Genomic DNA, 115343 nt, shown 5'->3' with positions numbered 1-115343 from the left:
CCATCAGGAAAGTGACGATGGTCGTGCCGGTGTTGATGATCAGCTGCCAGGTGTCCGAATAGCCGAACAACGGGCCGGTCACGCCCCATATCAGAATGAGCCCCAGTGCGAACACAAAGCTGAGCGGCTGGCCAGCGGCCGAGGCGATCCGGGTGGCCATGGCGGTGAAGATGCGGTCCATATCATGTCCCTAATGCTGCTGCCGCTGGCCATTCGGAACCAGCAACATTTAGAAACATTCAACCAAGCGAAATGATCAACGCCGCTGCGATAAAAGCCGCGGGATACGCAATATCTACCCTGAGCGTGATCCTGCTGGGCTTCGTGTCATGGCAAAGCGCGCATAGCGACCCGCTACTGTCGCTCTGCCTCGCCGCCGGGGTGGTGACGTCGATCGTCGGGATGGGGCTGCGATGGCTGTCCTATCGCGTGGACGAGACGTAAAATGAGGCCGTCAACAATGCCAGCCGAAACTGTGGGGGCGGGACATGATGTGGTGCATCAACTAATCTATGCGGGGGAGACGGCGCAGCTTGCCGCATACATCTGACGCTGATCATGGGGGTCAGGGAGCAGCCTGTGCCGCAATCGGCGGCTGCGAGCAGGCTCCCCTTGCTACTTGTGGTTTAGAGTTCGACCACCGACAGAATGTGGCTGTCAAAGCCCGGCCACACATAGTCGAATTCCAGGATCAGCGTGTCGCCGATCTGGCCGCTGGTCAGCAAATCCGTCTCGACGAACAGCTGAAGGCCGTTGCGGCCATAGGCATAGCGCGTGACGTTGCCGAAGGCGGGTGACGCGTCCAATTGCGCATCGATTTCCGCATTGCCCTGACGGGGGCGATTGACCTTTACCTTCAGGCGGCCCTTCAGGTCCGGATCATTTTCGTTCGCGTCGATGAGGGCGAGCGTCATCTTTTCGATCACTTCGAAAGAATCGACCAGCGTTCCGATGTGGAACGTATATTCGGGGTCGGATTCCACCGCCTCGCGCAGCGCGGCAACCGCCGCATGTTCCTTGTCCGTGCCATAGCCCAGCGCTTCGCGCGCGGCCTTGTTCAGCGCGGCCTGCGCCGCGGGCAGCGCCGCCAGGTAAAAGATGCCATCGCCGCGGTTGCGGTTGTCGTTATGCACCACGAAACGATAGAAGTTTCCCTGGGGAAAGGGCAGCATCTGCGTTTCCACGAAGCCCAGAAGCTTGAGCAGCTTGGCCGCGACAGGGCCGTCCTCCGCATTCGGATAATATAGGGCAACATGCCCCATCGAGCGCATGCAATCCTGTGCCTCTACCGCCAACGTCGCCATTTCATGCCTCCTGATCCGGCCGCTCACACGGTCCGTATTGCGTGGAAAATCCGCCCGATCGGGCCATCCATCCTAAACGCGGTTAGTTGCGCCAAGCGACCGCTGGCGCAACCTGCTCCGCCATTATGCCGCCTGCGTGGAACTACGCTTGTCGAGTGTGACATGCAGGCCATTGGTGCGTTTGTGCATGTCGGGCGTCTTGTCGCGGGGGTTGTAGAACTGCTTGTACCAGCTGCGCACCTTGCCATAGGGGCCGTCATTGGGGATGACGAGCGGGTTGAGGCAGGCCCTCTTGTTCTGCCAGATCTCGACATCCTGCGCGAAGGCCAGGCGGCTGCCTTCCTGATATTCGAGCGCTGCGGCGCGCAGCTCGTCGGTGACGGGCGCGGTGCCGTCATTCACCTGCACCATCAGGCCATGCCAGACGCGGATCTTGCCATCCTCGATCGGGGTGTGGGTGATCATGATGAAGCTGTCGAACGTCCCGGCCATCTCCGACTGGAGGATCGAGGGGCCAGTATACCAGGTGTCGAGCGTCAGCACGTCCTCCGGATTGAGCGTCAGCGTGCGGTGCCCGGCGGCATAATATTGGTGAACGATATGATCCTTGAACTCATTGGCGAAGTAGACGAAATCCTTCGCGCCATGGATCGGGATGAAGTGGCCAAAGTCGGCCATATTGTCGACCACCTCGATCGGGTGGATATCAAGATCGCCCATATAGTCGATCTTCCAGTTGACCCAGCCCGGTGCGTCATAATGGCCGCCAAAGTCAGGCAGGTCGAAATTGGGTTCAAGGCCTTCGGGATCATGCCAGATCCAGATCGTGCCCGCCCGTTCCATCGCCGGGAAGGTCTTTAGCTTCGCCGCCTTGGGCACGAAGTCGGAATAGGGGATGTTCTTGCACTGGCCGTCGGGGCCATATTGCCAGCCATGGAACGGGCAGCGGATCGACTCGCCCTCCACCTGCTCGCCATCGCGCACGATGTAGCTCGTCGTGTTCTTCGCCAGATGCGCGCCCATGTGCGGACAATAGGCTTCGGTCACATAGACCTTGCCGCTCTCGCCACGGTACATCACCATGTCCTGGCCCAGATAGCGCATCGCCTTGGGCACGTTCGTCGCCTCGGCGCTCTCGCCCACCATGAACCAGCCACGAGGGAAGGTGAATTCTCCCAGACGATAGTCCGACGATGTCGCCATTTCTTGATCCTCTCACTCGCTACCTGGCGTAGCAGGGCGGGCCGTTCGCCCATATGAACCATATGGCGATCAGCCCGTCGATGATAACTGATGCCATATAATTTACGCAAAGCCTTCCGCCCGCGCAAGTTACTTATCGCCAATAAGCTTGAACCGGCCCTTAATACTGCGCATTGGAGAAAAGGCCGCCCGGCGTCACCCCGACGTTGCGTAGACGCAAAGTCACGGCGCCGTGGCCGCCTAAGCCATCGCCCGCGCGGCCAATATGGTTTCGCGCAAGGTCGCGAGCAAGGCGTCGAGATCGGCATCGTTGGCGACGCTGACATCCAGCATGACGGCCCCCTTGGCGACCCGTGCCCGGCCGATGCGGTCGCCGCCGGTGAGGATGGCGATCTCCCCCATATCTCGGGGGCGCCGCGCGGCGGCCTGACGCAATCGGGACAGCACCGTTGCGGACGGCAGCATCGGCCCGTCACCGGTAGCGCGCGCCTGCTGCTCTGTCGCGATGATCCGCGCTTCGGCGATTACGTCCGCGCGCTGCTCATACCTGCGCAGCAGCGGGGTCAGCAATTCGGAATAGCGGACCTTCAGATCTTCCTTCGTAGCGAAGGCCTGGATCACCTCTTCGGGCAGTTGGGCAAGGGCGAGCAGGCGGCTGAGCTGGCTGTTGGACAGGCCCAGCGCCTGCGCCATGCGCGACTGCACGCCGCCGTAGAAGCGGTCCACCGCCTGCTGATAACTGCGCGCGCGGTCGAGTTCGCAAATGTCGGCGCGTTCCCGATTCTCGATGTCGGCGAGACGGAAGGCTTCCTCGTCCGATAGCTCGACCAGCAGCGCGTTGAGGCGCAATTCAGGGCGGCCATTATGATTGAGCCAGTCGATCGCAAAGCGGCGGCGGCTGCCGACCAGCAATTGATAGGGCTGCTCCGACGCGCCGGGGTTCGACCGCACCAGCACGGGAATGCGATTGCCGCCTTCGGCCGCGATGGATTCGATCAGCGACCGGCAGCTATCGGGATTGAGGCCGGGCTGATCGCGCGGATTGCCGTCCCAGACCACGCATTCGTCCGGCCGGATCAGCATCGGCGCGCGGCTGTCGATCCTGGCCTCGGCAAAGCTGGTGAGCCGGTCGTCCAGGCGACCCAGCGCCTCCTGCTCTGCCACGGCCGCACGGCCGCTTTTGCCATCGCGGGACAGCGTTGCCATCATCTCCCGTATCAGGGCCACCATTCCATTCATCCTCCATTGCTGGGACTGCCCTAGCGCCATGTCCCCTGCCCCGCCCGCTGGACTGTGTCCGTAATGGTGCGAGTGAGGGGCGGCGGGAGCCTGCTTTGCGTGTACGCAAAAGCGGGATCAGCGTAGGATGACTCGGCGCCTTCGACGATCACGGTCGATGTCATGGTGCGGGCAAGACCCAGAAGATAGGCGACGCGCGACCGGTTGCTTTCCGATGCAGTGTGCAGGAACGGGCTGTCCAGCTTCACCATGTCGGGGGACAGTGCCATCAGCTGCCCTACCGACGCGCGGCCCGACCCGAAGCGCGATACCGATATCCGGACGCCCAACGCGCGCAAGGTCCTGACAAAGGCCAGGGCGTCGCGAAACAGGATGATGTCGCTATGGTCGCTGATCTCGATCACCAGCCGCCGTGCGACTTGGGGGGCGTGCCTTAGTCGATCGAGCAGTTCGCCCCAGCCCGCCTCTTCGCCATGCAGATTGAGGGACAGGCTTTGCGGCGATAGCGCGACGGACAGGCAGGCGGTCGGGTCGCCTTCCAGCTCGCGCAGTACGTCGCGTACCAGCAATCGGTCGATCAGATGGGCCAGGCCGAGCCGTTCCAGCGCGGTGTAGCTTGTGGCGCAGTCGACATGCTCGCCGGTCAGCGTCGCTTCATGATATAGGGTGGCGCCTTCATTTTCGCCCCCCGACACGGGGCGCCAGCGGAGGAAGGCCGTGCCGTCCTGCACCTGATGCAAGAGGGCGGCCGCCTCCGCCATATCCTGGCAGTACAGGGCTGTGGCCTCGCCGGGTCGGATGGCGATAGCCCCTTGATGCAAGGTGGAGGCGGCGAGCCGGGCGCGCGCCTCCCCTTCCCCGGTGGCGGCATGGCCTGCGGATATGGACAGCAATATATCGCGGCCTTCGTACCGGAATGGTTCGCTGTCGAGTGCCTCGCAGAGTCTTTCGACGAGCATTCCCATGGGCAGTGACAGCATGAGCGGATAGCGCGCGGCCAGCGTGATCCGGCCTCCCTCCACGCCGCGAAGGTTGATGCGGCCCAGATGCCGCCGCGCCGCATGGGTCACATGATCGACCGCGCCACAGGCGGCTCCGGCACCATAGGCCGCTTCGATCGCATGAAAATTATTGAGACTTATATCGAGCAGATGCTCGACCTGATGGGGTTTCGTCAAAGGCAGATCCTTTCCGGCTCGCAAAGAAAGGGACAGGAAGGTTCGAGGAGGCGGCGCCCACCGCCTCCTCTCCCCTCCGTGGGAAGGCTCAGCGACCCAATAAGCCTCCCAACAGGCCGGTGACTGGCGCGACCGGGCTTTGCTCGCCCGTCGATGGAGCCGAAGCGCCACCGAGCAATCCGGTTACTGGCGCCAGCAGCGATTCCCCGCCGCCACTACCGCCTGCGGGCAGCGCCGGGGCCAGTCCGTTGACCGCATCGAGCACGGGGGAAGCGACGCTGTCGACGGTGGATGTCACCGTGGCGACGACGGGCGCGGCGCCGGTCACGACCTGATCGACCGCAGCGCCCGCTTGCGTCCCCAGCACGCCGCCGACGAGGTTGCCGACCGGCGCGAGCCCGGCCTCCACACCCGCCGTGGTTGTCGGGACCGTCACATCGACGATCGTCCCCTGCGTCAGCACATCGGCTGTCAGCAGCTGGCCCTGCGCGGGGGCCGTGGCGGAGGTGGACGGCAACAGGTTGACCCCGGCCAGCGTGCCGCTGGTGGAGGGACCCGTTACCGCCTCACCACCGACATTGGCGCCGATCAGCGGCCCGCCGAGCAGCGCGCCCGGCGCTTCGCCTCCACCGCCGAGCGCACCTGTCAGGCCGCCCGCGACAGTTTCGACCAGACCCGTAACGGGGGCAAGCGCACCATCGCTGCCGACAAGCGGGGCGGTGATGGGGGCGAGCGCGCCGTTCAGCGTGTCGAGCACTGGCGCCGTCACCTGGGTGGCGGCAGAGGTCACCGTTGCCACTACGGGGGCGAGGCCATCGGTCAGCTGGGTGACGGTGCTGCCCGCCTGATCGCCCAGCAGGGTCCCGGCGAGCGAACCCACCGGCGCCAGTCCCTGCTGCACACCCGCGACGGTGGTTGGCAGGGTGGCCTGCACGACGGTGCCATCGCCGTTCAGCAGATTGACCGTGGCAACGGTTCCGGTCGCGCTCCCGGCGTCGGACAGGGCATTGAGGCCGACCAATGATCCGGGGCCTGTCGGACCCGTGATCGCCTGATTACCCAGATTGATCCCGATCAGCGAGCCGCTGGTCGGGCCCGTCGGGCCGCCAGGACCACTGGGTCCGCTCGGTCCAGACGGGCCGGTCGGGCCAGTGGGACCTCCGGGTCCAGTAGGACCGTTCGGTCCTGTTGGGCCGCTGGGGCCTGTTGGGCCGCCGGGGCCTGTCGGACCACCTGGCCCCGTGGGACCGCCGGGACCTGTGGGGCCACCTGGACCGGTAGGGCCACCGGGGCCAGTGGGACCGCCTGGACCGGTAGGGCCACCGGGGCCAGTGGGACCGCCGGAACCATCTGGGCCATTGGGGCCGGATGGACCACTCGGACCACTCGGCCCAGTTGGACCGCCGCCGGGACCAGTCGGGCCACTGGGACCGGTTGGACCCGATGGCCCGGAGGGAGTCTTGCCCCCTGCCGTGCGGACACTGAAACCCACGCCATCAGAGCAGGCGCCGAGTAGGAAAAGCGGAATCGCCGTGGCGCAAAGCAGCAGACGCCGCCCTGACCGCGCTGGCCCAACCAAAGACATGCTATAACCTCCCTGTTCAATGCGAACATCATCGCAAGGCCACAAGGCTAAGCACGGCATTCCCTTACGGCTTGTTCTAAAATCACCGATTTGGTGAGATTGGGGTGTTGGGGGGTTGGAGGCGTGGGAGGAGATGTGGGAAGGGTGGGATTAGGTACGCAAATGGTGCGAGGGTGGGGCTTTTGGGTGGAAATTGGGGGTGAGATTGGGGAAAATGGGGTTGGGTGAGGTTTTAAGCGCGCAAAAGAGCGACGACGGGATGTTTTTGGGCTTTGTCCATTTTGGTTCGATCTTTTCTGATGCAGTCTGGGCAGTGGACAGAGGGAACGGATTAGGCGAGCAGCTTTTCCGTCACCCCGGGCTCGACCCGGGGTCCCGCTGCCTCAGTAGCGTCAGAAAAGAAGCGGGACCCCGGATCAAGTCCGGGGTGACGATCACTCAAACATGATCATGCTCTAGCGCCAGCGTGGCCCTTCGACCCAGGTCACCAGGCTCCGCCGCACCCCCGCCGTCACCGGCAGCACCCGATGTTGGAGGAAGGAGGGAAAGATCAGCAGGCTTCCCCGCGCCGCGAATGTCGCGCCGGGTTGCGCCACGCAGAAAAACTCGAACGTGCCGCCTTCATATTCGTCCGGCTCCGACAGTTGGACCACGACCGACAGCTTGCGGTCGAAGGGGCGGCCTGATTCCAGCCACACATCCTGATGCCAGTCATATTTGCCCTGCTGGGTGCCGTGATATTCGGTGAACTGCACTTCGTAAGGCGCGACGATGTCCACGCCGAAGTTGGTCCGGTTGGAGGCGCCGACAAATTGCATCACCCGATCGACGATGTCCTTTTCCCGCAACGGATCGAACCAGCGGATGATGGAGGACCGATAAGCCTGATCGTCGCGGCTGCTGTCCGCAAAGCCGACCGTCGCCGACTGGTCGGCATAGAAGTCCGCCCGCTTGACGATGGCATCGCACTCGGCGGCCGTCAGTGCCGACGGCCACACTTCCCACACATTGTTCATGATCTCAGCCTTCCTTTGCGTACACGCAAAACGGGGTCAGAAGGCGCGTCCGATCCCGAAGAAAAAGCGCGCCCGGCGCGAATCTGCGCTGGCGATGCGCTTGATCGGCACGGCTACTTCCGCGCTCGCCCGCCATTTGCTGCCGATGCCGATGCGCACGCCGCCACCAGCCGATGCGAGCGAGAAATTTTCAGGCGGCAGGCGGTAATAGGGCCGCGCCACCGCATGCGCGACCGCGCCATCGGCATAAGTGAAGAGCGTCGCCTTTTGCAAAACCCCGGATCGCGCAGGGGTCCAGCTGAGTTCAGCGCCGCCCGCAATGGCCTGTTCGGCGGTCCTGATCCCCAAGGGGAACGCCATGCCAGCGCCGCTGCCGCCTAGTGAAAAACGCTCTGTCACCGGCAACCTGTCGCGGGAATATTGCGCCTTTGCATTCAGTTTCAGGGCGACGCGTTTGGACAGGGCGCGCACGGCCATCGCCTGCACATTGACCTTGGTGAAGATTTTTTCCGAAAAGCCGGTGAAGGCCCGCGCGCCCAATATGCCGACGCCCCGGCTGACGACCGCCGACAGGGCTTGTCCCTGCCGCTGGTCGGAATGCGACCAGGACGCGCCCAGCCGCACCGCCCGCGATTTATAGTCGCCAAATCGGACGTCGAGGAAATAGTTGCTGCTGTCGATGCCGTCGATCGAGGCGTTGACGGTCAGGTTCGTCTTGTTGGAACGGACCAGCGCGTGGCTAATCGTCATGCCCGCCAGCGTCGCTTCTCCTTTGATCGGCCGGTCGCGCACGCGGCTTTTCATATGGGCGATGTTGGCGGACAGGGTCGTGCCATTGCTGCCGATCGGGGTGGAGTGGCTTAGGGAATAGAGTTGATAGCGTTCGGGGTAGAAGGGCAAATAGCCCGCGATCCGTGTGCTGTCGCCTTCGCGCAGTAGCCCATTGGCCGTGACCGACAATTGCGCCTGCACGCCGTCGATCACGTTGCTGACGGCGCTATTGTCGATCAGGATGCCGATCTGCACCTGTTCCCGTTTGACGATCAGGTCCAGGATCAGGTCGCCTTCGCCCTCGCCCTGCCGCATTCGCGCCTCGACGCTTTGGCCCGGTATGTCGCGCAGCAGGCCCAGCACGCGTTCCAGCGTCGCCTTGCGCAGCGGCGTATCGCGCTTCAGCCGCCGCATCTGCGCATCGATCAGGCGGGTCGGCATGCTGGGGGAAACGCCCGCCAGCCGATATTCCTTCACCCGTCCTTCGATGATCTTGACGATCAGCTGTCCCCCTGCGGGCACCTGCGCCGGGATGGAGACGGCATAAAAGGCGATGTCGCTGCGGGCGTAGGCATCGCTTACCGCCTTCGCCACCGCCTGCAATGTCTCACGCGTCAATGGCCGTCCGATCAACGGAGCCACCGCCTTGTCCAGCAGCGGCACGGGCAGGGATGTTCCCATATAATGCACCCGCGCCAGCCGGACGCTTTCGGCCGAATTGCCCACCGTCCCGACCGCAGGGGCGGGCGCGGCGACAGTCACGGAAGGGGAAGGCGCGAGGCCCGGTGTAACCCGATCGGCCCTGTCCCGGTCGATCAGTGGCGCAGACGAAGTCTCTCCCGGCCCGGCAATTTGCGCCGTTGCAGGGGCGGTCATTGTGACGAGCGCCGCCGCCGCCACAATTGCCTTCAGCCCGTTGATTACCCTGTCGAAACCCATTTGCCCCATGTCGCGCCGCGCCATGGAAAATGACGCCTGCCAGCATCAGGGCCTAGAGCAATGTCTTTGCGATTTGCTCCGCAAGTGGAACCGATTTGGTGCATTTTGGCCGATTGTTCGCCGGTACGAGCGGCGATTGTCGCCAAATTGGCGGGATCGGCCCGCCAGTCACAGCGCGATCAGGGCGTAGGGCCGATCGAACCGTTCCGACACGACGAACTGCGCGCAATTATAGACGGGGACGCCTCGGGGCGTGCGGCCTTCAAAAGCGCCGCGATGGGCGTGGCCATGCACGGCGAAGCGGACATTGTCGAAGCGGTCGATCGCTTCGGCCAACCGCGACGAGCCGAGAAAAGGGAAGATTTCCGGCGGCTCTCCCTCCACCGTGTCCACCACCGGCGCATAATGGAGCACCGCCACGCAACGGTCGGTGCGCAAGGAGCGTAAGGCGTTTTCCAGCTTGCGCGCCTCGTTGATCGCCTCCTCGACAAAGGTCTTGATGCCCTTTTCCCCGAAGGCGCCGAGTTCGCCCCGGCCAAAGCCGCCGACGAAACCCTTTACCCCGGCAAAACCGACGCCCTTTATTTCGACAGCTTGGTCGTCGAGCACGGTCACGCCCGCGCCGTGGAGGATGCGGGCGACTTCTTCGGGCTGGCCGCATTCATAGTCGTGGTTGCCGAGCACCGCGACGGTGGGGATGGTGCAGGCGCGTAAGTCTTCGGCCAATATTTCCGCCTCGCGCGACTTGCCGAAATTGGTGAGGTCGCCGCACAGCGCCAATATGTCGGCCTTCTCCGATATTTCCTCGAACATCGCGCGGTATCGATGTTCGGAGGTGTCCGTAACATGCAGGTCGCCGATCGCGGCGAGGGTCAGCCCTTCGTGCCGGGCGGGCTCATTTATTGCGGTCATGGCTCTCCTCAAGGCCCTTGCCGACCACATCGGCGAAGCCCCATTCGGTGATATCGATCAGATAATCGCGCGGGGACAGGAGCCGCCCCCGGCATACCCGGATGTTGGGCACCGGCAGTTCCGATCGCGTCTGCAAGCGGCCCAGCAGTTCCTCGAACAGCCAGAGTGGAATGCAATGGCGTTCGGTCGGATAGATGAAGCGGAAATTGAGCAGATGGATCAGCAGCAATTCCCAATGCAGCTCCATCGTGTCGAGGAGCCATTGCCAGTTGATCCGGTCGTGCTGGCGCAGGATCACATGGACGACATCGGCCCCATCATAGCGATAACGGTCCTGGATGAAGATTTTCGACAGGATGAATTCGGTCGGCGGCGTGATGCGGACGTTGATGCCATAGACTTCGGCATGATCTTCTTCGCGAAACCACTCTTCGGTGACCGGGACGCTGGCCGATGAGATGTTGTAGATGACGTCGAAGAATTTCTTATCCTTCCAAACCTTCCCGATCCACCGTTCGTCCTCGAACTCGACCTCATGGCCAAGATGCTTGAAATAAGCGAGTATGCGGGGGGCGTCGCCTGCCTTGCAGAAGACGTCGAGGTCCTTGGTCGGGCGGACGATGCCGGTGTGGCAGCCCAGCGCGTAGGTGCCCGAAAGCATGAAGGGGATGCCGGATTCCACCAGATGCTGGAGGCTTTCGGTGTAGAAGGCCACCGAGTCCGGCGGCGGATCGAAGATCGCTGGGTCTGCTGTCATTTCAGCAAGGCAACGGGCGAGGGAGGCGAGTGTTCCGTGGGCCTTTTCGTGTCTGGTGATGGGGCTGTGCTGGTGAGCGCGCTCATTGTTCCCCTCCCGCAGGCGTTCAAACGAGGCACGTGACTCGTTTGAAGGGTTAGGGGTGGGAGCGAGCGCCGCGAGCCTCTTCATGTGCCTTTAACATCGACGTCGCGCTGGCCCACCCCCCGGCCCCCTCCCGCCTGCGGGAGGGGGAGTGGTCGCTGGCCGCTCGATTAAACCCCCGGCACAGCCAGCAATCGCGCCTCATCCCGCAGCCTCGCGGCCTGCGCCGGATTAGCGTTCCGCGCTGCCTCGAACGCAGCCTGCGCCTTGGCCGTTTCGCCGAGCGTCATGCGGCTGCGCATCAGCATGATCCAGCCGTCGACATTGCCGGGATTGGCTTTGAGCTTGGCCTCCAGCCCCGACACCATGCCCTCAATCATCGCATCCTGCTGGCCCTTGGGCAGTTGCGCGGCGGCTTGCATTTGTTCGCGGCTGGGACCTGGGATCGCCGCTGTGGCGACCGAGCCGATCGGAGGATGTGGTGCAGTGGGCTTTACTGCGGCGAGACGTTCTTTCACGTCGATGCCGTTGATCTTCCCCACCTGCTCGATAGTCCGGCGCAAATCCGCTTCCCATGGCGCGCCCGGAGGCGTGTCGGCGAGCAGGGCCAGCCAATCGTGGATCGCACCTTCATGATCCTTGGCCAGGTCCTTGCGCACCGCCTGAAAATAGCGCGCGCGGGGCTCCTTGGGGTCGAGCTTTACCGCCTTGTCGAAGGCTTCTGCCGCTTCCCTGGGCATCGGATCATGCTCGCTTGCCATCACCACCGCTTCGCCCAGCGAGGACCAGAAGGTCGCGTTATCCGGGGCGAGCTTTACCGCACGGCGATACGCGCGCGCCGCGTCGGCGTGGCGGCCGTTTTCGAAATAGGCCCAGCCAAGCATCTGCCAGCCTTCGGCATCGTTGGGATTGGCGCCGACACGCTCCTGCAAGCCACGGATGACGCTTTCCGGGTCAGATGGCTGCTGACCCGCCGCCGCGAAGGGGGCGGAGGCCGATGCCGTCTCCGCCTTTTCCGGCCGGTCGCGCCAGACATTATAGCCGACCGACACAATCGCCAGCCCGGCCGCCCCGATAAGAGCCATGCGCCCCACGCTCAGCTTCGTCACTTGCCATTTCCCCGATAATCTCAACTGCTCTCTAGCGTGACGCAGCGGAATTGATAGAGTGCCCAAAGACTTGATCCGCGCACCATAAACCGGCAGGGGCATGCCGGGGCTGCGGGTGATCTCGCAAGAGGGGGTAATGTAAGTGACTGAGCGCGTGCGTATCGCGATCGTCGGGTCGGGACCGGCGGGGATGAGCGCGGCCGCGCGCGCGGCGCAGCTTGGGCTGTCGCATCTTCTGATCGAAAAGACGGACCATCTGTCCGACACGATCTTCAAATATCAGAAGGGCAAGCATGTGATGGCGACGCCCAGCCAGCTCGTGCTGCGGTCCGATTGCGATTTCGAGGCTGGCAAGCGCGAGGCGATCCTCGGCCGCTGGAACGAGCAGGCCGCTGCGTTGGGCCTGAACGTCGCTTATAATGCAGAGGTGAAGGCGATCACCGGCACCGGCGATCCCATCCCCGGATCGGTCCAGAAGATCGTGGAGCGCAAGCGGGACGGGACCACCGACACAAAGGAAATCCAGCGGCTCGCCCCGCCCTATCGCCTGACGCTGACCGACGGGCGGGAGGTCATTGCCGACGCGGTGATCATGGCCATCGGCACGCAGGGCAATCCCAACCTGATGCGCGTTCCGGGCGCGGACCTGCCGCATGTGCAATATCAGCTGGACGACCCGGCTGACTATAATGACGAACATATCTTCATCGTTGGCACCGGGGACGCGGGCATTGAGAATGCCATGGGCCTTGCCGCCGACGAAGCGCAGGGCAATGTCGTCACCATCCTCAATCGTGGCACGGAGTTCGCCAGCGCCAAGCCCGCCAACGTCAAGGCGCTGATGGCCGCCGCCGAAGCAGGCCGCCTGTCGATCATGACGGAATCCACCACGGCAAAGATCGAGCCGGGCTTCATCACGCTCGACAGCCGCGATGGCGAGGTGAAGCTGAAATGCGACCGCATCATCGCCCGCATGGGCTCCGCCCCACCGCGCGCTTTTGTTGAGAGCTGCGGCGTCGAATTTGCGAGCAGCGACCGGCTGGCCTTTCCCAAGCTGTCGCCCGTGTTCGAAAGCACCGCGCCCGGCATCTTCGTCATCGGCGCGCTGGCGGGCTATCCGCTGATCAAGCACTGCATGAACCAGGGCTATGACGTTGTCGAATATATCAACGGCAATCGCGACCTGAAGCCTGCCGACGAGCCGATCCTGGCCGCCAAATTCGCCGCCCTGCCGGAGCAGAAGAGCGTCAGCGAATGGCTCGAATATCTGCGCAGCAACGTCTCGATCCTGGAGGGGCTAACCCCCTTGCAGATGCGCGAGTTCATGCTCGACAGCGAGGTTCGCGCCTACCGCTCCGGCGAGGTGATTTTCGAGAAGCATGATCCCGGCTCCTCCCTCTTCGGCATCGCTGGCGGGCAGGCGCTGGTGGAGGTCGCCCCCAGCACCAACGTCGCCATCGAAGCGGGCAGCATCTTCGGTGAAGTCGGCCTCATTTCCGGCCGCCGCCGTGGCTCGACCGTGCGCGCGGGCAAGGACTCGATCATGGTGGAGGTGTCGCGCACGGCGGCGCTGAAGCTCATGTCCTCCAACCCGCCCGCCAAGCGCGCCATCACCCGCATCTCGACCGAACGCCAACTGCTCCAGATGTTCGGCTCAGGGCTAACCCCCGCCGATCTCGCCGAGGTGCTCGACACCGCCGAGATCAAGACCGTCAAGGCGGGCGAGGCGATCCTGACTGAGGGCGATCTGGGCAACGACATTTATGTGATCCGCGTCGGATCGATGATCGTGGAGAAGAAGATCGGGGGGAAGAATGTCTTCCTCTCCTACCTCCCCGCTGGTAGCTATGTCGGCGAAATGGCGCTGATCGCAGGCGGGCCGCGCACCGCCACGGTCAAGGCGACGGTCAAGTCCGAGGTCATCAAACTGAACGGCGACGCCTTTGCCCGACTGATGGCCGCCAAGCCCGCTTTGCTGGAACGCGCCCGCCGCGACATGGCCGCGCGGCAGGACGTCAACGCCTTCATCGAGAGCCGCAAGGACAGCTTTTCGACGGTCGTCGACATGTATTCGGAGACGGCGAAGTTCCTCGTCGACAACGGCATCGGCGAAGCGACCGACGTGCTGCTGATCGACGAACATCTCTGCGTAGGCTGCGACAATTGCGAGAAGGCGTGCGCGGATAGCCATGAGGGCCTCTCCCGCCTCGACCGCGAAGCCGGGCGCACCTACGCCCATCTCCATGTACCCACCAGTTGCCGCCATTGCGAACATCCGCACTGCATGGCCGACTGCCCGCCCAACGCGATCCATCGCGGCCCTGACGGCGAAGTGTTCATCGATGAGACCTGCATCGGCTGCGGCAATTGCCAGCGCAACTGCCCCTATGGCGTGATCCGCATGGATAGCGTGCCGCCGAAGAAGCCGGGTTTGCTTAGCTGGATGTTCTTTGGTGCTGGGCCGGGGCCGGGCGAGCCGTCCAAGAAATGGCGCTACAAGAACGCCGAGCCGGGGGTCGAGAAACCCAAGAAGGCGATCAAGTGCGACATGTGCTCGGGCATTGATGGCGGCCCGGCTTGCGTGCGTGCATGCCCGACGGGTGCCGCCATCCGCGTGTCGCCTGAGGATTTCCTGACCGTCGCGCGCCTTGATCGGCAGGCGAATTGAGCATGGCGATTAACGCTCAACGCATTTCCGTCATCTCCGCGACCCGAAAGGCGGCGCAAGCCCAGGCGGGGACCCATCTTCTGATTGCTTCAAAACAGGAAACCGCCCTGAATTGCTCCCCCCCACCGCCGTTCGGGCTGAGCCTGTCGAAGCCCTGCACTTTCTTGAAGAGAAGTGAAGCCCTTCGACATTTGAGCGAGACGGCTGGCTCGCTCAAACAGGGCGAGCGGAGGAGAGGTGATCGTGATATTCCGCCCGGTGTTCTTGAGAACGCTGTCGGGCGATGTGCAGCGATGACCCTCCAAGCCAGAGTGGTCACCCTCTGATGGCCACACGCGCTACCTCCACCCGCCGCACCAAGGGCGAAACCCTGCACGACGGGTTCCTGCGCCACGCCAATTTCCGCTGGCTGAAGATCGCTTGCCTTCTCTGTCTGCTCGTCATCGCCAGCTATTTGATGATCGACATCACGCCCCATCATAATGGCGGCAGCTGGTACGGCTACACGCTCGGCACCATCGGCGTCGGCCTCATCCTCTGGCTCACGCTGCTCGGCCTGCGCAAGCGCGCCATGACGCGCGGCCGCTGGTCGCTGAAGGCATGGACCAGCGCGCATGTCTATCTGGGTTTGAGCCTCATCGTCATCGGCACGCTGCACACCGGTTTCCAACTTGGCTGGAACGTCCACACCCTCGCCTATGTCCTGATGATGCTAGTCATTTTCTCAGGCCTATTCGGCATCATCGTCTATGCGACGCTGCCTTCCGCGCTCAGCAACAACCGGGCGGAAATGACGCAGGTGCAGATGCTCGAAGCGATCCGCGCCATCGACCGCCAGCTGCACGACGCCGCCCAGCCCCTGCCCCATGAACAGGCCAGCCTGGTCCGCCTGTCCCTCAACGACGACCCCTTCGGCGGCAGCCTCATCGCCCGCCTCTCGGGCCGCTACCCCCGCTGCGCCACCGCCGCCGCGCAGGCGTCGCTCCGCCATTGGACCGGCGACCATCCCGACACAGGTAAGGAACCGCTCGAAAAGATCGACGCCCTGCTCGAACGCAAGCAGGCCATGCTCGCCCGCCTCCGCCGGCACCTGCGATTAAAGGCACTGCTGGAAATCTGGCTTTACGTCCATGTGCCCGCCACCTTCGCCCTGCTCGCCGCGCTCACCGCGCATATCGTCAGCGTCTTTTTCTACTGGTGAGCGCGAACATGCCCTTCATAGTCCGCCAGATCAGTCTCACCGCAGACGGCCGCGAGATCGTCCGCAGCGCGACGCTCGCCAAGCCGCAGCTCACCCTCGGCCGCGCCTCCACCAGCGACATCCACCTCCCCGACCTCGCGCTGGAACCCGATCACGCGCGGATCGAGCAGGTCGATGCGCGCATCCTCCGCGTGCGCGCCACCGGCACGCTGGGGTTCGATGTCGAAGGCCGCACCACCCAGTCGGCCGACATCGACACGACCAAGGGCGCGGAACTGCGCTTCGGCGGCCATCGCATCACCGTGGCCCAAGAAGACGGCGCGACCATCCTCTCCATCCGCCGCGTCGATGCCGTTTCCGAAGCGTCGGAGGAAAAGGAGGAGGCCCGCGTCTTCTCCCTCGCCCGCCTCGCCCCGCCCAAGCGCCTGACCGCATGGGGCCTTGTGCTGGCGATCCTCATCGGCTTCCTCGCGGTTCCCATCTACAGCTACGCCACCCGCCCCGCCGACGACACGCGCAACATCTACAGCGTGAAGGGCGACGGCGCCTGGTCCTCCGGCCCCCTGAGCCAGGCGCACCATGCCCTCGAAGGAAAGTGTGAAACCTGCCACCAAAAGGCGTTCGTGTCCGTCCGCGATTCCGCATGCCAGACTTGCCACAAGTCGGTCCACGACCACGCCCCCGCCGCCCGCATCGCCATGGCGCGCGCGGAGCCGGGCATTGGCGGCAAGTTCCTGAACCTCGTCGCGGCCACCTTCGGCAAGCCCCCCGAGGGCGCCTGCGTCGATTGCCATCGCGAACATGAAGGCGCTGGCCCCATGCAGCCCACGCCGCAGGCCTTCTGCACCGACTGCCACGGCAGCCTGAAGGATCGTCTCAAAGACACGAAGCTCGCCAACGCCAGCGACTTCGGCACCGCCCACCCGCAATTCTCGGCGCTCGTGCAATACAACCCCGGCAAGCACCCCAGCTTCACCCGCGCCAGCCTCGACACCAAACCGATGGACGACAGCGGCCTCAAATTCCCGCACGATCTCCACCTGTCAAAGACCGGCGGCGTCGCCCGGATGGCGCGCACGCTTGGCGCGCAATCGGGCTATGGCGACGCCCTCGCGTGCAAGGACTGCCACCGGCCCACCGCCGACGGCGTACGTTTCCTGCCCGTCGACATGGAACGCGACTGCCAGTCCTGCCACAGCCTCGCTTTCGAGACGATTGGCGGCACTGTCCGCACCCTGCGCCATGGTCAGCCCGATCAGGTGATCGCGGACCTTCGCGCCTACTACCGCTCCACCGCCCCCGCCCCCCCGCCGTCGCTCGGCGGCATGGCAAGACGCCGCCCCGGCGACTATGCGCAGGGCCGCGTCTATCACGCCTATTTCGGCGCGGCAGCCGCCCGCCCCTCCCGCGCCGACGACGCCATCCGCGCGGTCTTTTCCAAGGGCGGGGCCTGCTATGATTGCCACATCGTCACCGGGGGCGGGACAAGCTGGCAAGTCACCCCCGTCAACCAGCCGATGCGCTACATGATGAAGGGCTGGTTCGACCATAAGGCGCACAGCACGGAAAGTTGCGAAAGCTGCCACGCCGCGCCCAAAAGCCATGATGCGCGCCAATTGCTGCTGCCGGGCATAGACAGCTGCCGCACCTGCCATGGCGGTGAAAAGGCGAAGGCCGATGTGCCGTCCGGCTGCGCCATGTGCCACAGCTATCATGTCGGCGACGGCGCGCCATGGACGCCCGCTGATCGCGCGGTCAGACGGGATCAGGCGGACAGGCCACGGCGCGCCGGCCGCGACGGGTAAGGGGGAGCTAAAGACCATGCTGATTGCCCAGATCACCGACATTCATCTCGGCTTCGACTCCGGCAATCCGGCAGAGCTTAACCGCCAACGGCTCGATCAGGTGCTGCGCGCTCTGATTGATGGCCCCAACCGCCCTGACCTGCTGCTCGCGACCGGCGATCTGACCGAGCGGGGCGACCCCGAAAGCTACCGCGCCCTCGCGGAAGCCTTTGCGCAATGCCCCTTTCCGGTCTGGCCCGCCATGGGCAATCATGATGATCGCGCCAATTTTGCGCGGCATTTCCCCCACATCCCGCAGCAGGACGGCTTCGTCCACTACGCCATCCCGCTGGAAAACCGCCGCATCCTCATCCTCGACACGCTGGAGTCCGGCCGCCACGGCGGCGCCTTCTGCGAAGCGCGCGCCGCATGGCTCGGGGCCCGGCTCGATGAAGACCCGGACACGCCCACCCTCATCGTCCTGCATCATCCCCCGGTCGAAGCCGGGATCGAATGGATGAACACCCACCCGGACGAGCCCTGGGTCCAGCGCTTCGCCGACACAATCGCAAACCGCCCCAACATCGCCGCGCTGCTCTGCGGTCACCTCCACCGTACCATCACGGCGCCGTGGCAGGGCACGACCGTCGCCATCTGCTCCTCAACCGCCCCGCAACTGGCGCTGGACCTGCGGCCAATGGATCCGGACGCCCCGGACAACCGGCCGATGATCATCGCCGACGCGCCCGCCTATGCGCTCCACCGCTGGACGGAGCATGGTCTTGTCACGCATTTCGAAACGGCGGGCGATCACGCGACGCTGGCGAAGTTCGATGCAGGCATGCAGCCGTTGGTGCGGATGTTGATGGCGGAGCGGCCGGATTGAGTGCTCTCTCCTTCAGGGATTAAACATCAGAACCTATGATGGCTGTTAAGCGCTAGGTTGGCTGGCCTGCTGCCATCCATTCATGCATGGCCAAAACTAATTCTGCTGTTGGATATTCCCTGATGTCTTCTTCTGAGGAGCCGGCCGCAAGTTCCCGTTCCCAATACCATTCTTGGAATGCCAAATACTTTCCTTGGATAAGCGCGGCTCCCACTGACGCCGCACCTGCTTGCGCTATCAACCAGCTTCGCACTTTACGGACAGCTTTTTCAAAACTGCCGTCGTGGGACTGGATGTCCCACCCAGAAATATCAGATAAAGACTTCTGATAATCAAAACGGGTGTGTTCCAGGATTAGTATCTGCTTTTCGTTCAGGGGAGAACTGCCATATCTTTTACATGCATGATCGAGTCCAAGTTCAAATGGCATGTTCATTCGAGCAAACTCGCCAACTGATATGGACTTGCAACGGCTCAAATCATGAATGGCGTATTTGGAACCTTGAATGAGATCTATAATGCGATCCAGCCGGGCCACTCCGTTGTCGGCGTTCTCTGGCGCGAAACGAGGGTAAAATCCCAAAAAAACGACGCAGAACGCCACAGCCTGAAGAATAGGCGCAAACTCTTCGTCAAAAGGGCAGTTGATAAAGACCGAACGGTCAAATGGTGGAGCGTCCAAGTTTAACCTTTGGGAGGATGGTGATCATTACCATAGGAATTGCGCTCTCTAATACGCCCATCGCGCCCATGGATATAAAGTTCTGTCTTTTGATTTTGAGCAATCTTCGTGGCAACCCTGACAGCGTCTGCCTGAGTCGCATGAGTGCTGGTCGCCTTCGTAGAACCCGCCTTCTTGACGCTCCACCCAGTGCCACTAGGCACGACATGCTGACCCTTCTTAGACATCGATTGAAATCCTCCAGAACCCTTAAATAGCTCGTTCGCGGCCACTGAACCAGAGGGGAGATTGTATCATTGTGATTTGTGCAAGCTCATTTGAAGCTAGCACCCCTCACCGCAACAAGGGCGGCCGCCAGCTCTTCATGTCCACATCATCGCTGACCTTGTAGGGCACGCCCTTCGACGTCAGGAACAAGCGCTCCATCTCGGGCCGGGTGAAGGGTCGCGATCCGAGGCGTCCGAACACCGCGATCTGCCCGCCCGTCTCGTCCACCGCCCGGTCCCGGTCCAGCCCCTTGGACAGCGCCACCGCAGGCGTGGGCGTACGTGCCCAGGCGATCAGTTCGGGCTTGGGCGCGGGGGAGAAGCCGTAGAAATTGGGCTGGCTCGCCGGGCTGGTCAGCTGGATGACCTTCATGCCGTTCCGGCCGTCCGCGACATAGGCGAAGAGGGAGGCGTTGGTGGTGCCGACGATCACATCCTCCACGTCCGTCATCTTTCCGCCGAACGTCTCCTTGGCATAGAGGCTGGGCTTCAAGGGATTGGTGATGTTGATGATTGCCAAGCCCTCAGCCTTCGCCGCGACATAGGCATAGGTGCGCGCCAGATAGATGCGGCGCGCGTCCTTTAGCGGCACGGTCGCGGTCGGCAGCGCCACCGGATCGGTGAGCTTCGTCACATCGAACAGCTTCAGCCCTTCAGCGTCGGTGACCCAGAGGTAGCGGAACTGGATCGCGCTTGCCCGCGCATCCTTCAGCGGGCGGACGGCGGCAAGGCGCGGATGCCGCGGGTCGGTGAGGTCCACCACCACCAGGCCCACATCGGCGGTAATATAGGCGATTTGCCCGGCAAGCTGGATATGGCGCGCCCCGTTCAACACACCGTCCGGGTTCCAGGTGACGGCGCGTTTCAGGAAATTGTTGCGGAACTCGCCGTCGGCCATGGTCTCGATATTGACCATGATGAGGCCCTCGACGCTGTCCGTCACCGCCGCATAGCTGTAGATCGGCAGGAATGGCTGTTCCTGGTTGATCTCGCGCAGTTCCTTGGTGCTGCGCAGCGGGTTGATCGGCTGATTGGTCGGCAGCGCCATGCAGGTCGCATTTTTTGACGCTACGCCGGTGTTGTGGCCGAGCTTCGAGAAAGGCCCGCTGACGATGGCTTCCGAAAAGCCCTTGTTGGCGATCGACGCCACGTCATAGACGCGGAAGCCGCCCTTGCCTTCGGCCACATACATATATTCGCCGCGCAGTTGCAGGCAGCCGACGCGATCGGCGGTGCCCTTTACGACATTGCGGAATTCCTCGATCGGATGCGTCTCGCCCGACGCCTTCTTGTCGAAGGTACGCCCGCGCACCCAGTTCTTCAGCTCGCGGCCATTCTGCTCGACATGCAGCTTCCAATAGTCGGGATAGGCATATTTTTGCAGGTAGCTGCCGATCACGGCCTGCGGTTCGTCCCATTCGGTGACGCGGATCGCTTCGAACCCGCCTTCAAGCCCGGTCCAGGCATTGAGGCCGACGAAGTTCACGAAGTTCGTGCCGAGCAACATCAGCTGCGACATGATCGCATTGTTATCGTCCTTGGCCGACAGGTGGCAGTCGGAGCAGGTCTTCGTCTCGGTCTTTCGCACCGTATGCGGGAAATGCGGCGCAAAGGCTTGGCTTGAAAAGCCGATGCCCGAAATCGGCGGCTGTTGGATATAGATGCGCTCGCGGTTGATGTTGGTGGATGACAGCACCAGCGCGGACGTCGATCTGACCGGGGCCGTCTCATTCCCCTTGGTCGTCATGTGCTTGCCGAGCTGGAACATCTCATCGCGCGCGACCTGCGGGTTGTAGGTCGCGAAGTTGCGCGTCTCCTCCCCGTCATAATGGTGCAGCGAGGTTTTCCAGTTCGCCTCGATCGGCAGGTGGCAGCCGCCGCAGCTTGTCGTCCAGCTAAGGTGACAGGTGAAGCAGGCCATGGAGTCATCGCCATGCGCCCGGTCTGCCTTAGCCACGCCGGGACCAAAGGCGAAGCTGCCATCCTCCGCACCCGACTTGCTCATCAGCTTGGCGCGCGCGGCCTTGGCATTGAAATGCGGGTTGGCGGGATCGACGCTGTCCTTGACGAGCGACACTTCCCATTCGAGATTGGGGTCCACGATCGACCGCTGGATCAGCTTGCGCCGCCCGCTCGCGTCATAGAACCATTCGAACCGCCGCTTTCCGTCCGGATTCCGCAGCAGGGCGAGGCTATTGCCTTTCGGCGGCGCGGCCGGTCCCGACGTCAGCAGCGTCGGATAGGCATCAGCCGTACCATGGCAGTCCTTGCACCCGATCTCGATGGCATTCGCCACCTCGCCATAGATGAAGCCGTTGCCATGGCTGTCCTGCGCAAAATGACAGTCGGCGCATTGCAGGCCCTTTTCGGCGTGGATGTCCATCAGGTGGACGGACTTGCCCGGATTGGTGCCGGGCTGGACGAATTTACCCTCACCTTTCTTGCGCCATTTCTCCGGATCGTCGTTCGACACGACTTTGCCGTCTGCGTCGAGCAGATTGCCCTCGCGGTCGCGCTTGAAGACGCCGCGGAAGTTCCAGCCATGGCCGTGATAGTCGGCGAACTGCGTGTCCTTCGCCTTGTCGTTCAGATCATAGACGTTGCGCAGGAAGTCGAGGTCGGACCATTTGCCCTTCGGCGCTGCCCCTTCGGGATTGCGTTCCAGCGTCTTGTGCACCTCGGCCGCGTCGGGATATTTTTGCTTCTCCGGCCACATTAGCGGGGCGTCGGACTCATAGTCCCACATGGTGTAGCCGAGATAGCTGTTCAGGAAGATATTGGGCTGGTGCATGTGGCAATTCATGCACTGCGCGGTGGGGATCGCGCGGGTAAAGGCGTGGCGGATCGGATGCCCGCTTTCCTTGACCGCGCCGATGGGATGGTCGGGCGTGTCGTCATGGGCACCCTTCAGTGCGCCATGTTCCATCTTGTTCGCGATGGTCGGGTCCACCGTGGCCGTCTGCCCGTCGCGCCCATATGGCGCATAGGTCAGGCTGTGGCGCGGCTCGCGGTCATTGGCATAGACGACATGGCACCCAGAACAGCCCGAATGGCGATAGTCGCCCGGCTGATCATTTGTCCCCATGAACCACATATAGGGGTCGTTGAGGCGGGTCTTGTGCAGGTTCAGCACCGGGATCGCGACGCGCAGGCCGGTGCCGGGGCCACGGCTCGATTGCTTGAGGTCGGGCCGCCCCGGCTCCTCCAGTCGCTGGATCGACCCGGTGGGATTGGGCAGGCCGATCTCCGGAAATTGCGTCGCGATATTGCGGCCGCCGCGCTCGAACACGCGGAACACGTCGCCCGGCGGCGTCACCTGCCAGTTGGGTAGCGGATAGAGTTCGGCCAGCGCGCCGCGCGCCTTCTGTTCCGCCGTCAGCGTGCCGGGAGGCGATCCGGGCGACACGATCTTCGCGGGCTTGCCGTCCTTGGTATAAGCCTCGCCGAAGATGTAATTTTTATACGGCACGATCCCGTTATTATAGGCCGCACCGCCCCACAGCATCGCGCCCGACGCCATCAGCGACCGCTCCGCCGCCTCGATCGTCTGCATGTGGCACGACCCGCAAGCCTCCCGCGCCACGCGATAGTCGCTGGGGTTGACGAAGCGCACAAATTCGGGCGCTTCGCGGTTGAGCAGGGCGTAAGTTCGCTTCGGGTTCGCCGAGGACGGATAATGCCAGCTTCCCGGATAGCGGGGCAGGACATGCGCCTTGTCCCGCGCGGCGACATAGGCCGGATCGTCGAACCCATGGGCAGGATCGCCCCGCACGGTCGCGTCGCCGCCATGGCAATCGACGCAGCCCAGCATCACCGCTGGCGTCGCATGCATCGACGGCTCGTCGGTTTTGGTGTGGCAGCTGTAGCAGCCATCCGACTTAACCGCGACCTGTTCCGCCGTCTGGCTCATCGGCGCGGGCGGCGTGACCGCATAAACACGCGCGACCGGCTTCTCGGCATCCGAAGCATGCAGGATCACCACCGGCACCGTCAAAGCGGCGAGCATCAGCAAGAAGAAGGCGAAGAAAGGCCGCATCAATAACTCAGGATCAAATTGCCGAGCACCGAATAGTAATTCCGGTTACGCTCGCTATTGGTAAAAAGGTCGCGAAATCCCGCGCCCGGCAGCAATGTCGCGCCCGACAGGCGAAACACGATATTCTGCGTCGCCTTTGGCCGCCAGATCGCCGCCGTGGACAGGTCCCACCCGATCGACTTCGGAATGCTTCCCTCGTTCCGCAGCGCCTGCAAGGTAGCGGTGTTCTCAAACCACAGATGATTGGCATTGGCCGAAACCCGCAACTCCGGCAGCAGATCAAAATCCGCCCCCGCGCCCAGCAGCATCGTGCCCGGATTGTTGAAGTTCGACTGCCCTTGCTCCTTCGACGACCGCAGCGAGTTCAGGATGCCGTTGCGCCCATTGACGCCGATGGCCCGCCCGCCGCCCGCGAAGGGTATGGTTTGCCTGATCCAGTAACTTGTGTCGGCGCCTGCAAAGATCGGGTTCTCGAAAATCGCATCGAACCCATTTTCGCGATTGTCATAGGGGTCGCCGTCGCCGCTCGCATACAGCCCCGATAGCCGGAACCGCATCCAGTCCTTGTCGATGCTCGCCTCGGCCGCTGCAAAGAACGCCCTGATCTGCGCAGGCTGCGACGTGAAGAAGCTGTTCCGATCCTCGCCCAGCGCCCCGTAAACCGAAGCCGTCAGATTGATCCGCCCGACCCGCCCATCGGCATTATAGCCGAGATAAACGACATCATAATCCCGCCCACGCAGGTCGCCGAGCAGTGCGGGCCGCACCGGAAAGCCATTATCGTCAACCTCGATCCGCCCCGCCTCGCGGTTCATGTTGTAAACGGCGGTGATCTGGCTGGTGAGGCCGGGAATCAGAAAATCCTGCCGATAAAGGTTGGCCAGAAACACCCAATCCCGCCGCGGCGTCTGCACCACCGAATTCAGGCCCGAATTGGTATCCTTCTCCAACCGCCAGAAGGCGGCAAGGTTGAACTGGAACCGGTTATTGTCCCGATTGCCGAACAGCCGGATGCCCAACTGCTGGTCATTGAACAGGAAGCCGCGAAAGTCCGACTGGAACGGCTGAATACCCACACGGATCGACCGGAAGTCATAGCGGTCCGATGTATTCGCCAGATGATAGTCGACGAACAGCTCCTGCACGCCCAGAAAATGGTCGGTGCGATGCGAGGGCTTGGACGGCTCGACGAACAGCACGCGCCGTTCGGGCACGTTCACATGATTGATGTTGTAAGCGAGCGTCAGCCGATACTCGATCTCCGGCGGTTTGAACGCGGTCGATCCCTTGATCAACGCCACGCCACCGATGAAGGTCTGGCTCAGCACATAGCTGGCGTCCTTGCCGAACACATCGATGCTACCGGGCCGTTCGGTCGTCTGCACGCCCACGGGAATGGGAAAGGTGCGCGGCTCGATCACCGTGTCGCTCACCGCATTGGCGACGAAGAACCAATCCTCGCCCTTGATCGGCAGCCACTTCACCTTCTCGCGGTTGATCGGCCGGTCACCCTTTAGCGTATTCTGCCCATAGGGGTCGAACCAGCGTTCCTTGACCACGCCCAGCGATTCAATCAGCCGCCAGCGATCCGGGATCGGCACCTGATCCACCGGAAAGGCTTCAGGCGGCGGCGCGCGTACGGCCCCCGGATTATCCTGCGTCACCGCGTCCGGCAGCGGCGCTTCATAACCCGGCCGCCGCCGTCCCTCGATCGACTGATCGTCCGCCCCCACCTCGGGCGCGTTCAATATCTCTTCCCAATTGTCGGGCGGAGGAGGAGGCACAGGCTCGCCCGGCTGCGCCAGCGCAAGGAGCGGCAGGAAGGCGGCAAGCCCCATGCTCAAAGCCCCCTGCAAACATTTTGAGAAGAGGTGTCAAGAAATGGCGCAATAGGACACTGGACATAGCGCAACGGCACGGTCCTACTCCCCAGATCCACGACAATCTGATCCGCCCGGATCGCGGCGGGCGCATTGCCGATGCCGCCGCCGCGCTGGCCGCCCTCATGCGCGCCCAGGAAGCTGATCATGTCATCCTGATCGATGCCATCGCCGGACACACCGATCGCGCCCACCAGCACGCCGCCCCGATAAATGGGCACGGAGCCGGGAAAGATCTGAATGCCATTCTGCACCCGATTGCCCGCGCCCACGCCCGTCACCGCCGAACAACGCTGCGGAGTGTCGGTCGCGCTCGCCCCCGTCACAAAGGCCAGATGCGCGGCAAGATCGCCCACCACCAAGGCCGATTGCAGCCCGGTCGAGAAAGGATTGAACTGCGTGATCGGCCGCGAGAAAGGCCCATTGGGCCGCCCCACTTCGCCATCGGGAAAATAAGGCCGCGACAGCAGACCATTCGCCCGATCGGTAAAGGCATGCGTGCCCGTCAGCGCCGCCGGATCATTGAGGAAGGTCCGCGCCTTCCCCACGAACGCCGCCACATCCGCGCTGCTGCTCGCCAGCAGGTCCTGCCCCGCATGAGCGCCGGAGAAGAACGCCGCCGTCCGCGCCTTCTGCAAACTGACATCGGTGCCAAAGATCGGCGCATCGGGCGACCGCACGATCCCCAGCGCCGCGCCGCGCGTATCCACAACGCTGATCGTCACCTGCGCCCGGCTGTCCAGCGGCTGCCTGATCTGCGCCCGCGCCCGGCTCATGATGGTGAAGGCTTCCTCCAGCACCGCCGTCACCTCTGCGGCGGTCAGCGGCTGCGCCACATCCCCGGCATCGGTCGCCGCCCGGATCGGAAAGCGATTATTCCCCGACCCGTCCGTCAGCACAAAGGCGTCACGATTGGAAAATTCCGCCACCCGCGAAGCGCGCACGCCCGAAAGCTCGCTGCCATAGGCGACCCCCGCCAGCACCATCGGCGCCGGTTGGCCATAATAGCCGCGCACCGCGACCAGCGACCCGGCGCTGCCATTGATCGCCGCAAAGCTCGCCCCGCCGCTGGCGATCAGGCCCGAATAGGCCGCGTCCGAATAGCGCAGCGACGTGCCGTCCACGAAAATGCGGTTGGCACGGATGCTATCCGGCGCCTCAAACCCCAGCGTCCCGGCCAGCGCGATATATTCTTCCGGATCATTGTCCGTGTCGGTGACATCAGGGTCCGATCCATAGACCCCATCCGCCATCACCCCAACGCCGCCGACAACGACGCCATTCTTGTAAAGCGGAAAGCCCCCCGGATCGGCCGCCAACCCCAGCGGCGACCGCTTCGGCCCGATCATCGCTTGTGAACCCGACGACACATAGCGCGCCGACAGGTCCGAACAGGGCAACTGGCTGAACTGCACCCCGAACAGCGGCCCGCTCTCCAGCCCCACCGTCCCCGGAGCGGGCGGGAAATGTTCCTGCACGATCATGCTCGCCGTGCGCGTCGAAAAGGCATTGCCCCCACTCGACAGATAGGCCCCGGTAATCGCCTTGGAAATCGCGCCCGCCTCAGCCGGGACGGTCAGATTCTGTGCGTCTATATTCTGCCCGTTGGGCGCGGCGCTGGTCGTGGCCGTCGCCCGCGCCCCGTTCATCCGAAACACCGCCAGCACATTGCCTACGCGATCCGTAACAGCAATCACCGCTGGCAGACTGCGCGCCTGCGCCTCGGCCGCCGCATGGGCGACGACGCTCTCAACATCGGCGACGGTCAGCGCCTCCTGCGCCGGATCGGCATAGAGGCGCGTCGGCGTGGGTGTCGGGGTCGGGGTGGGCGACCCGCCGCTTCCGCCACTGCTGCCGCCGCCACCGCCGCAAGACGCCAGCATCAACGCCGACAGCGCCGCGAACGCGCTCAATCTGTGCCGCAATCCGCTCACCGCAATGCTCCAATACTGCGCGCCGCGCTGCCCAGCGCCGACCGGAATGCTGCGGGCTGATAACTGTTGGGTTCCTTGACCGCTGCATAGGCGCGGTTGATGTCCGCCCTTATGCCTGCCGCTGCGCCCATGGTCACGCGGCCCGACTTCACCATGCTGTTGAGCAAGGTGTCGACCGCCATTACCGCCTGTACCGACCCTTCATAATCGGTGAAGCGCGGGCTGATCGCTCCGCCCGCTATCTCGCTGACGATGGCAAACGCCATGTCGCCACTCGTCTTTGCCCCCGCAAAGCCATTGGCCAGCGCGCCTGCGCTCGCCGCCAGCTTGCCAGCCGCCGCGACTGCCAAACCCCGGTCCCGCGCGATGGCGGCATGGAAAGCCTTGCTATCCGCATCGAACCGCGCTGCGGCACCCGGCGCAATCACCTTGGCCGCTGCCGACAGCATGATCATATTCTCGTCATTGAAAGGCGGCATGCCCGCCGGGATCGGCCGTCCGGGGTTCGCTTCCCATGTCTTGCTGCGCTCCGCCTGGTCATAAATGCGCCGATGGCAGCTCTGGCAATCGAAGAAGTAAAATTCGGGAAAAGCCCCTTCCGTCCCCTTCGCGCTGGCATAGAGGCTCAGCGCCCGCTCCACCGCCATCGCCTGACCCACGGCCCACAGCTTCAGGCTGTCCGTCCGCCCCTTGCGCCGTGCATAGTCGGCATCCTCGTCATGATGCGCCTGCATGGAAGAGAAGAGGTCGATTTCAAACGAGACACGCGGATGGCCAGCCGCCATCATGCGGTGATCGACAAACTGGCCCGGCCGGTCGCTGCCGAAATGGCAATCGAGGCAGACAGCGGCCCGCGCCTGCGGCCGGTCGAGCGGGATCATCCCCGCCGCGACGTTCGACGCATGGCTCGCCCCGACGGCATAGTGCGACGCGATCCAGCCCCCCGCCGCGCCGTGGCACGCTTCGCACCCGACACCATCGCTCGCCAGCACCCGTGTGCCCGCCGCCGGAGTCGAATGGCACCCTAGGCAAGCAGGCGCCGCCGTCGCATCGCCCAGCCCCAGTGTCGCCGCGATCTGCCGACCGCGCGTGCCGGACAGCACGGCAAAAGCCCGGCTATGCGCACCACCGGGGGTCGAAGGCTCCTGCCATCGCATCAGCTCATCCTGGCGCACGACCTTGCCGTCGCCTTCCATCCGCCCGTGACAGGTAGAACCCGCGCAGGAGGCAACGCCGGTAAAGCCGCGCGTCACCGGCGCCGCGTCAGCCGCCGCCCGGCCGCCGCCCGGCAAGGCGCACAGCAGCAGAACGAGCAGCATCGCCGCGCCCAGCACCACCATGCCAGCCGCCCGCCTGCTCACTCCGTAGCTTCTGAAGCCCCCCATCATACGCCCCCTTGCGCGCGATCGCTCTAGCCGCGTCCGCGCCACCCTTTCAATCCCGTTTCGCTTGATCTTTCCGCTTATTGCGCATCGCAGGCCGGTTCGCCCGGCTCGCCGCATGAGCGATCCCACAGATCCTCATTGCCCGCGCCCGTCACCGGCTCGTCGATCAGCGGAGGAAAGCCCTGCGTCACGACATCCCGCAACTCGATCAGCGCCGCCGGGAAGATGCGCGACACCGCCACCGTGGGATCGAGCAAGCCGTCGAACGTTTCCCGATTATCGAAGCTCAGCGTGGTGCAGGACCCAAAGAGGAAGCAGCCGTTGATCTTCGATCCGGCAGCATAACCTCCATCGATCGCCACCAGCGGGATCGTGTCGAGCCCGGTCGCAAAATTCCCGCCAGCCAACGCCAGCCGCCCGTTTATCGCGATCTGGGGACTTGCGCTCCCACTACTGATGATCAGGCTGTTGGCGGTAAAGCCGCGTCGGTCGGCAAAGCTGGTCGACAGCCCGCTATTCTGGATGAAGGTGCCGTCGGTCGCGGCCAGGCGGATAGTCCCCGCCTGCAACATCCCCGCATCCAGCGCCAGCCCGTCATTCTGCGCCAGCCGCAAATCCCGCGCCGTCAGCGAGTCCGCCGCCCGCACATCGGCAATCGCCTCCGCCGTCGCGACGTAGATGGACGGCGCGTCAAGCGTCAGCACGCCGCCCAGCCCGCCATTGCCATCACTGATCGCGACGGACCCAAGCCCCGCGATCACCTCCAGCGCGTCTCCGGCGGTCAGCGTCAGTCCGCCAACGCCCGTCCGCCCGGTCATCGCCACCGCGCCCTGCACACGCAACAGGCCGGCCGCGCCGATGCTCATCACGCCGTCGCCCGGAAGCACATTGGTCCCGATCGTCAGGTCGCGCACGGCCACATCCCCCGCGCCCGCGATCGCAATGCCGCCTGCCGATACACGGCCCAGTTCCGCCGCCGACAGGCTGTAGCCCGCCGTCGCGTCGCCACCGCCGATGAACGCCTGCGCGCCCAGCGCATCGAAGCGCAACAGCCCCGCCGCGCTCACTTGCCCATTGGCCGAAATCGCGATGTCGCCGGAACCGATCGTCACCGCCTGCCCGCTGACCTGGCCGTTCACTGCCACCAGTCCGGCGGCATTCAACAACACATCGCCACTTGCGACAGCATTGGCGATCGCCATCCCGCCGCTCGACCCCAGGCTGATGTTCCGCCCCAGCGCCGTGATCGCACCCTCAGCCAGCAGATCATTCACCACAAGATCACCCGCGCCCGCATCCAGAGTCGCGGCGCCACCCGAAGCCAGAGCCTGCGCGCTGATCCCCGATCCGTTCAGGGCCAACGAGCCGCCCGCCACCGCATTGCCGATGGTCAGCGCACCGCCAGAGGTCATGGAGATGTCGCCCGCCGCCTGCGCATCGGCAATGTTGAGTGCGCCAATCGACCGCAGCAGCAAATCACCCGTCCGCGCCGTCATCACGGCGCCGCTGATGCTGTCCGCGTCGATGTCGATCGCCCCGGCAAGCACCTGTCCGCCAAATTGCGCTGCCGCACCGCGCTGTTGCAACAGGCCGCCAATGTCACTGCCGCCCAGTTGCAGGCTGCCGTCGACGATCAGGTCGCCACTGGTAACCGCATTGCCGATCTGCAATCCGCCCGTCGCGGTCAACGTCTGACTGTCCGCATTCAGCGTGCCGATGTTGATCCGTGCCGCCGACAGGGTCCCGCTGCCAGCGCCGATCGTCAGCGTACCGCCAATCACGAAATCGCCGCCGATCGCGATGCCCGATCCGCCCAGCGCATTGCCGCTCGCGTCCGCCATGTCGAGCAGCCCGGCCGATGACAGGTTGCCCAGTGTGATGCCGCCCGCGCCGCCCAGCCCGATCGCCGCCCGGCCACCGGACAGCAAGTCGCCGCCAGCGCCATCGATGCTACCCTGCGCAAACAGCCGCAGGTCACCGCCAGCCGTCAGAGCGCTGCCGCCTGACAGGGCGATGTCGCCACCGCGCGCCAACATCGTCAGCAGTCCCGCCGAACGCAGCGATGCGCCCGCCGCGCTGATGCCGCCCGGCGTGTCGAGCGCAATGCTGGCCGCCGACAGGCTGTCCGTGCCTGCCGCCCGTCCGGCATGGCTGAACGCGATGCTCGTCCCCGAATAGCCGGTCAGCGCGCCCGTCACCGCCAGCGCGCCGCCGCCGTTGAAGGCAAAGGACAGCGGCCCTTCCGTCAGGAAATCGGCCGCCCCATCGACCTGCACCACATTGCCCGACGCGGCAAAGCTGATGCCGGTGAAGCCCGGCACCACCTTGCCCACCGCATGCAATGTCATCGGCCCGGCCACGCGCAGGCCGCCGCCCGCCGCGCTGCTGCTGTCGGCAAAGCTGATCCGGCCGCCCGCGCCGCCGTTGGCGGTCATCGCCAGTGAAGCCAGTTGCCGCTGCACACCCGCGCCCAGCGCGACGCTGCCGCCATTGGTGAGGGACGCCGTTCCCCCGCTCGTCAGGCCGTCGATCCCGCCCACGCCAGCCAGTCCCGCCGCGCCGTCCGCGATGATGGAAAGCGGCCCCAGCAGGAAATCGCCATCGCTCGCTTCGAAGGAGGCGACACCGCCCGCGCCCGCTCCACCGTTGCCGCCCGCGCCATCGGCCAGCGCCGGGTCGCTCGCAACGCCGCCATCGGCGCCCGCGCCGCCCTGGCCAACCGCCGTGATGCTGTAGGCGGGCAGCGTCGAAAAGCTGTTGCTTACACGCAATTTTCCGCCGTCGATCTGCAATGTCGCCGACCCGCCAGCCGCATTGCCGCCCGAACCGCCTGCGCCACCGGCCAGCCCGTCGATCCCGGCCGAACCCGCGCCGCCGGTCGCATCACCGCTCAACAGGAGGTTCGCGCCGGTCACCGCACTCGCCCCGGCGTTCACCGCGAACAGCGCGGTCCCGCCCTGCGCGTCACCGCCATCCGCGCCCGCAAGGCCCAGCCCGCTCTGGAACGCGCCAATGCCGCCCGCGCCGCCAAACGCTTCGGCCAGAACGCCGATGTCTCCTGCGTCGAGGGAGGTCGATGCCCCGGTCAGGCCCAGCGTCGCCGCCCCGCCAAAGGCATCGCCGCCCCGGCCCGCCGCTCCGCTGGACGCCACCCCGCCAGCACCGCCAAAGCCGGAAGCCGACACGCGCAGCTCGCCGCTGACGCTGGTCGCGCCAAAGCCGATGTTGAGCGCCGCGGTGCCGCCCGTTCCGGTGCCGCCCGCACCACTGCTGGCGCTATCCGCGCCCGCGCTGCCAATACCGTCGGCGCTGACGATCAGGCTGGCAAAGCCGGGATCGACATCGATCAGCATATCCGCCGTGCCGCCCGTTCCGGCGCCACCCGCACCGCCCTGGCCGGGTCCATAGGCATAGATTGGATCGCCTGTGACCTGATCAAAGCCATTGATGTAGCGGTTGATCCCCGCTTGGCCGCCCTCGCCCGACGCTGACACGTTCAACGCGCCAATGGCATGGCCTTCGCTCAGATAAGCGACGCGCGCCGTGCCGCCCGTGCCCTTGCCTGCCGCGCCACCCGCGCCATCGCTGCTGTTATTGCCGCCAGCGCCACCGATACCCTCCGCCGACACCAGCAGCGATGGCGCGGTCAGCGCTCCGCTCGCCAGCGTCAGTTCCGCCGTGCCGCCCGTGCCATTGCCACCAGCGCCTGCCGTATAAAGGCCGCCGGGTGAGCCGAATCCTGCTTCACCGCCAGCACCGCCATGGCCCCGCGCCCGGATGCCCAGCTCTCCGGTCACGACGATCTGGCCGGTGCCGCCCGCGCCCATCAGCAACCGGGCCGTGCCGCCAATGCCCGCGCCGCCGTCCGCGCCATTGGGACCGTTATAGGAGTAGAAGGAATAATAGGGGTCGGGGCCGCCGCCCGCGCCATTGGCCTCGATTGAAATGCTATCGGCATTCAGCACGCCGCCGCGCGATTCCAATATCGCCGTGCCTCCAGTGCCCGTACCGGCCAGGCTGGTCACTTCATCGCTGGCATTCGCCGCGACCGCTTCGCCGCCGATGCCGCCCGCGCCCAGTTCCAGACTGGCGATGTTGGCGGTGCCGCCGGTCATCAGAAACTGGACCGATCCGCCCTGCCCGCTGCCAGCCTGAAACGGCGTGACGCCGTCACCGCATGACGGGCAGTTCACAGAAGATGCTCCGCCTCGACCATAAGCGCCCGCCGACAGGATCGTGGCATCGAAACTGCCTCCGGCGACGAGCAGGTTCACCGTGCCGCCGGTGCCATTCCCGCCATCACCTTCGTTGTAGGTCGTCCCTTCGACATTCTCGGTAGAGACGCCGTCCGCATAGGCAAACAAGGTGCCAAAGCGCATCACCGCGCTTCCCTGTGCACCGGCCCGGCTCTCCACCGCTATGCTGCCGCCCAGCCCATCGCCACCTGTGCCAGCAACGCCGTCAAAAGATGCCGTTTCCCCGCCAACGCCTTTCGCGTGCAGATACAGACTGCCATCCGCCACAAAGCTCGCGTCGGTCGCCTGGATCAGGATCGACCCGCCCGTGCCATTCGCTCCGTTCGCGCCATAGCCGCCCCGGCCATCGGCGGTGATGTTGCAATAAGAGGTGCAATCGGCCGCGAAACTGCCGCGCAAGCCGTTCGCCGCACTGGCCGACAGGGTAATGCCGCCCCCCGTGCCGGTGCCCGCCACCGCGATGGAGTCGCCACCTGTCGCATTGGCATATATGTCAAAATAGCCGGTCGTGATGCTGCCGCCCGCCGCCGAAACGTTTATCGTTCCGCCGGTCGCGTTGCCGCCCGTGACGGCGGGGACGGGAAAGCTATATTCGACCCCGGCGGTCGCACTCAACGACATGGTGCCAAAATCGATCCCCCCCGCCAGCGGCCCGCTCGGTCCTGCTGCGGTTCGTGCCGATACGGTGATGGCTCCGCCCATCGCATTGCCCGCGCTGTCGCTGCCGGCCCCGGCGGTCGCATCGGCATGGGCGAGCAGGCTAGACGCGCTGATCGAACCGCCCGCCGCGATGACGTTGATCGCACCACCCGTCGCGTCGCCTCCGGCCAGTACCGGAAAACTGATGCCTCCCAAGCCATAGGCGTTGGCATCCAGCTGCATCGTCCCGGTAACGTCGATCTGCCCATTGCCTGTTGGCAAGGCGCTGCCGCCAAAGGTCAGGACGTCGATCGTCCCGCCCGTGCCGCCAATCCCTGTGGTCAGGTTCATGTTGCCGCCAACGCTGATGCTGCCGCCCTGATCGGCGCGCACGGTGATTGCCTCACCCGCCTTCAGGTCCATGGTGCCGGTTGCCGCTATGGCTCCCGCAGCTCCCGATTGCAGCGTAATCGCTCGCTCCGCCGTCAGGTTGAGGTTCGCGAAGTTCGCGGCAGCGCTTGGCTGAACGACGATATTGCCGGTCGCCTGCCCGGTCACATCCGGCTGCCAGGTCCCGCCGCCAATGCTGACGCTTGCCTCGCCCGTGCCCGTCATATTGCGCGGCCCGATCGCGCCGTTCGCCAGGTCATAACCAGCCGACAGCACCACCGCGCTGTCCACCTGCACCGCGCTCGCCGCCGCGTCATAGCCGACATTGCCCGACAAGAGCATCGTCAACGCCTGGTTCTTCGGCATCGCGACCATGAAGACATGTTGCGCATCGGTGACCGTCGCGCCCGGCCGCTCCGTGCTGCCCGTATGCACCACGCCATTAGCGTCGGTCGTGCCCGCGCTGATGCTGATGTCGAACAGGCCGCCGTTGATCCTGATGTCCGCAGCCTCCGCGCCAACATAGGCAGCCGCGCCATTGACGGCCACCGTCCCCCCCTGCACCACGCGCGGCGCCACCAGCGCGACATAGCTGCCGCTCGACAGCGCGTTGATCTGCGCGCCCGGTTTCAGTTCGACCGATGTCAGGGCGTTGCTGGGACCGCGAAAACGGATCTCGCCCCCGCTCCCATAAAGCCCGCCGGTCGTGTCGATGTCGTTGCTGGTCAGCACCAGCGACCCGACATTGAACAAGGCGTTAGGACCAGCCACGATCCCGCCCGGCGCGTAGAACCACACCTTGCCGCCCGTGCTGCCGTTGATCTGGCTCTGCACCGTGCCGTTAAGCTCGATCATTCGCGAAACCGACACGCCGCTGCCATTCACCGGGAGGATACGGTTCAGGACAGTGAAGTCACTGAAACCACTGAAGACGACAGTGTTATTCTGGGGCAGGAAGTCGATCGGGCCGGTGCCGCTCGTATCATCAGGCGTCCAGTTGATAATCGCCTCAGACGAATTCAACGAGATGGTGTCGGTCCCGGCGGATGATCCCTGCGAAACAAAGGCATCGCCTGATTGTACCGAATAGCTGCCCTGAAAGGCCTTGTTGACCTGCGCCACGCCAGCGCCGCAGCCCACCGCGAGCGCAACCGCGCTGGAGCGGCCCAACAGGGTCAAAAGCCAGGATTTGCTACGCTTTTTCGACATTAACGCCTCCACGGCAGAATTCGAGTGCTGACCGACAAGAGCAACCGCGTGTCCCCCCGCTCCGTCTGCAACCCCGCGCGCCGCAGCGGCGTTGCCAGCGTCAGGTCTAGCCGCGCATGATTGGACCAAGTTGCCCGCACCCCGCCACCGGCCGAGTAGAGCTTTTGCGGGTCAAGCCCGGCAAAGACGCTGCTTTGGCGCCACATCCACGCCGCGTCGAAGAAAAGGAAAGGCTGCACCGCGATCGCGCCCGGCCCCTTTGGCGTGATCCGCCCATAGCGAACCTCCGCCCCGAACCCGACGCCGCTGTCCCCTGTCAGCGTGCCCGGATCATAGCCGCGCCCGACCGTATAATTGCCCGCGCTCATCTGTTCATAGGACAGCAGCGGGTCCGGGCTATATTGCGCGCGGGGCGACAGCGCGAAGGTCAGCTTCGGAGTGGGACGATATTCCGCCTGTACCCCTGCCCTCACCAGAAAAGCAGAGGCGTCTCCGTCCAACTGTCCCGTCGGAATGCAGGCCACCTGACTGCCGCAGGGCTCGCTCGCCCCCAGCCCAGCGAGTCCGTGGCGCAGCTCCAGATTACCGCCGATCCGCCATCTGGGTTCGATCGCCGAATAGCCGGTCGTACTCCCCAGGCTGTCGGCATCAATCGCCTCTCCCTCCAGCCGAAGAAACAGCACGCGCAGCCGGTCGCGCGACAAGGGCAGAGAGCCGATGCGGAGGTCCTGATCGACCACGTCCAGTCCGCCGCTCGCCACCAGCGTGTGCACCTGCCGCCGCACCAGGGGATAGGACAGCGCTGCCGAAGCGATCATCGTTTTGGACGACAGGTCCAGCCCGTCAATATCGGGCTTGCTCCAGGCATAGGTGAAGTCGCCCGACAGCCGCAGCCCGTCGCTCCCCAGCGCCATGCTGTGCCCGGCTTGCAATACCGTCTGCTCGCTCGGTTGCACGGTGTTGAAGATGCTGAGGACTGTGCTGTCCCCCATCCCGGTCAGGTCGTTGAAGCGCACCCGCGCGAGGCCGCCGAAGCGGCCCACCGCATTGCTTCCAAGGTTCTGGACATTGACGTCCATCTCCACCCGGCGACGCACCACCTGCACTTCGCCGATGACCTCGCCCGGCGCCGTCCCGGCGGGCCGCAGCGCCAGCCGCACGTCATAGCCCGGCAGATCGCGCGCCAGCAGCAGGTGCCGTTCCGCCTCATGCACATTGAACAGCGGTTGCCCCTTGAGCGCTTCCATATGCGCGGCAATCAACCGTTCGCTCCGGCCCGCATCGCCCCGCACCTCAATAGCGACCAGCCGCGCCATCAATATGTCGAAACGGACGGTGCCGCCTTTTTCGATCCGTTGTGGCGGGACCTGCACCGCCGCCAGATAGCCGAGCTGCCGCAGCGCCGTCGCGGCCCGGTCGCGGACTTCGCACAGGCTGGCGATAGGCACGTCGCGCCCCGCCAGATCGCCCCAGCTGTCCTTCAGGATGGCTGCGTCCACGCCGCGAAGGCCGTCAAACTGCACATCGGCAAAGTTCACGGTGACATTGGCAAAGCGCGGATCGGCCAGGGGGCAAGGCGCCCGTTCCACGCCGCCCTCGACGGTCAGACGGCTTCCTTCGCCCGCGACGTCGGCGGCCTGCTGCCCCGGGGACAGCTCCTCCCGCGTGGGTGCGCGCGGCGCGACCTGCGCCATTGCGGGCATTGGCGCCAAGGCAGTCAATGCCAAAGCCATCCGCCATTGCGCACGCCCCGTCATGCGGGATGTTGCTGCCCCCTGAAACCCCATAGCCGTCTCATTCCCCCAAAGTGCGACGGGAGCGGCCATATAGCCTGTCGTCCCTGTCGCTGCGACCGTCCGGGGAAGGCGCTCTGCCTGCCGCCCGTCGGCTTATCAAGTCCCTAGCGTGCCGCCGTATCGATCAGCAGATCAAGCTGCGCCTGGCACCCGTGCGCGATCAGCGCGGATGCCGTGTTGTCGATTCCGCCAGTGGGCGCTCCCAGCAGTGCGAAGCGAATGTCGGTGGAACGCCCATCGGCATCCACCCGATAGGTTGCGCCATCCTTGACGGGGAGCGTTGCGGGCCATGCCGCCATTGCCTCCCCAGCGGCGAAGCTGGCCATACCCTGCGCGCCACCGCCGCTGATGCGGACGGTTGCTGATTTTTTGGCATCGGCACGCCACAGGCGCACGGCGGCGGGATCGGACACGCATAGCGGCCCCGGCTGCGCAATATCGACCAGCCACAGATTGGGCCGCTTCGCGACCGCTGGCGCGTCTCCCAAGGCGCCGCGCACGGCCCCGGTGCGCGCCCGGCGAACCCTTTTCGTATCGAGCAGCGCGGCCATGGTCACGTTGGAAGCGGGCACTGTCGCCGCCGCCGTCACGTTGAAACGGCCCGGTCCACGCAGCGTACGCGTGCCCTTCGCATCGAGCAACGTCACAACGTCCCCCGCCTTGAGCAGCAGTGCCCCGCCATCCGCCAGCTTCTTGCCCGGCGCATAGCTGCCTGCTGAGGGCCCCGAAGACCGCACCACCAGGCTGTCGGCCCATGCAGGCGTCCCCGCGCCCACGGCCACCGCCATCCCGAGCGCCACCGCCCCCTTAGCCCAGACCATAAGTTCCTCCGTCCCCAATATATTCATAGCGATACACGAGATTGGCGAGAGCCGCATCATCCGGATGCTCTTGCGCCACTGCTTTGAGATCGGCCAGCCCCGTCGCCCGCTTCGCCGCATCTTCGGTGTCGTAGGCGGCAAGCGCGGCGCTCAGCCGAGCGCGATCGGCGGTCGCGAAATCCGGTGCTGGTTCAAACAGGTCGACCGGCGTCGACCGACCGCGAAGGCGGACCCGGCCCATCGGCCGCCACCAGTCGAGGCCTGACCGCTCCATCGCTTCTCGCGAAACCAGCACCGACGTTTCCAGCGCCTTGTTCGCCGCTTCCAACCGCGCCGCCGTGTTCATGCTGTCGCCCAGAGCCGTATATTGAATGCGCCCTTCGCCGCCGAAATTCCCGACGATCGCATCACCATGGTGCAACCCCACCCGCGTTCGGCCGATCGGCGGGACGCCGGGCGGCAGGTCTTGCCGGAACGCCTCGCCCGCCTGCCACATGGCATAGGCGGCTAGCGCGGCATTGCGCCCGTCATCCTCTCGCGCGATCGGCGCGCCCCAGAATGCGACGACCGCATCGCCGACGAATTTGTCGATGGTCCCGCCATGAGCCAGCACGACGTCGCTCAACATGTCGAGATAGCGGTTCAGCAACTGCGCCACCATTTCCGGGGCGATTGAGTGGCTGAGTTTGGTGAAGCCCTCCAGATCGGTGAAGAGGGTGAAGATGGGCCGCTTTTCGCCATGCAGCGCCAGCTTCTCCGGTTCCGCCAATATCTGCGCGGCGATATCGCGGGGCAGATATTTGCCCAGCGCCGCCTGCGCGAAGCGGCGCTGTTGCGAATTGACCGCCCTTGCTGCGGCGCTGACTGCCGCAAAGGTGACGACCCAGCCCAGCGCCCACCCGGCGGCAGGCAGCCCCTTGGTATCCCAGCCGCTCGCCTGCAACCAAAGCGGCAAGCCCGCTATCGCCACGGCCTGAAGTCCAAGCGCGGGCACCAGCCAGAACCACCGCAAATCCGCGAGGCTTGTCAGCGCTGCGGCCAGTATGATCAGCGCCGCCGCGATCCACAATGCCCAGCCGGGGACCGCAGGCAACAGAGCGCGATCGAGCAGTTGCGCGAGCATCGTGGCATGCACTTCCAGCCCGATCATCGTCGATTTCGCCTGCCGTCCGGACAGCGGCGTTTCGAACTGATCGATATCGACGATGTCGCCGCCGATCAGCACATGCCGACCGCGCACCATCGGCGCCAGAGCCGCGGCCATGGAAGGGTCGGCGAGCAGGTCGATCTGAAGGCTCGGGATCACGGGTTCTTCCGATCCGTCCGCTTGGGGCCGTGGCATGCGGAAACGGATGGCGCCGCCATAATGCGCAAAGGGCGCCGACGGATGCATCGCCAGCGACAGCAGCGGTGGCTGGCCCGGCACGGGTTTTGGCCAGCTGCGCGCAACATTGTCGGAATCCGTTTCCAGGCGGATGCTCGCGGGCCTGACCCTGGAGGTCCGCGCCTGAGCGATGAACCGGTCCAGATATTGCTGCTGTTCGAAGATGATCTGTTCGCGGTTGTCGCCGAAATTGGCATAGCCGAGCCAGACCGGCGTGCGCATTGCATGCAACGCCGACAACAGCTGCGCGTCTTCATCCTGCGGTTGATCGAACAATATATCGATGCCAATGGAGGTGGCGCCCATCCTGTCCAGATTGCGCAGCGCCCGCGCCAAAAGGCCGCGGTCCAGTGGCGAGCGTTTACGCGTGGCGATCAACGTCTGGTCATCATAGACGACCATCAGGATGCGCTTGTCCTGCTCGACACGGGGCGCGAAAGTGGCCGCGCGCCAATCATACAGGCCGCGCTCCGCATCGGCGGTCGGCATCTCCCGCTCTGAACCGGCGGCGCCCAATGGCTTGGTCCAGTTCCACCCCGCGACGAACAGCGCCAGCAGCAATAACAGCACCGTCCCGGCAAGCCGCCATCGCCCCGCGTCCTGCATGACGCGCGCGCCCCGGCGCAAAAGGCCCCGCGCCGCCATCGGGATCAGCGCCGGGCGATCAACGGACGGGCGCCATCGCCTATGACGGCAAAGCCGGACCAGTAGAAGGGGTGCGACGTGTCCGCATCGTCCATCAGCTGAATCTGGGCCGAACGCAGCGCCTCAGCCACTGGTTGGTCGGGAGCCGCCGCGAACAGCCCGGCCATCAGCCGTTCGGTCGCGCGATATTCTTCGGGAGCGGGCCAATGGCTCGCGATGATGGAACGGCCGCCCGCGCCGATGAATGCGCGCACCAAACCATCGAGCGCTCCGCCGCCGCCGGACAAGCCCGCCGCACGGGTCGTTTCGGCACCGGCCGCCCCTGCCGTGTCGCAGGCCGACAAGATGACAAGGTCCGCATCCAGCCGCAGGTCGAAGATTTCGCCAAATTGCAGCAGGCCGTCCGAACCGGCTTTGGGCGCAAAGCTGGTCAGCAAGGCTGGGCGGGCCGGGCACCCTGCGCGCGGCGGCGTGACAAGGCCGTGGGTGGCGAAATGCAGGATACGGAAGTGGTTGAGGTCATTGCGCGCCTTGACCGCCTCATCGGTGAAGGCCGCGCCGGTGACGAGTTCGCTGCCCGATGTTCCAACCGCCTGCGCCGCCTGACGCAACTCGTCCGCCGGAATGGGGTGACTCCACTGGGCAGGCGACCAGCTGCAATCGTCAGCCTGACCGGGCAACGCGCCACGCGTCAGGGCGGCCAGCCTTGGTCCGGCAATCGGCGCATTATCGCCAAAGCCGATATAGCTTTGCGGTGCGCCCGAGGGCGGCGTCAGCCGGGCGTCGCGGAAAGCGCGGGCCGACAAGGCGGTGCTTACCGCATGGTCGCGACCGAGCCAGTCGACACCACGAAAGTCGAACTCGTCGCCGCCCTTCTCCAGCCGCGCAGCATAGGCATCGACGCCCGGCTGACTGGCGACCAGCAGGTTAACCGGCAGTTGCAGCATCGCGCCGTCCGGCTCGAAAATCAGATGGCGCGCGGCCTTCAGCCGCTCATCGATCGGGCCGAACAGGTCGAGATAGAGGCTGCGCGCCACCGGCAGGTCAAGCGCATAGGTGGATTGCACACCAGCGACATCGGTCGAAATCGTTTCGCGCAGCGCCGCGACCTTGCGCGCCACTTCGCCAGCGCTGACCGGCGAGCGGAAGCCTGTTGCCCCCTGCCCGTCTATCCACAGGGCGTAGAGCGCATCGCCAAGCTGCGCGAGCTTGTAATAGCCCTCCCCCGCTTTCAACGTTCCGCGCATTTCGCCTAGGGTCAGCGCCTGCGGACTGACGGCGCGATATTGGGGATAGGCGGCCAGTGCCGTCAGCGTCGCTGCCTGATCGGTCGCCAGCGCGTCGATCTCTGCCTGCCGCCGCGCGATCTCATCCTGGGTCGCGCTGTCGCCCTTGCCCGCTTCACGCAATTGGGCGATCGCGATCCGGCCACGCTCTATATCGCGCGCGAGAGATGTCGACTGGCGGAACAGGCGCGCGGCCTCTCCGTCGCCCGCGGACAATTCGCGGCTCAGCAATTCCAGCGTCTCGGCCGCACCGGGACGCACCAGCAATTGCGACGCTTCGAACAGGTCCGCCGCGAGTTCCGGGCGCCGGGGCATTTCGGACGTGAGCAGCGTGAAATAGGGCTGCAACTGGTTCGCCATCGCCGTCAGCGTGCCACGATTGGCCACGGTGGACGTCATGATCGCGCGATAGGTCTTCAACGCCTCATCAGTACGCCCGCGCCGCACGAGGAACGCGCCCAGCCGGGCACGCGCGCCGTTGAGGGCCATCGTTTCGGGATATTGCGATGCGATCAGGCTGACGGCCTGATTGAGCCGCGCCTCGGCACCGCCATAATCCTGTTCCGCTTCGTGCGTCAGCGCGATCTCGCCCAGCAGTTGCGCGCGTAGCCGGGTGATCGAGGTCACACGGCCATCGCGCACCCGCTGCACGTCGTTGAGCGCCTGGGTGAGCACGGTGCGCGCCTCTCGAGGCTTGCCCGACAGGCGCAAGATGGTGCCGCGCAACTGCTGTGCTTGCGCATCGAGTATGGCCGCCCGCTCGCCGGGCGTGAGCGCTGTATCCTGCCGTACGCCCAGTGCCCGCGTTTCCGGCGAGCCGCTGCTCAATTCCGCCGCCACGTCGCTTGGCAAGGTCACTGCGCCATCAGTGCCAGCGACAAGCGCCATCCCGCCTTCCAACGACTGGTCGAGCAAGGCGAGCGCGCCCTGAAGATCGCGCTGATTGAGGTGATGCACGGCTTCGAAATTACGGCGCAGGCGGAGCTGGACAGCATCTGCCGTCGGCACGACGCGAGTCTGGGTAAAGGCTGCATCGGCCTGATCGAACAGGCCAAGGTTGGACAATTGCAAACCGTGGTTCACGAGATATTCATGTTGTCGGTTCGCCCGTTCGGCGGGGCTTAAGGCTTTCGTATCGGGATCACGGGCGAGGCGATCGGTCAGGCTGTCGAAAAATTCCGCGGCCTCGGCATAGTTGCCCGAGGCGTTACGGCGATAGCCCTCCGCCATCACCGTCTGGGGATCGAGGGTCGCCGCCTGCATCCGGGCGAAAGCCGCTGCGTTGCTGCCGCCAGTCGCGACGATGTCGATCTTGCCCGGCACGATGCGACCCAAGGCGACGGTGCGCAGGCCAAGGTCCAGGACCGTGTCATAGGGCGCGAAGCCCTGCGTCACATACAGCGTCTTGCCCCGTTCGACGGACAGGATGCGGTAAGCGCCCGCTTCGCTGGAGCAATTGCGGACTGTTACCGCACCAATATCGGGCAAGGTCATGCCGCCCGGCGCGCCGCAGTTCACGGGAGATCGGCGCGATGCCGACAGTCTTTCAAGCAGCGCCGCTTCGTTATCGGCCCCGCTCCGCCGGAGCGCATAGATGCGGCCTACCGGACGCGCGGCGTCACGACATACAACGGCCCAGGCGCGATCGAACATAGTACGGCTTGCCGGATCGCCATTGACGCTCTGCGCCTGACAGAGCGCTCCGCCGCCACTGCCGATGCGAAAGCTGTCCTGCAACAACGGCCGGTCGAGCTGCGGTTGCGCGGCCAGCGCGGATGACAGGCCCAAAGCGCCCAGCCCAACCAAGATTCGACAGAAATTTCCTATAGCGCCCAAGGCTATCCCCCCAGCCTCGCCGGATCTGTCCGTGCAAGCCCCCTATGGCGCGATCCAGCGCGCTCTTCATAGCGCCGCCCCAGCTTGCCGCAAGGTAAAAGAGGGGTGTCGCGCCGATCCGATGCGGCGTTTAAACCGGCATTCGTGGGAGGTGAGGCTTCGGGTTGCTCCTCCTCCCGCGCGAGAAACTGATGCGGACGAAACTGGTGCGTAAGGACGACAGTCGTCAGGACTATTCAGTTTGACGGCAATGCGACATTGGGTCGGCTGTCGCCACTCCGACAAATCCGATAAAAGAAATCTGGATTTGGCCTGTCGCATTGCATATATATGTTCAAAGATTGTAATTTGACGTTTTATACATCATTTGAGGGTCAATGATCACCTCTCAGCAGATGCGGGCCGCGCGAGCATTGCTCGGAATCGATCAGCGCCAGTTGGCCGCTTTGGCTAGCGTGTCGCTGCCGACGATTCAGCGCATGGAAGCGTCCGATGGGCAGGTGCGAAGCGTCGTTGATACATTGGTAAAGGTGATCAGCGCGCTCGAAGCGGCAGGGATCGAGATTATCGGCGAGAATGCCCCGAGTAGCGGCGCGGGACGCGGTGTCCGCATGAGGGAAACAGCGTCCGGCCAGCAACCCCGGCGCGTGCCCTCCGTGCTATTCGATCAGACGGCCCAAGACGATGGATCGTAACGCGCGGCTTCTCGCATTCACGCCCAAGCTGATCACGGTCCTGCGCGAGGGCTATTCGGCCGATCGCCTGCGGCGCGATTGCATTGCCGGGCTCACGGTCGCGATTGTCGCCCTGCCCCTTGCCATGGCGCTGGCGATCGCGAGTGGAGCGTCTCCTGACAAGGGGCTCATCACAGCCGTTATAGCCGGTTTCCTGATTTCGGCGCTCGGGGGGTCGCGGGTTCAGGTCGGTGGGCCGACCGGCGCCTTTGTCGTCGTCGTTTTCGGCGTCATCGCACAGCATGGCTATGACGGGCTGCTCCTGGCGACGCTGATGGCTGGGCTGATGCTGATCATTGCTGGATATTCGGGTCTGGGCAGTCTCGTCCGCTTCATTCCCCAACCCGTCGTCACCGGCTTCACCGCAGGCATCGCCGTCATTATCGCGTCGAGCCAGGTGAAGGATTTTCTAGGCCTGCGGATAGACGGCGGTGTCCCTGCCGATTTCATCCCCAAATGGCAGGCCTATTTCTCTGCGCTGGGCAGCATCCAGATATTGAGCCTGGCGATTGGCGCCGGATCGCTGGCGCTGATCATCGCCCTGCGCAAATGGGCGCCACGGGCGCCTGGATTCCTGATCGCGGTCATATTGGCAGCAGCGTTGGCGGCGCTGCTCCAGCTGCCGGTGGAAACGATCGGATCGCGCTTTCCGAACCTGCCCACCGGAATTCCTGTACCCGCTTTGCCCGATTTCTCTCTTGCCAAGCTTCAGGCGGTCGTCCCCTCTGCCTTCACGATTGCGTTTCTGGCGGGAATCGAGGCACTTCTGTCTGCGGTCGTGGCCGATGGCATGATCGGATCAAGGCATCGATCCAATCAGGAGCTTGTCGGTCAGGGCGTCGCGAACGTCGCGTCCGCATTGTTCGGTGGCCTGCCAGCGACGGGTGCCATCGCCCGCACGGCGACCAACATCAAGGCGGGCGCCATCACGCCCATCGCAGGCATGATGCATGCGCTGTTCCTGTTGCTGTTCATCCTGTTCGCCTCGGATCTCATGGCGTTCGTGCCGCTGGCAGCACTCGCCGCCATCCTGTTCATGGTCGCCTGGGGCATGAGCGAACATCATCGCTTCATCCAGTTGCTGCGGATGCCCAATGGCGACCGGGGCCTGTTGCTGCTGACCTTCGGCCTCACTGTTCTGGTCGATCTCACGGTGGCGATCGGCGTAGGCGTGACGCTGGCCTCGCTGCTGTTCATGATGCGCATGAGCCGCACGGTGGAGATTGCAAACGACAGCGGCAATGGAACGCCGCCGTCGGAAGAAGGGGAGGACATCCACCAGCGCGATGCGCTTCCGCCGGGTGTGGAGGTGTTCCGTGTCGATGGACCGGTCTTCTTTGGCGTCGCGAATGAATTGCTTGATACGCTGCGGCGGGTCGGCCCCACGCCGAAGGTCATCATCCTTCGGCTGCGGCAGGTGCCCCTGCTGGATGCAAGCGGCGTGACGGCGATCGAGGAAATCGTCCGGCAAGCGGCATCCGCCGGGACGCAAATCATAGTTTCAGGCGTCCAGCCACAACCCATGGCGATGCTCAAACGGGTATCGCTGGGACCGGCGGACCGGCGCGTCATATTCAGCGATGATTTTCCCGATGCCCTCCGCCTCGCAAAGGCGATCATTCTCGCACCAACTTCCGCGGCCCAGCGGCTCAACTAACCAACAGTACCAGGGATTTGAAATGACCGATACAAACGACGAATATGTATATGACGAAGCTTCGGGCGAGTGGATCTCCGCGGCGGAGGCTGCGGCCAAGGAGCAGTTCGCAGACCGGGTTGAAGTGCATGATTCCGCCGGTAACCTTCTGGCGGACGGCGACAGCGTCATCACGATAAAGGACCTGAAGGTGAAGGGCGCCGGGCAGACGCTGCGCAAGGGCACCGTGATCAAGTCGATCAGGCTGACCGGCGATCCACAGGAAATCGACTGCCGCTATGAGGGCATCAAAGGCCTGGTTCTGCGAGCCGAGTTTGTGCGCAAACATTGATTGGCGGCAGGTCAATCCGCGCGCGCGGCGCGACGTGCGCTCCATCCCATGCGCCCCTTGAGCAGTTCGCACAGTAGGAGAACGCAGGCTGGTATGAGGATCAGGAGGGCTAGATCCGTCAGCTTCAACGGAGCAAAGTCCAGAACCTGACGCAGGGGTTCCAGCATGAATATCAGTGCACAAGCCAAAAGGACGAGCAGCGCGACATAGCGCAGCGAAACATTGTGTCGCCAGACGGCGCTCGTCAGGGATGTACTAAAGGACCGATTGACCAGCACCAACGCCATGATGGACACCACCAGCCCGAAGAAGAGGAGCGCTCGCACGCGGCCAGGGTCATAGCCCCAGACGGTTGCGCAGACATGGAGAGCGAGGAGCAGCGCGAAGGCAATGCCGCCATAAGCGATGCTAGGCAGGACGAGACGCCCGGAAAAGAGGCGTTCGTCCGGATTGCGCGGTGGCCTGCGCATGATACGGTTTTCTTCCCGTTCGGCTTCGAAAACGAGCGCGCAAACCGGATCGATGATCATTTCGAGTAGGGCTATCTGGATTGGCCCCAGCACCAGCGGAAGGTCCAGCAGAAGTGGGGAAACGGCAAGCCCCGCGATCGGCACATGGACCGCGAAGATGAAGCCTATGGCCTTGCGGATATTGTCATAGATGCGGCGGCCAAGCCGAATGGCGACGACGATGGCACCGAAATCATCCTCAACCAGGACGATGGCCGCAGCCTCCCGTGCTACGTCCGTGCCGCGCTTGCCCATGGCGATGCCGATATGGGCGGCCTTTAGCGCCGGTGCGTCGTTGACACCGTCGCCGGTCATGGCGACCACTTCCCCCGCCGCTTTGAGCGCCGAGACAATTCGCAACTTCTGTTCCGGCATGGTGCGCGCGAAAATAGCCACGTCTTTCACCCGTGCGCAAAGCTCCGCGTCGGACATTGTCGCGACGTCGCCGCCGGTCATGAGCGCGCCTGCGCCAATCCCCGCCTGTAGCGCAATAGCCTGCGCGGTGGCGGGATAGTCGCCGGTGATCATGACCACCCGGATTCCGGCAGTGTGGCATTGGGCGACGGCTTCCGGAACCCCCGCCCGCAGCGGGTCCGACAAGCCGATCAGCCCGAGAAGACTGAACTCGTGCGCTTCATGCCCTATCCCGACATTTGGCTCCGCGATATTGGCAGAAGCCACGCCCAGAACGCGCATCCCGCGAGCCGCCATGACCTGAACCGCCTGCTCAAGGGCCGAACGAGCCCCTTCGTCCAGCCGACACAGACGCGCGATCGCTTCGGGTGCGCCCTTCGCCGCAACAAGCAATGGTTCCCCGGCGTTCGCGGGCCGCCAGACATTGGACATTGCCAGGAGGTCGGGCTGAAGACCATTGGTGTGGACCAGGAGCCAGTCTTCGCGGGCGGGAACCCGCACATCCCGAGCAGCGGTGTGGAATGCCACCTCCATCGGATCGACCGGCACGGGTGCGCTCGCCAAGGCGGCCGCGCTGATCAGGTCATGGAATTGCGCTTGCGGTAATCCCTCGCCAAGAACCGCCGCCTCACCTGACGGCAGCCACAATTCAGTGACCGTCATCCGGTTCTGGGTCAGCGTCCCGGTCTTGTCCGTACACAGGACCGTGGCGGCGCCCAGAGCCTCTATCGCGGAAGCCCGCCGAGTGAGCACGCCGACCTGCGCGATACGCCACGCGCCCATGGCAAGGAATATGGTGAGGACCACCGGAAACTCTTCGGGCAGCAACGACATTGCCGTCGCGATCCCGGCCAGCAGCGCGGCCATCCAGTCGCCCCTCAGCCATCCGTACAGCAGGACAACCAGCAGCGCGACGGCGACACCGCCGACCGCGCACAGGCTGACCATTCGGGTGGTTTCCTTGTGAAGATGCGGAGCCTCTGTCTCCAATGTTTCGAGGAACCGTCCGATCTGGCCAATGCGGCTGTGCGTGCCGGTAGCCGTCACCCGTGCGATGCCCCCGCCGTGCGTCACGATCGCTCCCGAAAAGAGATGAGGGGTATCGTCGCCCCCCGGCTCCGCCCGTTCAGCATCCCCGGCGAGCCCAGGCCGCTTTCGGACTGGCACAGCCTCGCCGGTCAGCAGCGACTCGTCTGCCTCAAGCTCCCGGGCCTCGACCACCAGCGCATCCGCCGCGATCCGGTCCCCCGCTTCCAACACCAGAATGTCGCCATTCACGACTTCCCGACCGGGGATGCGCAGGGTTTCGCCGTCACGAACCACCAGGGCGCGCGGTGCCGAAAGGTCTCGCAGTGCCTCCAGCGTGCGTTCGGTGCGCGCCTCCTGCACGATCGTGATGATGATCGACAAGCCAGCAAAGCCGAGCAGGATCAGCGCCTCGGTGCGGTCGCCGAGCAGCAGATAGACCGTGCCCGCCGCGAGCAGCATGGCAAACATCGGCTCCCGCAGCACCTCCATCGTGATGCGCAGGGGTGTCCGTCGGTTTGGCCGGGGCAATTCGTTGGGGCCATCCTCCGCCAGCCGCTCGCGCGCCTGTGACGCGGAGAGGCCGACAAGGCTTTCCTGCCCACCCGCCATCATTACGGCTATCTCCCCATGGTCGACCTGCACCTATAAGATGCTGCACCTGACATCATGCAACCGGAGATTTCTGCCTGGCCTCCGCTAGGGCAACAGTCTTCAGGGTCGCCACGAAGCTGTCGGGGTTGAGAGAGATGCTATCGATGCCCTCGCACACGAGGAATTCTGCGAATTCGGGATAGTTGCTTGGCGCCTGTCCGCATATTCCCACCTTGACGCCCGTCTTTCGCGCGCGCGCGATGAGATCTGCGATCATCTGCATTACCGCAGGGTCGCGCTCGTCGAACAGCGGGGCGAGCAGATCGGAATCGCGATCGACGCCAAGGACGAGTTGCGTCAGATCATTAGAGCCGATCGAAAAGCCATCGAAACGGGCGGCAAATTGTTCAGCGAGGACCACATTGGCCGGGATTTCCGCCATCATGTAGAGTTGCAACCCTCGCTCGCCGCGCATCAGCCCATGCCGCGACATTTCGGTGATGACCTTGTCCGCTTCGGCCAGCGTCCGGCAGAAGGGGATCATGACGATGACATTTTCAAAGCCGATCGTTTCCCGGACGAAGCGGATGGCGCGGCATTCGAGTGCGAAGCCGTCGCGATACCGTTCATGATAATAGCGCGACGCCCCCCGGAAACCGAGCATGGGATTTTCTTCATGCGGCTCGAACGCGGCGCCGCCCAGCAGATGGGCATATTCATTGGTCTTGAAGTCGGATAGACGCACGATCACAGGATGCGGATGGTGCGCGGCGGCGATTTTCCCGATGCCCCGACCCAAAGTTTCGATGAAATAATCGCGCGGATGCGCATAGCGGCGGGTCAGGCTTTCAATCTCACGACGCTCGGCCATGTCCGACACCTGATCGGGGTGGGCAAGCGCCATCGGATGCACACGAATGAGATTGCTGATGACGAATTCCATCCGGGCCAGGCCTACGCCATGAGATGGAAGCCGCCACCAGCGGAAGGCTTTGGCGGGACTGGCGACGTTCAGCATCAACTGCGTCCGCGTCGCAGGCAGGCTGGCCGTATCGACCTCTTCGCCTGTGAAGGGCAATCGGCCGGGATAGACCTGACCCCGGTCGCCTTCGGCGCAGGAGAGCGTTATGTCCTGGCCCGCCGCGATGCGGATCGTGGCGTCGCCGGTGCCGACAACCGCAGGGACGCCCAGTTCGCGGCTGACAATAGCCGCATGGCTGGTCGGGCCGCCATGATCGGTGACGATGCCCGCCGCGCGCCGCATAACGGGCACCCAATCAGGGTCGGTGTTGTCTGTGACGAGGATGGCGCCGTCGACAAAGCTCGCTATGTCATCGGTGCTGCGAATGATGCAGGCCGACCCGGCAGCGATCGCGTCGCCGACAGCTGCGCCCGTGGCGAGCGGCGCGGGCGCCTTGGCCGTCAGCCGCCAGGTTTTGAGCGCTGTGGCGGATCGCGTGCCATGCACGGTTTCCGGTCGCGCCTGCACGATGAAGAGCTTGCCGCTCTCTCCATCCTTGGCCCATTCCATGTCCATCGCGCAGCCATAATGCTGCTCGATCAGCACGGCCCAGCGCGCCAGTTCCAGTATCTCCTCGTCTTCCAGGACATAATGCTCGCGCTCGTGACGGCTGCAACCGACCAGTTCGGTACGCGCGCTGCCGCCCGTCGCGTAGACCAGCTTCTGCGCCTTGGCACCGATCCGCTTTTCCACGATCGGCTTCAGTCGCCCGTCCGAAAGGAAAGGCTTGAACACCAGATAGCTGTCGGGATCGACGCGGCCCTGCACCACGGTCTCGCCCAGGCCCCAGGCCGCGCTGATGACCGCGACGCGCGGAAATCCGGTTTCCGTGTCGATCGAGAACATGACGCCCGACCCTGCCAGATCGGATCGCACCATGATCTGGATGCCGATGGAAAGCGCGATCCGCAGATGGTCGAAACCCTTGGCCTCGCGGTAGGCAATCGCCCGGTCGGTGAAGAGGGAGGCGTAACAACGCCGACATGCGTCGAGCAAGGCGCGATCGCCAACGACATTCAAGAAGCTTTCCTGTTGTCCTGCGAAACTGGCGTCCGGCAGGTCCTCTGCTGTCGCGCTGGATCGCACCGCGACAGCGACTTCATGCTTGCAGGCATTGCGCGATAAATCGCGATAAGCAGAGATAATGGGTTCGGCGATCTGCGGCGGCAGTTCCGCATCCAGAAACAGGCGGCGGGCTGCCTCGCCCGCTTCATGAAGCGGCATCGTCCCCTTCCGATACTGCGCCACGATGGCAGCGAGTCGATCCCCAATGCGGTTATGGTCGATGAGCACCCAATAGGCCCACGCCGTTGTTGCAAAGCCCGGTGGAACCTGCACGCCCGCCTTGCCGAGTATGGCGACCATCTCGCCAAGAGAGGCGTTCTTGCCACCCACGCGCCCGACATCAGCGCGTCCGAGCGCATCGAACCAGACGATCACGTCATCCTTGACGGGCGGGGGCGCAGCTAGCGTTTCGGTGGTCATGGGGCGGGAGTTTGCAGGGGCCATGCCATCAGGAACATTGGGAATGATACGGATGACAGGCATGGGGACCGCCTCATCCGTATAACTACGGACTGCCTCTCTCCTTCTTTGGCCTATTGAGTTATGATCGGGAAAAAGATGAGTGGGAGAAGTTCGCGTGAGCTCAGCGTTGACTCTGACATTCCACGGCGCGGCAGGCACGGTCACGGGCTCTTGCATGGAATTGCGGCTGGGCGATCGAGCCATCCTTGTCGACTGCGGGCTGTTCCAGGGATCACGCACGCTTGAAACCTTGAACCACGGCGCCTTCAGCTTCGACCCCGCCAAGATCGACGCCGTCGTGCTGACCCATGCCCATATCGATCATTGCGGTCTTTTGCCCAAAATGGCAGCGCAGGGTTACAAGGGGTCAATATGGTGCACGCCCGCGACGTCTGACCTGCTGGAATATATGCTGGCGGATGCTGGCAGGATTCAGGAAAGCGAGGCGGACCGCCGTAACCGACGCCGCGACCGCGCGGGCGAGAACCTGTTTGTGCCCCTCTACACCGAAGAAGATGCGCTGGACGCCTGGCGGCTCAGTCGTCCAGTGTCGCTGAGCGACTGGTTCGATCCGGCGCCCGGATTTCGCGCCCGCTTCTGGAATGCGGGGCACATATTGGGCGCGGCGTCCGTGGAAATCGAGGCAGCGGGCGTGCGCCTGCTGATGTCGGGAGACCTCGGGCCGATCAACAAAGCCTTCCATCCCGACCCGCAAGCGCCGACCGGCGTCGATCATGTCGTCTGCGAAGCGACCTATGGCGATCGCGCGCGGGAAAAATTCACGATCGAGCAGCGCCGCAGTCAACTTGAGGCCGAGATCAAGGATGCCTTGAGCCGCGGCGGCAACCTCGTGATCCCCAGCTTTGCGCTCGAGCGGACGCAGGAAATGCTCCTCGACCTTGCCAAGCTGGCCGATGCGAACCGGATTCCCAACGTCCCGATCTTCGTGGACTCGCCGCTCGCGAGCCGGGCGACCAAGGTGTTCGCAGCTCATGCCTCGGAGCTGGAGGACACGGGCGGCGAAGATATTTTCCGTCACCCCTCGATCCATTATGTCGAGGATGTCGCGGAATCCGTTCGGCTCAACACCATGTCGGGCGCGATCATCATGGCGGCATCGGGCATGTGCGAGGCAGGCCGCATCCGCCATCATCTGAAGCATAATCTCTTCCGGCGGGAATCGACGGTCCTGTTCGTGGGTTTCCAGGCGAAGGGCACGCTTGGCCGGGTCCTGCTCGACGGCGCGCAGCGTGTGCGTATTTCCGGCGAGGACGTTAACGTACGCGCGCGCATCCGGCGGATCGACAGCTATTCCGCCCATGCCGACCGCGACGAACTGCACAGCTGGATCAGCGCGCGCCGACCGATAACCGGCAGCCTTTTCCTGGATCATGGCGAACCCGAAGCGGTGGCAGCGTTGCGGACCCTAGTTCAGGCAGACGATCCCGCCACAAATATCATCGCGCCGCAGATCGGCGAGGTCTACGCGCTTGAGCCGGGAACGCAGGCGAAGCGCATCCAGACAGGCCGCGTGGACATGGAACAGCTGAGCGGGCCGGATTGGCAGAATGATTATGCCGACTTTATCACCCATCTCAAACAGCATCTCGGCCGCATCAGGAACGAGCGGGCACGCCGCCAGGCCCTCGCTCAAATGCGGCGCATACTTGATGAATATGAGGAGGCGAGACATCGCCATAAGTGAAGATGGAGGTTCCGATGCCCCGTGCTGCGCCTTCTGATATCCGGCATGCAGTGGTGCTCGCGCACCCCGATCCCCACAGCTTCAACGCCGCCATCGCCCATGCCTATTGCCAGGCTGTGGAGGCTGCGGGGCAACAGTCTATCCTGCGCGACCTGTACGCCATGAATTTTGACCCGGTGCTGAAGAATGGCGAGCGGCCTGATCGCAAGGGCTACCACCTGTCTCCCGATGTCACGGCGGAACTGGACATATTGCGCGGCGCCAATGTGGTCGTCTTCGTCTTTCCGATCTGGTTCGGTATGCCGCCAGCCATGCTTGTCGGCTATATCGATCGCGTTCTGGGCGCGGGAACGACTGTGCGTCAGGTTCAGGACAAGTCAGGTGAAGGACTGCTCGGCAAAGGTCATCTCTGCGCTATCACGACCTCTGGGGCTTCAGAGGACTGGCTTGACGCCCAGGGTCAGACAGAGGCGCTTCGCGCGCTTTCGGGCACCTACCTCTTTCGCGCCTTTGCGATGCAATCATCCGAGGCGCTGCATATTGGGGACGTGATAGAGAGCGCGGATGCCGCCTTTTTCGAGGGCCAACTCCAGCGGGTCCGCGACCGCGCCGCCAGCATCTGTGCGCGCGTGGCCGAGGAACTTTTTGGAACGCCCCTGCCCCGCGCACGAGCGACGGAAGCTGAAAATTCCCGATGGGCGAACGGCAACGACATGAGGTGGGCAGGCCATGCTGACGATCAAGCGTCTGGCGATCGACACTTATCCGGAAAACACCGCCTTTCTCCTGCGCCAAAGCAACGGCTATTCTGCGGAGCAATTTCAGGCGCTGCGCAAGATACGGGTCAGCGGGGACAGTGCCGAAATCCTCGCGACGCTGGCGCTCGTCGATGAGTCGGCCCTGCTGGACCCGGGAGAAATTGGCCTGGGCGAGCAGGCGTTCAGGCGGCTCGGCCTGCCCGAAGGTTCGCCCGTGGCGATCGCACAGGCAATGCCCCCGGCCAGCCTGGAATTTGTCCGTCGCAAGATCGACGGCGACACCCTGCAGGATGACGAGATTTCAGCCATCATCCGGGACATCGCCGCGCATCGCTACTCGCCTATGGAAATCGGCGCTTTTCTGGTCGCCTGCGCCAGCTTCATGAGCACGCAGGAAACGCTGGCGGTCACCCGCGCAATGGCCGATGTCGGCAACCGTTTCGACTGGAAAGCCCCGCTCGTGGTGGACAAGCACTGCATCGGCGGCATTCCGGGCAACCGCACATCGATGATCGTCGTACCGATCGTGGCGGCCCACGGCCTCATCATGCCCAAAACCTCGTCACGCGCGATCACCTCCCCATCCGGCACGGCCGACACGATGGAAGTGCTCGCCAATGTCGATATATGCGAGGCGGACATGCGGGCTATCGTCGCCCGGGAAAAGGCGGTGCTGGCGTGGGGCGGCCGGGTGAACCTGTCGCCAGCGGACGATGTGCTGATCTCTGTGGAGCGGCCCTTGCGGATCGACACGTTCGACCAGATGGTCGCGTCCATCCTGTCCAAGAAACTGGCGGCGGGTTCCACGCATCTGGTGCTCGACATACCCGTCGGCCCAACCGCGAAGGTCCGTACACAGGATGATGCAGTCCGGCTGCGCAAGCTGTTCGAACATGTCGCCGACAAGATCGGTCTCGTGATCGATATCGTGACCACGGACGGATCGCAGCCTGTCGGGCGCGGCGTCGGCCCGGTGCTTGAGGCACGCGATGTCATGGCTGTGCTGCGCAACGACGGCGATGCTCCACAGGACCTTCGCGAACATGCCCTGTTTCTGGCCGGACGAGTGCTCGATTTCGATCCCGCGCTGCGAGGTGGCAGAGGCTATGCACGGGCGATGGAACTGCTCGCCTCGGGCGAAGCACTTGCGGCGATGGAACGGCTGATCGCTGCGCAGGGGCGGCAGGCGGCCAAATATGCGCCGGGCGAGCATGTTCACGAGATTCAGGCCCCCCATGACGGACGAGTGCAGGCGATTGATTGCCATCGCATCGCACGCATCGCCCGGCTTGCCGGTGCGCCGATGGACAAGGGCGCGGGCATCGATCTGCTGCACAAGGTGGGCAGCGATGTCCGCAAAGGGCAAGCGCTTTACCGTATCCATGCCCAGTCGCGAACCGGCCTTGGCTTCGCGCGCGATCTGGCGATGGAAGATTCAGGATATGAGGTCGCTCGATGAGCGCGGTGCTTTTCGCGTTCGATGATGGTATAGCACCGGCCCGCAGGCTGGGGTCACTGTTGGACGCGCCGACGATCGCCGTCGAGGTCCACCGATTTCCCGACCGGGAATGCCTGATCCGTGTACCGACACCCGCCCAAACCGCCATTTTCTATCGCTCCCTCAACGATCCCGACCACAAGATCATCGAACTTTTGCTGGCGGCCTCAGCGGCGCGCGATCAGGGCGCGGAACGCGTCATCCTGGTCGCGCCCTACCTTGCCTATATGCGGCAGGACAAAGCCTTCCGCGCCGGAGAAGCCGTCAGCCAGAAAGTCATCGGCGGCCTGATAGCCGACCATTTCGACGGGCTGGTGACGGTCGACCCTCATCTCCATCGCATAGCCGCCCTGAGCGAGGTCATTCCCGGCATTCCTGCGATCAGCCTATCTGCCGCGCCGCTTCTCGCTACCCTGATCGACGCGCGGGATGATCCCGTCATCATCGGGCCGGACAGTGAATCCCGTCAGTGGACCGAAGCTATCGCAGCACCGCTGGGCCTCAGCACGCTGGTGGCGACCAAGCAAAGGCTGGGCGACAGGCAGGTCAGGCTTGCCATCCCCGATATCGAAAAGGTTCGTGGCCGCCGTGCCCTATTGGTGGACGACATGATTGCCAGCGGGCGGACGTTGATCGAGGCGGCGCGGCTTCTGCACGACACAGGCGCGACATCGGTTGAAGCGATCGTGACACATTGCCTGGCGAGCGCCGATGATCTTGCGATCATGAAGGCAGAGGGCATCGCACCCATCTTCAGCAGCGACAGTATTGATGGACCTACGAACAAGGCCCATCTCGCGCCCCTGATCGGCGCCGCGTTGCGCGACAACGGGCTGGTCTAAGTCTTCTGTTTCCCGCATTTTCCGAGCCAGCAGACGGCATCATCTGCCTCGAAAATGCTGTAAGATCATCTATCCGCCAGGAATCGCAGAATGTCGGCGCGGCTGATCAATCCGACCAGCTTGCCGTGCGACATGACGGGGAGCCGTTTCACCCCATGCTGCGCCATGATGCCCACTGTCTCTTCCAACGACGCGTCTCCATCCACGCTGACCGGCGGCACGGACATGATGTCCGAAACTGTTTTGGAACTGAGCAGATGTGCGCGTTCCGCGCTTTCGGCTTTGACCAGAGCATCGAGCCGGAACAACCCGCGATCCGGCCTGAAGAAATCACCTTCCGAGACAATGCCCTGCAAGCGGCCTTCCCGATCAAGCACGGGAAGCGCACTGATGCGGTGATCGCTCATGCATCGGATTGCTTCAGCCAGAGAAGCGTCCGCTGTGGTGCTGGCCGTTCCTAGCGTCATGATGTCGCTGGCTTTCATGACCATCATCCTTCTTCCTTTTGGTCAGGTTACGCTTGGGCGTCGGCCCGGCATGTTTCCTGTGATGGCGCAATGGACGGCACGAGGGCTAACAAGCGCTCGACATCCTCGCGATGGCACAGGTCGGTTCCGGGCGTCAGGACCGCCGCTCCACCTGCGGCAATTCCGTAACGGAATGCCTCGACTGCATCACGCTCACAGCCGAGCGCGAAAACCATTGCCGCCAGGAAACTGTCGCCAGCTCCCACCGCGCTCCTGGTTTCCACAGGGACGGCAGGCAATCGCCAGGTTCCTGAGCGGCTAGCCAGTATCGCGCCGTCCCGGCCCATCGTCACGGCAACATATTCCGCCTTGCCGCCATCCACGATTTCCTGCGCCGCGGCGCAGATTTCGCTTTCCTCCATCAATGCTCGACCAACCAGTTGCCGCAACTCACCGATGCTGGGTTTGACAAGATAGAGGCCCCCGCCGCTGACAGCCTCTTGCAGCGCCTTGCCTGAAGTATCGAGGATGAGGCGCATGCCGTGGCGCTGCGCCAGCTGACGCACCTGGCTGTAGAAATCGTCCGGCACGCCGGGAGGCAGCGATCCGCTGGCGACAAGAAATTCCGCCTGTGGACCATCAAGATGATGCAGGGCAGTTTGCCATTCCTCGGCCGTCAGCTCTGGCCCCTGTGGCACGACACGATATTCCTTACCCGTCTCCCGCTCATAGATGGATGTGCTGATGCGAGTGTCGCCTGCAATGGGGATACGGAACCGGACCAGCCCATGCTGATCCAGCAACCCGTCGAGCGTAGGCCCGGTTGCTCCACCGGACAGATAATAAGCGCGCGCCGTGCCGCCCAGCCGCGCGATCACCCGGGCCACATTGATGCCGCCGCCGCCCGGATCATAATGTTCCTGGCGCGCCCGCATCTTGCGGGTGTGAAAGACCCGATCCGCCTCATAGGCGACATCGATGGCCGGATTCATCGTGAGCGTGACGATCCTCTTCATGCCCGGAAGGCTATCTCCCGCTCTCCCCGGCTGTAATAAGTATATGTCCCGATGGGCGAGGCATCCGGGACGTGGGAAATAGGCTTCTCCATCTTGTCAGTTGAAGGAACATCGCAATGCGAACACTTCCGCTATTGGCCGCTGTGCTGATCATCAGCGGGTGTAAACCGGCGAACGAGACGGAAGCGCCCGCGCCCCAGGCGAATGGTTCGACGATGAACTATGTCGAGGAGATCGCGGCCTTACCCAAAGAGGCCCGGGATGCGGCGTTTTTCCGTGCCATCCGGGATGCTGGCCTGCCTTGCCAGCAAGTGATCGACAGCGGCCCGATGCCCGGAACCACCGCGCCGTCCGCCGCCTGGAGGGCGCAATGCGAGGATAAGGCTTATCACCTTATCCAAATCCAGCCCGACGGATCGGCCGTGGTCGCCAGCCGGACCAACCCTTGAGGCCGGATCATACGCTCCAGGCCCGCCGGAGAGTGACCATGACGCAACGGGACAGGCCCGCGAGACGTTTATGGCTGATATTGGCCATGGTCGCAGCCGCGTTGATCCTTACCCTGCTGGCCGCTCAATTGATCAGCGGAGAATGGCTATGGATCATCCTGAACGGGCTATTGCAGCACGAACTGGGCTGAATTTGCCTTAGAGGTCACAATCACGCTGATTGGGTATTCCGTTGGCGACGCGCATCAGCCAGCAGCTTGACCACTTCGGCATCGCTCGTCTGATCGAATACCACATAATGCGCACCGACCGCATAGAAGGGATGGGGTTCGTAAAGGCAGATGATGTCGTCGCATTCCTCCCGCAGACCTGCGATCACCGCCGCAGGCGCTACCGGAACCGCCAGAATGAGCCGCGCGGGATGCGCCTTGCTCATGCCCTTCAGCGCCGCCTTGATCGTGCCTCCGGTTGCTATGCCGTCATCCACCACGATGACGGTACGGCCCGCTACCGGAATGGGTTCATTATTCCCCAGATAGACGCGCCGACGCCGATCGATTTCAGCCAGCTGCTTGCGCATCTCGGTACGGATATAGTCCGGCGTGGGGGCCAGCTGCCGGACGATTTCCTCATTGAGGACAAGTTGCGGTTCTGCCCCATCGACCACCGCGCCGATGCCCAGTTCCTCGTAGCCCGGCGCGCCGAGCTTGCGCACGAAGAGAAGATCCAGGTCGGCATCAAGCGCTCTTGCCACCTCGAAGGCGACCGGCACGCCTCCTCGCGGCAAGGCAAGGACCAACGGATGGCTCGGCGCAAAACGTGCCAGCGCCTTGGCCAAATGGACGCCTGCATCACGACGATCATGAAACAGCATGGATTGAGGCTTCATCGCGTCTCCCCCTTCAGGTGAGAGTTGAACCAACGTCTGGCCAGGCTGATGACCTGATCGAGCGTTCCGGGCTCCTCGAACAAATGGCTCGCTCCGGGCACGATGACCAGTTCCGCGGGCGCCGTCATGAGCGCCTTTGCGGCATGATTGAGGTTCAGCACATCACGGTCCAGACTGCCGACGATGAGGAGCGTCGCGGCACGAACCCGGCCCAGAGCCTCAGCCCCCGCGAGGTCCGGCCTGCCGCCGCGAGACACAACCGCAACCGCCCTGTCATCCGGCATCGAAGCAGCAATGATCGCGGCCGCTGCGCCTGTGCTCGCGCCGAAATAGCCCAGCGGCAGCTTGGCGAGCAGCGTCATGCCGTCGGCCCAGTCAGCAGCCTCCCTCAACCGGCGCGCAAGCAATTGCACGTCGAAGACATTGCGTCGGTCCAGCTCTTCCTGCGGCGTCAGCAGGTCGATCAGCAAAGTCGCGAGCTGGGAGCGATGCAAACCAGCGGCGACATATTGGTTGCGCGGGCTGTGTCGCCCGCTGCCGCTGCCATGAGCGAATATCACCAACCCCGTCGCGCCATCCGGCATGTCGAGGAAGGCCCGCAGCCCATGCCTGCCGATTGTCACATCCTGCCGGTTCACCGTTATCTGCGTCATGGTCATAATCCGAAAGGCCAGGTTTCCGGCGCGCCCAAGGGGCGTTCCGGTCCCAATGGCGTTACCGCCGAGGTCTGTTCGAACCAGACCCAGGCATCGAATTGCTCCGCCAGCACAGCCTCGAAATAATGGCTGAGCCGCTCCGTTTCGGGCCGATACACGACGCCGATCGCGCGCTCCAAAAGCGCATGGCCGAGCAACTCCCGCAACGCTTCCTTGCCCGGTCCCCGCCAGTCAGTCAGGCTGCGGACGACGCCCGTGCGACGGAACGCATGTTCATAACTGTCCGGGCGCGCGGGGCGGACGGATTTGATCTCCATCGCTCCGCCCCAGTCGCTGGCCGCCGCGACAAGTCCGGTGTCCGTCCCAAAGCCAATCGACACGGCATCGTCACCATAGGCGAGGCGGCAAAGCTGGCCGATGTTGAATTCACCCTGCCAACCCATCGCCGTTGCGGCTGCATTGCCGACATGGCTGTTATGCGCCCAGATGACCGCCTTGGTTCCGCTGCCACGATGCGCCATCAGCGCCTGGAGCGTTTCGAACATGTGCCGGTCGCGCAGGTTCCAGCTTTCGGCCGAACTGCGGTACATGGCGCGATAATAGCGTTCCGCGGCGCGAACTATGCGGGCGTTCTGATAGGCATCGAACCATGCCTCGCCATCCTGTTTGAGCAGGTCCAGCCGCTGGTCAAGAAGCTGGCGAAGCTGCGCCACCACGCCATCTTCACATCCTTTGCCACCCGAAAGAGTGACTGCCCGTCCATAATGCGCGGGTTCATCCTGCCACGGCGTCAGGCATCCATAGCGGCGGCGCGCGTCCTCCGCCTCGGCCGGATCGGCCTTGTCGAGATAGGCAAGCACGGCATGGATGGATTCGCTGAGGCTGTAGACATCCAGGCCGTGGAATGATGCCTGGCGCGCTTCCGCTACGCCCTGATTATGTCCCCGCAGCCAATCGGCGAAGGCCAGCACTTCCTGGTTGCGCCACATCCATGTCGGGAAGCGTATGAATACATCGCCCCGCCTGGGACGTGGCGCCTGGTGCCGCACATAATCGTCAATGCGCGCGGCATCGGGCCAGTCCGCTTCTACCGCCACGACCGTGAAGCCGTGCCGCTCTATCAGTCGGCGGGTGATCGCGGCGCGTGCCCGGTAGAATTCGGAACTTCCATGTGTCGCCTCGCCCAAAAGGACGACCCTGGCATCACCAAACCGGTCGAAACAGGCACCGAAGTCGTCCACCTTGTCAGGCGAGGGCAATGGTTCAGCATGGTGCCTGAGAGCCTGGACAAGCTCATCGGGCGCTTGAGTGGTCGAGCGATCGAACATCGTTGCCTGGGTCATCTTATTCCTCACATGGTCAGGATGTCATTCCTCAGGCGTGATGGCTGCTCACCGCCCCCATGACTTCAATCGCAAGATCGCGGTGGCCACAGTGCGAGACGTCGCCCAGCGACAGGATGCCGACCATGTTCGATCGATCATCCACAACCGGCAGACGGCGGACCTGTCGGCTTTCCATCACCCTGATCGCATCCTCGATACTGTCGTTGGCATGACAAAAAACGACCGGCTTCGACATGATGTCTGCGGCTGTCATCGCTTTCGCCTGTCCGTTCCCGGCAAAGCCGCGCAAGGCGAGGTCCCGATCCGTCACGATCCCCAACGGCGTGTCGCCATCGCTCACCGGGATTGCGCCTATATCCTTTTCCCTCATGATCCGGGCCAGTTCGGCGAGGCCGGTGTCCGGCGCCACCCGATCGACTCCGGAATGCATGACTTCCGACACATAGGTCATGATTTTCTCCAATCCATGACGCCATCAAAAGGACTCAGGCACAATGATCGCGAAATCGGTGGCAATAGGTATTGGGGAATATACGAAGTATCAGGCGGGCCGGGCATGATAGCGGACGGCTGCCTTTGAGAACCGCTATGGGGTCGGGGCGCTGTCGATGCCTGGGCGTGGCACGCCCTTGAGAAGATAAAGCGCAACAAGCTGGGCCACCGATTGCACTTCCAGCTTGCGCATCAACCTCGCGCGATGGACCTCGACGGTTCTGTGGCTGATGCCTAGTAATTCGCCGGTCTGCCGATTGGTAAGGCCATTGGCCACCGCCACAAGCACTTCACGCTCACGCGGCGTCAAAAGGTCCAGGGCGACAGCGGAAGAGCGTCGCTGTGGCTGCTTCTTGCCTATGCCCATCATGGTCACACCTGCGGATCCACATCCCGCGTCGTCGCATCGATAACCGCATTGACGAGCGCGGACTCCTTGCAAGGCTTGTCGAGCACCGCATCAAAGCCGTGTGCGATCGCCTTCTGCATCAATTCGGTCGAGCCGAAGGCGGTCACCATTATGGCCCGCCCCTTCCATCCCGCCGAGCGGAGCGCAGCCAGTACCTGAAGGCCGTCATGCCCCGCCATCAGGTAATCGGTCACCAGACAAGCCGGATTATTCGCCTTCACCTCGGCGATCAGCAATTCCGGTATCGCGAAGGAGCGGACGTTAAACCCCCGTCCCTGCAACAGGAGCTGCATCGACCTCCTCGATCCCGCGTCGTCGTCCAATATGACTATGGGGATTGGCAGGTCGGCCATTGTCTTCGCGCCTTGCGCCGCAGGATTCAACAACATGCGCGATTGGTGGCACGGCGGCGTCGCTACGTCTTTAAGTATTGATCCCAGTCAGGTCCTTCTGCCCCATCCTCGCGGCAAAGGCGATCCGCAGCGCATCTGACAGACTGTGAACATGCAGTTTTGTCATGAGGTTCGCCCGATGCACCTCCACCGTCCGCGAAGATATGCCAAGATCATAGGCGATGGTCTTGTTGGGAAGGCCCTGAGCAAGTCCTTCCAGCACTTCCCGCTCCCGCGCCGTCAGGGCGCCGATGATTACGTCGGCACTGGCGGCCTGTGCCGCTGCCCCCTGCGCAGAGCGGACGCGGCCGAAAGCGCGCTCGATCGCGTCGATCAATAGGGTCTTTTCAAACGGCTTTTCCAGAAAATCGACCGCACCCGCCTTCATCGCCTGCACGGCCACCGATACCTCGCCGTGACCGGTCATGATGATGACAGGCATCGTGATCCCGCGCTCCGCCATGGTCCGCTGTACCTCCAGACCGTCAATCTGGGGCATGCGGACATCCAGCAGGACACAGCCCGCCTCCAGCGATCGCAAATCCTTCAAAAATGCGGCCCCGGAACGCCAAGCCTCGACCGCATAGCCCGAGGTCTTGAGCATGTAGCCCACCGATCGCCGGATGGAATCATCGTCATCAACGATGTGAATGAGCTTCCTGTCGGTCATATGCCTCCTCCACCTGCGCTCGAATGAGGGTGAAATGAAAATCGGTGCCCTGCCCCTTGTGCGTATCCATCCATATCTTGCCGCCGTTCACTTCCACGATCGTGCGACATATGGACAGACCCAGGCCCATCCCTTCGGGTTTGGTGCTGACAAATGCGGTGAACAGCTGCTTGGCGACGCCTGGCGCCATGCCGCAACCGGTGTCCGATACGGTGACCTGGATGTTACCGTCCTTTTCGGCACGGCTTGAAATGGTGAGCCTTTTAATCGGGCTATCGACCATCGCTTCGCACGCGTTCCGAATAAGATTGATAAGGACCTGCTGGATCTGAACCTTATCGACCAGCACGGGTGACGCACCGGGATCGAGATCGAAATGCACCTCAATCCCCATCTCCCGCGATCCCGCGAGTCCCAGCAGGGAGGCTTCATCCACAAGGTCAGAGAGGCTTTCGATGGTTTTTTCCACTTCGCCTCGCGAAACAAATTCCCGAAGCCGACGCACAATCTGCCCTGCCCTCAGAGCTTCGCTGGCGGCCTCCCCCAGCGCTTCCCGCATCATGGGCCATTCGCTTTTGTCGGGGCTCGTCATCTGATCGCGAACCGCCTCGACATAATTTGTGACCGCCGCGATCGGTTGATTAAGCTCATGCGCCAGCGTTGAGGCCATGGTGCCCATCGCACTGACCCGCGTGACGTGGATGAGTTCGGCCTGCAAGGTCGCCATCTGCTGCTCAATCATACGCCGTTCGGTAAGATCGCGGACGAAGCCGGTGAATATCCGCTCATTTCCCCGCACCGCTTCCCCGATGTACAGTTCCATCGGAAAGAGCGATCCATCGGCCCGCTGGCCAAAGACCACCCGCCCCTTGCCAATGATCCGCTTTTCACCGGTTTCCAGATAACGGTGGATATAGCTGTCATGGCGCTCACGATCCGGCGACGGCATGAGCATCCGCACATTCCTGCCCAACACCTCAGATTCCGTAAAACCGAAAAGCGCCTCTGCCGCGGCGCTGAACGAAAGCATCTTGCCGCTTTCATCAATGACCACCATGGCATCGGGGACGGTAGACAAGATGGCGGTTAATTGGCTTTCATGGGCACGCAGCCGGTCTTCGGCGGAACGCTTTTCGGTGATATCGGAAATGATCTTCGCAAAGCCTCGCAGTTCCCCGCCTTCACCGTAAAGAGCGGTCCAGCTGACGGCCGCAAGGAATTCCGACCCATCCTTGCGGAGCCGCCAATCCTCTTCCTCGAATCTTCCTTCCTGGCGTGCGCGATCGATGTCGGCTTGGGGCTTGCCGACGGCAACGGCTTCGCTGGGATAGAATAGGGCGCTAGGCCGGCCCAGTATCTCTTCTTCGGTCCATCCCTTGAGCCGCTCGGCCCCGCGGTTCCAGATCGTGACCTGCCCCATCGGATCGAGCATGTAGATGGCCAGGCCTTGAGCACCGTCGATCAACAGGTTCAGCTCCATGGCCATCTGTTCGCTCGCCTTCGCCGCCAGTTCAGCCCGCTCCAAACGCAGGTTGGCCTTAACAACGAAACGGATCATGAGGATGATGATGGCGGCTGTGGCGCCAAACATGACCCCTTCGAATATGTCGCGGCCTTGGACGGCGGGCCTGCCCATGAAAAGGAAGTTCGCGGCAATGCCGAGCAATGTGGCAAGGATTGCTGGCCCTTCACCCACCCACAGGGCGATGGCCATAACGGCGACGATAAATGGCATGTAGGCCGACCTGTCGCCCAGCCACGGGTCCAGTAACACGCGCACCGCCGATGCGACTGCAACAGCGAGGACAGTCGCCGCATAGCCAGCCAAGGGCGCGGTTATCCGTTTGAACACTGCCTCACCTGTCGAAGAAATTCACTTCGCTTATGCGACGCTATCTCTTCCAGGCTCATCAAGAAATACGAACTAATGAATGCCGATTTAAAATTATGAAAATCAACATGATTATTTTTCAGTTCTAAGCTTTTGCTCCAATAAGATTCGTACTGACGGCTGCGTTTCTCATCGACTCACTACCGCGCACGCCAGATCAGCATTGCTCAACTTAGGTGGTCGCGTACTCCATAATGTGCGTTCGGCGAAGGCACGGACATGTGGACCAGGGCATCCGACTCATATCATGAGAGGTATGCCCGCCTGCAGATTGCAGTCGCCTGTCATCCCGGCAGTTTGGCGACGATCATGGCAACGATTGCTATCATGAGTCCGAAGAAAAGCGCCGTGAGGAAGATGGCGTCAACCGATTGCCGCACGCGATCCACGAAAGACATGATGTTCTCCATCAACTCGGCCGACAGCCAAAAAGCATGATCAAATGGACAAGCCCCCGATGAACGTTACCGATAGTGCCATTGGGTTCACCGGGGGCTATCCGATCAGTAGCTGACCAGGATATTATCCTCGACCTTGGTCACGCCAGGAGCAGCCCAGGCCGCCCGCTCGGCGACGCCACGTTCATGCCAGGCCTTCACCCGGCCACCCAGGCGAACCGTATTGCCGTCTGTAAAAATGGTGACACCTGCGGCATCCAGATCCGCCTGGCGCTTGAATGCAGCAATGATCCGTTCACGGATGTCCGAAGTAACGGGCAGCTTCTTTACCTCGATCAGGTTGCTGACCCCTGTTACTCCCGAAATTCTTGCGGTCGCCTTCCTCGCCTCGTCGCTTTGATAATGGAAGTCCACCGTGCCGGAAAGCGTGACCCAGCCTTTCTCCACCTTCACATTGATTTTCTCGTGAGGGATGGCGACGTTCCAGGAAAACATGTCGAGGATACGCTTGGCGATTTCATGGTCGGCCGTGTGCGGCTCGGACTTGAATCGGACCTGGATTTCCTCTGCGATGGCCTTGACGCCGCTGACGCGCCTCGTCGCCTTTTCAGCAGCAATCTTTTCAACATAGTTGGTCACATAGCCCGACAGGGTCACGACCCCATCATTGACCGCCACGCCGATGTCTGCATGATCGACGCTGGGATCCCATTCAAGTTCGTCCATGACGTCACGCTGCAACTGTCCGTCGGTTTTCATCACAACTCTCCTTATCCTGGGGGAATGCGCGCCATTCTCGGGCGCGTGATTTGCTGACGGCGCGAAACGCCACCGGCAAAAGCATGGCGACTACCGTACCGACTCCTGCCTCGGCACTGCCGCGGATCAACAATCTGCCATCCATGTCGCGGATGGCTCGCCGAATTCGGTTTAGTCCCATTCCGCGGCCCGGTTGCCTGGCACCGGCCTCTGGCATGCCGCCATTCATCAGGAGGCCCGGGCCATCGTCGGCGACCACCAGCCAAATCCAATCGCCGATCCTGCGGCATCGAAGCACTATTCGGTGTGCGCCAGCAGACCGTGCGTTCGCGACAAGCTCCAGCACCACCGCTTCAAGGTCGGCGGGGTCGGCGCTCACAAGAGCGGCTGGTACGGCTACCTGCGTGTCGATCTCCAAACAGGCGGAAGGGCGAACGACGGCTTGGAGAAGGGGAGCGGCATCGGCCAGTTGGGCACCGACATCCAACAGGCGAGGCTCCTCCCGAACCTTCTTCGAGAGCAACCGGGACGTCAGTTCACCACCCCGCACGGCGGCGGCGGCCAGGGCGCGCAGCAGCTTGTCTCGTTCCGATCCGGGAAGCTTCTTGATCAGCAGATGCTGGATGGAGGTGATCACGGCGAACAGGTTGCGAAGATCATGAACAATCTCTCGCGCAGGATCCTGGCTCGATAGGCCAGCCTTTAAGTCGCTCGAGTCCCGCATCATCGCCTCCACGCTGTTCGAGACGATCTTAGGAAATGCGTGCTGCCTCCCTATTCGCAACTTCCCGTAAGTAGCCTTGCTTCAAATCTAGGGCAGGCGATTGGCCTGCGGCATTTACGAATGTCGGCCAGAGCAGCGCAGCCCCTAGGATCACTCAGGCAAGCGCCAGCGGCGCATTTGAGTGAAAGGCTGTACGAGCCATGACGATCCGCAACCTGTCGCCCCTTCTTCATGCCAAAAGCATAGTTCTGGTCGGAGCATCGCAGCGCAAGGGAGCTGTCGGCACCCTGGTGCTCGACAATCTGCTTGCCGACGGATTTGAGGGCAAAGTCTATGTCGTCAATCCGCATCCGGTCGCCCGACCAGGCGCGACATGGTTCGCGACCATCGACAGCCTCCCGGAGACGCCTGAACTAGCGATCGTCATGACACCGGCATCGACGGTAGCTCCGATCATCGATCAACTGGGGAGGCTCGGCACGCGCTGCGCCGTGATTCTTTCAGCCGGGCTGACCGATGCTGGCGGCCTTCGCGGCGAGGTGCTGGACGCAGCGAAGCGGCATGACCTGCGGATCGTCGGCCCCAATTGTCTTGGCATCATGTCTCCCCATGCCAGAATCAACGCCACCTTCGCACGCACCCGGGCAAAGCCCGGCCATCTGGGCCTCATATCTCAAAGCGGCGCGCTGATTACCGCCGTGCTCGATTGGGCGCAGACCCGCAGCGTCGGGTTTTCCGCCATCATCTCGGCCGGCGACATGGCCGACGCTGACCTTGGCGACCTCATAGACCTGCTTGCAACCGACCCGCACACCCATGCCATTCTTCTCTACGTCGAGGGCGTAACCCAGGCGGCCGAATTCATGGTGGCGGCACGGGCGGCGGCGCTCACCAAGCCCATCATCGCGATCAAGGCTGGAAAGAGCGAGCTCGCAGCCCGGGCAACGCTGTCCCACACCGGCGCCATGATCGGTGCCTATGATGTCTATGAGGCGGCCTTCGCCAGAGCGGGTATCCTGTTGGTCGACAGCCTCACCGAGCTTTTCGACGCCGCTGAAATCCTCTGCACTTGCAAGCCCATCGCTGACAACCGGCTGGCGATCCTCACCAATGGCGGGGGCGCCGGTATATTGGCGGTCGATGCGCTTGCACGAACTGGCGCTCAACTCGCCGAGCTGACCCCGGAAACGCAGGCAATATTTGAGAAGGACATGCCCGCCGATTGGTCGCGCAGCAATCCCGTTGATGTGCTGGGCGATGCCGACGCGACCAGATACAGCGTCGCGTTGCGAGCCATCTTGCGGGACGAGGCAAGCGATGCAGTGCTGGTCATGAACTGCCCCACGGCACGCAGCGAAGCAGGCGAGACGGCGCTGGCGATATGCCGGGAAGTCGCCGCCGCAGCACAGGAGCGCATATGCAAGCCCGTCCTAGCCTGCTGGCTGGGCGACGCAAACGCCAATGCCGTAAGGTCCATATTCACAGCAGCAGGCATCCCCGTCTTTTCCACGCCAGATGACGCCGTGCGCGCCTTTGGCTATCTGGCGCAGGCGCGCCGCATTCGCAGAAGCCTGACCGATGCACCCGCGCAAACGCGCGAGGTCAAGGCCGACCGCGCCGCTGCCCGCGCCATTATCGCCAGCGCACAGGCGGACAAATGCACGCTGCTGTCCGAGCTAAAGGTGAAGAAGCTGCTGGAAGCCTATGGTGTCCCCATCGCGCCAACCCGCTTTGCCGCGTCCGCGCAAGCAGTGGAGGAAGCCTGCTGCTGGCTGAGCGCGCCCTATGCCGTCAAGATCGTCTCTCGCGATCTACCGCACAAATCGGATGTGGGCGGCGTGGCGCTCAACCTGCCCGATGCTCATGCGGCAGTTGCGGCTGCACAAGACATGGAACGACGAATCCAGCGCGATTTCCCGGACGCGCGCATCCAGGGCTTTGCCGTGGAAGACATGATTCAGGCCGAGGGCGGCACCGAGATGATAGTCGGCATCGCGACCGATCCGACATTCGGCCCGATCATCATGACGGGCGCGGGCGGCACCGCCACGGAGCTGCTGCACGACAAGGCTATCGACCTTCTTCCCCTCGACCATGCGGGCGCACGTGCCCTGATCGCGCGAACACGCATCTCGGCCATGCTTGCGGGATACCGCAACGTGCCGCCCGCCGATGTGGAGAGCCTCGCCGATGTGCTGGACGCCGTGTCGGCGATGGCGGTCGATCTGCCCGACCTGCTTGAACTCGACATCAATCCCCTGTTGGTAAGCGCGGCGGGCGTCATCGCGCTGGATGCCCGAGCGCGTATCACCGTCGAGCCAGCGTCTCAATCGCGCCTCGTGCTGCGCGCGCCGCCGGAAGGCTGGGCTTCCGACCTTGTGACGGAGCATGGCGTCCGTTTTCATGTACGGCCGGTACGGGCGGACGACGAGGCGGCTGTAACAAGCTTCTTCGATCATGTTTCAGCGGAAGACCTGCGCTTCCGCTTCATGTCGGGCCTCAGCAAGGTGCGGCATGAGCAGATCACCATGATGACACGGGTGGACTATGTCCGGACGATCAGCTTCCTGGCCTTCGGTGAAGAGGGTGGAGAGGTCATGGCGATCGCCATGCTGGCGACGGACCCCGACCGCAGCCGGGCGGAAATCGCGCTCACCACGCGGACGGACAGTAAAGGCAAGGGGATAAGCTGGACATTGTTCGAACATGTGCTGCGTTATGCAAAGTCGGAAGGCATCGACATGGTTGAATCGGTCGAGTGCGCCGATCATGCCGCGGCGCTGCGCATGGAGCGTGAGCTGGGTTTCGTCACGATCGTCGATCCGGACGATCCAACCATTCGCATCGCCAGAAAAGGCCTGGCGGGGGCCGATCCGACCTGAAGACCGCAGCATCGCTATCGAAATTGCCTGCTCCGTGCTGACCGTTTTTTCGCGACGCCACGGATCATCACAATGCCGGGCATGAGCGGCAGCCAGAGCGTGAACAACCGCAGCAGCATGGTCGCGGCAAAGGCTGCCTCCAACTCCACGCCGAGCAGGTGCAACATCGCGACCGATGTTGCTTCGAAGCTGCCCAGGCCCAGCGGAATTGGTCCCAGCGTTGCGATGACCGACGCCATGATCAGGGCAATGAAAGCCGTCCCGAACGCCGCCTGCTGATTGAGGCTGTGCAGGCACGCAAACAGTGTCCCGGCATCGGCCAGGAAGATCATCGCGTTGCACGCCGTGACGGTCAGGGTGAGCCGCGTGTCTCGCAAAAGCGCGGCTGGCGCCTGCGCGACGGTTTCGAGCAACCGGCGCACGAAGTCGATATGTTCGATCCGGTCCGGCAATGGCCTGCTCCCCCGACGGCGAAGCCACAAGGCGAGCGAGGGGATAGCGAGGGCAACAAGGAGAAAGATCGTGACGACCCCCGCCATCAGCGGGGTGGCGCGGTCGTGAAGCCAGAGCAGGATCAGGGTCACGAGCGCGAAGAAGGCATAGGCCGCATAGAAGCCGATCATGGACAAAAGTAGAGCGGCCACCGCCGTTCCCTTCGGCACGCCAAGCGCCCGCAGCTGGTCCACCAGCAGGATGTTTCCGCCCATGCCGGCACTGGGCAGGACCTGATCGGCGAACAGCTTGGTCAGGGCGATTTGCATCAGGGGCCGCAAAGGCTGGGGCGTCCGCGCACGGCGCAACACTGCCGCCCATCCGCCTGCCACACTTGCATAGGTTGTCAGTTGAAGCACAAGCGCGAGGCCGATCCAGCCCGGCTCGGCTTCACGCAGCAGGGCCGCGAACCGCCTCACCTCTCCCCAGTGAGCGACGGCGGCGATAAGGCCCGCAGCGATGAGGATCGCGAGAAACCAGCTTCGCCATCGAACAGACGCCATACCCTCCTCCTGTCCCGACGACACCCCCGCGCGCTCCTGACTGCGAACAGCGTGGCTCGAAAGACCCGTCGACTTTACGCGCGCCTTCGGCCAGGCGAACCTCGGACAGCTACGTAGCTTAACGGATTAGAGCCGGGATCAGCATGGGTCATGTCATCCTGCTCGATCCGTTGGTTTTTTGGAGCTGCGATGGCTTTTTCCATTCCCTTGCCGTTCCGACAAGCGGCTCATCAAAAGCCGGGCAGCGATCCTTCTTCCGCCGCCATCAATCCTGACAGCGCAATGAATCAGGTCGCCGCCGAATATTGGCGGATGCCCGTTGACCAAAGCCTTGTCGCGCTATTTGCAAAAGAAGGCGGCCTCTCCTCTCAGGAAGCCGCCCGCAGATTGGCGGTGGCTGGCCCCAACATCCTGTTCGAGAGATCCCGGCGCCACATCATCACGGATCTGGCGCGAAGGCTTGGCAATCCGCTGGTGCTGATGCTGCTCGCCGCCGCTGCCGTCGCGGTCGTGATGGGCGACATGGCGAGCTTCCTGCTGATCCTCGCCATGGTCCTGCTGTCCACGATCCTCGACACGGTGCAGGAACGACGCGCCGAAGCTACCGCCGCAGCGCTCAGGGAAGCGATCGCTCTCACCGCGCGAACGCTGCGCGATGGGGCTGCTGTCACTCTGCCCGTGCGCAATCTGGTGCCGGGGGACGTTGTCATGCTCGCGGCGGGAGATCTGATACCCGCCGATGGACTCGTGCTGTCGGCCAACTCGGCTCAGGTCAATCAGGCCGCGCTGACCGGAGAGCCCTTCCCGGTCGAAAAGTCGCCGGTTGTGGAACCCGACGCTTCCATGGCCGTGGCAAGAAACCTGCTGCTGCACGGCAGTTCGATGATCGGGGGCAGCGCACAGATGCTGGTCGTCCAGACGGGCGATCGAACCCATTTCGGCGGAATCGCTCGATCGCTCGGCGATGAACAGCCACCGACCGCCTTTGAGCGAGGAATCCACAGGCTGGGGCTGCTGATCGTGCGGATGACGATCTTCCTCGTCCTGTTCGTCATCCTGGCTCATCTGGCGCTCGGCCGACCGCCGGTGGAGTCCTTCCTGTTCGCGATGGCGCTGGCGGTCGGTCTTACGCCCGAACTGCTGCCGATGATCATGACAATCGGTCTGGCGCGCGGAGCGCAGCGCATGGCTGCGGCGAAGGTGGTGGTGAAGCGGCTTTCGGCCATCCACGACCTGGGTGAGATGGACATATTATGTACCGACAAGACGGGTACGCTCACCGAGGCGCGGATCATGATGACGGGCCATCCGGGAATAGACGGCGCCGACAGTGAACGCGTGTTCGAACTTGCTGCGGTCAATGCCCGGTTCGAAAGCGGCTTGCGCAGCCCGCTGGACGACGCACTACTTGCGCACACGGGACATCATCCGCTCACCGGGTGGCGCAAGCTCGACGAGCGTCCATTCGATTTCGAACGGCGGCGGGTTTCGGTGCTGGCGCAATGGGAGAGCGAGAGGGTCGAGATCGTCAAGGGCGCGCCGGAAACGATCCTTGCCCTTTGCGATAGGGCCGAAGCGGCAGATGGCAGGATCGTGCCGCTGGACCCCGCATTGAAGGGGCGGCTCATGGCCCTGCACGATGATAATGCCAGCCATGGCCTTCGTCTGCTGGGCATCGCCTGGAAAGCGGCGGCGGGCCGTGAACGCATCGAAACGGACGATGACGACCATCTGATATTTGTCGGCTTCTGCCTTTTCCTTGATCCGCCCAAAGGTTCGGCTGCCGCCGCGATCGGACGACTGGAGGCGGCGGGCGTCGCTACCAAGGTCATCTCAGGCGACTCCGCCGCTGCCGTGCAGCACCTTATGGCCGCGCTTGGACGGCCGGTCTCTGGCCTCCTCACCGGCGATCAGATCGCCGCGCTCGATGACGAAGCGCTGGCGGTGCGTGTCGTGGAGACGGACCTTTTCGCCCGCATCGCCCCCGACCAGAAATTGAGGATCGTGCATGCGCTTCAAGCGCGCGGACATATTGTCGGATTCCTCGGCGACGGCATCAACGACGCGCCCGCGATCAGGGCAGCGGACGTCGGCCTTTCGGTGGATGGCGCCACCGACGTGGCGCGCGAGGCCGCCGACATGATCCTGCTGGCGCCCGATCTGTCCGTTCTCACGGACGGCGTGGCGGAAGGACGCCGTACCTATGCCAATATCCTCAAATATATCCGCATGGGCACCAGCTCCAATTTCGGCAACATGCTGACAATGGCGCTCGCGTCCCTGTTCCTACCCTTCCTGCCGCTGACGCCGGTGCAGGTGCTGCTCAACAACATGCTCTATGATCTCTCCCAGACGGGCATCCCGTTCGACAGTGCGGAGAAAAGCGATCTTGCGGCGCCCCGTGGCTGGAACATGCGGGCCATCGTCCGCTTCACACTGATCATGGGGCCTTTGTCGTCGCTGTTCGACATCGCGACCTTTGCCGCGCTGATCGCGCTTTTCCATGTCGATGTGCCAACATTTCGCACCGCATGGTTCATCGAGTCCATGGCAACCCAGATATTGGTGGTTTTTGTCATTCGCACAGCGGTGCCGCTATGGCGGCAACGGCCCCATCGCCTGCTGATAACGACCGCCGGGCTTTGCCTGTGCGCGGCGATCGCGATACCCTTTCTACCGATCGCTCCAGCATTGGGCTTCGTCGCGCCAAGCCTTCCCGTCGTCGCCATCACGACCATATTGGTTTCCGCTTACCTGCTGTCCGCCGAAGCGCTCAAGCGCGTGGCGATGCGTTAGGAGGCCGTGCAATGAGCGCAATGATTGCCATGCAGATCATAACCGTCCGGACGCCCCTGATCCGGATCGAACGTCCCGTGCCTCAACCGGGTCCCGGCGAATTGCTGATCGAAGTGGCTGCCTGCGGGGTGTGCCGAACCGATCTGCATGTACTCGATGGCGAAATCCCCGCACGTTATCCGATCATACCGGGCCACGAAATCGTGGGTCTCGTCGCAGCGATCGGGGCCGGCGTGGAAGGTTTTGCGATAAGCCAGCGGGTGGGTGTCCCGTGGCTGGGACATACATGCGGTCAATGTCCCTACTGCCAGGCAGGAAAGGAAAATCTTTGCGACGCACCGCTCTTCACCGGAGCCACGCGAGACGGCGGCTATGCCAGCCATGTGATTGCGGACGCCCATTATTGCTTCGACCTGCCCGATCGTTTTTCCGACGTGGGAGCGGCGCCGCTCCTTTGCGCCGGCCTGATCGGCTGGAGAGCGCTGCGGCTGGCTGGCCCTGCGCCGGTCATCGGTCTGTATGGATTTGGCGCTGCGGCGCATATTCTCGCACAGGTCGCCCGGCATCAGGGACGCACCGTCTATGCCTTCACCAGGGATGGCGATGAGGATGGGCAGGCGTTCGCGCGTTCGCTGGGCTGCGAGTGGGCAGGCGGTTCTTCCAACGATCCGCCAGCGCCACTTGATGCGGCGCTGATCTTCGCACCCGCAGGAGAGTTGGTGCCGCGTGCCCTGAAAACGGTCAGGAAAGGCGGCCGCGTCATCTGTGCCGGTATCCACATGAGCGACATTCCTTCATTCCCCTATGCCGACTTGTGGGAAGAAAGGCAGATATGCTCGGTCGCCAATCTGACGCGAGAAGACGGCACTTCCTTTTTCGAACTGGCAGGTGACATCCCCCTTCACACCGTCACGGAAACCTTCCGGCTCGAAGATGCAAATGACGCGCTGCAACAGTTGCGAACAGGCAAGATCAAGGGCGCCGCAGTGCTCGTGCCCTGACCCATGAGTTCGTGACTCTACTTATGGCGCCACTTCGCGTGCAGGGCGACACTCCCACCCGGAGTCTTGTTACGGAGGACTGTTCATGCGCCGCTTTTTCATCGCCGGTGCCGGTTTCTTGAACCTTATGTTCATTGCCGGTGTATCGGCACAGACTGCACAGTCGCACGCCAGGCACCACCCGGCCGAAGCAGCGGTAAACGCTCCGTCTACGGTAGCGGAGCCCCAGCATGATTGCCCCATGATGAAGGATGAAGGCGGACACAGGATGCACTCCGATGGCATGCACCCGCCATCGGGGACCATGGGATCAGCTCCGCAGATGCCCGACGGCATGAAACATTGCAGCGAGATGCACAGCCCGGGGGCTTCCGAAAAGTCGCAACAGCCCAAACAATGACAGGGCGAACCGCCACGCACAAAAAGGAAGGAGAAGGACAATGACTGACTTTCGTTCACTGATTCCCTTTGGACGCACCGGCATGTTTCGTAGCGGATTTGATCCGCTCGCCGATCTGCGCAAGGAAATGGATCGCCTGACCGATGACCTTGGCCGCGGCTGGCTCGCCAGCGACACTGGTGACCGCAAGGGATTTCTTCTGCCCAAGGTGGACGTTGCCGAGACGGACGGCGGACTTGAATTGACCGCCGAACTGCCGGGTTTTGACCAGAAGGATGTGTCCCTGGATGTTCATGACGGGATACTCACCATCAAGGCCGAGCATAAGGAAGATCGCGAAGAGAAGGACGAAAAGAAGCATTATCATCTGATCGAGCGCAGCCGGGGAAGCTTTTTGCGGCGGGTCGCCCTGCCCTTCGAGGCGGATGCCGATAAAGCCAGTGCGCACCTGGAGAAAGGGCTTCTGAAGGTCATCGTTCCGCGTCTCGCGACCGAGGCAAGCAAGCCACACCAGATCCCGATCGGATCGAAGTAGAACGGGACCGCCGAACCGATACGGGCACGCAATGATTTCAGCATGATGCTATAGAGGGGGCATGAAACGCATTGCGCTCTTGCTGTTGCCGCTGGCGCTGCTGGCGGCGGCGGCAGTTTATTGGCTGCTCGCCGGGCGAGCGCACGACGTCACTCTCATGCCCGTTCGTGTCGGTGATGCGGTCGAACTGGTCTATGCCACCGGCTTTGTCGAGGCGGAACATCCCGTCACCATATCCGCGCGCCTCACCGCCCCTGTCCGTCAGGTGCTGGTGGAGGAAGCGCAGCGCGTGGGACGCGGCCAGCCGCTCGTCCTGCTGGATGACGAAGAGCAGCGCCATGCGGTGCAACAGGCGACGGCGCAACGCCGCGTTGCCTTGCAGGAGGAGCAGCGCACGCTCGCGCTGTTCGCCAAAGGATGGGTCACGCGGGCCGCCCGTGATTCCGCCGTTGCCGCAGCCGACAGTGCAAAGGCGGCGGAGGAAGGCGCGCGTGCCCGCCTCAATCAGATGGTGGTGCGGTCAGGCATCAACGGCATCGTCCTGCGCCGCGATGTGGAACCGGGCGATCTCGCAACCCCCGGCCGCGCGCTGATGACGCTGGGCGATCCCGCCAGCGTCCGAATTACCACAACGGTCGATGAACGCGACGTGCCGAGGATTCGCGTCGGCCAGGCGGCGCTGATGTCGAGCGACGCCTGGCCCGGTCGGGTGCTGCATGGCCATGTCCGCGAAGTGACGCCCGGCGGCGATCCCGAACAGCGCGCGTTCCGCGTTTATATCGTTACCGACCAGCCTTTGGCGCTGCCACTCGGGCTGACGCTGGAAGTCAACATCGTCACCCGGCGCACGGATCGCGCGCTGCTGGTGCCGACGAGCGCAATAGAGGACGGCAAAGTCTGGGTCATCCGCGACGGACGCGCTCATGCGCGAGCGGTGCGGACGGGCATCGCAGGGTCCGGCGATGTCCAGATCCTTTCAGGTCTATCGCAAGGCGAAATGATCGTGAAAGCGCCCGAGGGCAAACTGTCGGACAATATGCGAGTGCGGGTAACGCGATGAGCGGGCAATTGCGGCTGTTGGCAAGCATCGCCGCCCGGCATCTGGTGGGTCGGCGCCGACAGACTCTGGTTGCTGTGAGCGGCGTTGCGGTAGGCGTTGGCTTCTTCCTGGCCGTTTCCGCGATGATGATCGGAAGCCAGAATGATTTCATCAAGACGCTGATCGACGCCGCGCCGCACATCATCATTTCCGACGAACTGAGAAGCCCGCCGCCGCAACCGGGCGTCAGATTATATGAAGGTGCGGCGATAGACCTACGCCATTATAAGGTCCGAAACGAAGTGCGCGGCCTTAAAGGCTGGCCGGAGATATTGCGAGCCGTCAATGCGCTGCCCGGCGCGGTCGGCTCACCCAGCCTGACGGGCGCGATCACATTGCGCAGCGGTGGGCGGGAGGAAGCGTTGACGATCGTTGGCGTCGATCCGGCGGTCGAGGAGAAGATCAGCGCCATTGAGGACAAACTGCGCACCGGACGCCTTCGCGATCTGGAAAGCACGCAAGGCGGCATCATCATCGGCGAGGAGATGGCGCGGCGGCTCGGCCTTGCCATGGGCGATGTCGTGGGTGCGACCTCGGCATCGGGCAACAACCGTTCGCTCCGCATCGTCGGCCTGTTCAAGCGCGGTCAGACCCAGCTGTCCTCTTCGCTCGGCTATGTGCTTCTGCGGGAAGCGCAATCGCTGCTCGGCCGACCCTTCATCATCAATCGCATCGGTGTGCATCTGGACGATCCCTATGGCGCGCAGCCCATCAGCCGACGCCTGGAAGAGCGCTTTGCCTACAAGGCCGAAAGCTGGGAGGAGCGATCCGCAGACTTTCTCTCGCTACTCGTGACCCGCAATGTCATCATGTACAGTGTCGTCTCGGCGATCCTGCTGGTCGCCAGCTTCGGCATCTACACCGTCGTGTCGAACAGCGTGTCGGACAAGAGGCGCGACATTGCGATTATGCGCTCCATCGGCTTTTCCGAAGGCGACCTCCAACTGATTTTCGTGTTCGAAGGGTTGGCGCTGGCGCTGGTGGGCATCCTTGCGGGATGGCTGCTTGGCTACGGATTGATGGCCATCCTGGGCTCCCTCCACTTTCCCATTGGCGGAGACAATGAGCGTCTGCCGCTCGATCGATCGGCCCGGCAATATGTGATCGCCGCTGCGGCATCGCTGTTTTCGGGTGTGATCGCGGCCTGGCTTCCCGCGCGGAAAGCCGCACGGGTCGATCCTGTCGACATATTGCGGGGCGCGGTATGAGCGCGATCATGCAGGCGCAGGGGCTTTCCCGCGAACTGGCCGGGACACCCCCGGTAACGCTGGTTGCCGATGTTTCGCTGACGATTGAGCCGGACAGCTTCGTCGCCATCGTCGGGCCGTCGGGCTGTGGCAAGTCCTCCCTCCTCTATCTGTTGGGGTTACTGGACCGCCCGACCGAAGGGTCCGTACAGTTTGAGGGGCGCGACATGAACCAGCTCGACGGCGATGAACGCGCGCAGATCCGGCTGGCGCATTTCGGCTTCGTGTTTCAGTTTCACTTCCTGCTGCCCGAGTTCACCGCCCTGGAAAATGTGATGCTGCCGATGCGCAGGTTGGGCCAACTGTCGCCAGCACAGGCGAGAGAGAAGGCGCAGAGCCTGATGGCCACCGTCGGCTTGGCCAAGAAGATGGACAAGACGCCCAACCGCCTGTCGGGCGGCGAAAGGCAGCGCGTGGCGATCGCCCGAGCGATCGCGAACGATCCCGCGCTGGTGCTCTGTGACGAGCCAACCGGCAACCTCGACAGCCAGAACAGCGCCCACGTGGTCGAAATGTTTCGCGCACTCGCCCATGATCAGGGCCGCGCGGTCGTGTGCGTGACCCACGATCCCGACGTCGCTGCCGCAGCCGATGTGCAGATATCGATGCTGGACGGCCGTATCAGCGGAACCGACATTCGATCGCGATGAACGAGAACTCAAAAGCTCCGTCCCGCTGAAATCGCTGATTTTGACGCAAGTCAATTCGTCGCCGGGACTGAAGATTTAATGTCTTTCGAAAGGAGACATTAAATGGATCAGCTGTTTGGCCTTTATTTCCCGCATTTCGTCGCTGGCCTGATGATCGTGTTCATGCTCGTTCTGGGTGGTCTCAGCATCCAGGACGCCATGCGCGGCGACCGGAATTGAGCGAAGGCCAACCGCCCTTCCACGCCGTGGGCGGACGCGAAGGGGTCAGCAGGATCGTGGATCGATTCTATGACCTTATCGACTCCGTCCCGGCCTATCGCGACCTGCGGGCGATGCATGCCGATGACCTGACGCCTATGCGGCGGTCGTTGAGCGGTTTTCTGTGCGGCTGGCTGGGTGGCGACAGCGACTGGTTCGCGGCCAACCCCGGCAAGTGCATGATGTCGCTGCACGCCCGCTTTCCCATCACCGATGCCGTTGCCGTTCAATGGACGTCGGCGATGCGGAAAGCGATGGAGGATTGCGGCGTCGAAGAGCATCTGGCGGCGCGCATTGGCGGCGTCTTCGACGCGATGGCGTCGGCCATGGTTCGCGCCTGATTCTGACTGCCCCCGCGCATATCATCGGGGGCAGTTCTTGCGTCACCGACTGGCATCCGAGACCGCAAGTATGTGGTCCGCATGGCCGGGGAAGATGTAATCGAACTCCAGAACCACGCCGCCGCCCAAAGGACCATCGACGATCAGGTCTGTCTCGCAAAAGGCCTGCACACCATTGCGCCCATAGGTGTAGCGCGTGACGCCCCGATAGACTGGTGATGCATCAAGCCGGGCGTCGATCTCCGCGTCGCCCGGCTGAGCGCGATTGACCAGAAACTTCAATCGCCCGGCAAAGCGCGCGTCATTGGCCTCCAGCGCCTGGAGCGCCAGATAGCGATCTTCCAGCTGCTCAAGCGATGCATGAAGGAACCCAACATGAAAATCATATTCGGGGTCGGCTGCCTGTGCTGCCCGATAGGCTGAAACAGCGGGATGCTCGCTATCGGTGCCCAACCCCAGCGCTTCGCGCGCGGCGGTCAGCAGCGCCGCTGTCGCCGCCGGTAGCGGGCTGAGATAGACGATGTTGTCCCCGCCATTGGGGGCAAGGACATTGGTGGTGAAGCGATAGAATATGCCACCTTGCGGCAGTTCCATTTGCTGGGTCTGCATGAGCCCGGCGGTTTCCAGCAGCAACGCAGCTGCCGGACCATCTTCGGGCCGTGGATAGTGCAGGTTAACGTGGCTGATTGTCTGCGCCGCCTTTGCGCGCATGGTCGATTGGACGTTCATGCTGTTCCTCTCTGCCGCAGCCTCGAACACGCCCGGCCCCCTGATAGGAAGGCGAAGTCACCTCAAACACCTTGAGACAGGTCAAATTTCAAACATACGCGTAGTGTTTTGTTCTATTTGTAACGAAAATTGTCGCTGAAATACCGCATATACCGCGAATGATCGGATATATTCCGCTTAACGAAAACGAAAACTCCTGAAATTTGATGGTGATCAATTTCCTCCTAGTCGTCCCGGCTCATCATGGCCCCACAACCGACTGGAGGACGACATGGAAGTCGCGGCTCTCGCCTACAGCATCATTACGTCCCGCGACCTTGAGCAATGGGTCCGCTTCGCCGAGGACATTGCGGGATTTTCCGTCCATGCGCTTCCCGGCGGCCTGGCGCTGCGTCTTGACGAGCGCGCTGGGCGGCTGTTCATCATCGAAGGCGATCGTGACGGCTATTGCGCCAGCGGCTGGGAAGTGCGGAACGAGCAGCAATATGTCGCGGCCTTGGTGACCCTGGACGCACGCGGCGTCGCCTACACCCACTCGACGCAAGCGGAACGTGCGCTTCGTCATGTGACCGACATGGTCTGGTTCCGTGATCCGTCCGGCAACCGCCATGAGATCAGCTATGGCTATGTCAGCAGCTTTGCGCCCTTCTGTTCCCCACAAGGCGTGCGCTTCGTCACGGGCGACCTTGGCTACGGCCATGCGGTGCTGCCTGCCCCCCACTTCGGCGAGACGCGCGACTTCCTGACCGACGTTCTCGGCCTCGGCCTGTCCGATTTCATGGTGCATCGTCCGGCAGGCGAAGGCGGCCCCGAAATGCGGATCGATTTCCTGCACTGCGCCAATGGCCGTCATCACAGCCTGGCGCTGTTCGAGGGCGAGGTGCCGTCCGGCTGCGTGCACCTGATGGTGGAAGTCGCGACGATCGACGAGGTCGGCCATGCCTATGACCGCATGCTGGCATCCGGAGCGCGGCTGATGGCGACGCTAGGCCGGCACACCAACGATCACATGATCAGCTTCTACGTCCAAACGCCCGGCGGCTTCGCGCTGGAATATGGCTGCGGCGGGCGCGTCATGGACTGGGACCATCACACCGTTTTCGAAAGCACATCGGCCAGCCTGTGGGGCCATGATTTCAGTGTCGGCTTCGGCGCCGATGAACAGGCGAAACTGGCCGACGCGGCCTGATCATAAGGAGAGGGAATATGACGCTTGCCAACGCGACCACCGCGCCCGCCATGGCCGATCTTGTCGATCGGGCGGCGGCGCTCGTGCCGGTGCTGCGCGAACGGGCCAACGCCTGCGAAGCGGGCAACAAGGTGCCGGACAAGACCATCCGCGATTTTCAGGAAGCGGGCTTTTTCAAGATACTCCAGCCCCGCCGCCATGGCGGATATGAGATGGACATCGAAACATTCTACGCGGTGCAGATGAAGCTCGCCGAAGGCTGCATGTCCTCCGCCTGGGTGCTGGGCGTCGTCGCCGTGCATAACTGGCAGCTCGCCCTGTTCGACGCCAAGGCGCAGGAGGATGTGTGGGGCAAGGATGAAGCAACCCTCATCTCCTCTTCCTACATGCCGCGCGCGCAGGTGACGCCGATCGAAGGCGGCTACCGGATCAGCGGCCGCTGGGGCTTTTCCAGCGGCGTCGATCATTGCGATTGGGCGTTTCTGGGCGGCCTGGTCAATGATCCGGAGACGGGCGAGCCGGACTTCTGGACATTCCTGGTCCCTCGGGCCGATTTCAAGATACTGCCGATCTGGGACACGATCGGGCTTGGCGGCACGGGCAGCCATGATGTGACGGTGGAGGACGCCTATGTCCCCGCCTACCGCACGCATCGATCAAAGGATGGTTTTGCCGCCACCAATCCGGGCGCAAAGGTCAATCCCGCGCCGCTTTACAAGCTGCCGTTCGGGCAGGTGTTCGTGCGGGCTGTATCTTCCTCGTCCATCGGGGCTCTTCAGGGTGCGCTGGATAGCTTCATCGAAAAGGGCGCCAAGCGCAGGAGCGCCAATAGCGGGGCGAGCGCGTCGGCCGACCCCGATGTGCAGATGGTGATCGCCGAAACCCACGTTGCGATCGACGAGATGAAGACCATCCTGTTCCGCAACTTCGAGCATCTGACCGAAAAGGCGCGCGCAGGGGAGCAGGCGGATCTGGAAACCCGGCTGCACTATCGGTTCCAGTCGGCGCAGATTTCCGGCCGCTGCTGCGCGCTGATCGCCCGCATCTTCGCGGCCAGCGGCGCGGAAGCCATTTATCGCGGCAACCCGATCGCCCGCGCCTTCTGCGACATTCATGCCGGACGTGCGCATGTGGCGAACAATCCGGGCGTGGTCGGCCGCAACTTCGGCGGCGTCCTGCTGGGCGCACCCAACAGCGACAGCTTCATTTAAGAGGAAGGGGGCAGATCATGGCAAAGACAGCCGAATATGGCCTGGGCGAACTGACCTTCCCCCGTGGATGGTTCATGGTGGCAATCGCCGATGAGGTGACGCAGCAACCGCAACCCGTCCGCTTCTTCGGGCAGGACATGGCACTTTATCGCGGCAAGAGCGGGCGCGTCGTTTTGCTCAACGCCTATTGCCCGCACATGCGCGTCAACATCGCGCGCAACAGCACATCCTATGTCGTGCGCGACGGCAATCAGGTAGAGGGGGATTCCATTCGCTGCCCCGCCCATGGCTGGCGCTTCACGTCGGAGGGCCAGTGCGACGACATCCCCTATTCGACGCGCAACATACCAAAAGCCGCCTGCATCAAGTCGCACAAGGTCGTGGAAAAGGCGGGCTGCATCTGGATGTGGCACGACATGGAAGGGGGCGAACCCGACTATGACCTGCCGGACTTCGCCGAATGGGACCGCATCGGCGAAGGATGGGTCCGCTGGCAGGTGGATCATCTGGGCACATTGCCGATCCACCCGCAGGAAATCCTCGACAACATGACTGACTATGCGCATTTCGCGCCGGTCCATGGATCGTCGGGCAATGTGTTTTTCGAAAATGAATTTGACGGTCCCATCATGCGCCAGCGCTTTGCATCGGGCCATCGTACGTTGGTGGATGGCAGCGCGATGCTGGAAACCGACACCTGGTACACCGGGCCGGGCATCCTGCTGTCCCGCATGGAGGGCAAGCATCCCTCGCTCATGATGATCTGCAACACGCCGGTCGAGGATGGCGAGGTTCGCGTCTGGTTCGCGGTCATGGCGCAGACCGCCGCGAATGGCGAGGCGACGGAGGAAGATCGCGCCGTCGCCCGCGCCTATCATGAAGCCGGACTCGCCGCCTTCTCACAGGATTTCGAGCTATGGAAATATAAGGAAGCGGCGATCAATATCCTGCAAGTCCCGGACGACGGGCCGTTTAACAAGGGACGGCTATGGTATCGGCAATTCTACAACCCACGCGCCCGTGCGGGTGAATTTCAGAAGCGGGTTAACGGCGTCCATACCACAGTGGACCTTCGCGGAAGCAAGGCCGCCGCTTGAACATCCCGTAGTTGAGGGATCGACGGCGGAGCTTCCCTCGGGCTGCTCCGCTGCTTCCATATGCACTTCCCAATTTTGACGCACGTCAATTTGTTCGGGCATTGTAAGTATATACTCACTTATCGAGGGCGCCGCCTTTTCTGCCGCGGTGCAACCCAAGAGAGGAGCGAAGATGAACGCGCATAGCCAGCCATATCCGGCGACCACATGCCCCCTGCCTATCGCTGACCACGATGGACTTCGCAGGGCGTTGCAGGACGCAAACCTGCCTAGCCTGCTGATGGTTTACACGACCTATGCGCAGGACCGCGAATATCTGGACAGTTTCGCGCCCTACCTGACCGGCATTTACACGGCAGAAGCGCCGTCGAATGTCCCGGATGAAATGGCGCAGGATCTGCGGGATCGCCTCTTCACGCTGTTGACCAACCCGACGCCGCCGGTGGAACGCCCGATCGATCCTGAACTGCTCCGCCGGATGATGGGCGTCAGCGTCGGTGAGGATGTCGATCCCGCCATCATGCCGGTGCTTTACGACCAGATGGGCTTTGAACGCCCGGTGCCGCGCAAGGACATGCCCGGCCGCATCCATCCGCCCGCCGACTTCCGCGTGCTGGTGATCGGCGGCGGCATGACCGGCATTGCGGCGGGCATCAAGCTGGGCGAGGCGGGCTATGACTATACGATCATCGAGAAGAACCCTGACCTTGGCGGCACATGGCTGGAAAACCGCTATCCCGGCGTCGGCGTCGATACGCCCAGCCACTTCTACTCCTATTCCTTTGAGCTGAACCCTGACTGGAGCAGCTACCACCCCAAGGGGCCGGAGATTCACAGCTATCTGACCGGCGTCGCCGACAAATACGGCATCCGCGATCATGTCCAGTTCGGGACGAAGGTGCTCGCTGCCCGCTGGAGCGATGCGGACAGCAACTGGCACGTCACCTTGCAGGATGTGAAGACTGGCGCCGAACGAGTGGAAGTGGTCAATGCGGTCCTGCTCGCCCACGGCGTTCTGAACCGCTGGTCCTTCCCCAATATCCCCGGTCTGGACAGCTTCAAGGGCACCAAGATGCACACCGCCGGGTGGGACCCGGACATCGACCTTACCGGGAAGCGCGTGGCGGTGATCGGCACGGGTGCCAGCGCTGCCCAGCTCGCCCCCGCGATCGCTGACAAGGTTTCCAGCCTCGTCATCTTTCAGCGGTCCAAACATTGGGTGCTCAATAACCCGGAAATCACCGCCCCGGTGAATGACAATATCCGCTTCGCGCTGCGCAACATTCCCCATTACAAGGAATGGTTCCGCTTCCGCGTTTACTGGTTCACCGGCGATGGCCTCTACGGCAATGTGAAGAGAGACCCGAACTGGCCCAACCAGGACGTCTCCATCTCTGCCCAGAATGACGGCGCGCGCAGCTATGCGCTGCAATATATCCATCGCAAGCTGGCGGGCCGTCCCGACCTTATCGAAAAGGTCGTTCCCGACTATCCGATCTTTGGCAAGCGCATCGTTCTGGACGCCGATGGCGGCTGGCTCGACACATTGCTGAAGCCCAATGTTACGCTGGAAACCGACCCCATCGACCATGTCGAAGAGCATGCGATCGTCACCAGGAGCGGCAAGCGCTACGAAGTCGATGTGATCGCGCTGGCCACCGGCTTTGAACTCGCCCCTGCACTCGGCCCGCTCAAGGTCTATGGCCGGGGCGGCTGCGATCTGGCGGCGGCCTGGGGCAAGGATGAGGCGCGCGCCTATCTGGGCGTGATGGCTCCCGCCTATCCCAACTTCTTCATGACGCTCGGGCCGAACAGCGCGCCCAATCATGCGGCGGGCGTCAACATGGTGTTGGAAGCGCAGATCCACTATATTGTTGAAGCGCTCGACAGGATCGTGGCCGCTGGCGGCAAGGCGATCGAGCCGACCGAGCAGGCCTATATCGACTGGAACGAAAAGGTCGACGAGCAGATGAAGCAAATGGTCTGGACCCACCCCAAGGCCAAAAGCTATTATTTGAACAGCAAGGGCCGCAACTATGTGTCCTGCCCGTTCAAGCTCGCCGAATATTGGAACTGGACCCGCAATCCTGATGCGGAGGCAATGGTCATTTCCTGATTTTCGCTAAAGACAGAAAAAGGGGGGGCTCGATCCACTCGGATCGGGCTCCTTTGTCACACCCGCCATGTTCAAGGGCTTGTCATCCCGGACTTGATCCGGGATCCCGCTCCGTCTCTGCGAAGTTTCCGAAGATAGCGGGACCCCGGATCAAGTCCGGGTGACGGAAAGCGAACTTATAAGCCGTCGTTTGAGGACAGGCTGATAAGGCCCCAACGCACCCCGCCCTCAATCCTCGTCGATCAATATCCGCGCCGCCGCGCCTTCGCTGTCATCGAACTGCCCATTGCGCAGCGCCCAGAAAAAGGCGGCAAGGCCCAGCAGTCCAAGGAACAACGCGATCGGGATCAACAATCCAAGGCCAGTCATTTCGCGGCTCCCTTCAAACGCAAGGCATTGGCGATCACGATCAGCGAGGATGTCGACATGGCGACTGCGGCCACCAACGGCGTGACCTTCCCCGCCACGGCCAGCGGCACGGCCAGCACATTATAGCCGATGGCCAGCGCGAAATTCTGCTTCACCACGGCAATCGTCCTACGCGCCGCACGAACTGTCAGCGCCACCGGTGCCAGCCTGTCGCCCAGGAACACCGCATCCGCCGTCAGCTGGCTCGCGTCGCTAGCGGAAGCCGGGGCCATGCTGGCATGACCCGCCGCCAGCGCCGGGCCGTCATTCAGCCCGTCGCCCACCATCAACACCTTCTCGCCGCGCGCCTGTAACCGCCCGACGAGCGCCAACTTGTCTGCGGGACGCAGATGGCCGATCGCCGTCGTGCCGGTCGCACGCGCGATCTCCTCCAGAGCTTCGGGGCGATCCCCGCTGGCGATCAACGTCTTGAGGCCCATAGAGCGCATCTCGCTCAGCGTTTCCGCCGCATCCGGGCGCAGGGCGTCGGAAAAGTGCAGCAACACCGAACGCTCGCCGAACCGATATTCGCTCGCAAGGCCGAACAGGCTGACGACGCTTCGTGGCCGGGCCAGCGACACCGCCACGCCGCCATGATCGGCGAATATGCCCTCACCCGGAATTTCGCGGATATGGTCGAGGGACGCGGGGGCGACTTGCCGAGCCTCCAGCGCCTGTCGCAGCGCGGCGCTCAACGGATGGCGAGAGACCCTTGCCAGCGCCAGCAGGATCGACTGGTCGTCAGCACCTAATCGCTCCAGCCCCTGCGGCACCGGGCGGCCCAAAGTCAGCGTGCCGGTCTTGTCAAACAGCGCTTCGCTCACTTCCGCCAGCCGCTCCAGCGCCGACCCGTCCTTCACCAGCACGCCGCGCCGCATCAGCGAGCCGCATGCAACGATCTGCGCCGCCGGGACCGCAAGGCCGAGCGCGCAGGGGCAGGTGATGAGCAGCACGGCCACCGCTATCAGCAGCGCCTGATGCGCGCCCGCCCCCGCGATCATCCACCCTGCGAAAGACAGCGCTGCAAGCAGATGGACGCAAGGCGCGTAATAGCGCGCGGCACGATCGGCGATCTGGACATAAAGGGACTTGCCCTGCCCCGCTTCCTCCATCAGGCGGGCGATGTCGGCGATGACCGTATCGGCCCCGGCCCCCGTCACCTCCACAGTGATCGGCCCTTCGACATTCATCGCCCCGGCCTGCACGGCATCGCCAGCGCGCACGCGAACCGGCGCGCTTTCGCCGGTCAGGAAAGCGAGGTCGATGCCGCTTTCTCCTTCAACGACCCGGCCATCGGCGGCCAGCCTTTCGCCCGCCGCAACCAGCATCCGCATGCCCGGACGCAGCGTGCTCGCCGCCGTCCACTGGCTGCGGCCGCCTTCGCCCAGCACCAGCGCGCCCGGCGCCGTCTGCTTGAGCAACGCAGCTACCCCGGCCCGCGCCCGCCCCCGCATCATGCTGTCCAGGCAGCGCCCCGCGAGCAGGAAGAACAGCAGCATCACCGCTCCGTCGAACCAGGCATGTTCACCGCCACTGACGGTCTCGAACAGGCTCATCGCAGTCGTCAGCAGCACGCCGATACTGATCGGCACGTCCATGTTGGTCCGCCGCTGCCTGAGCGCAGCCCAGGCGGAACGGAAGAATGGCTGGCCGGCATAAGCGACGGTCGGCAAAGCAATCAGCGCCGACAGCCAGTGGAACATCGTCCGCGTGGCCCCTTCCGCCCCTGACCAGATCGACACCGACAACAGCATGATGTTCATCGCCGCGAATCCTGCCACGGCAAGCGCGCGCACCAGCGCCTTGCTCTCTGCCGCCGCGATGTCTTGCCCCGGATCGGCAAGTGGCTCCGCGTCGAACCCCAGCGCGACGATTGCCGCCTTCAACTCCGGCGGCGTCAACGCGGGATCATGGCTGATCGCAACCCGCTTAGCGCTCATATTGACGCGCGCGGCACGGATGCCGGGCGTCAGCGGCAGGCCATTCTCGATCTTCGAGATGCACCCCGCACAATGAATGCCCGGCACCGCAAACAGGCTTTCCTTTGCGTCAGCCGAGGCTTCCTCATTGAGAACAGGCTGGCTGGCCATCAGTCGATCTCCCGCAGCAAATGTTCTTCTCCGCCCCCATGGCGAATGTCGAAGCGCAGCTGCCACCGCCCTGCGGGCAAGGCGCGATCGCTCACATAAAGTCCGGGCGCGGCCTCATGCAGGCGCAGCACCATATCCGGCGCGCGCCCAAGCGGATGTTGCGCCACCGCGCTCATCTGCGCACCCCGCACGTTCAGCTCCATCCGCACATGGCGCGCGGGGTCCAGCGTCACCCTGTCGCGCCAGCCCAGCTTTTCCTGCGCGCGCGCCTGCGCCAGCCAGCCGTTGAACTTCTGGCTGGCGACATAGCTATTCTCCACCACCGTCCCGCCGAAGGATCGCACGGCGATCGTCGCCATAGCCATGTTCACGGCGATGACGACGGCAAAACCCGCGACGAGTATCGCGGTCATGTGCCAGCCGGTGAAGGGACGGGCATGTTTCATGTTCAGGGCCTTTCGAAACGAGCGTCTTCGCTGTCGCCGCCGCCTTCGCGGTCCAGCGCGCGCACGGTGAAGCGGAAATCCTGCCGCGCTGGCCCTGCGGAGGGCATCGTCAGGAACAGGCGCAGCTTGGTCACGCTGTCGGCAGCGACGGCAGCGCGCACCGCATCACTCGCCTTTTCCCGTGATCCGGCGTCGGTCCAGATCTTTGCGTCGGCTAGACCCGTAACGCGCACCTCCACCTCGCGCGGGCGCGCCTCCATGTTCCGCAGCTTCACCGTATAGCTGTTGCGGATTGCGCCGTCGGACAGGCGCACGAAGATCGGATTGCGATCCTGCTGCGCGCTGATGTCGAGCCGCGTGCGCGCGCCCAACGCGAACAGCATCGCCGCGCCGATGCTGGCCCAGACCGTGAAATAGGCGATGGTGCGCGCACGCAGCAGCGTCTTGAGCACAGGCCGCGGCGCCGCGCCCTTCTTCTCTGCCTCGGCATCGTCCTCGGTACAATAATCGATCAGCCCGCGCGGCCGTCCGACCTGCGCCATCACCTTGTCGCAGGCGTCGATGCACAGCGCGCAGGTGATGCAGCCGATCTGCGGGCCTTCCCGAATGTCGATGCCGGTGGGACAGACCGCGACGCACTGGTTGCAATCGATACAGTCGCCATAGTCGCCGGGATTCGCCTGCGCCTTCTTCAGGCTGCCGCGCTGCTCGCCACGCCAATCCTTATAGGTCACGACCAGCGATTTCTCATCCAGCATCGCGGTCTGGATACGCGGCCATGGGCACATGTAGATGCACACCTGCTCGCGCATGAAGCCGCCCAGGATGAAGGTGGTAGCGGTCAGCACCGCAACCGTCCCATAGGCGACCGGCGCTGCCGTGCCGCTCCAGAACTGCTGCTGCAAAGTCGGCGCGTCGGCGAAATAGAAAATCCATGCGCCCCCGGTAATGAATGCGATCGCCAGCCAGACGGACCATTTGGCAAGCCGTCGGGCCAGCTTGGCAGCGCTCCATGGCGCTTTCGCCAGCTTCAGTTGCGCATTGCGGTCGCCATCGATGAAGCGCTCGACATGCTGATAAAGGTCGGTCCACACCGTCTGCGGGCAGGCATAGCCGCACCAGGCCCGCCCCACCGCCGAGGTGACGAGGAACAGACCGATCCCCGCCATGATGAGCAGGCCCGCCACATAGTAGAATTCATGCGGCCAGATCTCGATCGAGAACATGTAGAAGCGGCGGTGCGCCAGATCGACCAGCACCGCCTGATCCGGCGCATAAGGCCCCCGATCCCAGCGCAGCCAGGGCGTGCCCCAATAGATGGCAAGCGTCACCGCCATGACCGCCCATTTGAGGCGCCGGTAAAAGCCATCCACCGCCTTGGGATAGACGCCCTTGCGCTTCTCATAGAGCGAGGGGGAGTCCGACATCAGCATGGCCGACTCCCTTCCTCCGTCATCCCAGACTTGATCCGGGATCCCGCTTCTTCCCCACACCCGGCGCAAAGAGCAGCGGGACCCCGGATCAAGTCCGGGGTGACGATTGCTGGGCGGCTGCTATCGCGCGCCATTGCTCGCAACCTTCACCGGCGCAGCCTCACCCCCGCCAAGGCTGTGCACATAGGCGGCCAGCATCCGGATCGTCGCCTTGTCCAGCTTGTCGTCCCAGCGTGGCATCACGCCATGGCGGCTGTTCCACACGGTTTCATGGATAGTGTCCGCATCACCGCCATAGAGCCAGATCGCATCGATCAGGTTCGGCGCACCAAGCTCCCGGTTCCCCTTCCCCGCAGGGCCGTGGCAGACGGCGCAATTGTCGGCAAAGACCTTGGCCCCGCGCTGCGAAGCGGCGCTGGCACGGTCCTGCCCGCTGATCGCCCGCACATGCGCAACCACATCATCGACCTGCGCCGCCGTCAGCAACTGATCCTTGCCGAAAGCAGGCATCAGCGACTGGCGGGTTGCGTCATGATCGGGATTGCGCACGCCATCGGTGAGGGTCTTTTCGATTGCGGCCAGATCGCCGCCCCACAGCCAGTCGTCGTCATTCAGATTGGGATAGCCCTTCGATCCCGCCGCGCCCGATCCGTGGCACTGCACGCAATGGACGCGGAACGCGGCGCGTCCGCCCTCCGCCGCCGCCTGCATCAGCTGCGGCCGCGTCGGCAGGACTTCGATGGAGGTGTCGGCGATCGCCTGCCGCACCGGCGCGATCTGCGCTTCCCGCGCCGCCAGTTCCTTGTCGAGAGCGCCCCGGCTCGACCAGCCAAGCAGGCCGCCGGTCGCCCGATTGATCATCGGCAACGCCGGATAGGCGATCACATAACCGATCGCGAACAGGATGGTCGCGTAGAAGGTCCACAGCCACCAGCGCGGCAGCGGCGTCTCCAACTCCTGGATGCCGTCCCACTCATGATGTTTGATCTCGGTGCCGGTGGCGGCGTCGATGCGCTTTTCGTCAGCCATGATCGGCCTCCGCAGGGTCATTTTGGAATATGGCGAGCGCGGCCTCTTCGCTGCGTTCACCGCCTTTGGGCAGGAAGAGCCAGCCGATCAGGGCGGCGTAGCTCACCCCCATGAAGACCAGCCCCCAGCTGTCGGCGAAATGCCGCAAGGCGTCGTAGCTCATCGCTCGACCTCCTGTGGCTTGGCGCTGTCCACATCGACCAACGTGCCCAGCATCTGGAGATAGGCGACCAGCGCATCCATCTCCGTCACCTTGCCCGGATCGCCGTCGAAATCGCGCGCCTGCGCCTTGGGATAGCGCTTGATCAGATCCTTGGCATCCGCATCGGGATCGGCCTGTGCCTTCAGGTCGTTATTGGCCTTGGCAATGTCATCCTTGCTATAAGGCACGCCGACGTCGGACAGCGCGGTCAGGTCCTTGCGCATGTCCGCAGGCTTCAATTCCCGATCGGCGAGGAAGGCATAGCCCGGCATGATCGATTCCGGCACGACCGCGCGCGGGTCCTTCAGATGCTGGACATGCCATTCATCCGAATATCTGCCGCCGACGCGCGCCAGGTCGGGGCCGGTGCGCTTCGATCCCCATTGGAAGGGATGGTCATACATGCTCTCCGCCGCGAGGCTATAATGGCCATAGCGTTCCGTCTCGTCCCGGAACGGCCGGATCATCTGACTGTGGCAATTGTAGCAGCCTTCGCGGATGTAGATGTTCCGCCCCGCCAGCTCCAGCGGCGTATAGGGCCGCATCCCTTCCACCTTCTCGATCGTATTGTCGATCCAGAAGAGCGGTGCGATCTCCACGATGCCGCCAATGGCGACCACGATCAGCGAAGCGATGCCCAGCAGGGAGACGTTGCGCTCCAGCTTGCCATGGTCCCAGAACTTACCCTTGGTCTTGCTAGTCATGTCTTGGCGTCCTTAAGCAGGCTGGGCGACAAGCGGTCGATCCGCCGTCGGATCATAGGCCGCATCACTCATCGGCTTCTCCGCACGCAGCGGGCTGCCAGCGATGGTCTTGCCGATATTCCAGGCCATGATGATCGCCCCGGCGAGGTACATGAGGCCTCCGGCCGCGCGGATCACATACATGGGGAACATGGCGCTCACGACTTCGGAGAAGGCATAGACGAGGTAGCCGTCGCTCCCATATTCGCGCCACATCAGCCCCTGCATGATGCCCGCGACCCACATCGAAGAGGCGTAGAGAACGATGCCCAGCGTCGCGAGCCAGAAGTGCCAGTTCACCAGCCGCAACGAATAGAGCCTCTCGCGCTTCCACAGACGCGGCGTCAGATAATAGAGGCAGGCGAAAGTAATCAGCCCATTCCAGCCCAATGCACCACTATGCACATGACCAATCGTCCAGTCGGTATAGTGCGACAGGCTGTTCACCGCCTTCACCGACATCATCGGTCCTTCAAAGGTGCTCATGCCGTAGAAGGCCAGCGCCATCACCATCATGCGGATGATCGGATCTGTGCGGATGCGATCCCATGCGCCGTTCAGCGTCATCAGGCCGTTGATCATCCCGCCCCAGCTCGGCATCCACAGCATGACCGAAAAGACCATGCCCAGCGTCTGCGCCCAGTCGGGCAGCGCCGTATAATGAAGGTGGTGTGGACCTGCCCAAATATAGAGGAAGATCAGCGACCAGAAGTGGATGATCGACAGCCGATAACTATAGACCGGCCGCTCCGCCTGCTTGGGCACGAAATAATACATCATGGCGAGGAAACCGGCGGTCAGGAAGAAGCCGACGGCATTATGTCCATACCACCATTGGGTCAGTGCATCCTGCACACCCGCGAAAGCGCTGTAGCTCTTGGAACCCAGCAGGCTGACCGGCACCGACAGGTTGTTGACGATGTGCAGCATCGCGATCGTCAGGATAAAGCTCAGGTAGAACCAGTTCGCCACATAGATATGCGGCTCGCTGCGGCGCAGGATCGTGCCGCCGAAGACGACAAGATAGGCGACCCACACAATCGTCAACCAGATGTCGACATACCATTCAGGCTCGGCATATTCGCGCGCTTCGGTGATGCCCATGACATAGCCAGTCGCGGCCAGCACGATGAAGAGCTGGTAACCCCAGAATACGAACCGGGCGAGCGATGGAAAAGCCAGCCGCGCGCGACAGGTCCGCTGCACGACATAGAAACTCGTCGCGATCAGCGCATTGCCGCCAAATGCAAAGATCACCGCCGAAGTATGCAGCGGCCGCAATCGCCCGAAACTCGTATATTCAATGCCGAGGTTCAGCGCCGGAAACGCCAGCTGCAAGGCGATGTACAGCCCCGCCAGAAACCCCGCCAAACCCCAAAAGACGGTCGCGATCACACCCCAACGGATCGGGTCGTCATCATATTTCCCCTGATCGGCCGGCATCTTCAGCAGGCCGCGTGCGATCCCGGCATAATCGGCCCCGCCGATCGTCACCACCACCATCAACAGCGCCGCCGCGCAGGCTATGCCCATATGGACGGCAAAGCCGCTGTCCACCGCCATCAGCGCCGCCAGCAAGGCGACCACCGCCAGCGCGAACCAGCCGCCCGACTTCAATAATAGTTGATCCATCGGATCCCCCCGCGAAAGCTTGTCTGCGGCGCCCTTGCCCAGGGGCCGCCTTCACGATCCAACCTCTGTCAAAGGCGGGGCGGCAGGTATGTAGGGGAATATCCGTAGGCAGATTGTCCCGGCCGCCCTAAGGGTGAAGCATAGACCTTGCTCCCCCTCCCGCAGGCGGGAGGGGGCTGGGGGGTGGGCCAGCGCAACATCAATGCAGATGACAGAGCCCAGCCCAGAGGCTCGCTTCGCTCGCGCCCACCCCTAACCCCTCCTGTTTACGGGAGGGGAAACGCTCGGACTATCGGCAGCTTTTCCCTCACGCCCCCTCGGCCATGCTCTCCAGCCGATCGGCATCGCAGATCCGCACGCCCCGCCGTCCGGCCAGCGCGATCACGCCCAGCCGCTTCATATCGCTGATCTGACGCGACACGGTCTCGATGGTCAGCCCCAATATGTCCGCGATCTGCTGGCGCGATAGCGGCAGGTCGATCACGCCGCTTCGATCCGCGCGCAGCCGCCTGCTCATGTCCAGCAGAAAGGAGGCGACCTTTTCCCGCGCATTTTTCCGCCCCAGCAGCAGCATCCAGCCGCGCGTCCGGTCAAGGTCGTCCAGCGTCCGCTGGAGCAGCCGATGCTCGAGCTGCGAATGCTGGCGCGCAAAGCCGTCGAAAGCGCCGCGCGGATAGAGGCACAGCCGCGCATCGGTGAGCGCCGTCACGCTATGCGGCGTGCGCGCGCCAAAAGGCCGTCCGATGAAATCGGATGCATAGACCACGCCGACGATCTGCTCACGCCCGTCGCCCGTCGATGTGGCGAGCTTCAGCGTGCCTTCGATCACATTGGCGACGACCATGCTGTCATCGCCTTCCCACATCACCGTCTGCCCGGCCTGCAAGGTCACCCGTCGCCCGATCCGGTTCAGCGCCGCGCGCTCCTGCGGGTTGAGATCGGCGCAGATCGCCTGGTCGCGCACTTCGCAGCGATCGCAATAACCCGCGCCGCAGCTTCCGGCCGCCGGAGTCATCATCGCCGCCATCTCAGGCCCGCGGGGCGCCTTTTGCGCCAGATCAAATTGCATATCCATGCCCGCTGCATGCCGCCATGCGGGTTTCAGACCTATCCGTAAATGTCCCTAACCGTCCCCACATCCGTCACCCCGGGTCAAGCCCGGGGTGACGGACCCACAGGTTCCCTCACTCCAACCCCGCATGGAACGCGATGCGCAGCGCTTCGGCCAGGCTCTTCACCTCCAGCTTCTGCATCAGGTTGGCGCGATGGATCTCCACCGTGCGCGGGCTGATCCCGAGGTCAAAGGCGATCGTCTTGTTGGGCAGCCCTTCGACCAGTCCGTCCAGCACATCGCGCTCCCGATCGGTCAGCACATTCAGCCGCGCGCGCGCATCCTCCGCCCGCGCGCCTGCGCCACGGTCGGCGACCGCCACCCGCCGCGCCGCTTCGACACATCCAAGCAGCGCCGCCTTCTCGAACGGCTTTTCGATGAAGTCGCTCGCGCCCGCCTTCATCGCCGCCACCGCCATGTCGATGTCGCCATGGCCGGTCATGATCACCACGGGCAGCATGACGCCCCGCGCGCGCAATTCGCGCTGCACCTCCAGCCCATCGATATCGGGCATCCGCACGTCCAGCAGCACGCATCCCGGCTCCAGCCCCGCCGCCTCTTTCAGGAAAGCCGTCCCGCCCTCGAACAGGCGCACGGCATAGCCGCTGGTCTTCAGCAGGAAGGACAGCGACCGGCGGATCGCCTCGTCATCATCGACGACATAGATGGGGAAGGGTTCGCTCATGCCTTAATCCGCGCGATCGAGGGTGAAGTGAAAGGCCGTGCCGCCCCATTGCGACGGCTGTGCCCAGATGCGGCCGCCATGGCCTTCGACGATCGTCTGGCTGATCGACAGGCCCACGCCCATGCCGGACGGCTTGCTGGTCGTGAAGGGCATGAAGAGCGTGCGCGACATGTCGGGGTCCAACCCCGTTCCGCTGTCCGCCACGATCACCTCGACCCGTCCATCCTCGGCCGGGGCGGCGGACAGGCGCAGGATGCGTGCGGGGCTGTGCGCCATCGCCTCCATCGCATTCTTGATGAGGTTGATGATCACCTGCTGCAACTGCACGCGGTTGACCAGCACCCTGTCCACCCGCCGATCGACGCTTATGTCCATGTCGATGCCCCGGCTGTCCATGCCGATGAAGGCCAGCGCGGCCCCTTCGGCCAGCAGTTCCCGCAACGATTCCGGCTGGCGCATCGTTTCGCCGCGCTTGATGAACTCGCGCAGCGACCGGATGATCTCGCCCGCGCGCAGCGCCTGCCGCGCGCTTTCGTCCATCGCCTCGCGCAGCATCTCGCGATCCACCGGCCCGTCGGCGTCCAGCAGGTCGCGCCCGGCCTCCAGATAGTTGGCGATCGCCGTCAACGGCTGGTTCAACTCATGCGCCAGCGCGGACGCCAGCGTCCCCATCGCCGTCACCCGGCTGGCGTGCGACAGTTCCGCCTGAAGGTCCGCCACGCGCCGCTCGGCCTGTTGCCGCTCGGTCAGGTCGCGGATGAAGCCGGTAAACAGCCTTTGCCCCCGGTCCTGCACCTCGCCCACCGACAATTCGATCGGAAAGGTCGATCCGTCGCGCCGCCGCGCGCTGGTGAGGCGGCCGATACCGATGATCCGTTTTTCGCCGGTACTGAGATAATGGTCGATATAGCCATCATGCCGTTCCCGATCCGGCGACGGCATCAACATGGAGATATTTTCGCCCAGTACGTCCGTTTCGGCATATTGGAACATGCGCTGCGCCGCCGCGCTGAAGGACACGATCCGCCCGGCCATGTCGATGACGATCAGCGCGTCGGGCACCGTCGCGAGAATTGACCCCAGCAACGCCTGTTCCAAGCTATGCTCGCGCTCGATCAAGCCTTCCGTGTCATCGTCCGCCACCGCCATCGGGTTACAATGCCCTGTCTTCAGTGCGCCAGCAAGACAGGCACGCGTCCTTCGCGCAGCATCTTTCGGGTCACGCCGCCGAACACGAACTGGCGCAACCGGCTGTGACCATAGGCGCCCATCACCATCCAGTCGGGCTTCAATGCTTCGACGGCGGCCATCAGGGCATCTTCCACAGCGCGGCCGTCCCGTGGCCAGCTATGGACTTCCGCTTTGATTCCATGGCGGGCAAGATATTCGGGGGCATCAGTCGCGGGGAAGGCATTTTTGCCTACTTCCTCCACAGTCACGATGTGCACATCCTGCGCGAGCTTCAGCAGCGGCACCGCGCCCCGCAGCGCCGCCGATGCTTCCTGCGATCCATCCCAGGCGACCAGCGCGCGGCCTGCTACCATCAGCGATTTCGCCGATTGCGGGACCGCCATCACCGGCACCGGCCCTGACAGGGCCAGTTCGGCGGCGATCGGCGGTGGATCGGTGAGCACCCTGCGCGGCCCTTCAGGCAGGGTCACGACAATGACATCGGTCAATGTCGAGGCGGCCAATAGGCCATGAAGGATATCGCCATCGAATTGCCGCCAATCCCAACTTACACCTTCCGCGCGAAGCCTTTCTTCGGTGCGGGTCTTGATTCGCTCGTCGATTTCACGCAGCTCGTTGATGATGGAAGGCGCCAGCGCCGCGCCGCCATACATGTCCGCGGCCACCATGTCGGGCATTTGCGTCACCTGAGCACAACGAATGTGCGCCCCCGTCGCACGCGCGATGTCGCACGCTGCCTGCAGGCGGCTTTCCGCGCCTCGATCGTCATGGATATGAAGCAGTATCGATTTCATCTCACATCTCCTGCCGAGGAACCGTGACTTATCCTTGCTGGCTAGGATCTGACGGGCTCCGCCGCCATCCGGGATAGTCCTTATAGTCTTTGTCCCCGGAAAACCCGATCTGGGTGGTATGACATGGACAACGATACGCCTCGAACTCGCACGCACACCTGCCTTTCCGAACGGATCGGCAGCTCGCAGCTATGTCATGCGCCTGCCGCTGGACCAGGACGGGCTGATCGACGAACAGGAATATCGGCACAAACCAGAACTCGCCACCGTCCGGCGCTTCTGGCCGAATGAACCCGACCGCCATGGCTGGCTGCTACGGACTTCCAGCGGCTGGGCGCTATCCTATGAGCCGGGTGAGGAAGATGACGAGCAACTCTTCCGCCTGGACGCGCATGCAATTCAGCCCGGCAGCTATCTGACGCTGACGGAGCCGGATGGCGAGCGCCTGCCCTTCGTGGTGAAGGCGCTCGCCGCGGCATAGGGTTTCAGAACTTTACGCCCACACCCGCGCCAAAGACCAGCGGATCGAGATGCACGCGAACCTTCTGCACGCCCGCCGCCGTGGTCGAGAGCCGGGCCGTGGTATCGATATCGATATATTTGACATCCAGGTTCAGGAAGACGCGGTCCGTCAAATCGACATCAACTCCGGCCTGCGCCGCCCATCCGAAGCTGTCCGACATGTGCACCCTGGTCGCGCCCACCGCGCCTTCCAGTGCGTTCGACGCCCTTTCATTGTAGAACAGCGTGTAGTTGACGCCCGCCCCCACATAGGGCCGGATCTTGGCTTCCGGCAGGAAATGATATTGCGCCGTCAGCGTGGGCGGCAGCACCCAGGTGGAGGCAAGACGGCCGATCGCCCCGGTCGTTCCAGTGCGTCCGCTAGCGCTGTGCTTGGTCGTGGCGGCGATCAGCTCAAAGCCCACATGGTCGGTCGCCATATAGGTCACGTCGATCTCCGGCATCACGCTGTTATCGACTTTCACCTTTTCGCCCGGAAAGGCAGGCAGCACGCTCCCGCTTCGTTCATTGGGCGCAACCATGATGGCCCGCAGCCGCACCAGCACGTCGCCCTGCGCGGCCTGCGCAGGTGCGGACATGGCGGCGCAACCAGCCGCCGCTCCGAGTAAGATAGCCTTGATGTGCATTTCCAAAGTCTCCGTCCCTATTGTCGGTGACTTGGCTTTGCCCCGTCGCCGCACGCCCGGCATTGATCCGGCGCAAGCGGCAATTTGACCTGGCGCAATGCTGCGTGCGCTGTCCCATGCGATCCGGTTCAGCCATGTGGACCTACTATCCTGACCTGCTCGCCCAGCCGGTGCCGCGCTACACCAGCTATCCCACCGCCGCGCAGTTCACCGCCGATGTGGGCGCGGATGATCTTGCAGCCAGGCTGGACGGGGTGGAAACGGACGCCCCCCTCTCCCTCTATGTCCATATCCCCTATTGCCACGACATATGCTGGTATTGCGGCTGCAATACAGGAGCGGCCAATCGCGCCCAGCGGTTGACGGCTTATGTGGAGGCGCTGGAGCGAGAGATAGCTTCCATCGCGGGGCGCTTGCGCGGACGCGGACGCGTCGCGCGGATCGCCTTCGGCGGCGGTAGTCCCAATTCGCTGCCGCTCGTCGATTTCGTCCGCTTGCTTCAGCAATTGCTGATCTGTTTTGATGCACGTCACGCCGAAATCTCGGTCGAACTCGACCCCCGCCGCCTCGACGCCATCTGGATTTCCACCATGGCGGCCATGGGCGTCAGCCGCGTCAACCTGGGCGTGCAGACCTTTACTCCGCATGTTCAGGCCGCGATTGGCCGCATTCAGCCGCTCGACATGGTGGAGCGAGCCGTCGATCAACTCCGCGCAGCCGGGATCGCGATCGGTTTCGACCTCATGTACGGCCTACCCGGCCAAAGCCTCGACGATCTTGCGGCGACTTTGGAAGCAAGCATCGGGATGCAACCCGCCCGTATCGCCCTGTTCGGCTATGCCCATATGCCGCAGCTACTGCCTCGCCAGCGCCGCATAGACGGCAGCAATCTGCCCGATCTCGCCATGCGCTTCGACATGGCCGCACAAGGCTACGGGATGCTCACTGCCGCTGGTTATGCGGCGATTGGCTTCGACCATTTCGCCCTTCCGCAAGACGGCCTGGCAATAGCAGCGCGTGACGGACGGCTGCGCCGCAACTTCCAGGGCTTTACCGATGATCCTGCTGATATCCTCCTGGGTCTGGGCGCCAGTGCAATCAGCCAATTCCCGGACCTCATCGTCCAGAATGAGAAACAGGCCGGACCTTGGCGCGAACGCGTGGAGCGCGGCGAGCTTTCCGCCACCCGGGGCACGCTGCGCACCGGCGATGACCGGCGTCGTGGCCGGATCATCGAGGCGATCCTCTGTAGGGGCGAAGCGCATGTCGGCACTTTGCCCCAGCCGGACCTGTCGCGCTTCGAACGACTTGGGTTATTGCGATTGAGCGAAGGCCGAGTGCAACTGACCCCCGGTGCCCTCCCCTACGCCCGCAGCATAGCCGCCGCATTCGACAGCTATCTGCAACCAGCGGAAAAGCGGTTCAGCCATGCGGTTTAGTGCGCTGGCTCTGGCAAGCCTCGCCTTTGTCAACCTCTCGGCGGGACAGGTGCCCCACTTTTCGACGCGTTCGCCCTATTTCTGCGGCTCAGCCCCTCTCGGTTGGATACCTCCAGGCCGACACAAGCCCGCGCTGCCTTCGGACGAGAAAATGGGCTGCCACTTGCTGATGTGCGGACGCAAGCGCGATCACGCCAGAGCAGATGGGTCTTGCGCCCCTTAAAGCATGATCCGAACCAGCAGAACCGACGTCCGACCGCGATGAAAGGAACTCAAACGCCCCGCAGCGCGACATATGCGCCTACGGCGATCACCGTGACGGCGAACAGTCGCTCCAGCAGCCCTTTGCGCGCCGCCATCTTTCGGCCCAAAGCGATACCTATAGCCGCCCCGCCGACACCGCCTGCGATCAATACTCCCACGAGTGACCAATCGACAAAACCCGACAGCGCATAGGAAGCCGCAGTGGTGAGGCCCAGCGACGTAACGACGACGAGCGACGTTCCCACTGCATTTTTGAGTGGCATGGCGGTCGCCATCATCAGCCCTGGCACGATCAGGAAGCCGCCGCCGATCCCGAAAAAGCCAGCGGCCAATCCCACTCCAAGGCCGATCGGAAAGAGGCGCGGCAACAATCGACCAGCGGTTGCTCGCGACAGTCGTACATCGGGCGCCTCAGTGGTGCGCTTCGTCCGTAGCATGGAAAGGCCCACGCCGATCATCAGCAAGCCAAACAGCATGAGCAATCGCTGGCCGTCCACCGCCTTCCCGATTTCCGCGCCGATCGCCGCGCCAGTGACGCCAGCTCCCGCGAAAACGAGGGCGCATGGCCATTTCACCGTACCGGCGCGGGCATGGCCGATCAGGCTGAAAGCCGCATTGGCCGCGACGGCGACCGCTGCCGTCCCGATGGCGGCATGAGCAGACCCCACGCCCACCACATAGACCAGCAGCGGCACGGCAAGGATTGAGCCGCCGCCCCCGACAAGACCCAACACCGTCCCGATCAGGCCGCCCGAAGCCAGAGCCGCAACGATCATGGCCGGAGACATGATCGGCCTACGCGCCGAGAGCGCGGCGATTCCATGGCATCGCCTGCAACAGCTTCGCCATGCCGCACCAGCCGGTCGCCCCTGCCATCATCAACCCCGCGCCAACAAAGGCCGACAGTCCGAAGAAAGCGGGAGCGACGAGGAAGCCAAGCAGGACGCCCAGCAGCACGAGGCCACCTGCCACCAGTTGCACCTGCCGCATGATCTCCAACGGCTGTGCCCGGTCGAGGCGCGTCGGCAGTCCCGCTGCGCGCCAGCCGTCCAGACCGCCCTGAAGTATATGGCAGGGCGTGAAGCCCGCCGCCGCCTGCAAGGCTGCCTCATTGGCTTGCGTTCGCATACCTGACTTGCAGTGAAAGATGATTGGCCCGGCCACCTGTGGCAGTTCCGCCAGACGATCGAGTGGGACATGGATCGCCCCCGGAATATGCTCGCGGGCATGTTCGTCCGGTCCACGGATATCGACGAGCGTGGCGCCCTTGGCCACGGCTTTGTCCGCGTCGTGAGGGGTAATGGTTGTGATCGGCATCGGATCATTCCTTGCAGAAGATGGTGTAGAGACTGGCGAGCAACTGTTCCGTCCGCGCATCGGCGATGCGATACCAGAGCGTCTGGCTCTCCCGTCGAAAGGCAACCAGCCCCTCGTCCCGCATCCTGGCGAGATGCTGCGACAGGGCGGATTGCGACAAACCGACCTCTTGCGCGAGGTCGCCCACGGTCATTTCGCCATGTTCGACCAGCTTGCACAGCACCATCAGGCGCCGGGCGTTGCCCATCGCTTTCAGCAGGTTCGAGACTTCGCCCGCCTTCTTCTCGAAGGTGGCGAGGTTCATCAACGGACGGATCATTATGTACTCCATTAGATATTGCTAATTTAGATATATGTAATATATTGTCAAGGAGCAATGGAGGACGACATGGACACAAAGCCCCTGATCGAAGCCTTTTTCGACGAGGCGACCTATACGGTGAGCTATCTGGTCGCTGACCCCGAAACCCGGGAGGCGGTAGTCATCGACCCGGTGATGGATTTCGACATTGCCAGCGGAGAGGTGGATACGCGCTCAGCCGAGCGGATGCTGGCCTTTGCTGAAAAGCAGGGTTGGCGGATCACTATGGTGCTGGAGACGCACGCCCATGCTGATCATCTGTCCGCAGCACCCTTTATCAAGGGCAGGACCGGTGCGCCGATCGGCATTGGCGAGCATATTTGCGACGTACAGAAAATCTTCCGTCCCGTCTTCGGACTCAACGACATGCGGATCGATGGTTCGGATTTCGACCGGTTGTTTCGAGATGGCGAGCAGTTTTCAGTGGGCATGCTGCGCTTCACGGTCATGCATGTCCCCGGACACACGCCTGCGGACATCGCTTATCTGGTCGGCGATGCGGCCTTTGTCGGCGACACATTGTTCATGCCTGACTATGGCACGGCGCGGGCGGATTTCCCCGGTGGCGACGCGCGCATTCTTTACCGTTCCATCCGGCGGCTGCTGAGCCTGCCCGATGAAGCCCGCCTGTTTCTGTGTCACGACTATAAGGCGCCCGGCCGCGATGACTATCGTTGGGAAACGACAGTAGGTGAAGAACGGCGCGCAAGCGTCCATATCCATGACGGAGTGGATGAAGACAGTTTCGTCGCCATGCGCGAAGCCCGTGATGCGACGCTGCCCGTGCCTCGGCTGCTATTGCCTTCGATTCAGGTCAATATCCGCGCAGGTCGTTTCCCCGAAGCCGAAAGCAACGGCGTTCGCTATCTCAAAATTCCGGTGAAGATGAAGACGGTTTGATTGCGACTTATACCTATCGCGATCTGCTCCGATGCGCTTAGGCTAGTCAAACCCATGTTCAATATCGCTCACCCCTATCTTTCCCTGATCGCATCGATCGCAGTGGGCCTGCTTGTAGGGATGGAGCGCGGCTGGACGCAGCGGAACTTCGGCAAGGGTCGCAGGGTCGCGGGCTTTCGCACCTTCGGGCTGATCGGATTGCTTGGGGGACTCGGCGGCCTTGCCCCTGACATGGTTGCGGCCGCCCTGGGCCTGGGTGTCTCCGCCGTGCTGACCGTTGGCTACAGTCGAAGCGCCGATCAGGATCATCTGTCCGCAACCACAACATTGGCGGGCCTGCTGACATTCGGCGCGGGTTTCTGCGCCACGCGCCTCTCCCCTGCTCTAGGCCTGGCCACAGGTGCGGCGATCTTTGCGATCTTGAGCTCACGGCAATCGATGCACGCTCTGCTTCGGGGAATGGATGAGAGCGAGATTGAGGGTGTGTCCCGCTTCCTGCTGGTGTCTCTCGTCATCCTGCCACTACTGCCAGATGCCTCCTATGGCCCTTACGACGCCTGGAACCCCAGGAAGATCTGGATGGTGGTCGTCTTCGTGATGGGACTGTCCTTCGCCGGTTATGCCATCTCCAGACGCTTCGGCCGCGATCGCGGCGTGTTGCTGGTCGCGCTTACCGGGGCCATTGTGTCATCCACCGCCGTCACGGCCGATTATGCCCGGCGGCTCCGCGACGAACCCGATGGTCGAGGATTATTGACGGCAGGCATTGCGGTCGCATCAATCGTGATGTTCGTCAGAGTACAGCTGGTGGCGCTCGTCCTCGTTCCCCGCGCGCTGCCCTCTCTGGCTCTGACCATGGCTCCGGCAGCGCTTGTAGCCGTCGCCTTCGCCCTGACCGCATGGCGTGCCCAAGGCAAGGGCGGCAACGGAGCCGCCGTCGCCAATCCCCTGGGCTTTACCCCTGCGCTCCTGCTGGCTGCCCTTGTCGCGGGATTGTCGCTCGCCGCGCGTTGGGCATTGGAACATTTTGGGCAGGAGGGCATGGCGGTCGTCCTGACTCTCACCGGAATATCGGACGTCGATGCCGCCGTGATGACGATGGCGGGGCTCCCTACACATGCGATCGACAATCAAACCGCTGGCTTCGTCCTCGGCGGCGCAGTTCTGGCGAACACTCTGGCCAAAGGCGTGATGACGGTGGTCATCGGCTGGGGCCACGGCGGCATGAGAGCCGCGATCCCGCTGTTCGCCGCTCTTGCAGCGGCGGCGGCGAGCCTTGCCGTCTGGATTGCGATCGGCTGACCCATGCCACGCGCAACATGGGACGGAGCGCTGGCACCAACTCAGTGGCCGAGTATCAAAGGCCTTTTGCTGCGGGTAAGCAGACGCCGTGTCACGCCGCCGAATGTTTCCATGATCCTTCCGCGGCCGTAGGCGCCCATGATAATATAATCCGCCCTCCATTGTTCGGCCTCTTCCTCGATTATCGCGTCCTCAGGATGAAGGCGATCGTTGAGAACCCGAATGCTCGCGTGCACATTGTGGCGCGAGAGATATCGGGCAGCGTCACTGGGTTCAGCCTGAATCGAGCCGTCCTTTATGGTCAGCACTTCGACTTCGTCCGCCAGCGCGAGCAAAGGCGTGCAGGCTCGCATCGTTGCGATACATGAAGGATGGCCATCCCAGGCCAGCAATGCCCGTTTGATGCTGAAACCTTTGACCTCTTGTGGCACGGCTAGCACCGGAACCCGGGCGTGCATCAGCACCTGACCGACGATCGTCCGCATGTCTGGAAGGGGATAACTGTCCAATTGCCGGTTGAGGACGACGATGTCCGCAAGCGCGGCCTCCTTCAGGAGGCAGCTTGCTATCTCTCCTGTGATGTCGACCCAGTCCCAACTCACATCCTCTTTGGCGAGGCGAGCGCTGATCTTTGTCTTGTTCCGGGCTTCGCTCTGGCGCTCATCAAGCAGGACAGCCGTTTCGCCAAAACCTGCATAAAGATCGCCAGCAATGACCGGAAATGGCGTGACATCGATGCATTGAAGATGGCCGCCGAGGGCACGGGTCAGATCCAGTGCTGCTTGAAGTCTAGCTTCCTGACCCTCATCATCATGTACCAGGAGAAGAATATTCTTCATCATAGCCTCCACGACAAAGGCATCAGGTTAAGGCGCGTCATCTATAGCAGGTATGAGGAAACATACTTAGAAGCGGTGGCAAGGGTCGCCCATTAGTCGCAGGCGAACCGTTCCACGGAGTAACGGGCTAGCTTCCCATCAGCTTTCCAGCATTTCACGGATGCGGGCGGAGAGCATTTCGATCTGAAATGGCTTGGTGATCATCTGCATGTTGTTGGACAGGAAGCCACCCCGCACGGCGGCTCCTTCCGCATAGCCCGTGACGAACAGGATAGGCAGGTCGGGCAAATGCGCGCGCGCGATTTCCGCCAATTGCCGCCCGTTCATTCCCGGCAAGCCGACATCGGATATCATGAGGTCGAAGCGCTGCCCGGACTCCAATATGCGCATCGCTTGCTGTCCATCGGCGGCCTCGGTCGCCTTGTAGCCCAGCTCCTCAAGCACATCGCGTACGAGGAGCCGCACGGAGTCATCATCCTCGACCAGTAGCACCGACTGGCCGTCGCCATGGTGAATGGCGGCATGTTCCACGGATTCGGCTTCAGTTTGTTGATCCGCGACCGGCAGGAATATCCTGACCACAGTCCCTTCGCCCACCGTCGAGTTGATGCGCACCAGACCGTTCGACTGCTTGGCAAAGCCATAGACCATCGACAGGCCCAGGCCCGTGCCCTGTCCGATCGGCTTGGTAGTGAAGAAGGGATCGAACACCTTGTCCAGCGTATCACTATCGATGCCCACCCCGGTGTCGGACACCCCGACCATGATATAGCGGCCCGGAGTGATGCCCGGATTGCGCGCGCAGCACTCCTCATCCAGCTCCACCTCTTCGCACGACAGCGTCAGGCGACCGCCATCAGGCATCGCGTCGCGGGCATTGATCGCAAGGTTGATGATCGCGCTTTCCAGCTGGTTGGCGTCCACCAGCGCCGTCGGCAACGGGGAGGAGGAAAGGATTTCCACCTCGATCGATTCATTCATGGTGCGACGAAGCAGGTCCTCCAGCGAATGAATGAGCTTGCAGACGTCGGTGGGGCGGCTGTCGAGCGACTGCCGACGAGAAAAGGCGAGCAATCGGGATGTCAGCGCCGCCGCGCGCTGTGCCGATGTGCTGGCGGCATCCATGAAACGATCAAGATCGTCCAGTCGGCCACTGGAAATCCGGCGCTTCAGAATGTCGATCGCCCCAATGATGCCCGTCAGCATATTGTTGAAGTCATGCGCGATCCCGCCGGTCAATTGGCCGACCGCCTCCATCTTCTGTGCCTGACGCAAGGCTTCCTCGGCGCGCGCACGTTCTTCCGCCTCAGCCTCCAGTCGCAGCAGCGCTTCCCGCAATTCACGGGTGCGGGCATCGACCTCCTGCTCCAGCCGCTGGGCGGCCTCTGCAAGCGCCTGCTGGCCCCGTTTCTGCTCGTCTATGTCGACGATCACCGAAATCGAACCTGTGACCCGCGAGCTGCCCGGGTCGAGCAATGGCACGCCGCTTACCCGAGTCCAGACCGGCGGACCTTCTGCCGGGTGATGCAGAAACTCGATGCCTCGCACCAGCTCGCCCTTCAGAGCGCGCATCGTCACGAAGCGATCGCGCGTAATACGGCTTCCATCCTCTTCATATCCTTCCCAACGGTCCTCCCCGTCAGGCAACCGGGCGGGGATGTCTCCGCTGGGCAGGAAACGGCGGAATGCGGGGTTGGAAAGCAGCGTGCTGCCGTCGGTGTTGATGAACGCGACGCCGACCGGAAGATTTTCGAGCAACGTGTTGAGCCGGGTACGTTCTGCATCGATGGCCGCAAACTGGTCGCGGATCTGCAATTGCTTCTGCCGGGCTCTTATGCCCGATGCGACGGCGCTTATCAGCGATTCCCCGCTGACGGGGCGTTCCAGCAGGATGACGCTAAGCGCGTTATCGGGCAATCGGCGCCTGATGGCCTCACTGGAAGCAAAACGGCCCGCCTGCCGTCCGGCGAGCAGTATGAAGGGAACGTCCGACCAGGCAGGCTGCGCATCCAGCGCGCGGTGTAATGGACCAAGGTCGGTGAACAACGCTTCTTCCGTGACCAGTGCGACGCCCGTCTGCTCGTCGATAGCTTCTGCCACCTCGGTCAGGGTGGGGCAGATTTGGACCCGATGCCCCTCCCCCTGCAACAGCCTCGTCACGCTGTCCGCGTCGCTGCCATAGGGTGCGCTGACGATGACCCGGAGGGTTGAGGATGCGGCCGCCTTATGCACGGCCGTCGCGGTCCTCCATCAGGGGTGAAGACGCTCCCAGATATTCCGGCGTCCCGGTCAGCACGCCCCTGAAATCAGAGAGCGGTTCACCGACCCGAACGCCATGGGCGTCGATCCTGAATTCGCGGATGGAATCCTCATGCGCGCCGCTGCGGTGCTTGACGACCGACAGCGCCTTGCGGATGCGCCCGTCCGCCTCGAAAAAGCGCATAAGGATGACGATGTCCGCTATGTAGGACACATTCAGTTCGTCGGTTCGCATCGACCCGAAGAAACCCTGCTGTGGATTGACAAGCAAGGTCACGACGCCCCGGTGGCTGAGGTAGGATAGAAGTTCGTGCAATTGCAGGATCAGCTGCTGTTCCTGGGGCATGGCCGCCAGATAGCCGTTGAGGCTGTCGATCAGGATGATGCGGCAATTACGCTCCTCCACCTCCTGTCGGACCATGGCGGCGAATTCGCCGGGCGCGACCTCTGCCGGATCGATCTGGCGGATGACAAGGCGGCCGTCATCCATCAAAGCCTGTAGATCGGTTCCGAACAATCGCGCTCGGGTAATGAGCGTGCCGATGCGCTCGTCAAATTCATAGATCACCGCGTGTTCGCCACGTTCGCAGGCGGCGATGACATATTGCAGGGCCAGCGTCGTCTTGCCCGCGCCCGCAGGCCCCGTGATGAGCGTGCTGGTACCGCGTTGGGGACCGCCGTCCAGGATGGCGTCCAGCTCCGGAATCTTGCTGGGCACCGGTTCGCCGACGAACGGCGCATGATGGTCGGACGCGATGAGGCGGGGGAATATGTCGATGCCGCCCTTGCGAATGATCATGTCGTGATAACCGGCGACGAAATCGACGCCGCGCATCTTCTGAATTTGCATTCGCCGCCGCGCCGCGCCGAAATCGAGCGTCAGCCGTTCCAGCGTTATCACTCCATGGCAGAGACTATGCAGGTGATTGTCGCGGATACCCGCGCCGCCGGTCAGGTCGTCGACCAGCAGAACCGTGGTGTCGATCTGCGCGAAAAACTGTTTGAGGAACAGCAGCTGGCGCCGGTAACGGAGCGGGTCCTGCGCCAGAAGCCGCAATTCGGACAGGCTGTCGAACACGATGCGACGGGGTTTCAGCCGTTGCACCTCCTCCCGGATGAGTTCGATGGTGCCGCCCAGTTCCATTTCCCAACTGTGCAGGATCGATTGGTCCCGTCCTATGCCCAGCACGGAATCGGCGGAGGCAAGTTCGAAGAGATTGACGTTGTTGAGGTCCCAGCCGTGCGAGGCAGCAACGACCGATAACTCCTCGCTGGTTTCCGACAACGTTACATAAAGGACCGGCTCGCCCGCCGCCACGCCTTCGAGCAGGAATTGCAGCGCGAGCGTCGTCTTTCCCGATCCGGGAGCGCCTTCGACGAGATACAGCCTCTGGGCAGGCAGGCCTCCACCCAACACCAGATCGAGCCCGGAATTGCCCGTCGAAACGCGATCAAAAATATCTGTCATTCAACCATGCCTCCGTCAGCACGGCCGTCGGCATAACGATCAAGTCACAAAATCCATCGCCTGCCGAAGCAGGATCAGACGCACCGCACCGCAAAATCATCAAGTTATAACGCGGCAATATCCTGGCGGTTGCATCTTCATTGCAATGGCTTAACGACCGGGCGCATCGTGGGGCGCAGAGATTGCGTCGGTGCCATCGGGATGGGTGGCGGCCGGATTTACTCTGACGCTCCTTTCTTGCAGCGGCGACGGCGCTGGATCATAGGCGGCTGACACAAGCGGTGCTGATCGGAATAGTTGAGTGACCCAATCCTGCGATCTTGCGATCCGAATGCGGCGCGCGGCATTCAACCGGGCGTTGGCGGAGATGGACCTGAGCGCGATAGGCCCGCTGTTGTCACCCGCCGCGATTTTGGTGACCGGCAGTGACAGCGGGGTGATCAGCGGCCGGAAGGCGCAGCTAATGGCATGGAAGCGCGAGTTCGCGTCGCCCGAGCGCACCATCTATGTCCGGATGCCCACCAGCATCACCGCCTCCCCTGTCGAACCGATCGCGATGGAACAGGGTGAATGGAAAGGCTTGGCGGCGGACACGCAGGAACCGACCGCATCCGGCATCTATAGCGCGAAATGGCGCAAGCTGCGGGACGAGTGGCTGATAGAGGCGGAAATCTTCGTGACGCTCGGCTGATTGTTGCCGGCGCGGGATTATGCCGCGACAGCAGATCGCGACCAAAGCAGAGTGTGTTGAATCTTAATGCACAATCCGTTCGAGCTGAGCCTGTCAAAGCGCTTCACTTCTTTGGAAGAAAGAAGAGCCCTTCGACAGGCTCAGGGCGAACGGTTTCAGGGTGTAAGGCCGATTTGATCCACGGCGCTTAGCCCAGAGCCTTCGCCATGAGTCGCCCGAGCCGATCGGCAAAGGCACGCGGATCGGTGGGCAATTCGCCATCGGCAATCCGCGCCTCATCCAGCAGCAGCCAGGCGGCATCCTCGCGCAGGCTGTTGTCGTCCTGAAGGCCGCTCAGCCGGACGATCAGGCTGTGGCGCGGGTTGAGTTCCAGCACAGGCGCCGAAGCCCCGCCGCCGCGACCGGCAGCCGCCAGCAGCTTTTCCAGCTGGCGATCCATGCCATGTTCGGCCGCGACGAGGCAGACCGGGCTTTCGGTCAGCCGTTCGGACACGCGAACGTCGGAAACCTGATCCTTGAGCAGATCCTTGGCGAAATCGATGAAGCTGCTGACTTCTTCCGAGGCAGCGGGCGCGGCCGTCTCGCCTTCGGGCAGGGGCACGAGGCTGAGGTCGGCAAGGCCCTGCGTCACCGACTTGAAGGGTTTTCCGTCATAGTCCACGCCAGCCGTGACCCAGAAGCTGTCCACCTGATCGGTCAGCAGCAGCACCTCGATACCGCGCGCGCGAAAGCCTTCCAGCTGCGGCGAGGACGCAAGGCGGTCGAGGTCGGAGCCGGTGGCGTAGTAGATCGCCGTCTGGTTCTCCTTCATGCCCTCCGCATAATCTTTGAGCGAGCGCCAGCTGTCGCTCGAAGCAGTGGATTTGAAGCGGGCTAGGCCAAGGAGTTGCTCGCGGCGGGCGAAGTCCTCGTACAGCCCTTCCTTCAGCACTGCGCCGAAATTGTCCCAGAATTTGATGTATGCCTCGCCGTCGTTGGCGGATAGCTTTTCAAGTTCGGTGAGGATGCGGTTGCTGACGCCCTTCTGGATCGCCGCGAGAACCGGGCTCTGCTGGATCATTTCGCGCGACACGTTGAGCGGCAGGTCGCTGGAGTCCACCAGACCGCGCACGAAGCGCAGGTAGCGCGGCAATATCTCCGCCTCGTCGGTGATGAAGACGCGGCGGACATAGAGCTTCATGCGGCCGGTGCGGTCGGGATCGAACAGGTCGAACGGCTTCATTTCAGGGATGAAGGCCAGCACCGAATATTCGTGCAGCCCCTCCGCCCGGTAATGCAGCGTCAGTGCGGGCTGGTCGAACTGGCCCGCCACGCTGCGGTAGAAGTCGGTATATTCCTCCGCGCTGATCTCGCTCTTGGGCTTGGTCCAGAGCGCCGCGCCATCCGCGATCTGCTCGAGTTCCGCGTCGGGCTTTTCCTTGAGGAAGATCGGCACCGGCACATGGCCGGACTGGTCCTTGATGATCTGCTGGACGCGATAGCGTTCCGTGTAGGACGCAGCATCTTCCTTCAAATGCAGCAGGACGCGCGTGCCATGTTCGGGCGCTTCGGCCGTTTCGGCGGGCTGGACCGTATAGGTGCCAAGGCCATCGGACGACCAGCGCGCCGCCTGATCGGAGCCCGCGCGGCGGGACAACACATCGACGCGATCGGCGACCATGAAGGCGGAATAGAAGCCGACGCCGAACTGGCCGATCAGCTGCGTTCCTTCCGCGTCCTTGGCGCTGGCGACGCGTTCCATGAACGCCTTTGTTCCGGAACGGGCGATGGTGCCGAGCGCCTCGACAAGCTCGGCCTCGCTCATGCCGATGCCATTATCCTCGATCGACAGCTGGCGGGCGTCGGGATCGAGCGTCACCGTCACTTGCGGGCTGGCGCCAGCGGCGAGCGCTGGATCGCTGAGGCTTTCATAGCGCAGCTTTTCGCAGGCGTCGGCGGCGTTGGAGATGAGTTCGCGCAGGAACACATCCTTGTCCGAATACACCGAGTGCACCATCAGGTGCAGCAATTTGGCTACGTCAGCTTCGAAGGAACGGGTTTCAGGAGCAGCGTCGGTCGGGTTCGTCATGGCGTTTCTTTCATGCCCTCCAATGAATTTGGCCGCCGGACAGATGGCGTGGGGAGCGGCGGGTTTCAAGCTGGATTGGGGTTCAATTCATGAAGGAGAAGGTGAATTGATCGCGTTTTGAACGGGGAAAAGCATGTGTAACCAACATATGTGTTTGGTTACATCATACATGCTGATATAGCCCGGAAATGCGGGATTTTTCTTCCTCGCCGGAGCAGGCATTTCTCTTGTTGGGGAGGCTTGATGGGCGCCTTGCCAACAGCCCGGCGACTGACATCTGGCTAGCCCGATCGCGCCTTAAAGGGGCCGCGGCGCTGGCCAGTGTCGCGTCCGTGCCCATTTCCGTCGGAGATTTGCAGGACTGGATTTGCGGACGGACGCCCCCGCCCCGGCATAGCGAGGGGCTGAACGACCCCTTGTCGATCGCGGCGCTGGTTCATTTCGTGCTTTCGGCGAGCGAGGGCGAGCGCGATCCGATCGCGCGGGCGACGCTGAACATATCACGCCAGCTGCTGGATGACAGGAAAGAGGCGGAAATCTGGGCATCAGACGATCTGGTGCGCTTTGGCCCGGCCTGGCGGGCGGTTCAGGCGGTTGTGGAGGCCCCCTACCCTTCAACGGGTGTGGAAGAGGTAGCGGAGCGGCTCATCGCGGCGCGGGAAGGCCTGGTGGCGCCCATGAGCGAGGGGCAATTGCTGACGACGGCGGATGGACGGCGGTTGCACATCGATCCCCGACGGCCGGACCTGGGATGGGTGGTGGCGGCGCACATCCCGGCGGCGCTCGAAGCATCCGGGCTGACATTGCGGCGACTTCCGTCTTTCGTTGATCTGCCCCGATTTCCCGGCGTGGATGTAAGGACGCTGGCGGGACAGTTGGTTGAAATGATCGGGCGGCAGGCAGCGCAAGGGTTGGCGGAACTTAACCGGCTTGAAGCGCGGCTCAATAAGCTTCCCGAAGAGCTGTCGGTGACGAAGCGGAGCAAGGCACCGCTGCTGATGCGGTTGGAACTGGCCTATCCGGGTTTGAGCAAGGTGGCGATCGCGCGCCTGCTCAGCATCTCCCATCAAGGAGCGACCAAATTGGTGTCGCAGCTCGCTTCTTCTCTCCCTTTCAAAAAACTAGAAGAATCTCTTTCTGGTTATAGGGTTTAGTAGAAAGTTAGAGAGTTAAGCCTGCGCGGGATGCGGCAAAAGTGGCGGGGACAGGCGAGTCGGGCGAACCGGGCTGTTCCCGAAAGGTCGGGCTTTCGTTCCTGGAGTGTCGAGGAAGGTGTTCCTGATGTGTCGGCGGATCGTTCCTGAAGGAGCGTTGGCCGTTCCTGGAGTGTCGATGGTGCCCGGATGAGGTGGGGATTTCAGCAGGGATTGAATCAGTTGCATTGGTCGGCCTCTTAATGTCGTTCAAAAGCTGTGGATGAAATGAAGTCGGCAGTAGCTTCGGGAAATCAGGCGCCGAACGCACTGCGGAGCAACCGACACTTCGGGAACGCTTATACGCTAACGAGCAAGGCCTGACTGAAGAGGGGGCCTTTTGCGCCGAAACGTCAAAGGCGGTGGCGGTTCTTTTCATGGAAACGGCGCACGAAGCCGATGAAGGCTTTCTGGTAGTTGACCGGCGTGCGCGTCGGGTCAGCGTCTAGCCAGTTGCGGAAATCCTGATGGAGGGATTGATAGTCCCAACCCGGACATTCCGTGCGCAGGGTGGCGAGGGTTGCGTCGGTGAGTTCGCCAGCGGTGGCGCGGGAGGAAAGGCTGGTGACCGTACGGCGGATGACATCCCCGGCGTCGAGCAAGGGTTGCGGATCGGCCGCTGGACTTTGGCGGGTAGAAGGTTTCGCGCCGTTCAGAGCCGCGACCTTGGGTGGGATGCCGACTTTCGCTGGCGGGACGTCGTTTGAGGCGCGCGGGGCTTCGGCCGATCGGCGGCTCATGCGTAGCGATGGCTCGCGCTTACCCTGGGGCTGTTCGAGCAATAATGTGTAGCCGGGCAACGGATCGCGCTCGGCGATTTTGGCGATCTCGAACTTGAAGCGGCGATAGGCGCCTTCTGCCCCTGACTTTTCGAACAGGGTTGGCATGGAGATGGAGAAGCCCCCCTCCCCTGCCCCGCCAGCATGTTTGCGCGCGACCTTGTACAGCCAGCGCTCGCGCCCGCCCGTCAGGTCGAAATAGGCGCGATCGATGGACAGGACGCCGCCCTGCATCAACACGCCTTCATAGAACCAGTTGCTAAGTTCAATCGTCATGCCGCGCGATCGTTCGGTGCGTTCATCGACAAGCTGGGTCCAGCCATCGAGCCAGCTGAAGGTCGCCTCGCGGCGGTTTTCGGCGCGAATGTTGGTCTTGATCGTGGTGGAGACGAGGCGGTCCAGCGACTGGCCGAGCAATTCATAGGCGCGGCCGGTGGTCGGGCGATGAATGGCACGCAGCAAGTCATAAGGCATGAGATGTAGCTTGCGCGGCACGTCATTGATCCCGCGCCGGGCCATGTCGGCGAGGACCGATGCGCAATAGATAAGGATGTCGGCATCCCAGATGGTCGCCATGCCGTAATCGGGATTGGCGGACACATGGACCCAGGCTTTGCCATCGGGGGAGGTGTAATCGATCGGCTTGACGCGCTTCGACTTGGCGAGGCTGAAGAAGGGGCGCTCCATCATCTCGCGTTGGTCGCGCAGCGGCATGTCCGCGATATAGGGAAGGAACAGCTCGAACTGATCGGTAAGCTCGGCCTTGCCAGTGCGCGTCATGGGCGGCTCCTTGGCAAGGGCAGGGTGGCGAGGGTGTTTCCCCGGGGAAACGGGGATGGTATCGGGGCGAAACAACGAAGGCTCCGGGAGGAGAGGGGAGGGTGGCCCGATCTGGTGTGGCCTTGTTTCCCCGGGGAAACAGCGCGCGAGCCAAGGCCGGGCAAGATGCCCTTTCCCTGTGTCGCGATGCTATTATGCCCCCCCGAGCCTGTCACTGCTGTAGACCCATTCCCTGCCGTTCAAGATGTTCGAGCGTGTCGCGGAGCGCGGTTGCCAGCGTTGCCATGTCCGCGCCCGAGCCTGCGTGAAAGCGGATAGTGATGCCCTGGCGGTTGACCGACTGCACGGTGAGGGCAGGGCGGCCATAGCGCGTGGTCCAGGTGAAGGGCTCTTCCTTCGGTTCCGATACGGCTACGCGCGGCGCGTCAAGAAGGCGCTTCAAAACTTCAGCAGCGGGGAGGGGCGGTGCGCCCGCATAACGGCGTTCCCGTTGTGTCGTGGTGAGCCGATTGGCTTCAGCGCGGATGGCCGGAGCCGCGGCGGGATCATCGAGCGCCTGCGCCAGCGGATAAGCGGGCTTGAGCTGGACATCGCCGGGCGAGGGGAAGGCGTCGATAATGTCGTCCGGTATCCCTGCGACCTTGATCATCTTGCTGAGCCAGCCCTTGGAGAGCTTCAGCCGTTCGGCCATGCGGGTGAGGTGGCTGCCATAATGGGCGCCCAATGCCTCGGCATAGTTGCGCGCCCGTTCGAGATCGGTGACGTCCTTGCGCGCGCGGTTTTCCAGATCGGCGAGGCGGAAGGCCGCTTCGTCGTCCAGCTGGGCGACTTGCGCCACGAACATCATGTCGGGATAGCTGTGCGCCCGCAGCCAGCTGATCGAGAAGTGACGGCGCGTGCCCGCGATCACTTCATAGTCGTGATCGGGATCGCCTTCGACGCGGCGGACGACGGCGGGAACCTTCTGGCCCCCTTCCGCGATGATGGAGTCGATCAGTTCGCGGCAATTATCCTCAGTCAGATGGGAATAGAGCCGGGCGTTGCCGCGCCAGATACGAACCTTTGCCGGATCGAGCAGCAATTGCGTGACCTGCCGCACCTCGCCTGATGCGAGCCGGGCAAGCGCGGTTTCGCGGCCGAGCAGCGTTGCGCCGCGCGCCCGTTCGGGGCGAGCCGGGGCAGGGGAGGGGGCTGGTTCGGCCTCGGTAACAGGCGGGCTGTCGGCCGCTGGAACGGGGGCGGGGCTCTCCGCCTCGTCTGACAAAAGGGCTGCCAGATAGTCCGATTGCTTACGCGCCATGGGCTTGTCCTCCGATTCGCGGGGAACATAGGGTGAACATATTGCTGTAGGACAGCTTTGATTTTTGGTCGCGCAGAGGCGCAGAGGCGCAGAGAGGGTGTGTGAGCGGCGCAGCCCCTATATCAATGCAACCGACAGCGCCAAGCGGAAGCCTCGCACGGGGAAATTTGCCTGCGGCGCGGCGCGACATCTCTGCGCCTCTGCGCCTCTGCGCGAACCAATGGTCAAGCCGCATTGACGATGTCCTCCTCACGCGCGGGAGCGACGCGGCCCCAGCTTTGGCGGACGAGCGCCTCGATCTGGCCCATGGCTTCGTCGAGATTGGCGCGGCAGCGCTTGTGGGTGCGCGGCGTGCCGATCGGCTTTTCCAGCTCATACACCGTCATCATGCGCAATGCCGCATGACTGATTTCCGCGCTGTCGAGGATGGGCACGGGGAGGAGGGCAGGGCCGAAGCTCTGCTCCATGATCGCGCGGACCATCGAATGGCTGGGATCATTGCTGTCGAATTTCGAACAGAGCAGGCGGACGAACTGATAATCGACCTCTATACCAGCGGTCTGCAGCTGGTTGATCACCTGATCCATCATCGAGAGGAACTGGACGGTCGAGCAGAAATCGGGTGTCGTCGCGGCGAGCGGGACCAGCAGCGCATTGGCCGCCTGCATCA

94 protein-coding genes (2 of these 94 running past the window's edge) are annotated in these 115343 nt (G+C 63.2%); 33 read left to right on the top strand and 61 right to left on the bottom strand.

Annotated features, from left to right (window positions below; all coding sequences use genetic code 11):
- On the bottom strand, positions 1 to 181 hold the start of the coding sequence (locus IZV00_RS17815; protein WP_196226939.1) for a low affinity iron permease family protein. 230 nt of this gene lie to the left of the window's left edge; only the first 181 of its 411 coding nucleotides appear in the window; its start codon is at positions 179 to 181; its stop codon lies beyond the left edge, outside the window.
- Positions 182 to 252: 71 nt separating this feature from the next.
- On the opposite strand from IZV00_RS17815, the gene IZV00_RS17810 reads away from it, so the two are divergent.
- Positions 253 to 444 carry a hypothetical protein gene (locus IZV00_RS17810; protein WP_196226938.1) on the top strand — a complete coding sequence of 64 codons (192 nt, stop codon included), beginning with the start codon at positions 253 to 255 and terminating at the stop codon, positions 442 to 444.
- A gap of 182 nt (positions 445 to 626) precedes the next feature.
- Here IZV00_RS17810 and IZV00_RS17805 read toward each other — a convergent pair whose 3' ends face one another.
- The 10 genes from IZV00_RS17805 to IZV00_RS17755 form a co-directional block, all read right to left on the bottom strand.
- Positions 627 to 1304 (bottom strand): hypothetical protein, encoded by a 678-nt coding sequence (locus IZV00_RS17805; RefSeq protein ID WP_196226937.1) that lies wholly within the window; start codon positions 1302 to 1304, stop codon positions 627 to 629.
- A 123-nt stretch (positions 1305 to 1427) separates the two neighbouring features.
- Positions 1428 to 2507 carry a Rieske 2Fe-2S domain-containing protein gene (locus IZV00_RS17800; protein WP_196226936.1) on the bottom strand — a complete coding sequence of 360 codons (1080 nt, stop codon included), beginning with the start codon at positions 2505 to 2507 and terminating at the stop codon, positions 1428 to 1430.
- Positions 2508 to 2747: 240 nt separating this feature from the next.
- Complete coding sequence (locus IZV00_RS17795; protein ID WP_196226935.1) at positions 2748 to 3737, bottom strand: ParB/RepB/Spo0J family partition protein; 990 nt, start codon at positions 3735 to 3737, stop codon at positions 2748 to 2750.
- A 29-nt stretch (positions 3738 to 3766) separates the two neighbouring features.
- Complete coding sequence (locus tag IZV00_RS17790) at positions 3767 to 4924, bottom strand: EAL domain-containing protein (protein WP_196226934.1); 1158 nt, start codon at positions 4922 to 4924, stop codon at positions 3767 to 3769.
- An 88-nt stretch (positions 4925 to 5012) separates the two neighbouring features.
- Positions 5013 to 5945: a hypothetical protein gene (locus IZV00_RS17785; protein WP_230463411.1), complete on the bottom strand. Its 933-nt coding sequence runs from the start codon at positions 5943 to 5945 to the stop codon at positions 5013 to 5015.
- Between the two features lie 1019 nt (positions 5946 to 6964).
- Positions 6965 to 7525, bottom strand: a complete 561-nt coding sequence (locus IZV00_RS17775; RefSeq protein WP_196226932.1) for a 2OG-Fe(II) oxygenase — start codon at positions 7523 to 7525, stop codon at positions 6965 to 6967.
- Positions 7526 to 7561: 36 nt separating this feature from the next.
- Entirely contained in the window at positions 7562 to 9259 is a 1698-nt protein-coding gene (locus IZV00_RS17770) for a ShlB/FhaC/HecB family hemolysin secretion/activation protein (RefSeq protein ID WP_230463410.1), read from the bottom strand.
- 144 nt (positions 9260 to 9403) lie between these two features.
- Positions 9404 to 10147 carry a metallophosphoesterase family protein gene (locus IZV00_RS17765; RefSeq protein ID WP_196226931.1) on the bottom strand — a complete coding sequence of 248 codons (744 nt, stop codon included), beginning with the start codon at positions 10145 to 10147 and terminating at the stop codon, positions 9404 to 9406.
- A complete protein-coding gene (locus tag IZV00_RS17760; RefSeq protein WP_196226930.1) occupies positions 10131 to 10904 on the bottom strand; it encodes a nucleotidyltransferase in 774 nt (257 codons plus the stop codon). The genes IZV00_RS17765 and IZV00_RS17760 overlap by 17 nt, the downstream gene beginning before the upstream one ends.
- 254 nt (positions 10905 to 11158) lie before the next feature.
- Positions 11159 to 12097 carry a tetratricopeptide repeat protein gene (locus tag IZV00_RS17755; RefSeq protein ID WP_443020083.1) on the bottom strand — a complete coding sequence of 313 codons (939 nt, stop codon included), beginning with the start codon at positions 12095 to 12097 and terminating at the stop codon, positions 11159 to 11161.
- Positions 12098 to 12239: 142 nt separating this feature from the next.
- Here IZV00_RS17755 and IZV00_RS17750 point away from each other — a divergent pair, with 142 nt between their 5' ends.
- From IZV00_RS17750 to IZV00_RS17735, 4 genes are all read left to right on the top strand, one after another.
- Positions 12240 to 14765: a cyclic nucleotide-binding domain-containing protein gene (locus tag IZV00_RS17750; protein ID WP_268934789.1), complete on the top strand. Its 2526-nt coding sequence runs from the start codon at positions 12240 to 12242 to the stop codon at positions 14763 to 14765.
- Between the two features lie 325 nt (positions 14766 to 15090).
- Positions 15091 to 15966 carry a hypothetical protein gene (locus IZV00_RS17745; protein ID WP_196226929.1) on the top strand — a complete coding sequence of 292 codons (876 nt, stop codon included), beginning with the start codon at positions 15091 to 15093 and terminating at the stop codon, positions 15964 to 15966.
- A gap of 8 nt (positions 15967 to 15974) precedes the next feature.
- A complete protein-coding gene (locus IZV00_RS17740; protein WP_196226928.1) occupies positions 15975 to 17771 on the top strand; it encodes a cytochrome c3 family protein in 1797 nt (598 codons plus the stop codon).
- 16 nt (positions 17772 to 17787) lie between these two features.
- Positions 17788 to 18636: a metallophosphoesterase gene (locus tag IZV00_RS17735; protein ID WP_196226927.1), complete on the top strand. Its 849-nt coding sequence runs from the start codon at positions 17788 to 17790 to the stop codon at positions 18634 to 18636.
- A gap of 52 nt (positions 18637 to 18688) precedes the next feature.
- On the opposite strand, the gene IZV00_RS21265 is transcribed toward IZV00_RS17735, so the two are convergent.
- The 11 genes from IZV00_RS21265 to IZV00_RS17680 form a co-directional block, all read right to left on the bottom strand.
- Positions 18689 to 19318 (bottom strand): hypothetical protein, encoded by a 630-nt coding sequence (locus IZV00_RS21265; protein ID WP_230463409.1) that lies wholly within the window; start codon positions 19316 to 19318, stop codon positions 18689 to 18691.
- Positions 19319 to 19320: 2 nt separating this feature from the next.
- Complete coding sequence (locus tag IZV00_RS17725; protein WP_196226926.1) at positions 19321 to 19545, bottom strand: DUF2188 domain-containing protein; 225 nt, start codon at positions 19543 to 19545, stop codon at positions 19321 to 19323.
- A 106-nt stretch (positions 19546 to 19651) separates the two neighbouring features.
- Positions 19652 to 23620, bottom strand: a complete 3969-nt coding sequence (locus tag IZV00_RS17720) for an LVIVD repeat-containing protein (protein WP_196226925.1) — start codon at positions 23618 to 23620, stop codon at positions 19652 to 19654.
- Positions 23620 to 25458 (bottom strand): hypothetical protein, encoded by a 1839-nt coding sequence (locus tag IZV00_RS17715; protein WP_196227510.1) that lies wholly within the window; start codon positions 25456 to 25458, stop codon positions 23620 to 23622. The genes IZV00_RS17720 and IZV00_RS17715 overlap by 1 nt, the downstream gene beginning before the upstream one ends.
- Before the next feature lie 2 nt (positions 25459 to 25460).
- Positions 25461 to 27383: a heme-binding protein gene (locus IZV00_RS17710; protein ID WP_196227509.1), complete on the bottom strand. Its 1923-nt coding sequence runs from the start codon at positions 27381 to 27383 to the stop codon at positions 25461 to 25463.
- A 47-nt stretch (positions 27384 to 27430) separates the two neighbouring features.
- Entirely contained in the window at positions 27431 to 28753 is a 1323-nt protein-coding gene (locus IZV00_RS17705) for a multiheme c-type cytochrome (RefSeq protein WP_443020087.1), read from the bottom strand.
- A 143-nt stretch (positions 28754 to 28896) separates the two neighbouring features.
- Complete coding sequence (locus IZV00_RS17700) at positions 28897 to 35313, bottom strand: histidine kinase (RefSeq protein ID WP_196226924.1); 6417 nt, start codon at positions 35311 to 35313, stop codon at positions 28897 to 28899.
- Positions 35313 to 37070, bottom strand: coding sequence for a ShlB/FhaC/HecB family hemolysin secretion/activation protein (locus IZV00_RS17695; protein ID WP_196226923.1), 1758 nt, complete (start codon positions 37068 to 37070; stop codon positions 35313 to 35315). The genes IZV00_RS17700 and IZV00_RS17695 overlap by 1 nt, the downstream gene beginning before the upstream one ends.
- Before the next feature lie 143 nt (positions 37071 to 37213).
- The gene (locus tag IZV00_RS17690; protein WP_196226922.1) at positions 37214 to 37930 is read right to left on the bottom strand and encodes a hypothetical protein; all 717 of its coding nucleotides are present in this window, start codon (positions 37928 to 37930) and stop codon (positions 37214 to 37216) included.
- Entirely contained in the window at positions 37917 to 39959 is a 2043-nt protein-coding gene (locus IZV00_RS17685) for an adenylate/guanylate cyclase domain-containing protein (protein WP_196226921.1), read from the bottom strand. Before IZV00_RS17685 ends, IZV00_RS17690 begins: the two co-directional genes overlap by 14 nt.
- 5 nt (positions 39960 to 39964) lie before the next feature.
- Positions 39965 to 43051 carry a CHAT domain-containing protein gene (locus IZV00_RS17680; RefSeq protein ID WP_230463408.1) on the bottom strand — a complete coding sequence of 1029 codons (3087 nt, stop codon included), beginning with the start codon at positions 43049 to 43051 and terminating at the stop codon, positions 39965 to 39967.
- Positions 43052 to 43458: 407 nt separating this feature from the next.
- Between IZV00_RS17680 and IZV00_RS17675 the strand changes: the two genes are divergently transcribed.
- The 3 genes from IZV00_RS17675 to IZV00_RS17665 are packed head-to-tail and all read left to right on the top strand — an operon-like array spanning position 43459 to position 45803.
- Positions 43459 to 43776 carry a helix-turn-helix domain-containing protein gene (locus tag IZV00_RS17675; protein WP_196226920.1) on the top strand — a complete coding sequence of 106 codons (318 nt, stop codon included), beginning with the start codon at positions 43459 to 43461 and terminating at the stop codon, positions 43774 to 43776.
- Positions 43766 to 45472 carry a SulP family inorganic anion transporter gene (locus tag IZV00_RS17670; RefSeq protein WP_196226919.1) on the top strand — a complete coding sequence of 569 codons (1707 nt, stop codon included), beginning with the start codon at positions 43766 to 43768 and terminating at the stop codon, positions 45470 to 45472. The genes IZV00_RS17675 and IZV00_RS17670 overlap by 11 nt, the downstream gene beginning before the upstream one ends.
- Before the next feature lie 22 nt (positions 45473 to 45494).
- The gene (locus IZV00_RS17665) at positions 45495 to 45803 is read left to right on the top strand and encodes an alkylphosphonate utilization protein (protein ID WP_196226918.1); all 309 of its coding nucleotides are present in this window, start codon (positions 45495 to 45497) and stop codon (positions 45801 to 45803) included.
- 11 nt (positions 45804 to 45814) lie between these two features.
- On the opposite strand, the gene IZV00_RS17660 is transcribed toward IZV00_RS17665, so the two are convergent.
- Both IZV00_RS17660 and ppsA read right to left on the bottom strand, forming a co-directional pair.
- Positions 45815 to 48367 carry a cation-translocating P-type ATPase gene (locus IZV00_RS17660; RefSeq protein WP_196227506.1) on the bottom strand — a complete coding sequence of 851 codons (2553 nt, stop codon included), beginning with the start codon at positions 48365 to 48367 and terminating at the stop codon, positions 45815 to 45817.
- Positions 48368 to 48419: 52 nt separating this feature from the next.
- On the bottom strand, positions 48420 to 50852 hold the full coding sequence (ppsA, locus tag IZV00_RS17655; RefSeq protein WP_196227505.1) for a phosphoenolpyruvate synthase: 2433 nt from the start codon (positions 50850 to 50852) through the stop codon (positions 48420 to 48422).
- A gap of 157 nt (positions 50853 to 51009) precedes the next feature.
- On the opposite strand from ppsA, the gene IZV00_RS17650 reads away from it, so the two are divergent.
- From IZV00_RS17650 to IZV00_RS17640, 4 genes are read left to right on the top strand one after another with little or no spacing between them, the layout of a single operon-like run.
- Positions 51010 to 52599: an MBL fold metallo-hydrolase gene (locus tag IZV00_RS17650; RefSeq protein ID WP_268934788.1), complete on the top strand. Its 1590-nt coding sequence runs from the start codon at positions 51010 to 51012 to the stop codon at positions 52597 to 52599.
- Positions 52600 to 52613: 14 nt separating this feature from the next.
- Positions 52614 to 53492 (top strand): NAD(P)H-dependent oxidoreductase, encoded by an 879-nt coding sequence (locus IZV00_RS21260; RefSeq protein ID WP_230463407.1) that lies wholly within the window; start codon positions 52614 to 52616, stop codon positions 53490 to 53492.
- The gene (locus tag IZV00_RS17645) at positions 53386 to 54816 is read left to right on the top strand and encodes a thymidine phosphorylase family protein (RefSeq protein ID WP_230463480.1); all 1431 of its coding nucleotides are present in this window, start codon (positions 53386 to 53388) and stop codon (positions 54814 to 54816) included. The genes IZV00_RS21260 and IZV00_RS17645 overlap by 107 nt, the downstream gene beginning before the upstream one ends.
- On the top strand, positions 54813 to 55697 hold the full coding sequence (locus IZV00_RS17640; protein ID WP_196226916.1) for a ribose-phosphate diphosphokinase: 885 nt from the start codon (positions 54813 to 54815) through the stop codon (positions 55695 to 55697). The genes IZV00_RS17645 and IZV00_RS17640 overlap by 4 nt, the downstream gene beginning before the upstream one ends.
- A 65-nt stretch (positions 55698 to 55762) precedes the next feature.
- Here IZV00_RS17640 and IZV00_RS17635 read toward each other — a convergent pair whose 3' ends face one another.
- Both IZV00_RS17635 and IZV00_RS17630 read right to left on the bottom strand, forming a co-directional pair.
- The gene (locus IZV00_RS17635) at positions 55763 to 56182 is read right to left on the bottom strand and encodes a CBS domain-containing protein (RefSeq protein ID WP_196226915.1); all 420 of its coding nucleotides are present in this window, start codon (positions 56180 to 56182) and stop codon (positions 55763 to 55765) included.
- Between the two features lie 29 nt (positions 56183 to 56211).
- Entirely contained in the window at positions 56212 to 57180 is a 969-nt protein-coding gene (locus IZV00_RS17630) for a 1-phosphofructokinase family hexose kinase (protein WP_196226914.1), read from the bottom strand.
- A gap of 116 nt (positions 57181 to 57296) precedes the next feature.
- On the opposite strand from IZV00_RS17630, the gene IZV00_RS17625 reads away from it, so the two are divergent.
- Both IZV00_RS17625 and IZV00_RS17620 read left to right on the top strand, forming a co-directional pair.
- The gene (locus IZV00_RS17625; protein WP_196226913.1) at positions 57297 to 57629 is read left to right on the top strand and encodes a hypothetical protein; all 333 of its coding nucleotides are present in this window, start codon (positions 57297 to 57299) and stop codon (positions 57627 to 57629) included.
- Positions 57630 to 57667: 38 nt separating this feature from the next.
- Positions 57668 to 57820 (top strand): hypothetical protein, encoded by a 153-nt coding sequence (locus IZV00_RS17620; RefSeq protein ID WP_196226912.1) that lies wholly within the window; start codon positions 57668 to 57670, stop codon positions 57818 to 57820.
- A gap of 20 nt (positions 57821 to 57840) precedes the next feature.
- Here IZV00_RS17620 and IZV00_RS17615 read toward each other — a convergent pair whose 3' ends face one another.
- The 10 genes from IZV00_RS17615 to IZV00_RS21565 all read right to left on the bottom strand — a co-directional run bounded on the left by IZV00_RS17615 (position 57841) and on the right by IZV00_RS21565 (position 66255).
- Positions 57841 to 58518: a phosphoribosyltransferase gene (locus IZV00_RS17615; RefSeq protein ID WP_196226911.1), complete on the bottom strand. Its 678-nt coding sequence runs from the start codon at positions 58516 to 58518 to the stop codon at positions 57841 to 57843.
- Complete coding sequence (locus IZV00_RS17610; protein ID WP_196226910.1) at positions 58515 to 59171, bottom strand: dienelactone hydrolase family protein; 657 nt, start codon at positions 59169 to 59171, stop codon at positions 58515 to 58517. Before IZV00_RS17610 ends, IZV00_RS17615 begins: the two co-directional genes overlap by 4 nt.
- Positions 59172 to 59173: 2 nt before the next feature.
- On the bottom strand, positions 59174 to 60517 hold the full coding sequence (locus IZV00_RS17605) for an erythromycin esterase family protein (RefSeq protein WP_196226909.1): 1344 nt from the start codon (positions 60515 to 60517) through the stop codon (positions 59174 to 59176).
- A 31-nt stretch (positions 60518 to 60548) separates the two neighbouring features.
- Positions 60549 to 60971 carry a CBS domain-containing protein gene (locus IZV00_RS17600; RefSeq protein WP_196226908.1) on the bottom strand — a complete coding sequence of 141 codons (423 nt, stop codon included), beginning with the start codon at positions 60969 to 60971 and terminating at the stop codon, positions 60549 to 60551.
- Positions 60972 to 61106: 135 nt separating this feature from the next.
- Positions 61107 to 61382, bottom strand: coding sequence for a response regulator transcription factor (locus tag IZV00_RS17595; protein ID WP_196226907.1), 276 nt, complete (start codon positions 61380 to 61382; stop codon positions 61107 to 61109).
- Between the two features lie 2 nt (positions 61383 to 61384).
- A complete protein-coding gene (locus IZV00_RS17590; protein ID WP_196226906.1) occupies positions 61385 to 61774 on the bottom strand; it encodes a response regulator in 390 nt (129 codons plus the stop codon).
- A 70-nt stretch (positions 61775 to 61844) separates the two neighbouring features.
- On the bottom strand, positions 61845 to 62483 hold the full coding sequence (locus tag IZV00_RS17585; protein WP_196226905.1) for a response regulator transcription factor: 639 nt from the start codon (positions 62481 to 62483) through the stop codon (positions 61845 to 61847).
- Complete coding sequence (locus tag IZV00_RS17580) at positions 62452 to 64335, bottom strand: PAS domain S-box protein (protein WP_230463406.1); 1884 nt, start codon at positions 64333 to 64335, stop codon at positions 62452 to 62454. Before IZV00_RS17580 ends, IZV00_RS17585 begins: the two co-directional genes overlap by 32 nt.
- 542 nt (positions 64336 to 64877) lie before the next feature.
- Positions 64878 to 65531, bottom strand: a complete 654-nt coding sequence (locus IZV00_RS17575) for a BON domain-containing protein (RefSeq protein ID WP_196226904.1) — start codon at positions 65529 to 65531, stop codon at positions 64878 to 64880.
- Positions 65503 to 66255, bottom strand: coding sequence for an ATP-binding protein (locus IZV00_RS21565; protein ID WP_443020086.1), 753 nt, complete (start codon positions 66253 to 66255; stop codon positions 65503 to 65505). Before IZV00_RS21565 ends, IZV00_RS17575 begins: the two co-directional genes overlap by 29 nt.
- Positions 66256 to 66455: 200 nt before the next feature.
- On the opposite strand from IZV00_RS21565, the gene IZV00_RS17565 reads away from it, so the two are divergent.
- A complete protein-coding gene (locus tag IZV00_RS17565; RefSeq protein WP_196226902.1) occupies positions 66456 to 69137 on the top strand; it encodes a bifunctional acetate--CoA ligase family protein/GNAT family N-acetyltransferase in 2682 nt (893 codons plus the stop codon).
- 14 nt (positions 69138 to 69151) lie between these two features.
- Here the strand turns inward: IZV00_RS17565 and IZV00_RS17560 are convergent, their stop codons facing one another.
- Positions 69152 to 70132 carry a lysylphosphatidylglycerol synthase transmembrane domain-containing protein gene (locus tag IZV00_RS17560; RefSeq protein WP_196226901.1) on the bottom strand — a complete coding sequence of 327 codons (981 nt, stop codon included), beginning with the start codon at positions 70130 to 70132 and terminating at the stop codon, positions 69152 to 69154.
- A gap of 189 nt (positions 70133 to 70321) precedes the next feature.
- Between IZV00_RS17560 and mgtA the strand changes: the two genes are divergently transcribed.
- The 7 genes from mgtA to IZV00_RS17525 all read left to right on the top strand — a co-directional run bounded on the left by mgtA (position 70322) and on the right by IZV00_RS17525 (position 78459).
- Positions 70322 to 72928 (top strand): magnesium-translocating P-type ATPase, encoded by a 2607-nt coding sequence (gene mgtA / locus IZV00_RS17555; protein WP_230463405.1) that lies wholly within the window; start codon positions 70322 to 70324, stop codon positions 72926 to 72928.
- Between the two features lie 11 nt (positions 72929 to 72939).
- On the top strand, positions 72940 to 73929 hold the full coding sequence (locus tag IZV00_RS17550) for a zinc-dependent alcohol dehydrogenase family protein (RefSeq protein ID WP_196226900.1): 990 nt from the start codon (positions 72940 to 72942) through the stop codon (positions 73927 to 73929).
- Between the two features lie 440 nt (positions 73930 to 74369).
- Positions 74370 to 74864 carry an Hsp20/alpha crystallin family protein gene (locus IZV00_RS17545; protein WP_196226899.1) on the top strand — a complete coding sequence of 165 codons (495 nt, stop codon included), beginning with the start codon at positions 74370 to 74372 and terminating at the stop codon, positions 74862 to 74864.
- Positions 74865 to 74925: 61 nt separating this feature from the next.
- Positions 74926 to 75924, top strand: coding sequence for an efflux RND transporter periplasmic adaptor subunit (locus IZV00_RS17540; protein WP_196226898.1), 999 nt, complete (start codon positions 74926 to 74928; stop codon positions 75922 to 75924).
- Entirely contained in the window at positions 75921 to 77171 is a 1251-nt protein-coding gene (locus tag IZV00_RS17535; protein WP_196226897.1) for an ABC transporter permease, read from the top strand. Before IZV00_RS17540 ends, IZV00_RS17535 begins: the two co-directional genes overlap by 4 nt.
- A complete protein-coding gene (locus IZV00_RS17530; RefSeq protein WP_196226896.1) occupies positions 77168 to 77860 on the top strand; it encodes an ABC transporter ATP-binding protein in 693 nt (230 codons plus the stop codon). Before IZV00_RS17535 ends, IZV00_RS17530 begins: the two co-directional genes overlap by 4 nt.
- A gap of 215 nt (positions 77861 to 78075) precedes the next feature.
- Positions 78076 to 78459, top strand: coding sequence for a group II truncated hemoglobin (locus tag IZV00_RS17525; protein WP_196226895.1), 384 nt, complete (start codon positions 78076 to 78078; stop codon positions 78457 to 78459).
- Between the two features lie 42 nt (positions 78460 to 78501).
- On the opposite strand, the gene IZV00_RS17520 is transcribed toward IZV00_RS17525, so the two are convergent.
- Positions 78502 to 79218, bottom strand: a complete 717-nt coding sequence (locus IZV00_RS17520) for a hypothetical protein (protein WP_230463404.1) — start codon at positions 79216 to 79218, stop codon at positions 78502 to 78504.
- A 241-nt stretch (positions 79219 to 79459) separates the two neighbouring features.
- Here IZV00_RS17520 and IZV00_RS17515 point away from each other — a divergent pair, with 241 nt between their 5' ends.
- The 4 genes from IZV00_RS17515 to IZV00_RS17500 all read left to right on the top strand — a co-directional run bounded on the left by IZV00_RS17515 (position 79460) and on the right by IZV00_RS17500 (position 84801).
- Positions 79460 to 80377, top strand: a complete 918-nt coding sequence (locus IZV00_RS17515; RefSeq protein ID WP_196226894.1) for a VOC family protein — start codon at positions 79460 to 79462, stop codon at positions 80375 to 80377.
- A 17-nt stretch (positions 80378 to 80394) separates the two neighbouring features.
- Complete coding sequence (locus tag IZV00_RS17510) at positions 80395 to 81588, top strand: flavin-dependent monooxygenase (RefSeq protein WP_196226893.1); 1194 nt, start codon at positions 80395 to 80397, stop codon at positions 81586 to 81588.
- A gap of 17 nt (positions 81589 to 81605) precedes the next feature.
- Complete coding sequence (locus IZV00_RS17505) at positions 81606 to 82685, top strand: Rieske 2Fe-2S domain-containing protein (RefSeq protein WP_196226892.1); 1080 nt, start codon at positions 81606 to 81608, stop codon at positions 82683 to 82685.
- Positions 82686 to 82857: 172 nt separating this feature from the next.
- On the top strand, positions 82858 to 84801 hold the full coding sequence (locus IZV00_RS17500) for a flavin-containing monooxygenase (RefSeq protein WP_196226891.1): 1944 nt from the start codon (positions 82858 to 82860) through the stop codon (positions 84799 to 84801).
- A gap of 228 nt (positions 84802 to 85029) precedes the next feature.
- On the opposite strand, the gene ccoS is transcribed toward IZV00_RS17500, so the two are convergent.
- From ccoS to IZV00_RS17440, 12 genes are all read right to left on the bottom strand, one after another.
- Positions 85030 to 85170: a cbb3-type cytochrome oxidase assembly protein CcoS gene (gene ccoS / locus IZV00_RS17495; RefSeq protein ID WP_196226890.1), complete on the bottom strand. Its 141-nt coding sequence runs from the start codon at positions 85168 to 85170 to the stop codon at positions 85030 to 85032.
- Complete coding sequence (locus IZV00_RS17490) at positions 85167 to 87299, bottom strand: heavy metal translocating P-type ATPase (RefSeq protein ID WP_196226889.1); 2133 nt, start codon at positions 87297 to 87299, stop codon at positions 85167 to 85169. The genes ccoS and IZV00_RS17490 overlap by 4 nt, the downstream gene beginning before the upstream one ends.
- Entirely contained in the window at positions 87299 to 87745 is a 447-nt protein-coding gene (locus IZV00_RS17485) for a FixH family protein (protein ID WP_196226888.1), read from the bottom strand. Before IZV00_RS17485 ends, IZV00_RS17490 begins: the two co-directional genes overlap by 1 nt.
- Positions 87746 to 87747: 2 nt before the next feature.
- Positions 87748 to 89178 carry a cytochrome c oxidase accessory protein CcoG gene (gene ccoG / locus IZV00_RS17480; RefSeq protein WP_196226887.1) on the bottom strand — a complete coding sequence of 477 codons (1431 nt, stop codon included), beginning with the start codon at positions 89176 to 89178 and terminating at the stop codon, positions 87748 to 87750.
- Between the two features lie 120 nt (positions 89179 to 89298).
- Positions 89299 to 90207: a cytochrome-c oxidase, cbb3-type subunit III gene (ccoP, locus tag IZV00_RS17475; protein WP_196226886.1), complete on the bottom strand. Its 909-nt coding sequence runs from the start codon at positions 90205 to 90207 to the stop codon at positions 89299 to 89301.
- The gene (locus IZV00_RS17470; RefSeq protein WP_196226885.1) at positions 90200 to 90370 is read right to left on the bottom strand and encodes a cbb3-type cytochrome c oxidase subunit 3; all 171 of its coding nucleotides are present in this window, start codon (positions 90368 to 90370) and stop codon (positions 90200 to 90202) included. The genes ccoP and IZV00_RS17470 overlap by 8 nt, the downstream gene beginning before the upstream one ends.
- Positions 90367 to 91113 carry a cytochrome-c oxidase, cbb3-type subunit II gene (ccoO, locus tag IZV00_RS17465; RefSeq protein WP_196226884.1) on the bottom strand — a complete coding sequence of 249 codons (747 nt, stop codon included), beginning with the start codon at positions 91111 to 91113 and terminating at the stop codon, positions 90367 to 90369. Before ccoO ends, IZV00_RS17470 begins: the two co-directional genes overlap by 4 nt.
- A 12-nt stretch (positions 91114 to 91125) precedes the next feature.
- Positions 91126 to 92784 carry a cytochrome-c oxidase, cbb3-type subunit I gene (gene ccoN, locus IZV00_RS17460; protein WP_196226883.1) on the bottom strand — a complete coding sequence of 553 codons (1659 nt, stop codon included), beginning with the start codon at positions 92782 to 92784 and terminating at the stop codon, positions 91126 to 91128.
- 307 nt (positions 92785 to 93091) lie between these two features.
- Positions 93092 to 93859, bottom strand: a complete 768-nt coding sequence (locus IZV00_RS17455) for a Crp/Fnr family transcriptional regulator (RefSeq protein ID WP_196226882.1) — start codon at positions 93857 to 93859, stop codon at positions 93092 to 93094.
- A 109-nt stretch (positions 93860 to 93968) separates the two neighbouring features.
- Positions 93969 to 94580: a response regulator FixJ gene (fixJ, locus tag IZV00_RS17450; RefSeq protein ID WP_196226881.1), complete on the bottom strand. Its 612-nt coding sequence runs from the start codon at positions 94578 to 94580 to the stop codon at positions 93969 to 93971.
- Between the two features lie 3 nt (positions 94581 to 94583).
- Entirely contained in the window at positions 94584 to 95729 is a 1146-nt protein-coding gene (locus IZV00_RS17445; protein WP_196226880.1) for a sensor histidine kinase, read from the bottom strand.
- 20 nt (positions 95730 to 95749) lie between these two features.
- Entirely contained in the window at positions 95750 to 96565 is an 816-nt protein-coding gene (locus IZV00_RS17440) for a universal stress protein (RefSeq protein ID WP_196226879.1), read from the bottom strand.
- Between the two features lie 118 nt (positions 96566 to 96683).
- Here IZV00_RS17440 and IZV00_RS17435 point away from each other — a divergent pair, with 118 nt between their 5' ends.
- A complete protein-coding gene (locus tag IZV00_RS17435; protein WP_196226878.1) occupies positions 96684 to 97046 on the top strand; it encodes a hypothetical protein in 363 nt (120 codons plus the stop codon).
- A 4-nt stretch (positions 97047 to 97050) separates the two neighbouring features.
- Here IZV00_RS17435 and IZV00_RS17430 read toward each other — a convergent pair whose 3' ends face one another.
- Positions 97051 to 97713: an OmpW/AlkL family protein gene (locus tag IZV00_RS17430; RefSeq protein WP_196226877.1), complete on the bottom strand. Its 663-nt coding sequence runs from the start codon at positions 97711 to 97713 to the stop codon at positions 97051 to 97053.
- Between the two features lie 134 nt (positions 97714 to 97847).
- Between IZV00_RS17430 and hemN the strand changes: the two genes are divergently transcribed.
- Entirely contained in the window at positions 97848 to 99152 is a 1305-nt protein-coding gene (gene hemN, locus IZV00_RS17425) for an oxygen-independent coproporphyrinogen III oxidase (protein ID WP_196227500.1), read from the top strand.
- 272 nt (positions 99153 to 99424) lie between these two features.
- Here hemN and IZV00_RS17420 read toward each other — a convergent pair whose 3' ends face one another.
- The 3 genes from IZV00_RS17420 to IZV00_RS17410 are packed head-to-tail and all read right to left on the bottom strand — an operon-like array spanning position 99425 to position 101052.
- A complete protein-coding gene (locus tag IZV00_RS17420; RefSeq protein WP_196226876.1) occupies positions 99425 to 100204 on the bottom strand; it encodes a sulfite exporter TauE/SafE family protein in 780 nt (259 codons plus the stop codon).
- 7 nt (positions 100205 to 100211) lie between these two features.
- The gene (locus tag IZV00_RS17415) at positions 100212 to 100733 is read right to left on the bottom strand and encodes a rhodanese-like domain-containing protein (protein ID WP_196226875.1); all 522 of its coding nucleotides are present in this window, start codon (positions 100731 to 100733) and stop codon (positions 100212 to 100214) included.
- A gap of 4 nt (positions 100734 to 100737) precedes the next feature.
- Positions 100738 to 101052, bottom strand: coding sequence for an ArsR/SmtB family transcription factor (locus IZV00_RS17410; protein ID WP_196226874.1), 315 nt, complete (start codon positions 101050 to 101052; stop codon positions 100738 to 100740).
- 69 nt (positions 101053 to 101121) lie between these two features.
- On the opposite strand from IZV00_RS17410, the gene IZV00_RS17405 reads away from it, so the two are divergent.
- Together IZV00_RS17405 and IZV00_RS17400 are read left to right on the top strand one after the other, a co-directional pair.
- The gene (locus tag IZV00_RS17405; RefSeq protein ID WP_230463403.1) at positions 101122 to 101994 is read left to right on the top strand and encodes an MBL fold metallo-hydrolase; all 873 of its coding nucleotides are present in this window, start codon (positions 101122 to 101124) and stop codon (positions 101992 to 101994) included.
- Positions 101995 to 102048: 54 nt separating this feature from the next.
- Complete coding sequence (locus tag IZV00_RS17400) at positions 102049 to 103296, top strand: MgtC/SapB family protein (protein WP_196226872.1); 1248 nt, start codon at positions 102049 to 102051, stop codon at positions 103294 to 103296.
- Between the two features lie 41 nt (positions 103297 to 103337).
- Here IZV00_RS17400 and IZV00_RS21255 read toward each other — a convergent pair whose 3' ends face one another.
- Positions 103338 to 103781 carry a universal stress protein gene (locus IZV00_RS21255; protein WP_230463402.1) on the bottom strand — a complete coding sequence of 148 codons (444 nt, stop codon included), beginning with the start codon at positions 103779 to 103781 and terminating at the stop codon, positions 103338 to 103340.
- A gap of 24 nt (positions 103782 to 103805) precedes the next feature.
- On the opposite strand from IZV00_RS21255, the gene IZV00_RS21250 reads away from it, so the two are divergent.
- Positions 103806 to 104231: a hypothetical protein gene (locus IZV00_RS21250; protein WP_230463401.1), complete on the top strand. Its 426-nt coding sequence runs from the start codon at positions 103806 to 103808 to the stop codon at positions 104229 to 104231.
- A 42-nt stretch (positions 104232 to 104273) separates the two neighbouring features.
- Here the strand turns inward: IZV00_RS21250 and IZV00_RS17390 are convergent, their stop codons facing one another.
- On the bottom strand, positions 104274 to 106367 hold the full coding sequence (locus IZV00_RS17390; RefSeq protein WP_196226871.1) for a hybrid sensor histidine kinase/response regulator: 2094 nt from the start codon (positions 106365 to 106367) through the stop codon (positions 104274 to 104276).
- On the bottom strand, positions 106360 to 107862 hold the full coding sequence (locus IZV00_RS17385) for an ATPase domain-containing protein (protein WP_196226870.1): 1503 nt from the start codon (positions 107860 to 107862) through the stop codon (positions 106360 to 106362). Before IZV00_RS17385 ends, IZV00_RS17390 begins: the two co-directional genes overlap by 8 nt.
- A 301-nt stretch (positions 107863 to 108163) precedes the next feature.
- On the opposite strand from IZV00_RS17385, the gene IZV00_RS17380 reads away from it, so the two are divergent.
- Positions 108164 to 108553, top strand: a complete 390-nt coding sequence (locus IZV00_RS17380; protein WP_196226869.1) for a nuclear transport factor 2 family protein — start codon at positions 108164 to 108166, stop codon at positions 108551 to 108553.
- 187 nt (positions 108554 to 108740) lie between these two features.
- Here the strand turns inward: IZV00_RS17380 and htpG are convergent, their stop codons facing one another.
- Complete coding sequence (htpG, locus tag IZV00_RS17375; protein ID WP_196226868.1) at positions 108741 to 110621, bottom strand: molecular chaperone HtpG; 1881 nt, start codon at positions 110619 to 110621, stop codon at positions 108741 to 108743.
- Between the two features lie 332 nt (positions 110622 to 110953).
- Here htpG and IZV00_RS17370 point away from each other — a divergent pair, with 332 nt between their 5' ends.
- Entirely contained in the window at positions 110954 to 111775 is an 822-nt protein-coding gene (locus IZV00_RS17370) for a hypothetical protein (RefSeq protein ID WP_329604510.1), read from the top strand.
- 392 nt (positions 111776 to 112167) lie between these two features.
- Here the strand turns inward: IZV00_RS17370 and IZV00_RS17365 are convergent, their stop codons facing one another.
- The 3 genes from IZV00_RS17365 to IZV00_RS17355 form a co-directional block, all read right to left on the bottom strand.
- Positions 112168 to 113373, bottom strand: coding sequence for a replication initiator protein A (locus IZV00_RS17365; protein ID WP_196226866.1), 1206 nt, complete (start codon positions 113371 to 113373; stop codon positions 112168 to 112170).
- A gap of 211 nt (positions 113374 to 113584) precedes the next feature.
- Positions 113585 to 114673, bottom strand: coding sequence for a ParB/RepB/Spo0J family partition protein (locus tag IZV00_RS17360; RefSeq protein ID WP_196226865.1), 1089 nt, complete (start codon positions 114671 to 114673; stop codon positions 113585 to 113587).
- A 224-nt stretch (positions 114674 to 114897) separates the two neighbouring features.
- Positions 114898 to 115343, bottom strand: partial view of an AAA family ATPase gene (locus IZV00_RS17355; RefSeq protein ID WP_196226864.1) — the final stretch only. It continues 751 nt past the right edge of the window; 446 of the gene's 1197 nt are visible here — the last part of the coding sequence; the start codon falls outside the window, past its right edge; its stop codon occupies positions 114898 to 114900.

Origin of the sequence: Sphingobium sp. Cam5-1, from assembly GCF_015693305.1 — a bacterium.
Lineage (GTDB): Bacteria > Pseudomonadota > Alphaproteobacteria > Sphingomonadales > Sphingomonadaceae > Sphingobium.
The sequence above is the reverse complement of the archived record's forward strand: the minus strand, read 5'-3'. Positions and strand labels throughout refer to the sequence as shown.

Excerpts from the sequence above, each read along its gene's own strand:
- IZV00_RS17725 (WP_196226926.1), bottom strand. The coding sequence starts at position 19,545 with ATGTCTAAGAAGGGTCAGCATGTCGTGCCTAGTGGCACTGGGTGGAGC.
- IZV00_RS17415 (WP_196226875.1), bottom strand. The coding sequence starts at position 100,733 with ATGCCGATCACAACCATTACCCCTCACGACGCGGACAAAGCCGTGGCC.
- IZV00_RS17595 (WP_196226907.1), bottom strand. The coding sequence starts at position 61,382 with ATGATGGGCATAGGCAAGAAGCAGCCACAGCGACGCTCTTCCGCTGTC.
- IZV00_RS17675 (WP_196226920.1), top strand. The coding sequence starts at position 43,459 with ATGATCACCTCTCAGCAGATGCGGGCCGCGCGAGCATTGCTCGGAATC.
- IZV00_RS17385 (WP_196226870.1), bottom strand. The coding sequence starts at position 107,862 with ATGACAGATATTTTTGATCGCGTTTCGACGGGCAATTCCGGGCTCGAT.
- IZV00_RS17625 (WP_196226913.1), top strand. The coding sequence starts at position 57,297 with ATGCGAACACTTCCGCTATTGGCCGCTGTGCTGATCATCAGCGGGTGT.
- IZV00_RS17440 (WP_196226879.1), bottom strand. The coding sequence starts at position 96,565 with ATGAAATCGATACTGCTTCATATCCATGACGATCGAGGCGCGGAAAGC.
- ccoP (WP_196226886.1), bottom strand. The coding sequence starts at position 90,207 with ATGGCTGACGAAAAGCGCATCGACGCCGCCACCGGCACCGAGATCAAA.
- IZV00_RS17700 (WP_196226924.1), bottom strand. The coding sequence starts at position 35,313 with ATGTCGAAAAAGCGTAGCAAATCCTGGCTTTTGACCCTGTTGGGCCGC.
- IZV00_RS17610 (WP_196226910.1), bottom strand. The coding sequence starts at position 59,171 with ATGACGCAGATAACGGTGAACCGGCAGGATGTGACAATCGGCAGGCAT.
- htpG (WP_196226868.1), bottom strand. The coding sequence starts at position 110,621 with ATGACGAACCCGACCGACGCTGCTCCTGAAACCCGTTCCTTCGAAGCT.
- hemN (WP_196227500.1), top strand. The coding sequence starts at position 97,848 with ATGTGGACCTACTATCCTGACCTGCTCGCCCAGCCGGTGCCGCGCTAC.
- IZV00_RS17600 (WP_196226908.1), bottom strand. The coding sequence starts at position 60,971 with ATGACCTATGTGTCGGAAGTCATGCATTCCGGAGTCGATCGGGTGGCG.
- mgtA (WP_230463405.1), top strand. The coding sequence starts at position 70,322 with ATGGCTTTTTCCATTCCCTTGCCGTTCCGACAAGCGGCTCATCAAAAG.
- IZV00_RS17640 (WP_196226916.1), top strand. The coding sequence starts at position 54,813 with ATGAGCGCGGTGCTTTTCGCGTTCGATGATGGTATAGCACCGGCCCGC.
- IZV00_RS17435 (WP_196226878.1), top strand. The coding sequence starts at position 96,684 with ATGACATGGACAACGATACGCCTCGAACTCGCACGCACACCTGCCTTT.
- IZV00_RS17805 (WP_196226937.1), bottom strand. The coding sequence starts at position 1,304 with ATGGCGACGTTGGCGGTAGAGGCACAGGATTGCATGCGCTCGATGGGG.
- IZV00_RS21565 (WP_443020086.1), bottom strand. The coding sequence starts at position 66,255 with ATGCGGGACTCGAGCGACTTAAAGGCTGGCCTATCGAGCCAGGATCCT.
- IZV00_RS17585 (WP_196226905.1), bottom strand. The coding sequence starts at position 62,483 with ATGACCGACAGGAAGCTCATTCACATCGTTGATGACGATGATTCCATC.
- IZV00_RS21260 (WP_230463407.1), top strand. The coding sequence starts at position 52,614 with ATGCCCCGTGCTGCGCCTTCTGATATCCGGCATGCAGTGGTGCTCGCG.
- IZV00_RS17715 (WP_196227510.1), bottom strand. The coding sequence starts at position 25,458 with ATGGGGCTTGCCGCCTTCCTGCCGCTCCTTGCGCTGGCGCAGCCGGGC.
- IZV00_RS17710 (WP_196227509.1), bottom strand. The coding sequence starts at position 27,383 with ATGCTGGCGTCTTGCGGCGGTGGCGGCGGCAGCAGTGGCGGAAGCGGC.
- IZV00_RS17775 (WP_196226932.1), bottom strand. The coding sequence starts at position 7,525 with ATGAACAATGTGTGGGAAGTGTGGCCGTCGGCACTGACGGCCGCCGAG.
- IZV00_RS17740 (WP_196226928.1), top strand. The coding sequence starts at position 15,975 with ATGCCCTTCATAGTCCGCCAGATCAGTCTCACCGCAGACGGCCGCGAG.
- IZV00_RS17665 (WP_196226918.1), top strand. The coding sequence starts at position 45,495 with ATGACCGATACAAACGACGAATATGTATATGACGAAGCTTCGGGCGAG.
- IZV00_RS17565 (WP_196226902.1), top strand. The coding sequence starts at position 66,456 with ATGACGATCCGCAACCTGTCGCCCCTTCTTCATGCCAAAAGCATAGTT.
- IZV00_RS17615 (WP_196226911.1), bottom strand. The coding sequence starts at position 58,518 with ATGAAGCCTCAATCCATGCTGTTTCATGATCGTCGTGATGCAGGCGTC.
- IZV00_RS17705 (WP_443020087.1), bottom strand. The coding sequence starts at position 28,753 with ATGCTGCTCGTTCTGCTGCTGTGCGCCTTGCCGGGCGGCGGCCGGGCG.
- IZV00_RS17685 (WP_196226921.1), bottom strand. The coding sequence starts at position 39,959 with ATGGCGGCGCGGGGCCTTTTGCGCCGGGGCGCGCGCGTCATGCAGGAC.
- IZV00_RS17695 (WP_196226923.1), bottom strand. The coding sequence starts at position 37,070 with ATGACGGGGCGTGCGCAATGGCGGATGGCTTTGGCATTGACTGCCTTG.
- IZV00_RS17545 (WP_196226899.1), top strand. The coding sequence starts at position 74,370 with ATGACTGACTTTCGTTCACTGATTCCCTTTGGACGCACCGGCATGTTT.
- IZV00_RS17470 (WP_196226885.1), bottom strand. The coding sequence starts at position 90,370 with ATGAGCTACGACGCCTTGCGGCATTTCGCCGACAGCTGGGGGCTGGTC.
- ccoO (WP_196226884.1), bottom strand. The coding sequence starts at position 91,113 with ATGACTAGCAAGACCAAGGGTAAGTTCTGGGACCATGGCAAGCTGGAG.
- IZV00_RS17605 (WP_196226909.1), bottom strand. The coding sequence starts at position 60,517 with ATGACCCAGGCAACGATGTTCGATCGCTCGACCACTCAAGCGCCCGAT.
- IZV00_RS17670 (WP_196226919.1), top strand. The coding sequence starts at position 43,766 with ATGGATCGTAACGCGCGGCTTCTCGCATTCACGCCCAAGCTGATCACG.
- IZV00_RS17720 (WP_196226925.1), bottom strand. The coding sequence starts at position 23,620 with ATGCGGCCTTTCTTCGCCTTCTTCTTGCTGATGCTCGCCGCTTTGACG.
- ccoN (WP_196226883.1), bottom strand. The coding sequence starts at position 92,784 with ATGGATCAACTATTATTGAAGTCGGGCGGCTGGTTCGCGCTGGCGGTG.
- IZV00_RS17770 (WP_230463410.1), bottom strand. The coding sequence starts at position 9,259 with ATGGCGCGGCGCGACATGGGGCAAATGGGTTTCGACAGGGTAATCAAC.
- IZV00_RS17420 (WP_196226876.1), bottom strand. The coding sequence starts at position 100,204 with ATGTCTCCGGCCATGATCGTTGCGGCTCTGGCTTCGGGCGGCCTGATC.
- IZV00_RS17765 (WP_196226931.1), bottom strand. The coding sequence starts at position 10,147 with ATGACCGCAATAAATGAGCCCGCCCGGCACGAAGGGCTGACCCTCGCC.
- IZV00_RS17745 (WP_196226929.1), top strand. The coding sequence starts at position 15,091 with ATGGCCACACGCGCTACCTCCACCCGCCGCACCAAGGGCGAAACCCTG.
- IZV00_RS17490 (WP_196226889.1), bottom strand. The coding sequence starts at position 87,299 with ATGGCCAGCCAGCCTGTTCTCAATGAGGAAGCCTCGGCTGACGCAAAG.
- IZV00_RS17550 (WP_196226900.1), top strand. The coding sequence starts at position 72,940 with ATGAGCGCAATGATTGCCATGCAGATCATAACCGTCCGGACGCCCCTG.
- IZV00_RS17590 (WP_196226906.1), bottom strand. The coding sequence starts at position 61,774 with ATGGCCGACCTGCCAATCCCCATAGTCATATTGGACGACGACGCGGGA.
- IZV00_RS17530 (WP_196226896.1), top strand. The coding sequence starts at position 77,168 with ATGAGCGCGATCATGCAGGCGCAGGGGCTTTCCCGCGAACTGGCCGGG.
- IZV00_RS17795 (WP_196226935.1), bottom strand. The coding sequence starts at position 3,737 with ATGGTGGCCCTGATACGGGAGATGATGGCAACGCTGTCCCGCGATGGC.
- IZV00_RS17575 (WP_196226904.1), bottom strand. The coding sequence starts at position 65,531 with ATGAAAACCGACGGACAGTTGCAGCGTGACGTCATGGACGAACTTGAA.
- IZV00_RS17690 (WP_196226922.1), bottom strand. The coding sequence starts at position 37,930 with ATGGTCTGGGCTAAGGGGGCGGTGGCGCTCGGGATGGCGGTGGCCGTG.
- IZV00_RS17365 (WP_196226866.1), bottom strand. The coding sequence starts at position 113,373 with ATGACGCGCACTGGCAAGGCCGAGCTTACCGATCAGTTCGAGCTGTTC.
- IZV00_RS17430 (WP_196226877.1), bottom strand. The coding sequence starts at position 97,713 with ATGCACATCAAGGCTATCTTACTCGGAGCGGCGGCTGGTTGCGCCGCC.
- IZV00_RS17500 (WP_196226891.1), top strand. The coding sequence starts at position 82,858 with ATGAACGCGCATAGCCAGCCATATCCGGCGACCACATGCCCCCTGCCT.
- IZV00_RS17760 (WP_196226930.1), bottom strand. The coding sequence starts at position 10,904 with ATGACAGCAGACCCAGCGATCTTCGATCCGCCGCCGGACTCGGTGGCC.
- IZV00_RS17800 (WP_196226936.1), bottom strand. The coding sequence starts at position 2,507 with ATGGCGACATCGTCGGACTATCGTCTGGGAGAATTCACCTTCCCTCGT.
- ccoS (WP_196226890.1), bottom strand. The coding sequence starts at position 85,170 with ATGACTGGCCTTGGATTGTTGATCCCGATCGCGTTGTTCCTTGGACTG.
- IZV00_RS17455 (WP_196226882.1), bottom strand. The coding sequence starts at position 93,859 with ATGGATATGCAATTTGATCTGGCGCAAAAGGCGCCCCGCGGGCCTGAG.
- IZV00_RS17405 (WP_230463403.1), top strand. The coding sequence starts at position 101,122 with ATGGACACAAAGCCCCTGATCGAAGCCTTTTTCGACGAGGCGACCTAT.
- IZV00_RS17510 (WP_196226893.1), top strand. The coding sequence starts at position 80,395 with ATGACGCTTGCCAACGCGACCACCGCGCCCGCCATGGCCGATCTTGTC.
- IZV00_RS17630 (WP_196226914.1), bottom strand. The coding sequence starts at position 57,180 with ATGAAGAGGATCGTCACGCTCACGATGAATCCGGCCATCGATGTCGCC.
- IZV00_RS21255 (WP_230463402.1), bottom strand. The coding sequence starts at position 103,781 with ATGCGGACGATCGTCGGTCAGGTGCTGATGCACGCCCGGGTTCCGGTG.
- IZV00_RS17540 (WP_196226898.1), top strand. The coding sequence starts at position 74,926 with ATGAAACGCATTGCGCTCTTGCTGTTGCCGCTGGCGCTGCTGGCGGCG.
- IZV00_RS17410 (WP_196226874.1), bottom strand. The coding sequence starts at position 101,052 with ATGATCCGTCCGTTGATGAACCTCGCCACCTTCGAGAAGAAGGCGGGC.
- fixJ (WP_196226881.1), bottom strand. The coding sequence starts at position 94,580 with ATGAGCGAACCCTTCCCCATCTATGTCGTCGATGATGACGAGGCGATC.
- IZV00_RS17505 (WP_196226892.1), top strand. The coding sequence starts at position 81,606 with ATGGCAAAGACAGCCGAATATGGCCTGGGCGAACTGACCTTCCCCCGT.
- IZV00_RS17620 (WP_196226912.1), top strand. The coding sequence starts at position 57,668 with ATGACGCAACGGGACAGGCCCGCGAGACGTTTATGGCTGATATTGGCC.
- ppsA (WP_196227505.1), bottom strand. The coding sequence starts at position 50,852 with ATGACCACCGAAACGCTAGCTGCGCCCCCGCCCGTCAAGGATGACGTG.
- ccoG (WP_196226887.1), bottom strand. The coding sequence starts at position 89,178 with ATGCTGATGTCGGACTCCCCCTCGCTCTATGAGAAGCGCAAGGGCGTC.
- IZV00_RS17660 (WP_196227506.1), bottom strand. The coding sequence starts at position 48,367 with ATGATGGCGGGTGGGCAGGAAAGCCTTGTCGGCCTCTCCGCGTCACAG.
- IZV00_RS17535 (WP_196226897.1), top strand. The coding sequence starts at position 75,921 with ATGAGCGGGCAATTGCGGCTGTTGGCAAGCATCGCCGCCCGGCATCTG.
- IZV00_RS17360 (WP_196226865.1), bottom strand. The coding sequence starts at position 114,673 with ATGGCGCGTAAGCAATCGGACTATCTGGCAGCCCTTTTGTCAGACGAG.
- IZV00_RS17400 (WP_196226872.1), top strand. The coding sequence starts at position 102,049 with ATGTTCAATATCGCTCACCCCTATCTTTCCCTGATCGCATCGATCGCA.
- IZV00_RS17560 (WP_196226901.1), bottom strand. The coding sequence starts at position 70,132 with ATGGCGTCTGTTCGATGGCGAAGCTGGTTTCTCGCGATCCTCATCGCT.
- IZV00_RS17445 (WP_196226880.1), bottom strand. The coding sequence starts at position 95,729 with ATGGCGGTGGCGGACGATGACACGGAAGGCTTGATCGAGCGCGAGCAT.
- IZV00_RS17485 (WP_196226888.1), bottom strand. The coding sequence starts at position 87,745 with ATGAAACATGCCCGTCCCTTCACCGGCTGGCACATGACCGCGATACTC.
- IZV00_RS17515 (WP_196226894.1), top strand. The coding sequence starts at position 79,460 with ATGGAAGTCGCGGCTCTCGCCTACAGCATCATTACGTCCCGCGACCTT.
- IZV00_RS17810 (WP_196226938.1), top strand. The coding sequence starts at position 253 with ATGATCAACGCCGCTGCGATAAAAGCCGCGGGATACGCAATATCTACC.
- IZV00_RS17635 (WP_196226915.1), bottom strand. The coding sequence starts at position 56,182 with ATGAAAGCCAGCGACATCATGACGCTAGGAACGGCCAGCACCACAGCG.
- IZV00_RS17735 (WP_196226927.1), top strand. The coding sequence starts at position 17,788 with ATGCTGATTGCCCAGATCACCGACATTCATCTCGGCTTCGACTCCGGC.